86 protein-coding genes and 7 pseudogenes are annotated in these 115,343 nt (G+C 71.9%); 42 read left to right on the top strand and 51 right to left on the bottom strand.

Annotation, left to right across the window (positions count from 1 at the left end):
• Nucleotides 1-1,137 precede the first annotated feature (1,137 nt).
• Nucleotides 1,138-1,359 carry a hypothetical protein gene (locus ACIRVH_RS16500; RefSeq protein ID WP_403953276.1) on the bottom strand — a complete coding sequence of 74 codons (222 nt, stop codon included), beginning with the start codon at nt 1,357-1,359 and terminating at the stop codon, nt 1,138-1,140.
• A gap of 662 nt (nt 1,360-2,021) precedes the next feature.
• Here ACIRVH_RS16500 and ACIRVH_RS16495 point away from each other — a divergent pair.
• On the top strand, nt 2,022-2,468 hold the full coding sequence (locus ACIRVH_RS16495; RefSeq protein WP_403953274.1) for a universal stress protein: 447 nt from the start codon (nt 2,022-2,024) through the stop codon (nt 2,466-2,468).
• A gap of 30 nt (nt 2,469-2,498) precedes the next feature.
• Here ACIRVH_RS16495 and ACIRVH_RS16490 read toward each other — a convergent pair whose 3' ends face one another.
• From ACIRVH_RS16490 to ACIRVH_RS16455, 8 genes are all read right to left on the bottom strand, one after another.
• Nucleotides 2,499-3,155, bottom strand: a complete 657-nt coding sequence (locus ACIRVH_RS16490; protein ID WP_403953272.1) for a potassium channel family protein — start codon at nt 3,153-3,155, stop codon at nt 2,499-2,501.
• On the bottom strand, nt 3,152-3,811 hold the full coding sequence (locus ACIRVH_RS16485; protein WP_403953270.1) for a potassium channel family protein: 660 nt from the start codon (nt 3,809-3,811) through the stop codon (nt 3,152-3,154). The genes ACIRVH_RS16490 and ACIRVH_RS16485 overlap by 4 nt, the downstream gene beginning before the upstream one ends.
• A complete protein-coding gene (locus tag ACIRVH_RS16480; RefSeq protein WP_403953267.1) occupies nt 3,808-6,666 on the bottom strand; it encodes a cation-translocating P-type ATPase in 2,859 nt (952 codons plus the stop codon). The genes ACIRVH_RS16485 and ACIRVH_RS16480 overlap by 4 nt, the downstream gene beginning before the upstream one ends.
• Complete coding sequence (locus tag ACIRVH_RS16475; protein WP_403953265.1) at nt 6,656-7,114, bottom strand: cyclic nucleotide-binding/CBS domain-containing protein; 459 nt, start codon at nt 7,112-7,114, stop codon at nt 6,656-6,658. The genes ACIRVH_RS16480 and ACIRVH_RS16475 overlap by 11 nt, the downstream gene beginning before the upstream one ends.
• 39 nt (nt 7,115-7,153) lie before the next feature.
• The gene (locus tag ACIRVH_RS16470) at nt 7,154-8,143 is read right to left on the bottom strand and encodes an Acg family FMN-binding oxidoreductase (protein ID WP_403953262.1); all 990 of its coding nucleotides are present in this window, start codon (nt 8,141-8,143) and stop codon (nt 7,154-7,156) included.
• A gap of 32 nt (nt 8,144-8,175) precedes the next feature.
• Nucleotides 8,176-9,057: a universal stress protein gene (locus ACIRVH_RS16465; protein WP_403953259.1), complete on the bottom strand. Its 882-nt coding sequence runs from the start codon at nt 9,055-9,057 to the stop codon at nt 8,176-8,178.
• Nucleotides 9,041-9,391: a DUF1918 domain-containing protein gene (locus ACIRVH_RS16460; RefSeq protein WP_403953258.1), complete on the bottom strand. Its 351-nt coding sequence runs from the start codon at nt 9,389-9,391 to the stop codon at nt 9,041-9,043. Before ACIRVH_RS16460 ends, ACIRVH_RS16465 begins: the two co-directional genes overlap by 17 nt.
• A 139-nt stretch (nt 9,392-9,530) precedes the next feature.
• Nucleotides 9,531-10,889 carry a nicotinate phosphoribosyltransferase gene (locus ACIRVH_RS16455; protein WP_403953255.1) on the bottom strand — a complete coding sequence of 453 codons (1,359 nt, stop codon included), beginning with the start codon at nt 10,887-10,889 and terminating at the stop codon, nt 9,531-9,533.
• A 170-nt stretch (nt 10,890-11,059) separates the two neighbouring features.
• On the opposite strand from ACIRVH_RS16455, the gene ACIRVH_RS16450 reads away from it, so the two are divergent.
• Nucleotides 11,060-11,464, top strand: coding sequence for an Hsp20/alpha crystallin family protein (locus ACIRVH_RS16450; protein WP_403953252.1), 405 nt, complete (start codon nt 11,060-11,062; stop codon nt 11,462-11,464).
• 65 nt (nt 11,465-11,529) lie between these two features.
• Here ACIRVH_RS16450 and ACIRVH_RS16445 read toward each other — a convergent pair whose 3' ends face one another.
• From ACIRVH_RS16445 to ACIRVH_RS16405, 9 genes are all read right to left on the bottom strand, one after another.
• Nucleotides 11,530-12,150 carry a V-type ATP synthase subunit D gene (locus ACIRVH_RS16445; RefSeq protein ID WP_403953251.1) on the bottom strand — a complete coding sequence of 207 codons (621 nt, stop codon included), beginning with the start codon at nt 12,148-12,150 and terminating at the stop codon, nt 11,530-11,532.
• Nucleotides 12,147-13,559: a V-type ATP synthase subunit B gene (locus ACIRVH_RS16440; RefSeq protein ID WP_403953248.1), complete on the bottom strand. Its 1,413-nt coding sequence runs from the start codon at nt 13,557-13,559 to the stop codon at nt 12,147-12,149. Before ACIRVH_RS16440 ends, ACIRVH_RS16445 begins: the two co-directional genes overlap by 4 nt.
• Complete coding sequence (locus ACIRVH_RS16435) at nt 13,556-15,247, bottom strand: V-type ATP synthase subunit A (protein ID WP_403953246.1); 1,692 nt, start codon at nt 15,245-15,247, stop codon at nt 13,556-13,558. The genes ACIRVH_RS16440 and ACIRVH_RS16435 overlap by 4 nt, the downstream gene beginning before the upstream one ends.
• A 242-nt stretch (nt 15,248-15,489) precedes the next feature.
• Nucleotides 15,490-15,999, bottom strand: a complete 510-nt coding sequence (locus tag ACIRVH_RS16430; protein ID WP_403953243.1) for a hypothetical protein — start codon at nt 15,997-15,999, stop codon at nt 15,490-15,492.
• A complete protein-coding gene (locus tag ACIRVH_RS16425; protein ID WP_403953240.1) occupies nt 15,999-16,229 on the bottom strand; it encodes a V-type ATP synthase subunit F in 231 nt (76 codons plus the stop codon). The genes ACIRVH_RS16430 and ACIRVH_RS16425 overlap by 1 nt, the downstream gene beginning before the upstream one ends.
• The gene (locus ACIRVH_RS16420) at nt 16,226-16,639 is read right to left on the bottom strand and encodes an ATP synthase subunit C (protein ID WP_403953237.1); all 414 of its coding nucleotides are present in this window, start codon (nt 16,637-16,639) and stop codon (nt 16,226-16,228) included. Before ACIRVH_RS16420 ends, ACIRVH_RS16425 begins: the two co-directional genes overlap by 4 nt.
• Nucleotides 16,640-16,643: 4 nt before the next feature.
• Nucleotides 16,644-18,068 carry a V-type ATPase 116kDa subunit family protein gene (locus ACIRVH_RS16415; protein WP_403953234.1) on the bottom strand — a complete coding sequence of 475 codons (1,425 nt, stop codon included), beginning with the start codon at nt 18,066-18,068 and terminating at the stop codon, nt 16,644-16,646.
• On the bottom strand, nt 18,055-18,984 hold the full coding sequence (locus ACIRVH_RS16410) for a hypothetical protein (protein WP_403953232.1): 930 nt from the start codon (nt 18,982-18,984) through the stop codon (nt 18,055-18,057). Before ACIRVH_RS16410 ends, ACIRVH_RS16415 begins: the two co-directional genes overlap by 14 nt.
• On the bottom strand, nt 18,981-19,418 hold the full coding sequence (locus ACIRVH_RS16405; protein WP_403953229.1) for a hypothetical protein: 438 nt from the start codon (nt 19,416-19,418) through the stop codon (nt 18,981-18,983). The genes ACIRVH_RS16410 and ACIRVH_RS16405 overlap by 4 nt, the downstream gene beginning before the upstream one ends.
• 168 nt (nt 19,419-19,586) lie before the next feature.
• Between ACIRVH_RS16405 and ACIRVH_RS16400 the strand changes: the two genes are divergently transcribed.
• A complete protein-coding gene (locus tag ACIRVH_RS16400; RefSeq protein ID WP_403953226.1) occupies nt 19,587-20,471 on the top strand; it encodes a CBS domain-containing protein in 885 nt (294 codons plus the stop codon).
• An 18-nt stretch (nt 20,472-20,489) separates the two neighbouring features.
• Here ACIRVH_RS16400 and ACIRVH_RS16395 read toward each other — a convergent pair whose 3' ends face one another.
• Nucleotides 20,490-21,134: a LuxR C-terminal-related transcriptional regulator gene (locus tag ACIRVH_RS16395; protein ID WP_403953224.1), complete on the bottom strand. Its 645-nt coding sequence runs from the start codon at nt 21,132-21,134 to the stop codon at nt 20,490-20,492.
• Here ACIRVH_RS16395 and ACIRVH_RS16390 point away from each other — a divergent pair.
• The 4 genes and pseudogenes from ACIRVH_RS16390 to ACIRVH_RS16375 form a co-directional block, all read left to right on the top strand.
• Nucleotides 21,117-21,911 (top strand): annotated as a pseudogene (locus ACIRVH_RS16390) (universal stress protein); the annotation flags it as partial. The gene ACIRVH_RS16395 and the pseudogene ACIRVH_RS16390 sit on opposite strands and share 18 nt — an antisense overlap.
• Before the next feature lie 104 nt (nt 21,912-22,015).
• Nucleotides 22,016-22,888 carry a universal stress protein gene (locus ACIRVH_RS16385; RefSeq protein WP_403953221.1) on the top strand — a complete coding sequence of 291 codons (873 nt, stop codon included), beginning with the start codon at nt 22,016-22,018 and terminating at the stop codon, nt 22,886-22,888.
• 49 nt (nt 22,889-22,937) lie between these two features.
• Nucleotides 22,938-23,266: pseudogene (locus tag ACIRVH_RS16380) on the top strand (phosphoketolase); the annotation flags it as partial.
• Nucleotides 23,266-23,667, top strand: a pseudogene (locus tag ACIRVH_RS16375) (phosphoketolase); the annotation flags it as partial. The pseudogenes ACIRVH_RS16380 and ACIRVH_RS16375, both read left to right, overlap by 1 nt.
• Before the next feature lie 64 nt (nt 23,668-23,731).
• On the opposite strand, the gene ACIRVH_RS16370 reads toward ACIRVH_RS16375, so the two are convergent.
• The 4 genes from ACIRVH_RS16370 to ACIRVH_RS16355 form a co-directional block, all read right to left on the bottom strand.
• Entirely contained in the window at nt 23,732-24,172 is a 441-nt protein-coding gene (locus ACIRVH_RS16370) for an OsmC family protein (RefSeq protein ID WP_403953219.1), read from the bottom strand.
• Entirely contained in the window at nt 24,172-25,353 is a 1,182-nt protein-coding gene (locus ACIRVH_RS16365; protein ID WP_403953217.1) for a site-2 protease family protein, read from the bottom strand. The genes ACIRVH_RS16370 and ACIRVH_RS16365 overlap by 1 nt, the downstream gene beginning before the upstream one ends.
• Nucleotides 25,354-25,791: 438 nt before the next feature.
• Nucleotides 25,792-25,995 (bottom strand): cold-shock protein, encoded by a 204-nt coding sequence (locus ACIRVH_RS16360; protein WP_403953214.1) that lies wholly within the window; start codon nt 25,993-25,995, stop codon nt 25,792-25,794.
• A gap of 425 nt (nt 25,996-26,420) precedes the next feature.
• Nucleotides 26,421-26,921, bottom strand: a complete 501-nt coding sequence (locus ACIRVH_RS16355) for an SRPBCC family protein (protein ID WP_403953211.1) — start codon at nt 26,919-26,921, stop codon at nt 26,421-26,423.
• Nucleotides 26,922-27,147: 226 nt separating this feature from the next.
• Here ACIRVH_RS16355 and ACIRVH_RS16350 point away from each other — a divergent pair, with 226 nt between their 5' ends.
• Nucleotides 27,148-29,499: a sulfatase-like hydrolase/transferase gene (locus ACIRVH_RS16350; RefSeq protein WP_403953208.1), complete on the top strand. Its 2,352-nt coding sequence runs from the start codon at nt 27,148-27,150 to the stop codon at nt 29,497-29,499.
• 24 nt (nt 29,500-29,523) lie between these two features.
• Here ACIRVH_RS16350 and ACIRVH_RS16345 read toward each other — a convergent pair whose 3' ends face one another.
• The 3 genes from ACIRVH_RS16345 to ACIRVH_RS16335 all read right to left on the bottom strand — a co-directional run bounded on the left by ACIRVH_RS16345 (nt 29,524) and on the right by ACIRVH_RS16335 (nt 32,517).
• The gene (locus tag ACIRVH_RS16345; protein WP_403953206.1) at nt 29,524-30,492 is read right to left on the bottom strand and encodes a formylglycine-generating enzyme family protein; all 969 of its coding nucleotides are present in this window, start codon (nt 30,490-30,492) and stop codon (nt 29,524-29,526) included.
• A gap of 74 nt (nt 30,493-30,566) precedes the next feature.
• Nucleotides 30,567-32,231 carry a SulP family inorganic anion transporter gene (locus ACIRVH_RS16340; RefSeq protein WP_403953205.1) on the bottom strand — a complete coding sequence of 555 codons (1,665 nt, stop codon included), beginning with the start codon at nt 32,229-32,231 and terminating at the stop codon, nt 30,567-30,569.
• A gap of 31 nt (nt 32,232-32,262) precedes the next feature.
• Nucleotides 32,263-32,517, bottom strand: coding sequence for a hypothetical protein (locus tag ACIRVH_RS16335; RefSeq protein ID WP_403953202.1), 255 nt, complete (start codon nt 32,515-32,517; stop codon nt 32,263-32,265).
• Nucleotides 32,518-32,627: 110 nt separating this feature from the next.
• On the opposite strand from ACIRVH_RS16335, the pseudogene ACIRVH_RS16330 reads away from it, so the two are divergent.
• The 3 genes and pseudogenes from ACIRVH_RS16330 to ACIRVH_RS16320 form a co-directional block, all read left to right on the top strand.
• A pseudogene (locus tag ACIRVH_RS16330) lies at nt 32,628-33,158 on the top strand (sensor histidine kinase); the annotation flags it as partial.
• A 219-nt stretch (nt 33,159-33,377) separates the two neighbouring features.
• Nucleotides 33,378-34,043, top strand: coding sequence for a CBS domain-containing protein (locus tag ACIRVH_RS16325; RefSeq protein WP_403953199.1), 666 nt, complete (start codon nt 33,378-33,380; stop codon nt 34,041-34,043).
• Entirely contained in the window at nt 34,019-34,609 is a 591-nt protein-coding gene (locus ACIRVH_RS16320; protein ID WP_403953196.1) for a hypothetical protein, read from the top strand. Before ACIRVH_RS16325 ends, ACIRVH_RS16320 begins: the two co-directional genes overlap by 25 nt.
• 67 nt (nt 34,610-34,676) lie before the next feature.
• Here the strand turns inward: ACIRVH_RS16320 and ACIRVH_RS16315 are convergent.
• The 4 genes and pseudogenes from ACIRVH_RS16315 to ACIRVH_RS16300 all read right to left on the bottom strand — a co-directional run bounded on the left by ACIRVH_RS16315 (nt 34,677) and on the right by ACIRVH_RS16300 (nt 38,061).
• Nucleotides 34,677-35,328: pseudogene (locus ACIRVH_RS16315) on the bottom strand (CBS domain-containing protein).
• A gap of 41 nt (nt 35,329-35,369) precedes the next feature.
• Nucleotides 35,370-35,828, bottom strand: a complete 459-nt coding sequence (locus tag ACIRVH_RS16310; protein ID WP_403953194.1) for a Crp/Fnr family transcriptional regulator — start codon at nt 35,826-35,828, stop codon at nt 35,370-35,372.
• Nucleotides 35,829-37,177: 1,349 nt separating this feature from the next.
• A complete protein-coding gene (locus ACIRVH_RS16305; protein ID WP_403953192.1) occupies nt 37,178-37,807 on the bottom strand; it encodes a hypothetical protein in 630 nt (209 codons plus the stop codon).
• On the bottom strand, nt 37,804-38,061 hold the full coding sequence (locus ACIRVH_RS16300) for an SHOCT domain-containing protein (RefSeq protein WP_403953189.1): 258 nt from the start codon (nt 38,059-38,061) through the stop codon (nt 37,804-37,806). The genes ACIRVH_RS16305 and ACIRVH_RS16300 overlap by 4 nt, the downstream gene beginning before the upstream one ends.
• A 660-nt stretch (nt 38,062-38,721) precedes the next feature.
• On the opposite strand from ACIRVH_RS16300, the gene ACIRVH_RS16295 reads away from it, so the two are divergent.
• Complete coding sequence (locus ACIRVH_RS16295; RefSeq protein WP_403953187.1) at nt 38,722-38,946, top strand: hypothetical protein; 225 nt, start codon at nt 38,722-38,724, stop codon at nt 38,944-38,946.
• Nucleotides 38,947-39,135: 189 nt separating this feature from the next.
• Here ACIRVH_RS16295 and ACIRVH_RS16290 read toward each other — a convergent pair whose 3' ends face one another.
• Nucleotides 39,136-39,813 carry an NUDIX domain-containing protein gene (locus ACIRVH_RS16290; RefSeq protein WP_403953184.1) on the bottom strand — a complete coding sequence of 226 codons (678 nt, stop codon included), beginning with the start codon at nt 39,811-39,813 and terminating at the stop codon, nt 39,136-39,138.
• Complete coding sequence (locus tag ACIRVH_RS16285) at nt 39,810-40,193, bottom strand: DUF4406 domain-containing protein (protein WP_403953182.1); 384 nt, start codon at nt 40,191-40,193, stop codon at nt 39,810-39,812. Before ACIRVH_RS16285 ends, ACIRVH_RS16290 begins: the two co-directional genes overlap by 4 nt.
• 49 nt (nt 40,194-40,242) lie before the next feature.
• Here ACIRVH_RS16285 and ACIRVH_RS16280 point away from each other — a divergent pair, with 49 nt between their 5' ends.
• From ACIRVH_RS16280 to ACIRVH_RS16265, 4 genes are all read left to right on the top strand, one after another.
• On the top strand, nt 40,243-41,001 hold the full coding sequence (locus tag ACIRVH_RS16280) for a DeoR/GlpR family DNA-binding transcription regulator (protein ID WP_403953931.1): 759 nt from the start codon (nt 40,243-40,245) through the stop codon (nt 40,999-41,001).
• A 219-nt stretch (nt 41,002-41,220) separates the two neighbouring features.
• Complete coding sequence (locus ACIRVH_RS16275) at nt 41,221-43,734, top strand: DUF4132 domain-containing protein (protein ID WP_403953179.1); 2,514 nt, start codon at nt 41,221-41,223, stop codon at nt 43,732-43,734.
• On the top strand, nt 43,734-46,079 hold the full coding sequence (locus ACIRVH_RS16270; protein ID WP_403953176.1) for a DUF4132 domain-containing protein: 2,346 nt from the start codon (nt 43,734-43,736) through the stop codon (nt 46,077-46,079). The genes ACIRVH_RS16275 and ACIRVH_RS16270 overlap by 1 nt, the downstream gene beginning before the upstream one ends.
• Nucleotides 46,079-46,471: a hypothetical protein gene (locus ACIRVH_RS16265; protein WP_403953173.1), complete on the top strand. Its 393-nt coding sequence runs from the start codon at nt 46,079-46,081 to the stop codon at nt 46,469-46,471. Before ACIRVH_RS16270 ends, ACIRVH_RS16265 begins: the two co-directional genes overlap by 1 nt.
• 14 nt (nt 46,472-46,485) lie before the next feature.
• Here the strand turns inward: ACIRVH_RS16265 and ACIRVH_RS16260 are convergent.
• From ACIRVH_RS16260 to ACIRVH_RS16225, 8 genes and pseudogenes are all read right to left on the bottom strand, one after another.
• A pseudogene (locus ACIRVH_RS16260) lies at nt 46,486-47,366 on the bottom strand (NAD(P)-dependent alcohol dehydrogenase); the annotation flags it as partial.
• An 89-nt stretch (nt 47,367-47,455) separates the two neighbouring features.
• Nucleotides 47,456-47,719, bottom strand: a pseudogene (locus ACIRVH_RS16255) (helix-turn-helix domain-containing protein); the annotation flags it as partial.
• Nucleotides 47,720-47,969: 250 nt separating this feature from the next.
• Complete coding sequence (locus tag ACIRVH_RS16250; RefSeq protein ID WP_403953170.1) at nt 47,970-48,839, bottom strand: carbohydrate ABC transporter permease; 870 nt, start codon at nt 48,837-48,839, stop codon at nt 47,970-47,972.
• Complete coding sequence (locus ACIRVH_RS16245) at nt 48,836-49,801, bottom strand: carbohydrate ABC transporter permease (RefSeq protein ID WP_403953168.1); 966 nt, start codon at nt 49,799-49,801, stop codon at nt 48,836-48,838. Before ACIRVH_RS16245 ends, ACIRVH_RS16250 begins: the two co-directional genes overlap by 4 nt.
• On the bottom strand, nt 49,795-51,147 hold the full coding sequence (locus ACIRVH_RS16240; protein ID WP_403953165.1) for an ABC transporter substrate-binding protein: 1,353 nt from the start codon (nt 51,145-51,147) through the stop codon (nt 49,795-49,797). The genes ACIRVH_RS16245 and ACIRVH_RS16240 overlap by 7 nt, the downstream gene beginning before the upstream one ends.
• A complete protein-coding gene (locus tag ACIRVH_RS16235; protein WP_403953163.1) occupies nt 51,144-52,130 on the bottom strand; it encodes a GNAT family N-acetyltransferase in 987 nt (328 codons plus the stop codon). The genes ACIRVH_RS16240 and ACIRVH_RS16235 overlap by 4 nt, the downstream gene beginning before the upstream one ends.
• Before the next feature lie 75 nt (nt 52,131-52,205).
• Entirely contained in the window at nt 52,206-53,402 is a 1,197-nt protein-coding gene (locus ACIRVH_RS16230) for an exo-beta-N-acetylmuramidase NamZ domain-containing protein (protein WP_403953161.1), read from the bottom strand.
• 193 nt (nt 53,403-53,595) lie between these two features.
• Nucleotides 53,596-53,937 carry an IclR family transcriptional regulator C-terminal domain-containing protein gene (locus ACIRVH_RS16225; RefSeq protein ID WP_403953158.1) on the bottom strand — a complete coding sequence of 114 codons (342 nt, stop codon included), beginning with the start codon at nt 53,935-53,937 and terminating at the stop codon, nt 53,596-53,598.
• On the opposite strand from ACIRVH_RS16225, the gene ACIRVH_RS16220 reads away from it, so the two are divergent.
• The 4 genes from ACIRVH_RS16220 (at nt 53,872) to ACIRVH_RS16205 (ending at nt 59,233) form a co-directional block, all read left to right on the top strand.
• Nucleotides 53,872-54,360 carry an MBL fold metallo-hydrolase gene (locus tag ACIRVH_RS16220; RefSeq protein WP_403953156.1) on the top strand — a complete coding sequence of 163 codons (489 nt, stop codon included), beginning with the start codon at nt 53,872-53,874 and terminating at the stop codon, nt 54,358-54,360. The two genes, ACIRVH_RS16225 and ACIRVH_RS16220, sit on opposite strands and share 66 nt — an antisense overlap.
• A gap of 60 nt (nt 54,361-54,420) precedes the next feature.
• Nucleotides 54,421-55,269 carry an oxygenase MpaB family protein gene (locus ACIRVH_RS16215; RefSeq protein ID WP_403953153.1) on the top strand — a complete coding sequence of 283 codons (849 nt, stop codon included), beginning with the start codon at nt 54,421-54,423 and terminating at the stop codon, nt 55,267-55,269.
• Nucleotides 55,270-55,389: 120 nt separating this feature from the next.
• Complete coding sequence (locus tag ACIRVH_RS16210) at nt 55,390-57,609, top strand: tetratricopeptide repeat protein (protein WP_403953150.1); 2,220 nt, start codon at nt 55,390-55,392, stop codon at nt 57,607-57,609.
• A gap of 64 nt (nt 57,610-57,673) precedes the next feature.
• Nucleotides 57,674-59,233 carry a phytoene desaturase family protein gene (locus ACIRVH_RS16205; RefSeq protein ID WP_403953148.1) on the top strand — a complete coding sequence of 520 codons (1,560 nt, stop codon included), beginning with the start codon at nt 57,674-57,676 and terminating at the stop codon, nt 59,231-59,233.
• Between the two features lie 61 nt (nt 59,234-59,294).
• On the opposite strand, the gene ACIRVH_RS16200 is transcribed toward ACIRVH_RS16205, so the two are convergent.
• On the bottom strand, nt 59,295-61,061 hold the full coding sequence (locus ACIRVH_RS16200) for a serine hydrolase (RefSeq protein ID WP_403953147.1): 1,767 nt from the start codon (nt 61,059-61,061) through the stop codon (nt 59,295-59,297).
• 153 nt (nt 61,062-61,214) lie between these two features.
• Between ACIRVH_RS16200 and ACIRVH_RS16195 the strand changes: the two genes are divergently transcribed.
• The 3 genes from ACIRVH_RS16195 to ACIRVH_RS16185 are packed head-to-tail and all read left to right on the top strand — an operon-like array spanning nt 61,215 to nt 65,458.
• Entirely contained in the window at nt 61,215-62,342 is a 1,128-nt protein-coding gene (locus ACIRVH_RS16195; RefSeq protein ID WP_403953145.1) for an NAD(P)H-dependent flavin oxidoreductase, read from the top strand.
• Nucleotides 62,339-63,889, top strand: coding sequence for an acyl-CoA synthetase (locus tag ACIRVH_RS16190; RefSeq protein WP_403953142.1), 1,551 nt, complete (start codon nt 62,339-62,341; stop codon nt 63,887-63,889). The genes ACIRVH_RS16195 and ACIRVH_RS16190 overlap by 4 nt, the downstream gene beginning before the upstream one ends.
• Nucleotides 63,890-63,931: 42 nt before the next feature.
• Nucleotides 63,932-65,458, top strand: a complete 1,527-nt coding sequence (locus ACIRVH_RS16185; protein WP_403953140.1) for an acyl-CoA synthetase — start codon at nt 63,932-63,934, stop codon at nt 65,456-65,458.
• Nucleotides 65,459-65,466: 8 nt separating this feature from the next.
• Here the strand turns inward: ACIRVH_RS16185 and ACIRVH_RS16180 are convergent, their stop codons facing one another.
• Genes ACIRVH_RS16180 through paaK form a run of 3 tightly spaced genes read right to left on the bottom strand, consistent with a single transcriptional unit; the run spans nt 65,467 to nt 68,077 of the window.
• The gene (locus ACIRVH_RS16180) at nt 65,467-66,417 is read right to left on the bottom strand and encodes a hypothetical protein (RefSeq protein ID WP_403953137.1); all 951 of its coding nucleotides are present in this window, start codon (nt 66,415-66,417) and stop codon (nt 65,467-65,469) included.
• A gap of 12 nt (nt 66,418-66,429) precedes the next feature.
• A complete protein-coding gene (locus ACIRVH_RS16175) occupies nt 66,430-66,732 on the bottom strand; it encodes a hypothetical protein (RefSeq protein ID WP_403953134.1) in 303 nt (100 codons plus the stop codon).
• A 49-nt stretch (nt 66,733-66,781) separates the two neighbouring features.
• The gene (gene paaK, locus ACIRVH_RS16170) at nt 66,782-68,077 is read right to left on the bottom strand and encodes a phenylacetate--CoA ligase PaaK (protein WP_403953132.1); all 1,296 of its coding nucleotides are present in this window, start codon (nt 68,075-68,077) and stop codon (nt 66,782-66,784) included.
• A 142-nt stretch (nt 68,078-68,219) separates the two neighbouring features.
• On the opposite strand from paaK, the gene ACIRVH_RS16165 reads away from it, so the two are divergent.
• Complete coding sequence (locus ACIRVH_RS16165) at nt 68,220-68,687, top strand: hypothetical protein (protein ID WP_403953129.1); 468 nt, start codon at nt 68,220-68,222, stop codon at nt 68,685-68,687.
• A gap of 50 nt (nt 68,688-68,737) precedes the next feature.
• A complete protein-coding gene (locus ACIRVH_RS16160) occupies nt 68,738-69,610 on the top strand; it encodes an alpha/beta fold hydrolase (RefSeq protein ID WP_403953127.1) in 873 nt (290 codons plus the stop codon).
• Here the strand turns inward: ACIRVH_RS16160 and ACIRVH_RS16155 are convergent.
• The gene (locus ACIRVH_RS16155) at nt 69,579-71,327 is read right to left on the bottom strand and encodes a sulfatase (protein WP_403953124.1); all 1,749 of its coding nucleotides are present in this window, start codon (nt 71,325-71,327) and stop codon (nt 69,579-69,581) included. The genes ACIRVH_RS16160 and ACIRVH_RS16155 overlap by 32 nt on opposite strands.
• Before the next feature lie 170 nt (nt 71,328-71,497).
• Nucleotides 71,498-73,111, bottom strand: a complete 1,614-nt coding sequence (locus ACIRVH_RS16150) for an acyl-CoA synthetase (RefSeq protein WP_403953122.1) — start codon at nt 73,109-73,111, stop codon at nt 71,498-71,500.
• 187 nt (nt 73,112-73,298) lie between these two features.
• Between ACIRVH_RS16150 and ACIRVH_RS16145 the strand changes: the two genes are divergently transcribed.
• The 8 genes from ACIRVH_RS16145 to ACIRVH_RS16110 all read left to right on the top strand — a co-directional run bounded on the left by ACIRVH_RS16145 (nt 73,299) and on the right by ACIRVH_RS16110 (nt 82,418).
• Entirely contained in the window at nt 73,299-74,099 is an 801-nt protein-coding gene (locus ACIRVH_RS16145) for a crotonase/enoyl-CoA hydratase family protein (protein ID WP_403953119.1), read from the top strand.
• Between the two features lie 154 nt (nt 74,100-74,253).
• Nucleotides 74,254-75,195: a Zn-ribbon domain-containing OB-fold protein gene (locus ACIRVH_RS16140; protein ID WP_403953117.1), complete on the top strand. Its 942-nt coding sequence runs from the start codon at nt 74,254-74,256 to the stop codon at nt 75,193-75,195.
• Nucleotides 75,192-76,241 carry a thiolase domain-containing protein gene (locus tag ACIRVH_RS16135; protein ID WP_403953115.1) on the top strand — a complete coding sequence of 350 codons (1,050 nt, stop codon included), beginning with the start codon at nt 75,192-75,194 and terminating at the stop codon, nt 76,239-76,241. The genes ACIRVH_RS16140 and ACIRVH_RS16135 overlap by 4 nt, the downstream gene beginning before the upstream one ends.
• Nucleotides 76,238-77,404 (top strand): thiolase domain-containing protein, encoded by a 1,167-nt coding sequence (locus ACIRVH_RS16130; protein ID WP_403953112.1) that lies wholly within the window; start codon nt 76,238-76,240, stop codon nt 77,402-77,404. The genes ACIRVH_RS16135 and ACIRVH_RS16130 overlap by 4 nt, the downstream gene beginning before the upstream one ends.
• Nucleotides 77,405-77,487: 83 nt before the next feature.
• Entirely contained in the window at nt 77,488-77,730 is a 243-nt protein-coding gene (locus tag ACIRVH_RS16125) for a DUF397 domain-containing protein (protein ID WP_403953110.1), read from the top strand.
• A gap of 140 nt (nt 77,731-77,870) precedes the next feature.
• Nucleotides 77,871-78,791, top strand: coding sequence for a universal stress protein (locus ACIRVH_RS16120; RefSeq protein ID WP_403953108.1), 921 nt, complete (start codon nt 77,871-77,873; stop codon nt 78,789-78,791).
• A gap of 191 nt (nt 78,792-78,982) precedes the next feature.
• Nucleotides 78,983-81,865: an ATP-binding protein gene (locus tag ACIRVH_RS16115; RefSeq protein WP_403953106.1), complete on the top strand. Its 2,883-nt coding sequence runs from the start codon at nt 78,983-78,985 to the stop codon at nt 81,863-81,865.
• A 55-nt stretch (nt 81,866-81,920) separates the two neighbouring features.
• Nucleotides 81,921-82,418: a hypothetical protein gene (locus ACIRVH_RS16110; protein WP_403953104.1), complete on the top strand. Its 498-nt coding sequence runs from the start codon at nt 81,921-81,923 to the stop codon at nt 82,416-82,418.
• A 13-nt stretch (nt 82,419-82,431) separates the two neighbouring features.
• Here ACIRVH_RS16110 and ACIRVH_RS16105 read toward each other — a convergent pair whose 3' ends face one another.
• Together ACIRVH_RS16105 and ACIRVH_RS16100 are read right to left on the bottom strand one after the other, a co-directional pair.
• Nucleotides 82,432-84,402, bottom strand: a complete 1,971-nt coding sequence (locus ACIRVH_RS16105) for an N-acetylmuramoyl-L-alanine amidase (RefSeq protein ID WP_403953101.1) — start codon at nt 84,400-84,402, stop codon at nt 82,432-82,434.
• 325 nt (nt 84,403-84,727) lie between these two features.
• Nucleotides 84,728-85,873, bottom strand: a complete 1,146-nt coding sequence (locus ACIRVH_RS16100) for an aminoglycoside phosphotransferase family protein (RefSeq protein ID WP_403953098.1) — start codon at nt 85,871-85,873, stop codon at nt 84,728-84,730.
• A gap of 308 nt (nt 85,874-86,181) precedes the next feature.
• On the opposite strand from ACIRVH_RS16100, the gene ACIRVH_RS16095 reads away from it, so the two are divergent.
• Nucleotides 86,182-87,675, top strand: a complete 1,494-nt coding sequence (locus ACIRVH_RS16095; RefSeq protein ID WP_403953096.1) for a hypothetical protein — start codon at nt 86,182-86,184, stop codon at nt 87,673-87,675.
• Nucleotides 87,676-87,718: 43 nt separating this feature from the next.
• On the opposite strand, the gene ACIRVH_RS16090 is transcribed toward ACIRVH_RS16095, so the two are convergent.
• Complete coding sequence (locus ACIRVH_RS16090) at nt 87,719-89,245, bottom strand: PP2C family protein-serine/threonine phosphatase (protein ID WP_403953093.1); 1,527 nt, start codon at nt 89,243-89,245, stop codon at nt 87,719-87,721.
• Nucleotides 89,246-89,594: 349 nt separating this feature from the next.
• Here ACIRVH_RS16090 and ACIRVH_RS16085 point away from each other — a divergent pair, with 349 nt between their 5' ends.
• Both ACIRVH_RS16085 and ACIRVH_RS16080 read left to right on the top strand, forming a co-directional pair.
• Complete coding sequence (locus ACIRVH_RS16085; RefSeq protein ID WP_403953090.1) at nt 89,595-90,008, top strand: SsgA family sporulation/cell division regulator; 414 nt, start codon at nt 89,595-89,597, stop codon at nt 90,006-90,008.
• 139 nt (nt 90,009-90,147) lie between these two features.
• A complete protein-coding gene (locus ACIRVH_RS16080) occupies nt 90,148-92,172 on the top strand; it encodes a phosphocholine-specific phospholipase C (protein WP_403953088.1) in 2,025 nt (674 codons plus the stop codon).
• Here the strand turns inward: ACIRVH_RS16080 and ACIRVH_RS16075 are convergent.
• Nucleotides 92,162-93,187 (bottom strand): Gfo/Idh/MocA family protein, encoded by a 1,026-nt coding sequence (locus ACIRVH_RS16075; RefSeq protein ID WP_403953085.1) that lies wholly within the window; start codon nt 93,185-93,187, stop codon nt 92,162-92,164. The genes ACIRVH_RS16080 and ACIRVH_RS16075 overlap by 11 nt on opposite strands.
• Before the next feature lie 123 nt (nt 93,188-93,310).
• Nucleotides 93,311-94,405 carry a chemotaxis protein gene (locus tag ACIRVH_RS16070; RefSeq protein ID WP_403953083.1) on the bottom strand — a complete coding sequence of 365 codons (1,095 nt, stop codon included), beginning with the start codon at nt 94,403-94,405 and terminating at the stop codon, nt 93,311-93,313.
• A gap of 423 nt (nt 94,406-94,828) precedes the next feature.
• Between ACIRVH_RS16070 and ACIRVH_RS16065 the strand changes: the two genes are divergently transcribed.
• The 6 genes from ACIRVH_RS16065 to ACIRVH_RS16040 form a co-directional block, all read left to right on the top strand.
• Nucleotides 94,829-96,553 (top strand): fatty acyl-AMP ligase, encoded by a 1,725-nt coding sequence (locus tag ACIRVH_RS16065; RefSeq protein ID WP_403953081.1) that lies wholly within the window; start codon nt 94,829-94,831, stop codon nt 96,551-96,553.
• 133 nt (nt 96,554-96,686) lie between these two features.
• Nucleotides 96,687-110,384: an SDR family NAD(P)-dependent oxidoreductase gene (locus ACIRVH_RS16060; protein WP_403953080.1), complete on the top strand. Its 13,698-nt coding sequence runs from the start codon at nt 96,687-96,689 to the stop codon at nt 110,382-110,384.
• 42 nt (nt 110,385-110,426) lie between these two features.
• Nucleotides 110,427-112,949: a thioester reductase domain-containing protein gene (locus ACIRVH_RS16055; RefSeq protein ID WP_403953078.1), complete on the top strand. Its 2,523-nt coding sequence runs from the start codon at nt 110,427-110,429 to the stop codon at nt 112,947-112,949.
• Nucleotides 112,946-114,085 (top strand): alpha/beta hydrolase, encoded by a 1,140-nt coding sequence (locus ACIRVH_RS16050; protein ID WP_403953076.1) that lies wholly within the window; start codon nt 112,946-112,948, stop codon nt 114,083-114,085. The genes ACIRVH_RS16055 and ACIRVH_RS16050 overlap by 4 nt, the downstream gene beginning before the upstream one ends.
• Before the next feature lie 62 nt (nt 114,086-114,147).
• Nucleotides 114,148-114,927, top strand: coding sequence for an alpha/beta fold hydrolase (locus tag ACIRVH_RS16045; RefSeq protein ID WP_403953073.1), 780 nt, complete (start codon nt 114,148-114,150; stop codon nt 114,925-114,927).
• A gap of 88 nt (nt 114,928-115,015) precedes the next feature.
• On the top strand, nt 115,016-115,343 hold a 328-nt coding region (locus ACIRVH_RS16040; protein ID WP_403953070.1), incomplete at its 3' end, for a helix-turn-helix domain-containing protein.

Here is a 115,343-nt window from a genome sequence, read left to right as displayed (position 1 = left end):
TCGTTCGCCGTGTTTCGTCGGGTATCGGGCAGGGTGGTTCACAACTCCGGCCCCACCACCGAGTAGATCACCGCGGCCAGGGCCCGGCAACCGCGGCGCTCCCCACCGCACAGCCCGGCTGCTCACCCCGCCAGTACCTGTCGGCCCGCCTGCGTCCGTGGCCGGCCGACAGCACGGCCGGCGGCGTCCGTGGACACATGGCAGCACACCGTCGCAGAGGCAGGGGTCAAGCCGAAGGACCACCCCGCGCTTGCACTGATGCTGTGCCCGGTTGCGCCCCCGAGGAGCTGTGTGGTTCCTGGTAGGGGAGTCCTTGAGCCCCCTCCTTGACCGGAGAGGGGCGTTGAGGTCGCCGGCGACTCGGTAGCCGTGTTCCCCGGCGAGCATACGTAGATCAAGCTACTGCCGGACCGGTGACGTCGTGCCGTCCGTGAGTACGGACAACCGGACGGACAGCAGGGCTGGCGGCGCGTCGCCCGGAACCTGGGTCTCCGCCTTCTTCAGCTCCTCCAAGAGGGCTGAGTCCGCCTCGGTCCACTCGGCCTCAACTGAGTGCTGAATGCGCTCCGTCGTGGCGGGCGTCCTTGTTCGCCTTCCTGGGACCAGCACGGTAGCGGTTTTGGGTCTGTTGGTGAATGGCCGCAGATGGATACGCCCATACAAATCGGCCCGACCGGGAAGAAGCTGCTGCCTCTGACGGTCAAGAACGCTGCGCCGGCGCCCGCTTCGAGTGATCACGCGCACTGAGGCGGGTGAGGCACTCGATCGGGTGGTTGAGGCACTGGCGGGGGTGAGCAAGGAGGAGTTGGCTGCGGTGCTGTCCGAGCTCGCTGTTCCGCGTTCTCGTCCGCGGGCGCCGTCGGCGTCCTCCCGGACGATGCTGTCGGCTCCTAGTGCTGGATTCCGCTTTCGGTGGGTATAGCTGCTGGTAGCGGGGTGGTTGCGGGTACTCGGGGGCGGGTGCTGGGTCATGGTGCTGAGGGCACGGCCGGGCCGTGACGAGGGCGAGCAAGCGGTGGTCCACCGCCTGGCGTCGGCTAGGAAGGCGCCGAAGCATGTGGTGGAGCGGTGCCGGATGGTGGAGCTGAGCTGGGACGGCTGGCTGGTCCCGCACATCGCCGACCAGCTGAGGTGCAGTCAGTTCCAAGGTTCCCGGTAGGGGCTTTCGCCCAGCAGCTTCGCTGCGGCCACGCAGAGGTCTTCGCCGAAGAGCTGGTTGCTGCCCCATTCGGAGCCCCACAGGTCGGACGCGGCCTGGGCCACAGCGCGCCAGGAGTAGTCCTCATCGCATCGCCACGAGCGGATCTGAGCAGCCATCTCCGGTGTGATCGTCGCCGCGTCAACAGTGTTGTGTGTCATCCCAGCGACCCTAGGGACGTTGCCGAGAGAGTAGCCAGCGCATTACGCGCTCGCCCGCCCGGCGGACACGCCAAGGACTTCGCCCTCAGGAATCGGCAAGCGCACAACGTCGGGGCACTGCCAGTCCCAGGAGCTGGGAGGGCCATCCGGTGAACCGCCAAGATCCGAAAGAGAGGACTTAGCGGCGATAGCCCAGATGCGCAGCCCGGCTTCCACGCGCTCGTGCGCTGGAGCGACCGGAAAGGCGGCCATACCGGCGTCGCGCCGGTACGGGCCTGGCTCCACCGAGGCGCCACCACGACGGTATGGCTGGATGCCCGCGGCGCCATTGGCGCCCGGCCCGAGGCCCGGGACCTCTCAGCGACGACCGGTGTGGCGGTGGCTTTCGCGAGCGGGTTCGGCGGCGGGGCCATCGCCTACGGCGTGTGGCGGGCCGTCGGCGGCGGCATCGACAGCCGTTGTCTCTCCCCGTGAACTCGCGAGTGGAAACGCGTGGAGCCCGGCGGGGTGATGCGCTACGGCCGCTGACGACAGCATCGTCCGTCATGCCGCGGGAGGCGCTTCTCTGGCGGCATGACGATGTGTCCTGCAGCGTGGAGAACAGAGGTGGATCCTGATCCGGCGGCCAGGTGTGCGCACACGTCGAAGGAGAGGTGGGACGCATGGACAGGGATGCAACCGAGCCGAGGGTGGTGGTCGGTGTCGACGGGTCGCCGTCCTCGTACGAGGCCCTGCGCTGGGCGGTGCGTTACGCCGGCCTGGCCGGCGCCGGAACCGTGGACGCGATCGCGGTGTGGGAGCTGCCAGGCCTGTACGGGTGGTCGGCGCCCGCCGTGGACATGGACGTCGACGAGGACGAGACCCGGCAGAAGATGAGGCAGGAACTGACCGAGGTGCTCGGTGCGGACGCAGCCGAAGCGGTCAGGACCCACGTGGTGCACGGCAACCCCGCCGACGTCCTGCTGCGGGCCGCCGAAGATGCCGAGGTCCTGGTCGTGGGCAGCAGAGGCAGGGGCGGGTTCGCGCGCGCCCTGCTCGGGTCCGTCAGCCAGCACGTGTCGCAGCATGCGAACTGTCCGGTCGTCATCGTGCGCTCCGAGAAGAAGTGAGCCGAGCCCGGGTCCGGTGCCGGGTCCCGCCTACTGGAAGGCCGCGTGGATCTCCTGCTCGGTCGCCTCGTGCGACACGAGCAGGAGTTCGTCGCCCGGCAGCAGCCGCACTTCGGGGCCGGGAACCGTGGGCCGGCCGTTGCGGACGACGGTGGCGACGACGGTGCCGGCCGGCAGGGGGATTTCGCCCAGAGCGCGCCCAGCGGCCCGCGACTGTTCCGTGATCGCGGTCTCGATGACCTCGACGCCCGCCTTGCTCAGCCGCAGCAGCGCCACTGTGTCCGTGGCCCCGGTGGCCTCCTCGATGAGGGAGATCAGCGGGGTGGCGGAGGGGACCGCGACGTCCACACCCCACCGCTGGTCGAAGAGCCAGGCGTTCTCCGCGTCGTTGATGCGTGCGGCCACCCGTCCCACCCCGAACTGTCGCTTGGCGATCAGGCTGATGACCAGGTTGTCCTCGTCCCGTCCCGTGGCGGAGATGACGAGGTCGCAGGTCAATGCCCCGGCGTGTTCCAGGAGAACTGGGTCGCAGGCGTCACCGGCGACCAGGCGGATGCCGGGCAGGGCCGCGAGCTCGGCCACTCGGCCGTCGTCCTGCTCTACGAGGATCACGTCGTTGTGCGCGGCGGAGAGCACCTGGGCGATCTGCGTGCCGAGTCGGCCGGCGCCGCCGATGAGGACCTTCACGTTCCCAGCTCCTTGTCGAGGAAACCGCGCAGCCGGCCGAGCGCGGTCGCGGCGACGGCGAACGTGACCAGGTCCCCGGGCTCGGCGCGGACACCGTGAGCGGGCATCAGCGAGCGGCCGGCGCGGGTGATCTCCACGACGCGGATCTCGCCGTCGACGTCGAACTCGGCCAGGCGCCGACCGGTGACATAGGACGGCAGCTCGGAACGGACCAGCAGGGTCTCACCGTTGCCGAAGGTGCGTTCGGAAGCGAGGTGGCGGTGCAACAGCATCTGGTGGAAGCGGCTGACGGCCCAGCGGACGCTGGAGACGGTCGGGATGCCCAACTCCCGGCAGATGTCTCCGCGGCGGGGATCGTTGATCCGGGCGAGGACGATCGGAACCCGGTAGGTCTCCTTCGCGGTTCGCGCGCTGACGATGTTGCTGTTGTCCGCCGAGGTCACCGCGACCAGCGCGTCCGCGTGGGCGACACCGGCCGCCTCCAGCACGGAACGGCTGAAGCCGTTGCCCACGAGGAAGTCGCCGGGAAAGCCCGCCGGCAGCAGCCTGCGCGCCTTGGGGTCACAGTCCACGAGACGCGTGTCGTGGCCCTCGGCGACCAGCTGCGCGGCGAGGGTGGAACCGACCCGGCCGCAGCCCACGATGATCGCTCTCATCGTTTTCCTCCCTCCGGGAGGGTCCTGCGGTGTCGCAGCACCCACTTGCGGGATTCCTCGGCAGCCAGCAGCAGAGCACCGAACCCGGCCAGAACCGCCCAGTCGGCGGGGGTCAGCGGCGCGGTGTTGAAAACCGTCTGGAGTGGCGGCGCGTAACTGATGGCGGCCATCAGCGCGATGCCGAAGCACCCTGCGCCGATCAGCCAGGGGTTGCTCAGCAGTCCGGCCCGGAAGACGCTCTGCCGGTCGGTGCGCACCGCGAGCGCGTTGAAGAACTGGCTGACGACGATGCCGGCCTGGACCATGGTGATCGCCTCCCGGTAGACGGGATCACTCTTCGTGAAGTGCGCGTACGGGATGCCCGAAGCGTGGATGTGCCAGAAGAAGACGGCGCACACGCCGAGGGCCTGGATGCCACCCAGGAAGAGGATCCGGCCCATGACGGCGGTCGAGAACAGCCGTTCCCGGCGCGGTCGCGGTGGGCGGTCCATGACGTCCTTCTCCATCGGCTCGGCACCGAGCGCCAGGGCTGGCAGCACGTCCGAGCCGAGGTCGATGGCCAGGATCTGCACCGCCGTGATCGGCACCAGCGGGAAACCGGCGAACGTCGCGGCGAGGATCGGCACGAGTTCGGCGATGTTGTGACTGAACAGGTAGATCAGGAACTTACGGATGTTGCGGTACACCGAACGGCCCAGTCCCACCGCGGTGGTGATGGAGGCGAAAGAGTCGTCCATCAACACCATGACCGCGGCCTCACGCGCCACGTCGGTGCCGGACGCGCCCATGGCGACACCGATGTCCGCGTGCTTGAGGGCAGGCGCGTCGTTGGCGCCGTCCCCGGTGACCGCGACGACCTCGCCGCGCCGCTGCAATGCCGTGACCACCCGCATCTTGTGCTCGGGACTGACCCGGCACAGCAGCAGCTCCGTAGAGCCGGCCAGCAGCGCGTCCAGTCCGCCGTCGTCCAGCGCGTCCAGCGCGGCCCCCGTCACGACGGTCGGATCCGGGCCGCGCACGATCCCGACGCGGCGGGCGACGGCCTCCGCGGTCAGCGGGTGGTCGCCGGTGACCATGACGATCCGGATCCCGGCCCGCCGGCATGCTTCCACCGCGTCCCGCACCTCCGGCCGGGGCGGATCGTACATTCCGGCGAGACCCAGCAGGGTCAGCTGCGACTCCACGTCTTCCAGGAGTGGTTGCGGACCGGCGACCCGGCGGCGAGCCACGGCCAGCACCCGCAGGCCCTGCCTCGCCAGGTCGTCGGCTGCAGCGACGGCTTCGGCTCGGGAGGCCTCCGTCAGAGGTACCGGCGTTCCGGTCCGGTCGACGGCGTCGCACCGGGCGAGGAGCTCCAGCGGCGCGCCCTTGACATAGGCGACATACGTCCCGTCCGGATCGCGGTGGACGGTGGACATCAGCTTGCGGACGGAGTCGAAGGGGTGTTCCGCCACCCGGGGCGTACGGGCTTCTTCCGCCGCCGTGTCCAGGCCCGCCTTCGCCGCGGCCACCAGCAGCGCGCCTTCGGTGGTGTCACCGAGCACACGCCACCCGTGCGGGCCGGACGGCGGCACGAGCCGGGCGTCGCAGCACAGCGCCGCCGCCCGCAGCAGTTCCCGTACCGGCCCGGCATCCGTGACCTCGCCGACAGCCGCGTATCCCACGCCGGACACAGCGTGCGACACGCCGTCGGCCCACAGGCGTACGACGGTCATCTCGGCCTGGGTGAGCGTGCCCGTCTTGTCGGTGCACACCACGCTGGTCGACCCCAGCGCCTCCACGGCCAGCAACTGTTTGACGAGCGCGTGTCTGCGGGCCATCCGACGGACGCCGATCGCCAAGGACACGGAGAGGGTCGCCGGCAGGCCCTCCGGTACGAGGGCGACCATCACACCGAGCGAGAAGACGAACGTGTCGACGAACGGCTGTCCGCTGGGCACGCGCACCGCGAAGAGGATGGCCCCGGTCGCCAGCGCGACGCCCGCCACCCGGCGCGCCATGGCGGCGACCTGCTGCTGCAGCGGGGTCTTCTGCCGCGGTGCGGCCGCGGTGAGCCGGAAGATACGTCCGAACTCGGTGGCCGCCCCGGTGGCGAAGACGACTGCCTTGCCCGTGCCCGCGACCGCGTCAGTGCCCATGAACACACAGTTGCGGGCTTCCAGCAGCGGTCCCTGCGGCACGGGATCGGCGACCCGCGCGACAGCGTCACTCTCCCCGGTCAGGGCCGCATTGTTGACGGCCACCTCCTGCGCTTCCACCAGCCGGCAGTCGGCCGGCACTGCGTCCCCGGCCTCCAGGACCACGACATCACCTGGTGCCAGGTCCCGCGCGGGCAACTCCTGCCGTTCACCGTCCCGCAGCACCCGGCAGGCGTGCGGCACCATCGCCTGCAGGGACTGCGCAGTGCGCTCGGCGGAGTACTCCTGGGCGAAACCGATGCCCGCGTTCAGCAGCACCACTCCGAGGATGGCGAAGGCCAGCTGGAGCGTCGCCGGATCCCGGGGCTGCTCCAGCGCGTAGGCGAGAAAGGTGATGGCCGAGGCGACGAGCAGCACCACCGCGAAGAGATCGGTGAACTGTGCGGCCAGCCGCGGCCACAGGCGCACCCGACCGACGGCGGGCAGGTCGTTGGGGCCGTAGCGGGCTTGCCGTGCGGCGGCCTCGGCCGATGTCAGACCGCGCGGAGAGCCGTCCAGCACGGCGAAGACGTCCGGGACCGGCAGAGACGGGACGGCTGAGGCGGAGACGTCCGGTCGGGCTCCGGCCGGCTCGCCGAGTTCCGTGGCCGGGCCAGACGTCGGCGCGCGGCCGTCGTGCAGGGCGGCCGATCCTCGATGGGCCGGTTCAGGGCTCATACGAAGCTTCACCTGCCGAGGGAGGCCCCGGTGGCTCCTGCAGCACACTCCAGGCGACCGGTCCCAGCAGGTCGGCCAGCCGCCGGAATACATCGAGGAGAAGGTCGTCGATCGTGAGCACACCCAACGCCTCGCCGTCGTGCAGCACGGCAAGCCGACGCACCCCCGAGCGGCGGAACGTCCCGTAGGCCACCTGAAGATCGTCGTCCACGTCGACGGTGACCACCGGCGCCGACATCACCGCGTCCACCCGTGCCTCCCGATCCAGGCCGCCGCCCAAGCCACGTACGGCGAGGTCGCGGTCGGTGACGATGCCGCGCAGCGCTCCTTCCTCGACGACGAGGAGGGAGCCGACGGCGGACCGAGTCATCTTCCGGGTCGCCTCGGCCAGGGAGTCGTGGGGCGCGACGCACACCGGCGGAGCAGTCATCACCTCGGAAACCTTCATGCGACTCCTCCTCGCCGTCGAGTCCCGGCCGCTCGTGCTTCAGACGATGTCGAGCACCTCGGCCACCGGCCGCCGCGGGCTCGCGTGGCCTTCCGGGCCATAGCCGAGCCGGAGCACCATCTGCACGTGGGCCATGTCGGACAGGGGATCGCGGACCGCCCATCGGATTTCCGACCATTCCAGGGGCTGAGAGGTCACCGAGGTGACGAGCCCGTCCGCGGTGGCCTGCAGCAGGACCCGCTGCAGTGCCTGGCCTGCACGCAGCCAGTCGGCAGGCCCGTCGTAGGCCGTACCCAGCAGGGCGATGCGCGGGTTCTTCTCGAAGGACGCCCAGCCACGCCCCGGCATCGGACGGCCGGCGGCGAAGTCGCGCACGGGGGCTGCGGTCACGTGCTGGCCAGGGCCGAACGCCTCGGCCGGGATGCCGTCGGCCGGCTCCGCGGCCCCCGACGACTCCGTGCGCGTCCACTGCACCGTTTCCCCGCGCACCCCCGGGTCGAGTGCTTCCCGGCCCTCGGCGTCCTGCACCAATTCCAGGATCGACTGCACGTGCCAGGCGCCCGGAAACAGCAACTGCGTGCCCTCGGCGCGGGCCGCGTCGCACAGCCGCTCCTGCACATCGGCGGGTATGTCCTCGTCGCGGAAGGGGAGGCGGCTGCAGTGACGGCGAGGGATTGCCGGGTGCAACCGGGCGAGCATCCTGTCGGGTCGCGCTGTGCCGCACAGGTGCACCTCGGCGAGGAAACCCGCGTCCTCCCGGTCGGGGAGCAGCTTGACGTCAGACCCCAGCCCCGTGGCCGCGGCTGCCACCCGCAGGTTGAACAGCGCGGCGCCGCAGCCCAGGTGCAGGCCTCGTCCGTCCGGATCGGTCCGCGGCAGGGTACGTGCCGGGTCGGCGTACAGGCGCAGGACGCCGATGCCGCGCAGGTATCGAAAGGCCCAAGGTTGTGTGTTGTGCTGCGAGGGCGCCGCAGCGGCGTCCGCCACGAGAGCCGTGACGGTGTTCGTGTCGATGGTTTGTGCGGTCACGACGGCCTCCCTTCGCTGCTGGGGGAAACGACTCACACACGTGTCGGAACGGCGATGACAGGACAGCGGGCGTGGTGCAGCACACCCTGGCTGACCGACCCCAGAAGCATGCCGGTGAAGCCCCCGCGCCCTCGGGTGCCCACCACCAGGCCCAGCGCGTGCGTCGAGGCCTCGGTGAGGACCTGCACGGGATGGCCGACGACCAGTTCGTGACGCAGATCCACCTCCGGGTAGCGGGCCTGGCGGCCGGCCACGGTTTCGGAGAGCAGCCGGCGGCACTCCTGCTCGGCCGCGTGTTCGTCGAAGATCCTCAACGGTCCGGGCTGCCAGACGTACAGGGCGCGCAACTCCGCACCGCGCAGGGCGGCCTCCTCGAAGGCCAGGTCGACCGCGGCGGCCGAATGTTCACTCCCGTCGACGCCGACGACGTAGTACTCGGGTTCCTGGGTGACATGCTCCGGTTCCGGCACGACGACCACCGGGCAGTGGGCGTGCGCCATGACGGGCAGGGCGACGGACGCGGAGCTGTACACCTCCTGGGCCCTGCTCAGGTGCTGCGAGCCCAGCACGACGGCCGTGGCATGGCGGCTCTGCTCGCGCAGCACCCACACGGGGTCGCCTTCGGCGAGCACGGCGTCTACCTCGACCTCGGGATGCCGGGCCGCGACGAAGTCCACGACGTCCGCCAGGAACTGCTTCCCGCCGCGGTGGAGCTCCTCGTTCCACTCCTCCCAGGACGGAGGGACCTCCTCCCGTCCCCGGTAGCCCCGGGTCGGTACGCCTTCGGCACGGACCGGGCGCAGCGGAAGGTGTCGGCGGGCTGCCTCGTCGGCCGCCCAGGCCAGCGCCATCCGCCTGGTCGGGTCGGCCTCGATGCCGACGACGATCGGCCGCCGGTCACTTTGCGTGGACATGGTCGCCTCCAGGCTCCGGCCCACTGGGCGCCGAGAGCGCCTCGGGCGCCGCGTCCGCAGGAACGGACTGGTGCGCCAGGTGCCGGACGTAGGCGTCCGGCCCGGGGAAGTACAGGCTGACTCGGCCGTTGGCCGTCCGACGCACGTCGTAGTGCGGGCTGCCGTCGGGATGGTGGACGCCGACGACTTCACCATCTCGGGTCACGACGCCGGCCTTGGTGCTGCGTACGACGATCTCGTCGCCCACGCGGGCGTACATCGGGGCGCCGCTCTCCCCGGGACCGGTCCTCGGCGCGGGCCGGTCGCTGCGCCGTGTCGGCGCGGGCGTGGTCATGACCGTCGCCTCCTCGCTGCGGTGGCGTGGAGAACTGCCGCGATCCCATTGCAAGTCCCGGTTCGAATGAGGTGCCAGGGGCCATTGGTCCCGGGGTCGGGCCCGTCGGGCCCACCGGTCGGCGTGTGCTCGGCGAAGGTCACGAGGAGTGCGAGGCGATGGGGGTGGCTGCCGACTGCATGCGGTGTTCGATGTCCGCGCGCACCCTCGCGGTCAGCTCTTCCAAGGCCTGGGACCGGATGGCCCGGACCGGTACGGGGTCCTCGATCCGGCGTGCCGGCGCCGGCAGGTCGGCGATGTCCTCGCGGAACCGCTCGCGCGCGTGCTGCCAGTGGTCCGGCGGCCCCGTCCGCCGGCCGCCGCGCATCACCGTGTGCAGCAGGTGCCGTGCCGACTGCGGAGGTCCCTCACCGGCCAAGGCGATGACGTCCGGGTGTCCGGTGCGCCGGTGGATCTGCTTGCGGCCGGGGGCCGTGACTTTCGCCGAGGACAGTTTCATCACGGGCCGGCCGTCGTACTCCACGAGCTTGTACGCCGAGTCCAGGTAGGGGGCGTCCGCCGCCACACCCACGCGGGTGCCCACGGCGTACACGTCGATCGGGGCGCCGGCGCGCACCAGCCTGGCCACGCCGTACTCGTCGAGTCCGCCGCTGGCCACGATCCGCACGTCGGCCAGCCCGGCGGCGTCCAGAAGGGCGCGCGACCGTCGCGCGAGGGCATCGAGGTGGCCGCTGTCCAGGCGGATCGCGCAGCCGGGGCCGCGCCGCAGATCGCTCAGGACACGCGCCGCGACCCGTACGCCCGCCTCGGTGTCATAGGTGTCCACGAGGAAGGTGACCGGGCCAGGATGGCAGCGCGCGAACGCGCGGAACGCTTCCTCCTCGCCGGGGAACGCCTCGATGTAGGAGTGCGCCATGGTGCCCGAGGCCGCGAAGCCCAGGGCCGTCGCGGCGGCGACGTTGCTGGTGCCGGCGAAACCCACGAGCGCGCCCAGACGGGCCGTCTGGAAGCCCGCCTGCGGGCCGTGCGTGCGGCGCAGCGAGAAGTCCACCACCGGGTGCCCGGCGGCGGCCAGCACGCAGCGTGCTGCCTTGGACGCCACCACCGTCTGGTGACAGACATGGTTCAGCAGGTACGTCTCGACGAGCTGGGCTTGTGGCAACGGGGCGGTCACCTCCAGCAACGGCTCGTAGGCGAACACCGCGTGCCCCTCGGGCACGGCCCGGACCTCGCCCTCGAAGGAGAGGCCGAGGAGCGGTTCGAGGTCCCTCACCGGGCGGTGCAGGACGTCCGCGAACTCCTCGACGTCCTCGCCTTCGACCCGGTAGTCGGCCAGGAAGTCCAGGACGGGCTCAAGGCCCGCGGCGACCAGGAAACCCCGGCTGGGCGGGAGGTCGCGGACGAAAAGGCTGAAGGTGGCCGGTGCCCGCATGTCCTCGCGCAGGTAGGACAAGGCCATGGTCACTTCGTAGAGGTCGGTGGTGGTGACGTCGGACATGGTGATCGCCGCCGGGGTCGTGGTCCCTTCCCCACCAGTCTGACCGTGAACGCGCGGGAGGAAAGGGACTTCGGGGACCCGGACATGGGCTGTTCGGCCTCAGCGCGGGGGGACCGGGCGCGCTGCACTGGAGGTGTCGGCAGACGCGAGACCGCCGAGGAGGTACGACGATGGCCACACTGACCCGCAGGCAGAGGTTCCCGTTCCCGGAGATACCGGACTGGTTCGAGACCATTCCCAGCCGGTTCACGATGCCCGTGCTGCGTATCGAGGACTACATGGAGGAGGATCGCTACGTCATGCGCGCCGAACTTCCGGGCATGTCGCCCGAGGACATCGACGTCATGATCGGCGACGGGGTGCTGACGGTTCGGGCCGAACGCACCGAACGGGAGGTGGACAGGAACCACAGCGAATTCCGGTACGGCGAGATGAGCCGCAGCGTGACGCTGCCGCCCGGCTCGGACGAGGACGACGTCAAGGCCGATTACGCCGACGGCATGCTGACCGTCAGCGTGGGTCTGGTTGCCGAGAAGGCGGAGGCCAAACACGTCGAGATCCGCCACAGCACGTGACGGAACGACGTCCATCTCCGGCGGGCCCACGCGGGCCCGCCGTCGCCTGTGTGTTCCGGTCGCAGTCACCGGGCACTGTGTGAAGCGGCCCAGCGGCGCCGTACCGCCTCCTCGTGCTCGGCCTCCTCCAGCGCCAGCTCCACCGCCGCAAGGTCGCGCCGCAGCCGGGGGATCCAGTGCCGGCGCAGCGCGCGGACGCGCTGCCGGGTCCGTGTGGCCTCCGCGGCGAGCAGCTCTGCCGCGGCCTGGTGAACGGCGTGTTCCGCGGCGGCACGGACAGCCGCGCCGTATGTCCTCTCGGCGTGCGACAGCGCGGTGTTCGGCGGCGTCGTCTCTTCGGGAGAACGGACGGGATCCGTCCATGACACGGCCGCCGGATGCCGTACACCCATCAATGTCGCCCACCCGACATCGACGCGGGCACGGCCGGTCGGTACCGCCTCGCTCAGCGCCCCTTCGCCGCCGAGCAGCACTCCGCGCACCAGCCAGGTGTCCGCCTCGGCCAGCCGTTCCCGCCACACCCGGCCGGCCTCCTCCGCCTCCTGGCGTTCCGTCCGCTCCCGGTCAAGCAGCAGCCTGAGTTTGCGTTCCAGCAGATCCGCTCCGCGGAGCGCGGTGGCGAGGTTGCGGCGCAGCCGCAGGCGTCCGGCCCGCCCGGACGGTACCCGGCTCGTGCGCCCGCTCATGGCGCCGTCTCCAGCCTGTCCGTGCCGTCTCGGTGCGAGGCCTGGTGGGCGTCCAGCAGGTCTGCCGGGATCATGCCGAGCTGGCTGCGCGGCAACGTCAGCAGCACCTCCCACGCCCGGTCCAGGGAGTCGTCCAGCGAGCGGTTCTCATCGGTGGACTGGGCGAGGAACCGCTGCCGGAAGGCGTCCTCCAGGTCCAGATGGCGCAGGTCGGTCGGGCTGAGCGCAGGCCGTCCGATCAGGTCGGCGAGTTCCCGCACCTGCCGGGACCGGGCCAGAGCGGCGATCAGCTGTGCGGCCACGTCCGGATGATCGGCGCGGGTCCGGCCCGCCCCGGCTCCCTTGCGCATCAGACGGGACAGTGAGGCCAGTGGGTCGACCGGCGGATACGTCCCGGCCGCGTACACCTCGGCGGACAGCACGATCTGCCCCTCCGTGATGTAGCCGGTGAGGTCGGGGACGGGGTGGGTGATGTCACCCGCCGGCATGGTGAGCACCGGAAGGACGGTCACCGACCCCGGTCGGCCTCTGATCCTGCCGCAGCGTTCGTAGAGCGAGGCAAGGTCGCTGTACAGGTAGCCGGGATAGGCCCGGCGGGCGGGGATCTCGCCTCGTGCGGCGGACACTTCGCGCAGTGCCTCGGAGTAGGCCGTCATGTCCGTCATCACGACGAGGACGTGGCGGCCCTCCGTGAAGGCCAGGTGCTCTGCGACTGTCAGGGCGAGTCTCGGGGTGAGCAGCCGTTCGATGACCGGGTCGTCGGCGGTGTTGAGCAGCAGGACCAGTTCCCGCGCCGCGGAGCGCTCCGCCAGCCCGGCGCGGACGAACGCCGCGTCGGCGTGGGTGAGTCCCATGCCGGCGAAGACGACGGCGAACGCCTCACCGCCGCACGTGGCCTGGGCCGCGATCTGCACGGCCAGTTCCAGATGCGGCAGCCCGGCCGCGGAGAACAGCGGGAGTTTCTGTCCCTGTACGAGTGTGGTGAGCACGTCCACGGCGCTCACGCCGGTCAGAACAGGCTCGTTCGGGGGTTCCCGGCGTACGGGGTTGATCGGTGCGCCGTCCACCGCCGCATCCGTTCCGCCCAGCACCGGCGGTCCGCCGTCGGCCGGATCGCCGCGCCCGTTGCACACGCGCCCCAGCCACCCGGTGCCGACCGGGATGCGCAGAGGAGTGCCCGAGAAGGCGACCCGGGTGCCCGTCCGGTGCATGCCGGCTGTGCCCTGAAGGACCTGCACCACGGCGAGGTCCCGGTCCACTTCCAGAACCAGCCCGTGCCGCCGTTCACCCGAGTCGAGAGCGATCGTCGCGAACTCGTCCCAGCCCACCCCGCTCACGCCCTCCACGACCACCAGCGGGCCGCGCAGTTCCCGCGCCCCCGTGTACTCGACATCCGCGAACCCGCTCATGCCCCCGCCTCCGCAAGCCGGCCCAGCACGGTGTCGCGAGCCGCCGCCACCGGAGCGGTCTCCGCCGGGCCCGCGCTCTCACGGGCCCGCAGCAGCGGCGTGAAGTCGACCGCCTCGACGGCGTCCGCTCCCGTACCGGACTCCGCCAGTTCCAAGCAGCGGTCGATCACCGCCAGCGTGGCCTCCACCAAGGCCGCCGTCTTCTCGGGCGCGCTGTAGGCGTCCGTCGGCGACAGGGCGCTCTGCTGGATCACGGCCTCGCGCAGCAGCCGCCCGGCGAGCACGCTGATCCGCTCGCGCGGCGGGAGTGCCGTGATGCCGACCAGTTCGACCAGGTCGGCCAGCCGGTCCGCCTCGGCGAGCAGCCGGGCCACCCGGCCCCGCCTGCTCGCCCAGTTCGGGTCACCGGCCTGCGCGTGTGCGGCGGCCAGCACGGAGGCGTCCCGGGAGAAGGAATCCACCCAGGAGACAGCCGGGTAGTGGCGTGCGTAGGCGAGGTCGCGGTCCAGGCTCCACAGGCATCGCACGAACCGTTCGGTGTGTGCGGTGACCGGCTCGGTGCGGTCGCCACCCGGCGGGGACACGGCGCCGATCACCGTGACGGATCCCGTCGCACCGCCGAGGGTGCGCACCGCTGCGGCCCGCTCGTAGAACGCGGCCAGCTCCGAGGCCAGGCCCGCCGGATAGCCCTCCTCGGCGGGGAGTTCGCCCATGCGGGACGCGAACTCGCGCAGCGCCTCCGCCCAGCGGGAGGTCGAGTCGGCGATGACGACGACGTCGAGACCCATGTCGCGGAAGTACTCCGCGACCGTGGCACCCGTGTGCACACTCGCCTCGCGGGCCATCATCGGCATGTTGGAGGTGTTCGCGATCGTCACCGTGCGCTCCGACAGGCGCCCACCGGTGCGCGGGTCGGCCAGCTCGGAGAGCTCCTCGATGACGTCCGCCATCTCGTTGCCGCGCTCGCCGCAACCGACGTAGACGATTACGTCGGCGTCGCACCATTTGGCGATCTGCTGCAGCAGCATGGTCTTGCCGGTGCCGAAGCCGCCCGGCACGGCGACCGTGCTGCCGCGGGCCACCGGGAAGAGCAGGTCGACGGCCCGCTGCCCGGTGTGCAGCGGCACGTCGGCGCGTAGGCGCTCGGCAACCGGGCGCGGCCTGCGCACCGGCCAGGGCTGTGCCATCCGCACCCCGTGTCCGCCGACCTCGGCGAGCACCGTGCCGGAGGCGTAATCGCCCGCCGAGGCGACCCGCCTCACCTCTCCCGAGCAATCCGGCGGGACAAGCAGCCGCAGGGGTACGCTCGCCCCGATCTCGCCGAGGACGTCACCGGCTGCCACCTGCGTCCCCTCGGCCACGCATGGAGTGAAAGGCCAGGTCCGTCCGTCCGGCTCGCCGCCCGTGCCGCCGGTCAGGAGGAGGTCGCCGGCGCCGGACAGGGAACGCAACAGGCCGTCGAAGACACCCCCGAGCAGCGCGGGGCCCAACGACACCGACAGCGGCCGACCCTGGGGTTCGGCGGGATGCCCCGGTGCCAGCCCGCCCGTGTACTCGTAGGCCTGGACGGTGGCCATGTCGCCGTGGATGGCGACCACTTCGCCCGGTAGCCGGGCGGCTCCCAGCAGAACCAGGTCGTGCATGGCTACCGACGCAGTGCACTCCATCTCCACCAGCGGCCCGGCCACCCGCAGGATCCGAAGACTGGAGAGGCCGTCCGGTTGTCCGGTTGCGGAGGTGCTGACTGCGGCCGAGGTCGTTGGGACGGACGTGCGGTCCGGTCGGGTGGTTGCCGAGGTGCCGGACGCAGCCGTGTCCGGCGGGCGGGGCGGGGCGTTGGGCTGGTCGGTTGTCCGGGTGTCGGGTGCGACCGCGCTGCCCCTGGGGGTCCCGCTGCCGGGCGGGTCGGGCGCAGCGCGTCGGGGGCCGGTCACGGCTGCCTCCAGAGGCTCTCGACCTGGGAGCCCATCCGTTCGAGGCCTCGGTCGGCGAGAGTGTCCGCGGACAGGTCGACGTGGCGTCCGGGCACGTCGGCGGTCACACCGCCGCTCGGTGCGACGGACACCCGCGCGTCGGTTCCCAGCAGGGCTCGCGCCGTCTCCGCGAGCCGCTCCATCGGGACAGTCCCCCCAGCCAGTGCCTTCCGCACACCCGCACGGACCTTGGCCTGCAGGTCCGCGTAGACCTCGGCACGGGCGGCGAGTTCCAGGCTCCAAGCGTCCTCGACCGCGCGGACCCGCTCCCGGGCGGCTGCGGTGTGCCCGTCCGCGGCACCGAGGTCCCGGGCCTCTGCCAGAACCTGTTCCGCGGTGCCGCGCGCGAGGCGAAGGGTCTCGTCGGCGTCGGCCCGCGCACGGTCCAGGACGGCCTCGGCCTCTGCCCGGACCGCTCGCAGCAGTTCGGCGCGTACGGGGTCCAGCGCGTCCATGGATGCCGTCATCAGGGCATCACCACCGTCAGCGGCCGGGACGGGTCCGGCTCTGTGACTGCGGTTCCGAGCGCCTGAGCGGCTGACGCCGTCAGGATCACCAGACCGACGGAGCTGGGAAGGTCCTGCCAGGCCCGGCGCACGGCCTCCGGGTCCTCCGCCACCCGTACATCGACTCCGGCCAGGGCCAGCCCGCTCACGCTGGTCTGCGCGCCGATCGCGGCCACGGTCCCCATGGTCATGCCTTTCCGATCAGCAGGATCGCGACCACCAGCCCGTACACGGCGATGCCCTCCGCCAGGCCGACAATCACCATCGCCCGGCCGAACATCTCCGGGCGTTCGCTCAGCGCGGCGAGCGCGGCGGCGCCCGTGTAGGCGACCGCGATGGCGGCCCCGATCGAGGCCCCCGCCACCGCGATGGCAGCCCCGATCAGGGCGGAGCCGTTGACGCTGCCCGAGGCTGCGGCTTGGGCCGAGGCCTGCGCGGGCCCCGCGAGTGACGTGGCCAGGACGACGCAAGCGCCCGCCAGCAGGGCGAGGTTCGTCGCCAGGAGCCAGCGGAACGCGTGTCTGGTGCGGCGCTGCCGCAGCAGCCGTACGGCACCGAGCACCGCCACGAGGACCGGCAAGACGATCAGCCAGGTGAGCATGGGATCACCTTCGTAGGAGCGCGTCGGCAGGTTCCGCCGGCGGAACGTGCCAGGGACGGAACGGACGGCCCTCCGTCTCGAAGAGCCGGGAGAAGAGCTCGTAGAACTCCAGCCGCAGGGCCTGCACCCCGGCCACCAGGGCCTCCAGGCCGAAGGTGAGGGCCGTCCCCACGGCGAAGAGCACCGCGGCGCCGACCACCCAGGCCGCTCCGCGACCGGCCAGGCTCGTGGTGCCGCGCCACACCAGGTCGGCGAGGGCTGCGTGGGTGAGGCCGAAGGCCGCGAGCCGTGCGAACGACAGGGTGTTGGTGCCCGTGCGCACGACGACGTCGAAAAGCCGCACCACCGTCTCGGCGAGTCCTGCGCCGCCTCCCGCGGTGGCGCGAAACAGGCCGAGCGCCACCAGCGACAGCCCCGCGACCGCGAGCACCGCCCCGGCCACCGCAGGAGGGGACACATGCAGAACCAGGCCGACGGCGGCCAGCGCGAGCCCCAGATAGAACAGCAACCCGGCACAGCCGGACGCCGCGTACAAACCCGAGCCCCAGCCGCTCTCGCGCACACGGTTGACGGCACCGGCGGCATGCGCGAGCGCCAGCAGTCCAGCCCCGAAGACCACCGCGGCGGCCAGCAGGCGGGCGGGGGCGTCCAACGGGGCCAGCCACAGCACCGGCAGCAGGCCAGTCGGCCCGAAGAACTCCCCGTAGGTGGCGCCCGCGAGCACGGAGGCCAGCCCGGCGCCCGCGAGGAACGGCCACAGCCGGCGCAGTGGGGCAAGCCGCCGGGGCCGTCCGAGGCGCAGCGCCAGCGCTCCGAGGAGCAGTAGCGCCCCATGGCCGACGTCACCGAACATGATCCCGAACATCGCGACGTACGCGAGGCCTGCCGGCCACGACGGGTCCAGGTCCGTGTACGGCGGTGTGCCGTATGTCGTCACCAGCGGCGTGAACGAGATCGCTCCGGCGGGCCGCAGCAGCGTCGGAGGATCGGTGCCGCGCGGGGACGGCAACGGCAGCAGCGCGCCGCCCGCCGCAGCCAGCCGTTCCGCGACGCGGGGCACTTCCGCCGCCGGGCACCACCCTGCGAGCGCTGCCACCTCCCCTCGTCGTACTGCGCCCTCCGCACGCTCCTCCAACTGGGCCTCGCCGACCAAAAGACCCACGTCCTGCTGCTTTTCGAGCTGGTCCAGATCGGGGGCGGCGACGGCCAGGACGGCCGGGCCACGGGTCCGTGGCCCGGCGTGCTCGCTGCGCCCCTGAACGCGGCGCAGCCGCAGTGCCGCAGGGCCCAGGGCCGTCTCCTCGGCGCGGTCCAGTTCCACACAGCCCGCCTGGGCGATCCGCACCAGGGCATCCCGCAGCGCCGTCCGCGGCACGACCACCGCCACACGGCACATCCGGACCGGCGCCATCGCCTCAGGCCAGGGCATCGAACACCTCCCCGAGCCGCCCGCCTCGGGCCGCCGACTCCAGGGCCGCCCGCACCCTCCAGGCGTCCACGGACAGCACCGCGACCGCGCCGACGACCACGCGGGGCCCGTACCGGCCGTCGCGCAGCATGGCGGCGCCGTCGTCCCGGACCGAGCGCCACCACTGCGTCTCCGCCCGCCACAGTCCGTCCGGTTCCTCGACGTCACCCAGGAGCCGACGGGCCGGAGACGGCAGGCGTTCGCGGAACTCCTGGTAGGAGGCGGCAGCCGGCGCGCGCGCCCCAAGGATCCGGGCAGCGTTGCGCCGCACGGGCTCCGGCAGGGAGCGGCCGTGTACGAACAGTTCACGTGCCGTCAGCAGGGCCGCGCGTCCGACGGCCCAGTCGCGGGCCTGTGGTACGGCGACGGCGGTGCGCCGTGCGGCAGCCATCCGCATGCCGGTGACCAGGGCCCATGGTGTGTCGCCGCCCGGATCGCCCCATGGGGAGGCGGCGAGCGCGGCGCGCATCTCCGCCGGAGTCCCGGCATCGTCCAGGCGACGCCAAGCGGTCTCCAGTGCCCCCAGCCGGTACGGCTCCAGGACGCCCGTGCCACGACCGTCCGGCGCGGACAGCCGGGCGGCCACGTTGGCAACCTCGAACCCCGAGGCGAGCGCGACAAGCAGGCGGGCCCCGCCCCGAGGCAGCCAGCCCGCCAGCACTCTCAGATGCCACAGCAGTGTGGCGGACACCGCCCGCTGGGCCTCCCTCAGTCCGGCTGTCGCTCGCGCGTACTTCACGTACGGCGTCGCGGCAAGCTGCTGCAGGGCCTCGTCGAGGGTTGCGCATGCCGCGATCTCCCGCGCTCCGGCGGCACCCGGGTACTGGTCGGCCAGGGCCCGTGCCCGGACCGCTCCGGCCACCCATCCCGCACTCATGGCGCCGCGCCCGCCCCGGTCGCCAGGCGCAGGGCGTCGGCCACCGCGCGTTCCACCAGATCGGGCATGCACTCCTGGGCCCGCTCCCGAACCGCCTCAGCGTCCCGGTTGCCGGCGGCGCGGACGGCGTCCGCCTCCCGGAGCGCGTCTTGCAGTCCAGGTACCGCGGCCTTACGTCGTACTTCGGGAGCCTGCTCCCGGGCAGCCGCCACGATGCTCGCCGCCTCGCGCGAGGCGTCCTGTCTGATCGTTTCGGCCGCCTCGTCCGCGGCAGCCCGGATGCGGGCGGCCTCCTGCTGAACGGCCGCCAGTCGTCCGAGGGCGGGCTCCAGTTCCGCGGCACGCTCCGCTGCCCGGTCGGCGGGCACGCCAGTGGCGGCCGCTCCCGGCGTACCGGTCGGACGGAAACGCTCCAGGAAGTCCCGCAGGCTCATCGGCCAGCCTCCTGCCGGTCGGCTGCTCTTTCAGTTTCACCGTCCCCGTCCCGCCGCGCACCGGATAGGGCCGTCACGCCGTCCCACCAGAGCCATTCGGCACTAGGCGGGGAGCGTCAGAGCGGGAGACTGGAACGGTAGGCAACCCGACAGAGTCCGGAGGCCGCCGTGAACCAGCACCAGAACTACTCCACGGGGGCAGATGCCCGACGATCCCTGCCCTCCCGACCCTGGAGCCCGGGCGAGACCGCACGGCAGGACAGGCTGGTGCGCTACCTGGGCGCCGTGGCCGTCGCCGCGACCAAGCAAGCGGGGATGAGAGAGCAGCCGCTGTCGGCATCGGTGAGCGATACGTCCTCGGGCCAGGCACCGCAGACCGCACCGTCCTCGCGACAGCCTGGCTCAGCGCACGCCGGGTTGCCGCTGGTGCGGGACGTGATGGACGTGCCCGCCGCCTCACTGCGGGACGACCTGCCGTACCGGGAGATCGCCCGCCTGCTCGCGCGCGAGCAGGTCGGTGCCGTCCCGGTCGTGGACGCGGAGGACCTCGTGGTGGGAGTCGTCTCGGAGTCGGATCTGCTGGCGAAGATCGCGTTCGAAGCCTCCGGTCACCGACCTGGGCGTGTCGGCGGGCTGCGGGAGCGGCGCTTGCACGGCAAGGCCCGGGGCGAGACGGCGGCTGATCTGATGACCAGCCCCGCCATCACGGTGTTGCCGGGCGCGACGGTCGCCGAGGCCGCCTGGCTCGCAGCGCTGTCCCGCCTGAAGCGCATCCCGGTCACTGACCGCGAGGGCCGGCTGGTCGGCGTCGTGGGCCGCGACGCGCTGCTTCAGGCCCTGATCAGGGACGACGTCGGGATACAGGCGGAGGTCGAGGACAGGATCCGGGCCGTCTGCTCGCCTGGCGACCTGAAGGCCGTCGAGGTGACTGTGCACGACGGCATCGTCGAACTGGCGGGGAGGGTGCCGTCGGCGACGGGAACCCGGCTGGTGTCCGAGGTCGCGGAGATTGCCGACGTGGTCGAGGTGAAGAACCTCCTCACCGCCGCCTGACCCTTCGGTACCACACCCTCAGCGGTCCGAGCGCTCCCCGGAGTCGTGAGGCTCCAGGTGGGACGCGAGGACCGCCGCTTGGACCCGGCGCTGCACGCCCAGCTTGGCCGGCAGCCGCGAGATGTGGTTCTTGACGGTCTTCTCGGACAGGTACAGCCTCTTGCCGATCTCGCGGTTGGTGAGGCCGTCGCCGATCAGGGCGAGGATGTCTCGTTCGCGGGGCGAAAGGTCGGCCGGCTCGGGCGGCAGTGAGGGAGTCGTGGCCGGGTCGGCCCGCAGGGAGTGCATGAGCCGGGCGGTCGTGGTGGGGTCCAGCACCGACTGTCCCGAGGCGACGGCGCGGGCCGCAGAGACGAGGTCGGAGCCCTTGATCTGCTTCAGTACGTAGCCTGCAGCTCCGGCCATGATCGCGTCCAACAGCGCTTCCTCGTCGCCGAAGGAGGTCAGCATCAGACACGCCAGTTCCGGCATCCGGTCGCGCAGTTCGCGGCAGACCGTGATGCCGTCGCCGTCGGGAAGGCGTACGGCGACGTGCGGGCGCACTGTGGGGCTGCGGGCGAGGGCGTGCTCGGCGGTGTCCGCGTCGCCGACCACATGGATGTCCGGTTCGGCGTCGAGCAGGTCGGTCAGGCCGCGTCGTACGAGCCGCTGAAGCTCCTGCATGTCTTTGAGACCGTGCCTGGGGCCCAGAAGATACTGCTCGGCAGCGAGACCGACGAGGACTGGACCGAGAGGATCCCGCGTGAGTCGGCGGAGGGCCTCCGGCTGCGCCACCCCGGTATCGAGGTGATCACCGATCGGGTCACCGGCAAGCCGGCCGAGGCCCTGGCCGAGGCGGCGGACGCCGCAGAGCTGCTGGTGCTCGGTTCACGCGGCTTCGGCGGGGTCGGCGGTTTCGTCATGGGCTCGGTCAGCCTGGCCGTCATCGCCCACGCCGCACGTCCGGTGGTACTGGTCCGGGCCGGAGAACAGGCAGCCGACGAACGCAAGACGGACCCTGCGGGTGTCCCGTCGGCCGCAGCCGCCTTCCGGCCCGTCGTCGTCGGCCTCGACACCGACCACCCGGACGAGACGCTTCTGGAGTTCGCATTCGACGCCGCCGTGCGCCGGGACGCCTCACTGAGGGTCGTACACGCCTGGCCCGAGCCGCCCACCTCCTTCTACCGCTTCTCCGGTGACGCCGAACTCTACGACTCGCTCGAGCGCCGGCAGGCCACCGTCTTGACCGAGGTACTGCGTCCCTGGCTGCAGAAGTACCCGAACGTCGAGGTGATCGAGGCGAGCCGTTGCGGTAGTGCCGCGGAGGTCCTCGTCAACGCTTCCCTGACCGTCGTCGGCCGGCGTATCCGCACCAGCCCTCTCGGTGCCCACATCGGCCATGTCGCCCACGCCGTTCTGCACCACGTGGTCGCCCCTGTTGCCGTGGTCGCGCACGACTGACTCACTGGAGGAGGAGAACCCATGAAGGCAGTAGTCGTGCGGGTGCTCGGCGGGCCCCTGGCCGTCGAGGAGCCCTTCGACCCCGGCACGGGACGGTGAGCACGATGGACCTTCCGATCGTCGTAGGCGTCGACGGCTCCGAACCGAGCCTGCGGGCTGTGGACTGGGCGGCTGACGAGGCCGCCCTGCGCAGGGCGCCGCTCCGGCTGGTGTACGCCTCGCTCTGGGAACGATACGAAGGCGCCCTGCTCGCCCAGGAACTCGGCAAGCCGTTGGAGGAGGTGATGGCCCAGGACGTGGTCGGCGCCGCCCGACATCGAGCCCAGCACCGTCAACCCGGCGTGAAGGTCACGACCGACGTGCTGCCTGAGGAGCCGGAGTACGGACTCGTACGAGAGAGCCGCACTGCCCTCGCGGTGACCCTGGGGTGCCGGGGCCGCAGCGGGATTGCTGAGGCGCTACTCGGTTCCGTCAGCCTGACGGTCGCCGGGCACGCGCACTGCCCGGTGATCGTGCTGCGCGGCAGCCACGACAACCAGGCCCGCTCCGGAACGCGAGGCCGTATCGTCCTCGGCGTCGGCGAGAAGCCGGCGGGCTCGGCCGCTGTACGGTTCGCGACCGAGGAAGCCGTGCTGCGTGGAGTCCCCTTGGAAGCCGTACGGGCCTGGCGGCGCCCCGCGCACGCGACCACCGGCCACCCGCTGCTTGTCGGGGAGCCGGCACATGTCTTCGAGCAGTTGGCCGTAGAGGCGGTGGAGGAGGCCCTCCGAGACGCCCCAACCGACCTCGAAGTGCACCGCCACACCGTCGAGGGCCACGCCCGCGACGCCCTGCTGGCCGCCTCTCACGACGCTGACCTGCTGGTCATTGGCGCCCGGCGCCGCCTGGGCCACTTCGGACTCCAGCTCGGCCGTGTCACCCACGGGGTGCTGCACCACGCGGTGTGCCCGGTGGCCGTCGTACCCGGACTTTCCTGACAACACCGGCGAACTTTTCCGACAACCGAAGACGACATCCGAAGCCCTCATGCCCCAGGCCGCCCGCCCGGACGCCACCACACTCACTGACCAGGAACTGCGCGCCCTGGACGCACACTGGGCGCCGCCAACTATCTGGCAGTGGGTCAGATTTACCTCATGGCCAACCCGATGCTCACCGAGCCGCTGAAGCCCGAGCACATCAAGCCGCGGCTGATCGGTCACCGGGGTACTTCGCCCGGCCTGAACCTCGTGTACACCCATCTCAACCGCGTCATCAGGGCGCCCGGACTCGACGCCCTCTGTGCCTGGAGCCCGGGCCACGGGGGATCGGCCGTCCGCGCGGGCTCCTGGCTGGAGGGCAGCTACAGCGAAACGTCGACATGACCCGGCTGCTGCCCCACGAGGAACACCCGCACGGGATGACCGACTTCGAGTACGACGGACTGTTCACCGCCGACAAAGCGGTGATCTTCGGCTACCACGGCTACCGTGGTTGATCCACCGCCTCGCCTACCGCGGCACCGGGCACAAGAACCTGAACGTGCGCGGCTACAAGGAGTCCGGCGCAACGACCACTCCGTTCGACATGGTCGTCCGCGACGACCTCGACCGCTACCGCCTCGTCATGGACGTCATCGACCGTGTCCCGGGCCTGGCCGTTGCGCGCCGCCGGCGTACGGCCAGGCCGTGGCCGACGTCCGCACCCGCCACCACGCCTGGATTCGTGTCCACGGAACTGACTTACCGGAGGCGCCGAGTGGAGCTGGAACAGCTGAGCATCGGGGGTCGGGCAGTCGCGGCTCTCGTGAGACACTCCGCGAGTCGGCGTCGGAAAGACGGTCAGCCGAACTCGAGAGTGACCCGCGGCGTCTGGCGCAGTGTGTTGTGGACCGTGCAGCGGTCGACCACCGCACGCAGCGCGCCGAGCCTGGCCGCGCTGAGCTCCGGCGGCACCGTGATGCGCAGGTGTACGTTGGTCACCCGGGCGGGCAGGTCGTCGGCCATCGTGAACTCCGCTGTCACACCCAGGCGTTCTCTGTCGAGATGGTGGCGTTCCAGGAAGCGTCCCGCGTAGTGGGCGACGCACGCGGCGAGTGAGACGACGAACAGTTCGACGGGTGTGGGGCCGTTGTCGTCACCACCCGTATCGAGGGGCTGGTCGGTGAGGAGGGCGTGGCCCCGCATCTTTACCGTGAATGCCTGGTTCCCGAAGGGGCGCACCTCCACGCGACCGGGTGGCAGCGGGACGGGCGGGACTGTGGGCAGGATCGTGTCGGTCATCACTTCTCCTTCGAATGCTCCGGATGATGCCGGCGCGGCCCAGCGCGGCCGGGATGTCCGGCGGCGGTCGGCCAGGCCAGGCCGCGGGTGATGTCCGCGACGGTGAGGATGCCGACGAGACGGCCGTTGTCGAGGACCAGGGCACGGCGCACAGGGCTTTCCTCAAGGCGAGGAAGCAGGTCGAGCACGGGCTCCTCCGGAGTGGCTGTCACGAGCTCGCCTAGCGGGCGCATCACGTCGCGGACCGTCGTGTTCGCACGCGCTTGCGGTGGTGTCACCTCCAGGCGCCGCACGGTGATCAGGCCGGCGAGCGAACCGTCCGCCGCCAGAACCGGGAACGCCGAGTGCCGGTAGGGGCCGAAGGGGCCCTCGGCCAGGAAGTCGGAGAGGCTCGCCGTCGCCGGGACGGTGACCGGGTCGGGTGTCATGACTCGGCGGACCGGGACGCCGTCCAGTACGCCCCGGATCTGCGCCTGCCGGGCCTCCGCGGTGGCCACGGTGATCAGGAACCAGCCGATCAATGCGGGCCACAGGCCGGAGACGTCTCCGGCGAACAGCACGTCCGCGAATCCGGTCAGCACCATGAACCAGCCCAGTGCCCGGCCAGCCGCCGAGGTGTCCCGGGTGGCCTTCAGCCGGTCACCGGTGCGGTGCCACAGGTACGCCCGCAGCAGCCGCCCGCCGTCGAGCGGGGCGGCGGGAAGCGCGTTGAACACGGCCAGCAGGACGTTGATCGCGGCCAGCCAGGCGACTGCCTCGACCACCAGCCCGGACGCGTGCAGCGCGTCCAGTCCGACGGCGGCACCGGCCAGCACGGCACCGGCCAGCAGACTCGTGAGCGGACCCACGCCGGCGATCCGCAGCTCGGCGGCCGGCGACGGGGCCTCGCTGCGCAACCGGGCTGCGCCGCCGAGCATCCACAAGGTGATGCCCTCCACCTGGACGCCGTTGCGGCGGGCGACCACGGCGTGCGCCAGCTCGTGCGCGAGCAACGAGACGAGGAACACGACAGCGGTCACTACGGCGAGCGCCCAGTACGCGATGGCGGAGTGACCCGGGTGGCCGGCGGGGAAACGGCCGTGCGCCAGCGCGACAGTGACCAGAGCGACGATGACCAGGACGCTCCAGTGCAGTCCGACCCGCACGCCGGCGATCCGACCGAGGGGCAGTGTCTCGTCCATGAGCCTCGCCTCACCCTCCAGCTTTCGCCGCGCAAGACCCGCTTCCCGGCCCCGGCTGCGAACCACGCGGCTGTGCGTGACACGCCCGCGGCACCTTCAGCGTGCGGCGGCAGGCGTCCTCGCTGGAGGGGCCAATCGGCTCTCGTCGGGGACGGTCGGACCCGATGCGGCGAGCACGCATGCGTGCAGCGAGCAGCTGGTCAGCCTTTCCCCGATGACGACATCAGCCGGGCGGTTGAGCTGATGCGCGAGCAGTCCGTGCGGCGTCTGCCGGTGATCGAGGAGCGCCGACCGGTCGGCAACGTCTCCCTGGGTGATCTGGCGGTCGAACACGACACCGACTCCGCCTTGGCGGACGTCAGCGCCTCCGAGCCCAAACAAGTAGCGAGGTCCCCCGGCCTGGCCCGCGCGGGCCAGGGGCAGCCGCGGCCTGCCTGCTCAGGCCGGGGTAACGTTCTCTGTCTGTTGGCCCTTGGGCCCCTGGGTGATGTCGAAGCGGACCTTCTGGCCCTCGCTGAGCTCCCGGTAGCCACGGCCGGCGATGGCCGAGTAGTGGACGAACATGTCCGGTCCGCCGCCGTCCTGCTCGATGAAGCCGAATCCCTTTTCCGCGTTGAACCACTTCACCGTGCCGGTGGCCATGGCTTGTCTCCTTCGTTGTCATTCGCGTCCGGGCACGCGGTGCATCGGCACTGTGTGGCTGCACCGCTGGGAGAACGGTGCAGCCGAGAGGGCGGTCCCGCAGGCTGCACAGGACCTGCGGGATGCGCCGGCGCCGCCGGGGAATCGGGCCCGCCGCCACGCCCGTCCCGGTGATCATCCTGCGGCCCCTCCGGTTGCTGGCCGGCGGCGGCTCGCCAGCACCGCGCTCCGGTTCCCCGAACAGCTCATAGACGCTCACCTAGGCAGGCCAGGCACGATGAGGGACGTCACCGCGATGATCACAGTGGTCGCCGCGATGCCTACTATCACCGCCCGTCCATTGAAGGACGCCAGCCGCTCCCTCCCGCGTCGCGGGCCCGGCCGCGCTCTGGGTCCGCCTGTGTCGGAGGGATGTCGGTTCTCCCTCATTGGCGGGGACAGAGAGCCTCCAGCCGTTGTATCGATTCCATGAAGAGCTTGTTGATGTGGTGGCGGCTTGCTCGCAGGAGCAGATTTACGGGGGGCTTGGACTCGACGGCGAGGGTCCAAGTGACGGTCGTCCTCGAGTCTGCCGTTTTTGCCGTGGGCGTCAGAATCCACTCTTCCACCAGTGCCGAGACGCCGAGTGTGTTTACTTCCTGGGCGCAATAGGCGAAGCGTGTGCCGGGGTCCCACGCGATGATTCGTTCGCGGGCCCGGATCACGCGATACAGGCGGAAGTGGCGAAGGGATCCCACGCCGTACGGGGGTGAGCCTTCGAAGTGGACGTCGTTCGCCGGGGCGAACCAGCGGGGCCAGTTCTCCGGGTGCGCGGCGAGCTGCTCGAAGATCGCGTCGGCGGAGGCACGCAGTTCGCGGGTGCAGGTCTGGCGGAAGGGGGCTCGCTCGGTGAAGGTGAGGTCTTCAGGGCGCAGCTGGTGCGTCATCGTGTATCGGCCCCTTCCGGCACTCGCCCCGCGGAGGCACGCGGGTTTGTTCAGGCGACCTCCGTCCTGCTCATCGTCACCTCATGCCGGAGCTCCTTCAGCGCTTGTACGGCCGATGGGATGACCTGGCGCCCGGCCCGGTCTACCTGCTCCGCCCGACCGGGGACGTTTCCCCTGGCAGAGGCCGTCGTCGTGCGGCGCAGGAGAGACGAAGGAGACACCGAGGATGGCCATTCCCTTCAAGGGTGTGATCCAGGAAGACATCCGCCAGTCGGTGCCGGACTGGGAGCCGTACAAGCAGCCGCAGCCCCCGGACGGTGCGCCGAACGTGCTGTACCTGGTGTGGGACGACATCGGCTTCGGCACCTTCGACCTCTTCGGTGGGCTGGTGGAGGCGCCGGCGATGCGGCGGCTCGCCGAGATGGGGGTGAAGTTCACCAACTTCCATACCACCGCCCTGTGTTCCCCGACCCGTTCCTGCCTACTGACTGGCAGGAACGCGACCAGCAATGGCATGGCCTGCGTGGCGGAAATGACCAGTGGTTTTCCCGGCTCGAACGGGCGGATCCCGTTCGAGAACGCGAGCCTGGCCGAGGTGCTGGTCGAGCGCGGCTGGAACACCTACGCCCTGGGCAAGTGGCACCTCGTCCCCTCGGACGAGGCCAACCTGGCGTCCTCGAAACGGCACTGGCCGCTCGGCCGTGGATTCGAACGTTTCTACGGCTTTCTGGGCGGCGAGGCCGACCAGTGGTACCCCGATCTGTTCTACGACAACCACCCCATCGAGCCGCCGGCCACCCCGGAGCAGGGCTACCACCTGTCGAAGGACCTGGTGGACCGGGCCATCGAGTTCATCCGGGACGCCAAGGTGATCGCCCCGGAGAAGCCCTGGTTCACGTATTTCTGCCCGGGCGCGGGCCATGCCCCGCACCACATCTTCAAGGAGTGGGCGGACAAGTACGCGGGGAAGTTCGACGACGGTTACGAGGTCTACCGCCAGATGACACTGCAGCGGCAGATCGAGCTGGGCATCCTGCCCGAGGGCACCGAGCTGACCCCGATCAACCCGCACGGCGAGCCGGAGGCCACCGGGCCCTCCGGGCAGCCCTGGCCGGTCACGGACTTCGTCCGCCCGTGGGAGTCTCTGAACGACGACGAGAAGCGCCTGTTCGCCCGGATGGGCGAGGTGTTCGCCGGGTTCGTCTCCTACACGGACGCGCAGATCGGTCGCCTGCTGGACTACCTGGAGGAGTCCGGGCAGCTGGAGAACACCATTATCGTCGCGGTCTCGGACAACGGCGCCAGCGCCGAGGGCGGGCCGAACGGCTCGATGAACGAGATGAATTTCTTCAACGGCGTGCCCGACGACATGGCGGAGAACCTGCGTCACCTCGACACGATGGGCAGTCCGAAGACGTACAACCACTATGCGAGCGGGTGGGCGTGGGCGTTCAACGCGCCGTTCAAGTACTGGAAGCGGTGGGTGTCGTACGAGGGCGGCATCGCCGACCCGATGATCGTCGCCTGGCCGAAGGGCATCAAGCAGCGGGGCGAGACCCGGCACCAGTACGTGCACGCAATCGATATCGTGCCGACGATCTACGACATGCTCGGCATCACGCCACCGGGGGTGGTGAAGGGCGTGGAGCAGAGCCCCATCGAGGGGGCCAGCTTCCGCAAGGTGATCGAGGACGTGCAGGCGGCCGAGCCGCGGAACACGCAGTTCTACACGATGCTCGGCACGCGCGGGATCTGGCACGACGGCTGGCACGCGGCGACCGCGCACCCGCCGGCTCCGTCCAACTGGAGCCATTTCGAGCAGGACGTCTGGGAGCTTTACAACCTGCGTGAGGACCGCTCCGAGAACCGGGACCTGGCCGCACAGCACCCCGAGACGCTGGAGGAGCTGAAGCGGCTGTGGTCGGCGGAGGCGGAGAAGTTCCACGGGCTGCCGCTGGACGACCGCAGTCCCGTGGAGATCCTGAACACGCCCCGGCCGCAGTTGTCCAAGCCCCGTGACCGGTACGTGTACTACCCGGGCGGTGCCGATGTCCCTGAGGTGGTGGCGGTCAACATCCGCGGACGGTCGTACACCGTCGTCGCCGACGTACGCCTGGACACGCCCGAGGCCCGCGGGGTGCTCTTCTCCCATGGCGGGCGCTTCGGCGGCCACAGCCTGTACCTGATGGACGGGCACGTCCACTACGTCTACAACTGGCTCGGCCGCATGGAGCAGAAGGTCAGCTCCCCGGACCGGGTCAGCCCCGGGGACCACACCTTTTCGGTGGTTTTCCAGGCCGGTGACCGCGACCAGCAGGGCAGTACGCACGGCACGCTCGCCCTGTACATGGACGACCGTCAGGTCGCCCAGTCCGACATCAAGACCCAGCCCGGCAACTTCTCCCTGGTCGGAGAGGGCCTGGCGGTCGGCCGCGACGCCAGCCAGCCCGTCTCCAGCGACTACGGCCCGCCGTTCGAGTTCCTCGGTGGCACGATCCGTCAGGTGGTGGTCGACGTCAGCGGAGAGCCCTTCACGGACGTGGAGAAGGAACTCATCGGCATGTTCCACCGCGACTGACGGCAGCCTCGGGCGTCGGGTCCTTCAGCGAGTGTCGAGGGGCCCGGCGTCCGCGGCACAACGGAAGCCCTGATGGCCCGTGCTGCTGTCTGGGGTACTGGAGCTGCGGGCGGCCACCCGGTAGCGGCGGCAGTAGGAAGCGTGGCAGAGATACGAGCCGCCGCGGATCACCCGTGCCGTGCCGAAGGCCGGACCGGCGGGGTTCTCCCGAGGGCTGCGCGAATAGTAGTTCGGCGCGTACCAGTCCGCGCACCACTCCCACACGTTGCCGCACGCGTTGTACAGCCCGTGGCCGCCGGGCGGGTAGGCCGTCACCGGGGCAGTCCCGTACCAGCCGTCGGGACGTGTGTGATGGTCGGGGAAGCGGCCCTGCCACACGTTCATCCGGCGCTCCCCGCCCGGCTCCAGTTCGTCTCCCCATGGGAAGACGAACTGCTCCAGGCCGCCGCGGGCGGCGTACTCCCACTCCGCCTCGGTCGGCAGCCGCTTGCCCGCCCAGGCGGCGTACGCGGAGGCGTCGTTCGAGGACACGTGCACCACCGGGTGGTCGGCGCGGTGGACGAGATCGGACCCCGGCCCCTCGGGATGCCGCCAGCAGGCGCCGTGCACCTGACGCCACCAGGGGGCCGCGGCCACGGCCCGGGTGTCGGGGAAGCCGGGCGGGAGCAGCCCGGCGAAGACGAAGGACCAGCCACATCGCTCGGCGTCCGTCACGTAGCCTGTGGCGGCGGAGAAGGCGCCGAAGTCGGCGTTGGAGACGGCGCACCGGTCGATCCAATAGGCGCTGAGAGACACCTCGTGGACCGGGCCCTCGCCATCCCCGTGGGCCGCCCAGCGGTCCTGGGAGCCCATCAGGAAAGTGCCCTCCAGAAGCACCATGCCCGCCCCGTCCGGGTCGGCTCCGGGGCCGAACGCTGATGCAACCGGCGCCACTGCAGGCCCCTGCCGCGACGGACCACAGCAGACGGAACGCACCTCACTGTCGGACGTCATCCGGCCTCCACAGGAATCGACCGTTCCGATTCTGGGGCAGCAGCGGAGGGGTGCGCGTGACGACACGGCGGCCGTCAGCGCGTCCGCAGTGCGGCGTAGGCCTCTCGGACGGTGGGAAACGCGCGCAGTTGACGAGTGGCGCCGTTCTCGTACGGGTTGGCGCGCAGGGTGGCCAGAACCGTGTCCCGGGGGCGCGCGAGGACCAGTTCGCAGTGGTGGTCGCGCAGGTCGGTGGTGAGACGGGCCAGGACCTCCGCTGCGGTGGCGTCCACGTAGAACACCGCTTCGGTGTCCAGCACCACATAGCGTGGATAGGGCGACCGGGCCGCTGTCAGGGCCAGGATCCGCCGGTGGACACGGTTGGCGTTGGCGAAGAACAGTGGGGCGTCCACCCGGTAGATCAGCACTTCCGTGTCGGCGGACTCGTCCGGTGCGGCTTCATGTGGCTCCCCGTCGTCGGTGACGGTGAGCACCGTGTTGTGGGGCCAGGCGACGCGGCGGAGCAGTTGCAGCAGCGCGAGGATGACGGCCACCAGCAGCCCGTGCAGCACCCCGAGGCCCAACACCGCGGCCATGGCTGCCAGCGCGAGCATGGCTTCCGCGGGCCAGCCCTGCCGCAGTTCTTTGAACCCGGCGACGTCGATGAGACGCGACGCCGACACGATGACGACTGCGGCCAGCGTCGTCTTCGGAAGCAGCGCGATGACGGGACCGGTGGTCAGCAGGGCGACGACCACGAAGCCGGCGCAGGCCAGCTGGTACAGCTGGGAGTGCGCCCCGGCGCTCCGGGCGGTGAGGGTGCGCTGGGTGCTGGCCATCGGCGCGAAGCCACCGAGGAAGCCGGAGGCCGCACTGGCCGCCCCGATGGCGACCGACTCTCTGACCAGGGAGACCTGTCCTTCCGAGGGTTCCGTCCTGCGCAGTACGGCCACGCCCTCGATGGAGGCGACCATGGCGATGCCGGCCGCGGTGGGAAGCAGCTCCCAGACGTCCCGGGCGCTCACGTCCGGCCAGGCCGGGACGGGCAGGCCCCCCGAGACCCCGCCGGTCAACGCCACGCCGTGACCGGCCAGGTCCGCCACGGCCGACACGACGATGGCGGCCGCGCACACCACCGGCGTCGGGGCGGCACGCAGCACGGGCCCGGCACGCAGGGCCTTCTTCAGGATGATGAGCACGACCAGCGAAGCCACCCCCACCACGGCGGTTGCCACATGCACCGTGTCCAGGTGGGTGAGCACCTGCCACAGCTTGACCATGGAACGGTTGCTGGAGGCGTGGATGCCGAGCAGCGTGGGCACCTGACCGGTCATGATCTGTACGGCCGTACCCGCCAGGTACCCGAGTACCACTGGTCCCGACATGAAGGTGGCGAGCCCCCGCAACCGCCCCGGGAGCAGCAGCAGAACGCCGGTGAGCAAAGCCAGACATGCGGTCAGCGCCACCGCCCGGTGCGCGTCACCGCCGGCCCGGCCGCTCACTGCCGCGTAGGTCATGATCGCCGTGGTCGAGGACGGGCCGACAGCCACCAGGCGGGTGGAGGTCACCAGGGCGAACACCATCGTCGCCGCCACCGTGGTGTACAAGCCGGTGACCGAGTGCAGCCCCGCGACCTGCCCGTACCCCAAGGCCTGTGGCACCAGGGTCACCGCGACCGCGAACCCGGCCACGAGATCTCCCCACACGCCGCGCCATGAATAGCGCCGCAACTGTCCCAGCAGGGGCACCGCCACGGACATCCGACGCCCCGTCACTGTCACCGTGCCACCGTCAGCGCCGTTGGAACGCTGGCCCATGGGCGCAGCTGGCGGGGGCATTGTTGCCGCTCACGTCGAAGTCGTCCGGCACCGCCAGCGGCGGCATCAACACCGTGCAACGCCTGGGCAGCGCCATCGGCATCGTCGTCACCGGAACGGTCTTCTTCAGCACGCTCACTGCCGTCGGCCGCAGCGCAGCGGCGATCGGCAAGACGTTCGCCCACAGCGCCGCGTGCGCAGTGGCCGTCAACGTCGCGCTCAGTGCCACCGCCTTGCTGCTCGTCTTCGCCCTGCCCAAGCAGGCCGTCGGCCGCCGACAGCACCGCGGCTCGGCTCATCGACAGCTGACCCGCAACGTGCCAGGGCCCCGGGCGACCGATGACTCTGCAGAGCGCCGGCCGCTTCATCGAGCACCCGGAGGCCTCCGAGCGCGTCCTGCGAGCCGTGGACGACCTGGACGAGACCATCAAGATCATCAGGTCCGCGATCTTCGGCCTGCGGACCCGCCAGGACGCCACCGACGCCGGGCTGCGGGCCAGGGTCGTCAGGGTGGTCGGCGAGGCCGTGCCGGTCCTGGGCTTCGCGCCCAGCGTGCGCATGGAGGGCCTGCTCGACACCGACGTGCCGCGCGAGATCGCCGACCATGTCGTGGCGGTGCTCTCCGAGGCCCTGACCAATATCGCGCGGCACGCCCACGCAGGCCGGGCCGACGTGGCACTGACGACCGACGGCCGCGAAATACGCCTGCGGGTCTCGGACGACGGTGTGGGCATCCCGGCCGACGGCCGCCGCAGCGGGCTGCGGAACATGGCTGAGCGAGCGGAAGAGCTCGGCGGCCTGCTGAAGGTGACCAGTCCAGACAACAGTGGTGCCACGCTTGAGTGGCAGGTCCCGCTGCCCGCGAAGTAGGCGTTCCCCCGGCGGGGTGCGGGGCCGTCGGGGGTAGCCTGTCGGGCCCACTCGGCTCATGACTCGGACGGCCCGAGGCCGCAGCCTGAAGGTGTCCGATGGCGGCAGCCAAGCCTTTGGAGGACGCCATGAACGGCACTCCGACCGTCGTGAACGACGTGATGACCCACCGGGTCGTCGCCCTGCACTGGCGCGGCCTACAAGGACATCGTGAAGGTCATGCGCGAGTGGCGGGTCAGCGCCCTCCCGGTACTGGAGGACGTCGAGCACGTCGTCGGCGTCGTCTCCCTTGCCGATCTGCTGCCCAAAGAGGAGTACAGCGACAGAGACGTCGTGCGATATGGGCAGACGTGGGACCTGGACGAGGTCCGCAAGGCGGACGCGGTGACCGCAGGCGAGCTGATGAACGCCCCGCCCGTCACCGTGGCGCCTGACGCCCTCGCCCACGCTGCCCGCATCATGGCGCGCAACCGGGTCAAACGGCTGCCGGTCGTCGGCCGCGACGGAACCCTGAAGGGCATCGTCAGCCGCTCCGACCTGCTCAAGGTCTTCCTGCGGGACGACAAGGACATCGCCGAGGAGGTGCGGCGCGAGGTCGTCGTACGACTGTTCGGCACGTACCCCCGAGCGCTCCGGGGCGAGGTGCACGATGGTGTCGTCACACTGGTCGGCCGGGTTCACTCAACCGCCCTGATTCCGCTGGCCGCCCGGCTTGCCCGGGCCGTAGCGGGCGTGGCCGACGTGCAATGTGCGCTGACGGCCCACCCCGCCACCCGGACCTCGACCCCGACCTCCCGGACGCCGACCCGGTTCCCACGTCGTGAGGCAGAGCCACCGACACGCGACAGGAGGCGACGACGATGGCACGGAAACCGCCCACGGTGAGGCTGTGGCGCTGGCGACGGAACCCGCTGCGGCGGCACAGCGATGTCGTCGAGGCCTGGATCGTGCTCGCCACCTGGACGCTCGCGGTACTGGCCGGAGTTCTCATGGGCGTGGTGGCGGCACAGGCCGTCGAATCCGGTTTTTCGGCGCGCGCGGCCCGAGTGCACGCCGTATCCGCCGTACTCACCGACGACGCGGCGAGGACCCCAACCACCACCGTCGGATACGACGACGGGCGGGTGTGGGCCGCCGCGCGCTGGACGGACGCGGACGGCTCGGTGCACACCGGCCAGGCGAAAGTCTTCCCGGGCGCTCCGGCGGGCACCAGGGTCACCGTGTGGACGGACCGAACGGACCGGGTGCTGTCCGCACCCGTCACCGGTGCCGCGGCGACGCTGCAGGCGGCCATGACAGGTGCCCTCGTCGCCCCACCGGCGGCCGCCGCGGTCTGGGCCGCCGGATGGGTGGTCCGCACCCGGCTCATCCGGCGGCGCCTGGCCGAATGGGACGCGGAGTGGAAGCAGATCGGACCCCAGTGGGGGAACCTGAGCGGAGGCAGAGGTTGAACACCGAGCGCATGCGGCCGTCGGCTCGTCGACGGCCGCATGCGCGGTGTCTGGCGCCCCCGCAGGCTTACTCCTCGCCGACCGCGGTGAGTCGGCACTCCACGCCCACTACGCCCTCGACACCCAGCACCAGGTGGGCGGCGAGCGGGATCCGGGCGGCGTCCTGGACCCGCCCGGTCAGTGTCGCGACACCGTCGACAACCATGATGTGCACGGGCTCGACCGGGGCCGGGAACAGCACGTCGAGCACGTTACGCCGGATCTCGTCGGCGAGGTCGTTGTCGGGGCGCAGGAACACCTTCAGCAGATCCCCACGGCTGACGACGCCTTCGAGGAGGCCTTCGGCGTTCACCACGGAAGCCGCTTGACGTGCCGCAGCGCCATGATGCGCGCGGCCTCGGCGAGCGTGGCGTCGGCGTGGACGGTGACGGCCGGGGTACTCATCAGTTCCTCGGCGGTCACCGCCCCTGCCTTGGCCAGGTCGGACAGCCGGCGCCGCTGGGTGAACCGGTCCGGATCGCTGTCCCGGAACTCCTCCTTCGGGAGCAGATCGGCCTCGGACACGAGTCCGATTACCCGGCCGTCGCCCTCCAGCACGGGAAGGACGCTGACCTGACACTGCTCCATGCGCTCGACGATGCCCTTGAACAGAGCCTTGCGGCCACCGCCACGACGGCGCGCGTCATCACGTCACTCACCCGGTACGGACTGCCGGGCATGGTCTCCTCCTCGGAACGCGGGCCAGGCCTGGATACGGCGGTCACGTCAGACCCCCGCTGCCGTAGGGTGCGTAGAGGTCGAGCAGCCGGATCCGGGAGGCGTGCAGCCGCTGGGCGACCACCTGCCCGACCCAGACGGCGATGGCCCGGCCGAACTCGGCGTCGGCGACGCACATCGCCCGGACCGTTTCGGCGTCGAACTCCCAGGCCCGCACCGGGCTCATTGCCTTGGCGCACAGATGCCAGATGTGCGGCGCGAAGTGCCAGGACCAGCCGACCAGTTCGCCGTGGCCGAGCGACTCGATGACGGCAGGACGGCGGCCGGGCACGTGCAGGTCGAGGGCGACCGTGCCCGTTCGGACGATCCAGAAGCGGTCGGCACGCAGACCCTCCTCGAACAGGCGGCTCCCGGCCTCGAAGGAGACCTCACGGGCGAGCTGCATCAGCCGTTCGCGGTATTCGGCGGGGAGCGCCGCGTTCATGGTGGTGGCGGAGGTCATCGCTCCGGCTCCCTTCATGGTTCCTGACTCCAGCGTGCGCGCGTCACCGGCCATTCACCACGGGCCGCGCGGGCCCGCCCTGGGACCTGGGGCCCATGGGCACCCCGTCCGTCGCATCGCAGGCTGGAGGCACCCGCAGTGGAGGGAGACACATCATGTGCACCTCTACGCGAATCGCGATCATCGCGGTCGGCGACCCGTCCCGGCACGACGACGGTGTCGGCCGCGCCGTACTGTCCCGACTGCGCGACCGGGCGGTGGAGGGGTCCTTCCCTCCCGGCACCGCCCCGGCGGAGTGCGACCTCGACCCGGGGCGGCTGAGCCAGCTGTGGGACCACACCGACTTGACCGTCGTACTCGAAGCAGCGCACACCCGGCCGCATCCACCGCCTCGAGCTGGACGCCCGCCGACTGGCCCGGCCCGACGAGCTCCGCCCGCGTGGACTGGGCGAGGTCCTGGAGGCGGCGTGGGAGCTGGACCAGCTGCCCGGCTGCCTGGTCGCGTACGCCGTCGAGGTCGCCGATGCCTCACTCCGACAGGGACTGTGCCGTCCGTCGCCGCTGCGGTCGACACCCTCGTCGGACGCGTCGAGGACGAGATCGTCCGGCAGCGGGTCGCCGCGGCACCACCGACTCGGCAACGGCATGACAGGACGGGAAGGGCCATCCGCTTCTCGTGGATCCGGATTGCGCGGTGCGCGGCTCCGGGCCGCTTCCCCGCGTCTCCAACGGGTCCTTCCCGCCACCTCCAGCACACCACGGGAACCGCCGGGCCACCAGTGCCGATCGGCCCCAATAGGGCGACACGAACGAGGAGTCCGGGTACATGACGACCAAGATTCCCGGTCCCTCGGACCGGCCGCCTAACCGGACCCGGCCGGCCCGGCTCCACTTCCCCGGCGCGTGGGGACGGTCACCGACAGCGAATTCCTGGTCGAGAGCGACCACGCCCTCGTTCTCTCGGACCGCGGTTTCTTCCGAGGCCTCGCCGACCTACGCCGGCACAACTGGCGCGTTCTGCCGAGCGACTTGGGCAAGCTGGGCCCGTGCCGGTTCAGGAGCCGCCCTCTGACCCCTTCGCCGCCTTCGAGTAGGCGTCGTGCCGGGCGGCCTTCGCCCCGGAGTCGCCGATCCGGTAGACCTCCACCACCGCCCCCGCCGCACGGCCAACGAGAGGACGCCCACGACGATCCGTACGGGCAGCGCGGACCAGCGCGTGCCGCCGCCCTGTCCAGGCTCCGCCGGAGCGCGCCGCCCCATCCACCGCGCGACCGCCGCCAGCACGAACAAGCCCAAGGCCCACGGCAGCAGGCCGTCGCCCAGCTCGGCGCCGTTCATCCGGCCTTGCCTCATGTGTTGTCAGGCTGCTCTCGCATCTGGAGGAAGCGACCATGCCAGGTGTGGTACCAGACCGCGCCGGTCCGCGAGTTGACCGAGAGCATCCCCGTGATGTGGCCGTCGCGCAGGGTGTGCAGGGTGTAGTACCCGGGGAAGACTTCAGGCTCAGCGGCGTGCAGTCCGGGACGGTGCTCGTGCAGCCACTGGTCGGCGATCCGCATCGCTCGGTTCGGCCCAACAGCGGGGGCACCGTCGTTCTGGGGGCGGGCCGGCATCATGCCGTAGGAGGTGTTCCACATCATCGCCGGGCCGAACTCCAGGTGGACGGTGCCGGAGCGCGGGTCGATGAGGATCTCCGTGGCCCCCTTGCCGCCGCGGTCGAGAAGTTCGGCGTAATAGCCGTTGCTGAACTGCATGACTTCGCCGACGTGCAGGTCCCACCGGTCGGCGAAGCGCCGGGCCGAGCTCTCGGCTTCGGCCAGATTGCGGACTGGTCCATCGCGGGAGAGGGCACCCGTCATGGCCCGGGAGCCGGGCCGTCCGAAGTCGCTGCCCGTCACCCACACGACCGATGCAATGAGTGCGGCCACCGCGGCGATCAGAACGGCGAGTGGCAGCCAGCGGCCGTGCAGCCGGTTCACCGGGGCCTCGGCCGGTGGGCGGCCAGGTGCTTGCGTGCCGCGTTGTAGGCATCGGCATCGATCTCGCCGGAGGCGAAGCGGCGGTCGAGTATCTCTTCCGGCGCCTCTCTGGGGGCCCACCCGTGCTCCGTGCCTCCGCCACGATCGGCGGGGCGCCGGGTGAGGTGGACCACCGCCCACACCACGAGCCCGATCAGCACGATCCACAGCAGCGGCATGAAGGCCATCCCGACCCAGCCGCCATCCCAGTACATCACCGCAGCTCACCTCCCCAGGAGGTTTCCTGCTTCTCATTGTCCGTGGGCCCCGGGACCAGTGCCAGGGCCGTTCGGCCCCGTCGCAGGACCGAGAGGTAACGGCACGGGCGAGCGTGTCGGCGCGGTACCGCGGCCCTCGTCCTGTGTACACCTGGTCGAGCCGCTCGACGCGTGTACGCGCAGTCCCCTCTCTCACCATGATAGAGCGCTGCCATCGCCCGATCGCTGTTGGTGGACGTACAGGTGGTGAGGTCGCCGGAGCACAGGCGACGAGGTGGCTGCGCCGTGCTGGGTGAAGAAGGGCGCGTAAAAGGTGCTGAGGCGGTGCAGCGGGTCGATCGGTGGCTTGAAGGCACCATGCGGGTGTCGCAGTCGTACACCAACACCGATGGTGCGTGGGCGGGGGAGCTTACCCTTCCCTGGCCGTACGGGAATGAGAAGCCCTTCTCGTACGACCTCTCGGCGGGATGATGCGTGGCGCCGTGCCAGCCCGCCGCGGACGAGGGCCCTACCGGGCGGAAAGCCCGCGAGGAGATCCGCGCCGCTCACGCTGAAGGCCGATAGCCACACTGGGGAGGTGACAAGCAATGGCTGTGGTCACACCGTCCCGCCGGCTGGCGCGCTCAGCCTGTCGACACCGTTTCCTAAACTCACGGGATGAACAACTACACGTGCACCCATTGCGGCACTGTCGGCCTGGTGGAGGGTTTCATCGAGGACGCCGGCGAGCACTCGCGCGGGTACGCGCGTTGGATCGAGGGCGCGTTGGAGCGGGGGATTTTCGGCGGTGCCAAGCGGATGGGCCGGCCCCGGCGGCAGATAGAGGCGTTCCGCTGCCCCAAGTGCGGGCACCTCGAACTGTTCGCCACCGGCGCGGTGTAGTCGGCTCTCGTGGTCCCGGACGCCCGGGGTCGTCCAGTCAGCTCGGGCTGCCGGTATTGAACCCCGCCCGGACTCCACGCCGTCACGCTTGCGGCGCGTCCGCTCGCAGAAGCCGGCCTTCGCCGCCGGTGAACTCGATGCCCTGGAACGAGGCGCCGCTCATCACGTGATCGAAGCCGAGTTCCCGTGTCAGGCGGTGGCCGAAGCGGGGGCGAAAGGGCCCTCCAGGGCTGCCCATTGCAGGAGCAAGATGGTCTTGCCGTCGGCGATGCGTCCGTCGCGGGTCATGGCGAGGGCCTCGGCGAAGGGCAGTTCAAGGACCTCGATGTCCTCGCCGTCCTCCTCCAGTCCGCCGCCGGTTCCGGTCCGGTCGGCCGGGGTGTAGGGGGCGGCGAAAAAGTGGAGGCGTTCGGTGACGGAGCCGGGGCTCATATAGGCGTCGAGGACGTGGGTCAGCGGACCGAGGGTGACGCCGAGTTCTTCGGCGCTCTCGCGTCGGATGGCGGCGGGCGGGTCGTCCGCGTCGAGCAACCCCGCGGCTGCTTCGATGAGCATGCCGTCGGGATGGTCGTTGACATAGGCCGGGTAGCGGAACTGGCGGCTGAGCAGGACGCAGCCGCGTGCGGTGTCGTAGGGCAGGACGACGGCACCATTGCCGCGGTCGTAGGTCTCGCGCGCCTGGGTTTCCCAGCGTCCGTCGCGGCGGCGGTAGTCGAAGGTGGTGCGCCGCAGGACGTGCCAGCCCTGGGAGGTGAGTTCGACGTCGCGGATCACGACGTCGGGGTTGCGGTCCAGGTTGCGTCCGGCCTGGTCGAGACCGGTGCGGCCACGGTGGTCGGGGGTGTCGATGCCGGGGCGGGGTTTCACGGGGTCTCCTGCGGGGTGCGGCGGGGGATCTCGGTGACGTCGTGGTAGACGGGCAGGCCGCGGTGGCGGGCGGTGGCGACGTCCTGGTCGGCTCCGGCGGAGTCGCCCGGCAGGCGCAGTACGGCGTCGCAATGAGCGAGCAGGCGGTCGGCCGTCGGGTAGAGCACCTGGTCGGCAAGGGGGTCGGTGGGGCCGGCTCCTGCGGAGCGCAGGACGGGCAGGGCGATCCATTCCCCGATCACGGGAAGGTGGCCGGCTGCGAAGACGGGCCAGGCGGCAGCTTCGAGGTGGGCGAGGTTGGCGGCCATGGCCTGCGGGTGGCCATTGGTGCCGGAGCGGTAGGGCCCGGCAATCAGGATGAGCATCGGCTTGTCGGTCATGGCGCGCTACGATACATGCAGAAACGTGCAAGAACGGGAGAGAGTACGGATGCTGGCTGCTGAACGGCGCGATCACCTGCTCGGTCTGCTCGCGAACGAGGGCAAGATCGTCGCCAAGGACGTCGCGGCAAGTCTGGGGATTTCAGAGGACAGCGTGCGGCGCGATCTCCGCGATCTCGCCTCCGAGGGGCTGTGCCAGCGGGTCTACGGCGGCGCACTGCCCGTTTCGCCGGCAGTGGTCGACTATGCCGCCCGGCATGCCGTGACCCCCGACGGCAAGCAGAAGGTCGCTTCGGTGGCCGCCGGGCTGGTGCCGCCGGGCGGCACGCTGATTCTCGACGGTGGCACCACCGCCCTCGCCGTCGCCCGCGCACTCCCGCGGGATCTCGACTGCACCGTGATCACCCACAGCCCGACGATCGCTGCGGCCCTGCTCGACCATCCGCAGGCGGAGCTCTTCCTGCTCGGGGGCCGCATCTTCAAGCACTCGGCGGTTGCCTGCGGTGCCGCCGCGGTCGAGGCCGCGCAGAACGTCTCCGCCGACCTCTGCCTGCTCGGCGTCACCGGCGCACACCCCGAGGAGGGACTGACCACTGGAGACGCCGAGGAAGCGGCGATGAAGCGCGCACTCGCCGCGCGGGCCGCGGACACCTACATCCTCGCCTCCTCCGAGAAGATCGGCACGGCTTCGCGGTTCCGCGTCCTGCCCTGGGCCAAGGTCAGCGGACTGATCACCGACGCCGACCCCCACGAGGCGGTCGTCGAGCAGCTCAAGACGCTCGGCGTGAAGATCTTGGCAGCCGACTGACGACCAAGGACCCGATCGGCACGTCATCCAGAGCAGAAAGGCCGGTGTGACCTGGACAGCGGTCGCGCTCGGCACCCGGCGCCGGTGCGGATCGCGATGACCGTGCCGACTGTCCTGCTGATGCGCGAACCGTCACCGTGACACGGCGTCAGTCCACACTGCCTGCAGATCCTGGCAGTGGACCGCGCCGTTGTCAGTCCCCCCTGCCATCATCCCGCCATGCTCTACGACACCTTGGTGGCCGAATCCCGTAGGAACGACTCGCTCGACGACCTGCGGTCCGCCGCGCTCGACCGTGTGCGCCGGCTTGTCGATCTCCTGGAACGTCAGCGGACGGAGCCTCGGTGGGACGCCCCCACGGCGTTGCGGGGACCGGAGGAGTTCGAGCGGATCCAGGCGATACGCGCAGCGACCCAGGCCGAGATCGACGGGCTGCTTGCGGCCTGTTCGGAGGACGAGGGCAGGGCGGCGGCCCTGTGCCTCGTGCTGGCCTCCCGCTTCGACGACACGGGATTCTGGCGGTACGACTCCGAGATCGAAGCCGTGATCTCACGGGTGGACGGCTGGACGCCGGACGAGGTCGCGGTGCTGTTGGTCCGTGTCACCGAGTTCGACATGGGCTTCTGGTCCGCCGGTGCCCTGGGGGCGGCGCTGAATGCCGCCGAGCGGCTCGACGCCGACGGGTGCCGTGCAGTCGCGCCGTGGCTGCGGTACGCACACGGGAAGCTCATGAGCGGCGATGCTCCCGCGCACCTGCGCGGGCCGCTCGTCAAACGGCTCCGTGCGCTGCTCGCGAGCGTGGACGAGGCGCACATCCCCGAGGGGTTGATCCCCCCGTACGCCCCTTGGGCAGCCCCGCTGCGCGACCGCGCGACCACGTCGCCGACACTGGAACTGGCCGATTTCGTCCGGCACCTGGCGGGGCTGTCCGGGCCGCGTCCCGCGCAGAAGTGGCGGCGGACGTGCCTCGAACTCGCGGACGCGGCGTCGGCGCGGAACCTCGTGGCCGACGTCCTGCGCGCGCTGGCCGAGGACGATCCGCTGTGCAGCAGGCGAAGCGGTGCGCACACCGCCTGGTTCCACGACGGCTACCACTACCACTACCTCGTCCAGCAGAACGACGGGGACCTGGCCCGCGGCGTCGTCTGGGCGGCCGTGCTGACCGGCGCCCCGGACGCGGTGCGGCATCTCGGCGCGCTCGCTCTGCGGGCCGGCGGCCCCGGAACCGACGTGATCGAGGATCTCAAGCTCGCGGGTGCGGCGATCAACGCACTGGCCGAGAGCGGTGATCCGGCCTCGCTGGAGGGCCTGTGGCGGCTGCGGTCCCGGATCAGGCACCGGGCTCTGCGCAAGCAGCTCGACACCGCGCTGGTGACGGCGGCCGGGAAGCAGGGCATCACGGCGGAGCAGCTCGTCGAGCGCAGCGTGCCGGACCACGGCCTGGCGCCGGACGGCTCGCTGGAACGGGAGTTGGGCGGATACCGGGTACGGGTGGCCATCGAGGACGCGGCGTCCGTGCGGCTCAGCTTCATCCGCCCCGACGGTGGGACGTCCCGTACGGCTCCGGCGGCGGTGAAGGACGAGTTCCCGGACGAGCTCCTGGAGTTGAAGGCTCTCTCCAAGGAGGTGCGGGGGACGCTGTCCGGGGAGCGGGCCCGCGTCGAGGCGTTGATGTCGGCCGGGCGCCAGTGGCCGTACGACGAGTGGTGCCGCTACTACCGCGACCATCCGGTCACCGGGGCTCTCGTGCGCGGTCTGATCTGGGAGTTCCAGGACGCGGACGGCGAGTGGCGTGCGGTGGCGCCGACGGCGGGGCCGCCCGGTGCGCCCGTACGCGTGCGGTTGTGGCATCCGATACGAGCCTCGACGGGCGACATCAGGGCGTGGCGGGAGCGGCTCGTCGCCGAGCGGCTGCGGCAGCCGTTCAAGCAGGCCTTCCGGGAGATCTACCTGCTCACCCCGGCGGAGGAGGAGACCGGCGGCTACTCCAACCGGTTCGCCGCCCACATCGTCCACTACCGGCAGCTCTACGCGCTGTTCAAGGAGCGCGGCTGGCAGGCCAACTTCCTCGGCCGGTACGACGGCGGCTACGACGGCCTGGCGCGGGCCGAGTTCGGCGACGGCGCGTGGCGGGCCTGCTTCCACCACGAGCCCGCAGCGGACGACGACGGCGGTTACGCACCCGAGCACGCCGCGACGGACCAGGTCCGCTTCGAGCGGCGGAACGGCCGCCAATGGCGGGAGGCTGCGCTCGCCGAGGTGCCCCCGCTGGTGTTCAGCGAGGCGATGCGGGACGTCGACCTGTTCGTGGGCGTGACCTCGATCGCCGCCGACCCCGACTGGGCCGACCGGGGCGAGGACCGCTACGCCGGGTACTGGCGCACGGCCACGTTCGGAGCGCTGACGGCGAGCGCCGAGGTCCGCCGCGCGGCGCTGGAGCGGATCCTGCCGCGCCTGAAGATCGCCGACCGGTGCACGCTCGACGGCCGCTTCCTGGTCGTCCGCGGAGACCTGGGCACGTACAAGATCCATCTGGGCTCGGCCAACATCCTGATGGCACCGGACGACGCCTACCTGTGCATCGTCCCGGCACGGCGCGCGGGCGACGGCAAGGTGTTCCTGCCGTTCGAGGACGAACGGCTCTCCCTCATCCTCAGCAAGGCGTTCCTGCTCGCCGCCGACACCAAGATCACCGACCGTACGATCCTCCACCAGATCAAGAGGGGCGCCTGATGGACCTCGCAGCCCGGCTGACACGCGCGCTGACCGACCCGGACTTCACCCTTGAGGACCAGGACAGGAACCCGGATCTGTCGCAGGTCTCCGACGAGCAGCTCGGCAGCCTGTTCGTGGCCGCCTACCAGGTGAGGGCCTCGGCCGCGCACACGATGACGACGGTCCGTTTCGCGGTCGAGGACGCGGTCAGGGAACGGCAGCCGCGTTACACACCCGACGCGTGCCGCCGGATGTTCGAGGTACTCGTCGAGCGATGCGAGGAGTCCGGCTGGGCCGACCTCACCCGCGGCCTGAGTGCGCTGGAGTCCTGCACGGGGCCGCTGCCCGACGTGTCCGAACCGGCCCGTCGCCTGGTCGAGTTCCGGCTGGAGAAGGACACCCTGCGTCAGCCGTACGCACTGCTCGCGGTCGCCGGGTACGCCGGCGACGGAACCCTGCGCGCGGTCGTGGAGCGCCTCTCCCGTGACGTGGGCCCCATCGTCGCGGACGAGATCGCCGTCATGGCCGGCGTCACCCCGGCCGAACGGGCGCTGCTGTCCGACATCGACCGGGACCACAGGTTCGTCTCGCTGCTCGCGCACACGTGGCGCCGGTCGGCCGACAACCCCGCCTACGTGGCCTTCACCCGGCGCGCGCTCGAAGCCGCGGCCGACCGCACCGACGCGATCCGGGCGGGCGAGATCCCCTACCGGGCGGACAAGGCGTTCACGGACCGGGAGATCACCTCGCTCGGACAGGCCCTGCGGGTGGCGCTGCTGCGCGACGAGCCCTGGCTGCCGGAGCTGTTCGAGCGGCTGCTGCCCGGCGTCGCCCTCGCCCCGACGACGGCGAAGACACTCCCCTCGCAGGCCCTGCTGTACGAAGTCGTCCGCGCCGCACAGGACTTCCCGACGCCCGAGCTGGTGGCCGCGATCCGCACCGTGCGCCGGACCGTCCGGCACGCCGGGGTGCCCAAGCAACTCGACAAGATGCTCAAGAAGGCCGATGCGGCGCTGGCCGAACGCACCGACGTGGCGCTGCGGTTGCCGAGGCTGGACTTCGACACCGTATCCGTCGACGGCTCTGCCGCGGGCGGCATCCTGCGCCGCACGGCCGGCGACTACCGGGCCGTCGTCACGGTCACCGAGACCGCCACCCTGACCTGGGAGAAGGACAGCCGTCCGCTGCGCAGCCTCCCGGCGCCGGTACGCCGCGACCACGCCGCCCTGGTCAAGGAGCTGCGCGAGCTGGTGAAACGCGTCAATGCCCAACTGGTCACCCTCGTACGGGCGTTGGAGGGCGGCTTCGCCGTCGAGGCCGTCCACCCGTACGGCTGGTGGCGCACCGAGCTGGCCGGGCACCCCCTCGCCGGTACCCTCGTACGCCGACTGATCTGGGAGATCGAGGTCGCACCCGGCGAGTGGCAGGCCGTACTGCCCGAGACGCACGAGCACCTTCCCGACGCCCCCGACGACGCCTCCGTGCGGCTCTGGCACCCGCTCCGCGCCGAGCCCCACGCCGTGCGGGCCTGGCGGGACCTGCTCACCGAGCGGTGCATACGGCAGCCCTTCAAGCAGGCGTTCCGCGAGATCTACCTGCTCACCCCGGCCGAGGAGCAGACCCGCGTCTACTCCAACCGCTTCGCCGCCCACCTCGTCCACTACCGCAGGATGTTCGCCCTGTTCCGGACCCGGGGATGGAAGAGCGACCTGCTCGGGCCCTGGGACGGCGGGGACGGTGACGAAGCCGAACGCACCCTCGCGGCGGGGGAGTGGCGGGTCCGCTTCTTCCACCGCTGGGCCGAATGGGCGGGCAACGACGAACTGGCGTCGACCGACCAGGTGCGGTTCCACCGACGGGTGGAGGGAGTCTGGCACGAGGCACCGCTCACCGACGTGCCCCCGCTGGTGTTCAGCGAGGCGATGCGCGACGTGGACCTCTTCGTCGGTGTCACCTCGGTCGCCGCCGATCCCGACTGGACCGACGGCGGACCCGTGCGCACCTACTGGGAGCGGGCCGGGTTCGCCGCACTGACGGCGAGCGCCGAGGCCCGCCGCGACGTCCTGGAACGGATCCTGCCGCGCCTGAGGATCGCCGACCGGTGCACGCTCGACGGCCGCTTCCTGGTCGTCCGGGGCGATCTGCGCACGTACAAGATCCATCTGGGCTCGGCCAACATCCTGATGGCACCGGACGACAGTTACCTGTGCATCGTCCCGGCACGGCGCGCGGGGGACGGCAAGGTGTTCCTGCCGTTCGAGGACGAACGGCTCTCCCTCATCCTCAGCAAGGCGTTCCTGCTCGCCGCCGACACCAAGATCACCGACGAGACCATCCTCATGCAGATCAAGCGAGGTGCCTGATGGCCACCGTGACCTTCCGGGACGAGACCGCGACGGGCAAGCCGGTCACCGAGTGGCAGGTCGCCGGGCTGCCGGAGCGGATGACCGTACGGGAGCTGATCAGGCTCCGGGTCCGCGAGGAGGTCGCCCGGCACAACGCCCGACCGAGCGACCGCTTCAACGGCCTCGTCCGCCCCGACGACGCCGAGACGGAGCTGAACGGCTACCGGCTCCGCGAGGCGCGACGCATCGACTGGGAGCGCCAGGCCGAGATCGCCGAGCGTGCCTTCCTGGCCAACGGGTTCTTCGTGCTGGCCGGCGATCGCCAGGTCGAGGACCTCGACGAGATCGTGGATCTCGCTGTCGATCCACAGCTGGTCTTCATCAAGCTCGTCGCCCTCGTCGGCGGCTGAGCCGTGCTCGTGCGTCAGGCAAGCGAGGAGGTGTCCACCACGAACCGGTAGCGGACGTCGGAGGCGAGGACCCGGTCGAACGCCTCGTTGATCTTGTCCGCCGGGATCAGCTCGATCTCTGCGCCGATGCCGTGCTCGGCGCAGAAGTCGAGCATCTCCTGGGTCTCAAGGATGCCGCCGAACAGCGATCCGGCGTACGAACGCCGGTTGGCGAACAGGGAGGGCACGTTCACCGCGAGCGGTTCGCCGGGGGCGCCGACGCTGACCAGGGCGCCGTCGAGGGCGAGCAGCGAGAGGTAGGCGTCGACGTCGATGTTGGCGCTGATGGTGTTGAGGATGACGTCGAAGCTTCCGGCGAGGCTCTCGAAGGTCGTCGGGTCGCTCGTGGCGAAGTGGTGGTCGGCGCCCAGACGCAGGCCGTCGTCCTGCTTCCCGAGCGATGGGACAGGACGGTGACCTCGGCGCCCATCGCCTTCGCGATCTTGACGGCGAGGTGACCCAGACCGCCGAGGCCGACGACGGCGACCTTCTTGCCGGGGCCCACGCCCCAGTGACGCAGCGGCGAGTACGTCGTGATGCCCGCGCACAGCAGGGGTGAGGCGGTGTCGAGCGGCAGGCCGTCGGGGATCCTCAGCACGAAGTCCTCGGTCACCACGATGTGCGTGGAGTAGCCGCCCTGGGTGATCTGTCCGTCCCGGCCGACGCTGCCGAAGACCAGGGTGTGGCCCTTCAGGCAGTACTGCTCCTCACCCTTCAGGCAGTTGGCGCACTCACGGCAGGAGTCGGCCATGCAGCCGACGCCCACGCTGTCGCCGACGGTGTGCCGGGTGACCGCCGAGCCGACCTGGACGACCCGTCCGACGATCTCGTGGCCGGGGACGAGGGGCACTGAGCCCCGCCGAGGCGGCCGAAGCGGGAGGGAACGGCCCGCGGCTCGCCGGGGCTGCGCGCGGCGAGCACGGCGAGGCTTCGCAGGTGCTCGCGCTCGTCCTGCTCCAGTCGCAGTGCGCCGGCCAGGGAGTCGACCACGGACGGGCTGGGATGCCTCTCCCTGCCCTGTTCCAGGCGCGTGTAGGAGTCGACGCTGATGCCCGCGAGGCTGGCCAGCTCCTCGCGGCGCAGCCCGGGTGTGCGCCGCAGCCCGGAGCCCGCCGCGAGCCCGGCCTCGGCGGGCGTCAGCCGAGCGCGGCGGGCGCGCAGGAAGCGCCCCAGCTCGGTGTCGCCGTCGGAGGTGTGCTCACGTGTCATGCCCTTCAGTGTCCTTCGGCACTTACCTGCGCGGGAGGAGCCCGAGGGGCCCGGTCACTCCCCCGAACGGCGCTCCCTGGCACGCCACGGCCCGCCGGCTTCTTCCACGGCCTGCGCACCAGCCTGCTGATCGCGGCGGCGCTGGTTCTCGCCACCACGGTCACGAGCGTGCTGCTCAGGCCCGTCCCCGCGCCTGTGAATCGCCTCGAACCGGGGGCCGCAGCATGAGACCTTCGCCGGTATCCGCTGTCTACTTGAGCCCACTCAGCATGACGCCTCGGATGTAGTACTTCTGCAGCAGCAGGAAGAGGATCAGGACGGGCAGGATGCTCAGGACGAGTCCGGCCATGACGATGGGCATCGTGCGGGTCGGGTCGACGTAGTCCTGCAGGAGCTGGATGCCGACGGGCAGGGTCATCACGTCCGGGTCGGCGGTCGAGACGAGCAGCGCCCAGATGTACTCGTTCCAGGCGTCGACGAAGGTCAGCAGCCCGAGCGTGACCAGGACCGGCTTGGTCTGCGGCACCACGATCCGCCACCACACGGCGAACTCGCCTGCCCCGTCGATGCGCGCGGCCTCCAGGACCTCGTCCGGGATCGAGACCATGAACTGGCGCATCAGGAAGATCCCGAAGCCGTTGACGAGGAAGGGCATGGCGAGCGCCACGATGCTGACGGTCAGGCCCGCGCCGCCGCGCCCGAACAGGTCGTTGCCGCCCGCGAGCGGCCAGTGCACCAGGATCAGGAAGTGCGGGATGAAGAAGAGGAACGGCGGGAACATCATCGTCGACAGCACGAGTCGGAAGACGAAGTTCCGTCCGGGGAAGCGGAGTTTGGCGAGGGCGTAGCCCGCGAGCGACGACGTGAGCAGCACCGATCCGGTGATGACGGCGGTCGCGACGACGCTGTTGCGGAAGAGCACCGGAAGATCGAGCTGGTCGATCGCCGCCCGGTAGTTGGACAGGTCGAACGCCTCGGGCAGGAACCGGTACGGCAGTGTGCCGGACTCGCCGGGCCCCTTGAGGGACGTCATCACCATGTCGAGGAACGGCACCACCGTGAGCACGGCGCCGGTCACGACCACCAGATACGAGAACCACGGGAAGCGGCGGCGGTTCATGCGTCCTCTCCCTTGCGCCGGAAGATCCACAACTGCGCCAGGGTGACCGCGAGGACCACCACGAACAGCACGAAGGCCGCGGCGCTCGCGGTGCCCCAGTCGCCGTACGAGAAGGCCTGCCGGTACATCTCCAGCGCGGCCACGTTGGTCGCGTCACCCGGCCCGCCCTTGGTCATCACGATGATCAGCGCGAACGACTGCAGGCCGGTGAGGAACTGGGTGATGCAGACGAACAGCAGGGACGGTCGCAGCAGCGGCAGCGTGATCTTCCGGAAGACGGTGACGGGCCCGGCGCCGTCGAGTGCGGCGGCTTCGTAGTACGACTCGGGAATGGACTTCAGCCCGGCGGTCAGGATGAGGATCGCCGAGCCGACCGAGGCCCACGCCTGTACGACCACGACGGAGGGCAGCGCGGTGTCCGGATCCTGGAGGAACGGCACCGAGGCGAGCCCGAGGGCGTTGAGGACGCCGTTGACGAGCCCGCCCGGCTCGTACATGTACTTCCACACGTTGCCGACGGCGACGACGGTCGTGACGATCGGCAGGAAGTACAGCGTGCGCCACAGCCCCTGGAACCGCAGGTTGCCGATACAGGTGGCGACGACCACCGAGCCGGCGAGCGCGAGGGCCACCGTGCCCAGGGCGAACAGCAGCGTGTTGGTGAGGATCGGCGCCAGGAACGTCGAACCGTCCGCGAGGAGTGCGGTGAAGTTGTCCAGCCCGACCGGATCGATGTCGCCGAGGTCGAACCCGGCCCAGCGGGACGTCGACAGCAGCAGCGCGAAGCCGAGCGGCAGGATCAGGAAGACCGCGAAGAACAGCAGCGTCGGCGCCAGGAAGAGATAGGCGACGACGGCCTGGCGGCGCCGCCGCCGGGTCGGGCTGCGGCCGTCGACCGCGGGCCCGGCGGAGCGCGGCCCGGGCACTCGCTCGGTCGTCTCCGGCGCCAGGGCGTTCACCATGAGCGCGACACCTCCTGATCGACCTGACGGCGGGTGGTGCGCAGCGCCTCGTCGACCGACTGCTGACCGGTCCACAGCGCCTCGATGTTCTTGCGCAGCAGCGACTTGGCCTGCTGCGCGCCCGGCACGTTCGGCTCCGGCACCGCGTACGCCAGCGCGTCCAGGAACGGGCGCAGATTCGGATCGCCACCCCCGCCGAGAAGCGTCCGCATGTCGTCGGCACGGCCGGTCAGGGCACCGACCGACACCTGCAACGCGCTCATCCGGGTCGCTGGCGCGCCCTTCCCGGCGTTCTTGGCAGCCACCTTCTCGGTGTTGAGCCAGCGCAGGAACTCCCAGGCCTCGCGGGGGTGTTCACTGTCCGCGTTGACGCCCAGCATGAAGCCGGTGGAGAGCGTGGCGCGCTTGTCGCCCGCCGCGGGCACGGGCACGGGCGCGACGCCCACGTCACGGTAGCCCTTGCCCATCAGGCCCTTCAGGTCCACGGTCCACCAGCCGGCGCTGACCACCATGGCCACCTGCCCCGACGCGAACGCCTTGTAGACGTTGACGCCGGGCGCGCTCGCACCCTTGGCGACGAGGCGGTGCTCCAGATCGAACACGGCCCGGCCGGCCGGTGAGTCGATGGCGGTGCTCCTGCCGTTCGCGGAGACGAACCTGCCGCCGGCGGCGTTGAGCAGGGCGAGCGTCTGGCCGACGGTGGTGGAGTCGTCGTAGGTGGACAGCCCGAACCCCTGGACCAGCGTGTTGCCGTACCGGTCCCGCCTGGCCGTGCGGTAGGCCGTCTCCTCCAGCTCCCGCCAGGTGCGCGGAGGTCCGGCGAGACCGGCCTCACGCAGCAGCCGCTTGTTGTAATAGAGGGCGTACGTCTGCACCTCGGTGGGGTAGCCGTAGACCTTGCCGCCTACCGACGCGGCGCCGACCGCGGCCCCGCCGTAGCCGCGCCTGATCTCCTCGGCGTGCTCGGAGGGAGCGGGCCGCAGGACGCCGGCCTGGACGAGCTGGCCGTTCCACAGGCAGTACGGGTGGAGGATGTCGGCGCCCTGGCCCGCGGCCTGCCGGACCATGAACGTGGTCAGCAGGTCCGTGAACTCGACCGCCTTCGTCCTTACCTTGACCCGGTCGTGCGTGGCGTTCCACTCGTCGACCGGGCCCTGCAGAGCCTCCTTCAGCTCCCCGCTCGCGTAGTGGGAGAGCAGGGTGAGCACGATCGGATCCCCGGGACGCCCGGTGCCCCGGTACGGCGCGGCGCATCCGGCGGCGAGCAGCGCCGAGGGGAGCGCCAGCGCGAAGTGACGGCGGTTCAGGCCTCCTGGGGCCCTGGTGCGGCGTGACGACGACGTCATCGTGCGGCCTCCCGGCGCAGCACACGGAACACCCGGGTCGTGGTGAAACCGGCCGTGCGGTACAGGTGGCCCGCCGGGGACCGCTCGCCGGTCCACAGGAACCACGCGGAGTGCGCACCCCGCGCCCGCATCCGCTCCAGGACCAGGTGGAGCAGGACCTTGCCCAGCCCGGTGCCGCGCATCTCCTCCAGCACACCGAACGGGCCGAACCGCTCGTCCACCGACTCGTACGCGCCGTGCATCGCCCAGCCGACCAGGCGGCCCGCGGGGTCCCGGGCGACGACGATCCGGTCGAGCGGCGTGCCCGCGGCCGGACACTCCCGGATCGCGCGCGCCCAGTCCGGGTTGAAGTGGTTCCCGGCGAGGCTGATCAGTTCCACCAGATCGTCGTCGGAAGGGGTGGCGAACCGGTGGCCCCGCGCCGTCAGTTCGTCCGCGCGGCACGCGACATCCTCCGGCAGGCGATAGCCGACCAGGCTGCGGTCCATCGCCGCCGCCTCGTACAGCGTGCGAAAGCCCAGGGACTCGAGGAGCGTGGCCGCTTCCGGGTACGCCTCGACGTCCAGCCCCGGGAGGATGTAGTTCGGGGTGTACGAGGAGAAGTCCACCCGGGTACGGCCGTGTCCGTGCAGCCAGTCGAGGGCGTCGGTCAGCAGCCGTCGGCCGAGGCCGCGTCCGCGGTCGGCCGGGTCGACGTAGAAGAACGGGATCCAGCCCTGCTCCGGCTCCAGGTCGGTGCCGCTCATCGGCGTCAGACGGCGCACCGCGTAGGCCGCGCCGACGACCCGGTCGCCGTCGACGGCGACCCTGAGCCCCTCCGGATCGAAGTTGGCGTCGAGCAGCACCAGGGAGCGGAAGCGGTCCGGCGTGATCGGGTCGGCCGGCGCACTCCGGCGCCACGCCTCCACCAGCTGCGGGCCGTCGCCCGTGCGAAAGCCACGAATCCCGGCCCGGGATCTGGTCGTCGTCGTGCGATCGGTCATCGACGGGGTTGTCCTTCCGGGACGGAGTTGTCCTTCCGGGCAGAGCGGTGGGTGGCGACGGTGGGGCGGGAGGCCTCAGGGATAGAGCAGCACGTCGTCGCCGGCCCACCGGCCGGGCGGTGTCGGCGGATCGCACAGCGGCAGCGGGTCGTCGCCCGCATCGAGGGCGTGCCGCAACCGGTCGGACCCCCAGAGCAGGTCGATGAAGTGACGGTGGCCGGTCCCCTCCGCGCCGCCGTCCTCCATGTGCCATGCGAAGTCGTCCGGGTACAGCCGCCGCAGCGTGGCGAGCATCGCGACGGCGGTGCGTACAGGAGCGAACAGCTCGCGGTCGGTGATGTGGAGCTGGACCCCGCGCAGCGGCCGCCCGGCGTGTTTGTGGAAGGTCGGTACGTACCGCAGATCACGGAAGTGCACTCCGGGCAGGGCGAGTTCGGCGAGCGAGGGCGCGAACCGCGCGTCGATGTACGGGGCCCCGACGATCTCGAAGGGCTGCGTGGTACCACGGCCCTCCGAGAGATTCGTGCCCTCGAACAGGCAAGTGCCGGGGTAGACGGTGGCGGTGGCGGGTGTCGGCATGTTCGGCGAGGGCGCGACCCAGGGCAGGCCGGTGGCCTCCGCGTGCATGGCGCGCTGCCAGCCGACTGCCTCGATCACTGTCAAGTCGGCTGCGCTGCCCGCCTCTTGGGGCACGGCCGACGCGTTGAGATGCCGGGCGAGTTCGCCGCAGGTGAGGCCGTGCCGGACGGGGATCGGGGCGCGCCCGAGGAAGCCGGCCCACGCCGGGTCGAGCAGCGGGCCTTCGCTGACGAGCCCACCCAGGGGATTCGGCCGGTCGGCGACCACGAACCGTACGCCCGTACGGGCCGCCGAGACCATCAGGTCGAACATGGTCCACACGTAGGTGTAGAACCGGGCCCCGATGTCCTGCAGGTCGTACACCAGGGCGTCGACACCACTGTCGATCAGGAGTTTGTCGAGACGCTCGCCACTGCACCGGTAGGTGTCGTAGACCGGCAGGCCGGTGGCGGGGTCCGCCTCGGCGTGCTCGCTCTCACCCGCCTGGCCGGTCCCGTGCAGCCCGTGCTCGGGACCGAACAGGGCGACCAGCCGGACGCCGGCCTCCAGCAGCGCGGGCGCGGCCGGGCGCAGGTCGGGGAGGACGCCGGTGTGGTTGGTCGCCAGCCCGAACCGGCCGGGCCCGGGGAGTCCGGGCGACGCGTGCAGCCGTGCGACCCCGGTCGTCACCGGGACCCGGTCGTCCGTGCCCATCCTTTGCCCCCGTCTGCCGGTGACATCTCCAAGCGATGGTCGGAAATGTACGTGCATACCGGGGAATTTTGCTGGATTTACCAATAGTTCGCACGGACGGCGGCCGCGGTGTCCCCTGCCGCGACCGCCCTTGGCGCGGCGGCGCGAGGAGGGCCCGGACGCAGGACGCCGGTCGGCGATCCCGGTCACGCCCTCACGCTGTGCCCGGCGCCTTCGTCGTGTCGAACAGCAGCGACAGCCGGGGGCACCGGTCCACCGTCACCTCGGCGAAGGCCGTGGCCCGTTTCGCCGTCCAGCGGTCGGCCGGGCCGGACACCGCCACCGAGGCCGCGCCCCGTCGGTCCGCCGTCGGCACGGGTACGGCGACACCTCTGAGCCCAAGGTGGTTGCCCCCCGTGGACACCGCGAAACCGTCGGCGCGGACGGCCGCGAGTAAGGCCCCACCTCCGTGGGGCGGACCGCGTCGCCCGTGCGGGACAGGATCGCCGCCACCTCCTGCGCGGGCAGGTGCGCCAGGATCGCGTGCCCGCTGCACCCCCGGCGCAGGGGAGTGGCCGAGGCCGGCGGCGTCCCGCCCGAGGGGCGCTCGGGGCTGCCCGGGCGGCTCCCGGACCGGCTGCCGAAGCTGCACTGGACGCCGGTCGCCGCGGACGGCACCCTCGTCGACGGCGATCTCGTCGGCGGGTCCGGCGGGCTGCGGGTGATCCACACTCCGGGGCACAGCCCCGGGCACATCGTCCTAAGGCACGAGCCGAGCCGCACGCTGCTGACGGGAGACGCCGTGTTCCACCGCGGCAGGCTCGACCTCGGTCACGCGGCCCTCGCCGCCGACCCCGGACTGCGGGCGGACAGCCTCGGGAAACTGCCGGCGGGCGTCCGTGGGGTCGGCTTATCGCACGGCGCCCCGCTCACCGGGGCGGGGGCCGAGACGTTCCGGAGGTTCGTCGAGAGTCTGTAACCGGCGGTATCGCTCCGCTCCGCGGCCGTGGCATCGTGGTCGCAGGGCGGAGGTGACCCCATGACCGATGCCGACCCGGGGCTGTTCGGCCCCGCCTCGGTGACCTGGCAGGCGCACGGCGACCCGATGATGTGGGTCGCCGGCGTCCGCGCGCTGTACCTCCAGGCGCTGCACCCGCGCGCCGTGCGCGGCGTCATGCAGAACTCCGACTTCCGGCGCGACGCCTGGGGCCGGCTGATGCGCACCGCCAACTTCGTCGGCACCACGACGTACGGCACCGGCGAGGCCGCCGAGCGGGCCGGGGCCCGGGTGCGGAAGATCCACAGCATGCTCCAGGTGAGCGACCCCGACACGGGGGAGCGGTACGGCGTCGACGAGCCCGAGCTGCTGCTGTGGGTGCACTGCGCGGAGATCGACTCCTACGTGCACGTCCTGCGCCGCTCCGGTTACCCGCTCACCGACGCCCAGGCCGACCGGTACATCGCCGAACACCGCGTCAGCGCCCGCCTGGTGGGCCTCGACCCGGACGCCGTACCGGCCGGCCGGGCCGAGATGGCCGCGTACTTCGAGAAGGTGCGGCCTGAACTGGCCGTGGGACCCGAGGCGCGCGCGGTGGACGACTTTCTCCTCCGCCCGCCGACGCATCCCTTCCTGGTCCCGGCGCGGGAGGTGCTGTGGCGGCGCGTGGCGCAGCTGGCGTACGCCTCCCTGCCACCGTACGCCCACGAGTTGTACGGCAGACCGGCTCCCCGACCCGTCGTCGTGACCCGCCGGCTGCGGGCCACAGGCGCCCTGCTGCGGTGCGTTCCCGCACGTCTGCGCTGGCAGCTGCCGCCCAAACACATTCTGCGGGCCATGGCGAGGCTCGGCCCGGACGCCCGACCGGCACCGTACAAACTGGGGCGATAGGCCGCCATACTGGACGAGCAGGGGGGTGTGTCACGGATCGGGCCGCGTCGTACGCGGTCGCGACACGTGGCGCTGTCCCCCGGGGGGCGGGGCGGACAGCGACGGGGGCGACGGCGCGCAATGGGGGAGAACAGGCTGATTCAGGGCCGGTACCGGCTGCTGGACCTGATCGGGCGGGGCGGGATGGGCGAGGTGTGGCGGGCCCGCGACGAGTCCCTGGGGCGGCAGGTCGCGGTGAAGTGCCTCAAGCCGCTCGGCCCGCAGCACGACCCGTCCTTCACCCGCGTCCTGCGGGAGAGATTCCGCCGGGAGGCCAGAGTGGCCGCCGCGCTCTCGCACCGCGGAGTCACCGTCATCCACGACTTCGGCGAGTACGACGGCGTCCTCTACCTCGTCATGGAGCTGCTCGAAGGACGCGACCTGAGCCTGCTCCTGGAGGACAACAAGGGGCATCCGCTGCCCGTGGACGACGTGATCGACATCGCGGAACAGGTCGCCGCCGCCCTCGCCTACACCCATCAACAGGGCATCGTGCACCGCGACCTGAAGCCCGCCAACATCGTGCGTCTCACCGACGGCACCGTGAAGATCTGCGACTTCGGCATAGCCCGCCTCGGCCACGACATCGGCTTCACCGCCCGCCTCACCGGCACCGGCATCGCGATGGGCACCCCGCACTACATGTCCCCGGAACAGATCGGCGGCACCGAGGTCGACCAGCGCAGCGACCTGTACTCACTGGGCTGCGTCCTGTACGAGATCGCCACCGGGGCACCGCCGTTCGACCTGGACGACGCCTGGGCGATCCTCATCGGCCACCGCGACACCCCACCCCTCCCGCCCCGCGCCCACCGCCCCGAACTGCCCACCCCCTTCGAGCGGATCGTCCTCGACCTGCTGGCCAAACAGCCCGAGGAACGGCCCTACGACGCAGGCGAGTTGGGGCGTCGCCTGGCCGCAGGGCGTACGGCGGCCACGTATGTGCCGACGGTCGTGACGGGACGGCCGGGCGCCGCCGGGACGGCCGCGCACGAGACACACCTGCCGGCGTGGACCCGGGGCATGACCACCGGCCACAAGGCGGTCGGTGCCGGACTGCGCGCCGTCCCGCCGGACCCCGGCGCGGCCCTGCGCGGCGCCTGGACCTCCGGGACCCAGGTCGCCCTTCTCTCCCGGCCGGCGCCCGACGCCGTCGCCGCCCTCACCGCACGGCACCACCAGGGCCTCGGCCTGGCCCGGCGCGGCCGCTGGGCCGAGGCACGCGACCTGCACCTGACCGTCGCCGCCGAACGGGCGGCGCTCCTCGGCCCGGACCACCCCGACACCCTCGCCAGCCGCTACGAGGCCGCCTTCACCCTCAGCCGCACCGGCCGGGCCGCCGACGCGCTGCGCGCCTACACCGACGTCGCCACGGCCCGATCGCGCGTCCTCGGCCCCGAGCACCCCGACACACTGGCCGCACGCCAGGAAACGGCCTACATACTGGGCCAGTTGGGCCGCCACTTCGAGGCCCACCAGGGCTACACCTCGGTCCTGGCCGCCCGGATGCACATCATGGGCCCCGACCATCCCGACACCCTGCGCTGCCGCCACAACCTCGCCTTCAACCTCAGCCGGCTCGGGCGCCTGGAGGACTCGTACCGCATGGCCCTCGACGTGGCCGCCGCCCGCGCCCGGGTGCTCGGCCCCGACCACCCCGACACCCTCGTCACCCGCTACGAAGTCGCCTACGCCCTCGGCCAGCTGGGCCGCTGGGACGAGGCGCTGCGCACCTACCGCGAGGTCGCCGACGCCCGCGCCCGCACCCTCGGCGCCGACCACCCGGACACCCTCTCCGCCCGCTACGAGGCCAGCATCAGCCTCGGCCGGCTCGGCCGCAGCGCGGACGCCCTCCGCCTCTACCGCGACCTGATCGAGGACCGCACCCGCGTCCAGGGAGCCACCCACCCCGAGACCCTGCGCGCCCGCCACGGCCTCGGCGTCAACCTCGGCCGCCTCGACCGCTGGGAGGAGGCCCTCGCCGAGGCCCGCGACGTCTGCGCGCTGCGCGAACGCGTCCTCGGCGCCGACCACCCGGACACCCTGGTCAGTCGGCGCGAGGTCGCGGTGGGCCTCGGCTGGCTGGGCCGCTGGGCGGACGCGCTCACCGAGTACCGGCGGGTCGCCACGGCCCGCGAACGCGTCCTCGGGCCCGACCACCCCGACACCCTCGCCAGCCGCAACGACGAGGCCCACTGCCTGGAACAGCTCGGCCGCGGCGCCGAGGCCGTGGAGCTGTACCGCAGAGTCGCCGTACTGAGCCGGCAGCGGGCGTCCGGCGGACACCTGCCCGCACTCTGACCCGCGCGCCGACACGTCCGGCACGCCTCTGGCCGACGTAGATCATCACGTGTTACGAAGAACCATGCCTGCCAACGAGGGAACCCGGACGTACGACGCCGTCATCGTCGGCGGCGGCCACAACGGCCTTGTCGCCGCCGCCTACCTGGCCCGGGCCGGCCGCTCCGTGCTGGTGCTGGAACGGCTCGGCAACACCGGCGGCGCCGCCGTCTCCACCCGCCCGTTCGCCGGGGTGGACGCCCGCCTGTCGCGCTACTCCTACCTGGTCAGCCTGCTGCCGTCGAAGATCGTGCGCGATCTCGGTCTCGACTTCCGCGTCCGCGGGCGCACCATCTCCTCGTACACCCCCGTGGAGCGCGACGGCCGGCCCACCGGCCTCCTCGTCGGGGGTGGCGAGCAGCGCACCCGGGAGGCCTTCGCCCGACTGACCGGCGGCGAGCGCGAGTACGACACCTGGGAGCGCTTCTACGGGATGACAGGCCAGGTCGCCCAGCGCGTCTTCCCGACCCTCACCGAGCCCCTGCCCACCCGCGACGAGCTGCGCCGGCGCATCGACGACGACACCGCCTGGCGGGCCCTGTTCGAGGAGCCGATCGGCGTCGCCGTCGAGGAGAACTTCACCGACGACCTGGTCCGGGGCATCGTCCTCACCGACGCGCTGATCGGCACCTTCGCCGACGCCCACGACACCTCCCTGGCCCAGAACCGCTGCTTCCTCTACCACGTCATCGGCGGCGGCACCGGTGCCTGGGACGTGCCCGTCGGCGGCATGGGCGCCCTCACCGACGCCCTGGCCACCGCCGCGCGCGAGGCGGGCGCGGAACTCGTGACCGGACACGAGGCGGTCCGTATCGACACCGACGGCCGCACCGCCGAGGTCACCTACCGCACGGCCGACGGCGAGGGCGTCGCCGCGGCACGGCACGTCCTGGTCAACGCCTCCCCGCAGGAGCTTGCCGTTCTGACGGGGGACTCCGCACCCGAGGCCGCCGAGGGCGCCCAGCTCAAGGTCAACATGCTGCTCACGCGGCTCCCCAAGCTCCGCGACCGGTCCGTCGACCCCCGCGAGGCCTTCGCCGGCACCTTCCACATCGCCGAGGGCTACGAGCAACTGGCCACCGCCCACGCCCAGGCCGCCGCCGGTGAACTCCCCACCGCGCCGCCCTCGGAGATCTACTGCCACTCCCTGACCGACCCCTCGATCCTCGGCCCCGACCTCGCCGAGCGCGGCTACCAGACACTGACCCTGTTCGGCCTGCACACCCCCGCCCGGCTGTTCGCCCGGGACAACGACGCCGTACGCGAGGAGCTGTTGAAGTCCACCCTCGCCCAGCTCGACTCCCACCTCGCCGAACCCCTGGCCGACTGCCTCGCCACGGACGCCGACGGCCGCCCCTGCATCGAGGCCAAGACCCCGCTGGACCTCGAACGCGACCTGCGCCTGCCCGGCGGCAACATCTTCCACCGCGCACTGTCCTGGCCCTACGCCCAGGAGGACACCGGCCGTTGGGGCGTGGAGACCCGGCACGCCAACATCCTGCTGTGCGGCGCGGGCGCGGTGCGCGGGGGAGGGGTGAGCGGGGTGCCGGGGCACAACGCGGCGATGGCGGTGCTGGAGGGGTAGCACGCGGATCCGCCCGCGCCCTGCCGGCCCGGCCGTCCGGTGACCGCCCTGGCGGCGGGCGTCAGTCGGCCGAGGCCGTCCACCCCACCGCCACGATCCGGGCCGCGTCGGCCGGCCGCGTCTCGTCGAACACGACCTCGCCGTCGGCCTCGACGCGCGACGCGTCCACGTAGGCGCCGCGGCCGACGTACAGCCGGTCCGTGGTGTACCGCCAGCGCACGGTCAGTTGCCGGGCGGACGGCAGGCCGGCGGTCAGCCGGTGCCAGACCCGCCCGGACCAGCCGGTCACCGAGCCCGCGGGGTGTTCCTGCGGTTCCGTGCCGTGGCTCGTGGTGGTGAACGGCACCGGCTGCCAGGTGGTGCCCCCGTCCGTCGTGGCCTCCAGGGCGAGGACGTCCGAGGCGGGCTCGATGTCCCACCACAGGGCGCAGCACAGCCGTGCGTCACCGGGCGAGGTGTCGACCGCGGGCAGGGTCAGGGTCGCCGTCGTGGCGTCGGCCGTTCCGGCGAACCAGGCCGTACGACCGCGGGCCGGGCGGACCGGTACGGCGCGGGCCAGACGGGTGCCCGCGGCGACCCGGGGCGCGGATCCCGACCGCCACGTACGCACCGGATGAACGGAGTTGCCCAGCACCACGAGGAAGGAGTCGGTCGTCGGGTCGAGTACCAGCGAGGTGCCGGTGAAGCCGGTGTGGCCCGCGGTGTGCGGGGTGGCCATCGAGCCCATGTACCAGTGCTGGTAGAGCTCGAAGCCGAGACCGTGGTCGTGGCCGGGGAAGGCGGTGTTGAAGTTGGTGAACATCAGGTCCACCGACTCGGGCTCCAGGATGCGTGTACGGCCGTAGCTGCCACGGTCGAGCAGCGTGCGGCCGAGGACCGCGAGGTCCCAGGCGCAGGAGAACACCCCCGCGTGGCCCGCCACCCCACCGAGGCCGAACGCGTTCTCGTCGTGCACCTCGCCCCACACCAGCCCGCGGTCCAGGCCCGACCAGGGAGGGCGGGCGACCTCGGTGGCGGCGATCGCCGGTTTCCAGGACGCGGGCGGGTTGTAGCGGGTGCGGTCCAGGCCGAGCGGAGCGGTGATCTCCTCGCGCAGGAGGACATCGAGGCCGCGGCCGGTGATCTCCTCCAGGACGAGCTGGAGGGAGATCAGGTTGAGATCCGAGTAGAGGTAGACCGTGCCGGGCGGGTTGAGCGGCGTCTCGTTCCAGATGAGACGGAGCTTCTCCTCGCGCGTCGGCGCGTTGTAGAGCGGGATCCAGGCGCGGAAACCCGAGGTGTGGGTGAGGAGTTGGCGGACCGTGATGTCCTGCTTGCCGGCCCGGCCGAAGTCCGGGAGGTACGAGGCGACGGTCGACTCCAGCTCCAGAGTCCCGCGCTCCAACTGCTGCACGGCGAGCAGTGAAGTGAAGAGCTTGGAGACCGAGGCGAGGTCGAAGACGGTGTCCTCGGACATCGGGATCTGCTGGTCGGCCGGGAACTCGATCCCGGTGTCGGTCTTGTCGTCGTATCCCGTGTAGCGCACCGCCATGCCGATCGGCTGGTGCAACGCCACGGTCGCGCCGCGTCCGGCGAGCAGGACGGCGCCCGCGTACCAGGGGTGCTTGGGGGAGGGGCCGAGGAACGCCTCCGCGTCGGTGACGAGCCCGCGCAGGTGCGTGGCCAGGAGTCCGGCCTGTTCCGGGGAGCCGTGCCGCAGGGTGCGGTGGCCGGAGGCGGACGCGGCCTCGGCCGCGCCGGCCGGGAAGCCGGCGAGAGCGAGGGCGCCGCCCAGGGTCAGGGCGCCCAGTTGACGGCGGGTGAGTCCGGTGGCCACCTCATCGGTCATCGTGAAACTGTCCTGTCGCGTGCGGGACGTGTCAACGAGGCATACGCGCCATTCGGGGTGAACATGAGTCCGACGGAGCAAAATCTGCCACGCATCTGACGGAGCATCAGAAAACCTCTTCCGTCGTCCGGAGGACTGCGGCATCCTGCGCCCATGCAGACGGAGCTGAGCAGGAAACTCGGAGTCGAGCACGCCGTCTTCGGCTTCACGCCGTTCCCCGCCGTCGCCGCGGCCATCAGCCGGGCCGGCGGCTTCGGCGTGCTCGGCGCGGTCCGCTACACCGCCCCCGACGACCTCAAACGGGACCTCGACTGGATCGAGGCGCACATCGACGGCAAGCCGTACGGGCTGGACGTCGTGATGCCCGCGAAGAAGGTGGAAGCCCCGGGACATCACACACTGACCGAGGCGGACGTCGAGGCGATGATCCCCGAGGGGCACCGGCAGTTCGTGCGGGACACCCTCGCCAAGCACGGGGTGCCGGAGCTGGCCGAGGGCGAGGCGTCCGGGTGGCGCATCACCGGGTGGATGGAACAGGTCGCCCGCACCCAGCTCGACGTCGCCTTCGACCACCCGATCCGGCTGCTCGCCAACGCCCTCGGCTCCCCGCCCGCCGACGTCGTCGCCCGCGCCCACGACCAGGACGTCCTGGTCGCCGCGCTCGCGGGCAGCGCCCGGCACGCCCGCAAGCACCAGGAGGCGGGCATCGACATCGTCGTGGCCCAGGGCTACGAGGCCGGCGGCCACACCGGCGAGATCGCCTCCATGGTACTCACCCCCGAGGTGGTCGAGGCGGTCGATCCGCTGCCCGTGCTGGCCGCAGGAGGCATCGGCAGCGGACAGCAGGTGGCGGCCGCCCTGAGCCTCGGCGCCCAGGGTGTGTGGCTGGGCTCCATATGGCTGACCACCACAGAAGCGGACCTCCACTCGCCCGCCCTGACCCGCAAGCTCCTCGCCGCCGGGTCCGGCGACACCGTCCGCTCCCGCGCCCTGACCGGGAAGCCCGCCCGTCAGCTGCGCACCGAGTGGACCGACGCCTGGGACGATCCCGCCGGGCCCGGCACGCTGCCCATGCCGCTGCAGGGCCTGCTGGTCGCCGAGGCGGTCTCCCGGATCCAGAAGTACGAGGTCGATCCGCTGCTCGGCACGCCCGTCGGCCAGATCGTCGGCCGGATGACCGGCGAACGCAGCGTCCAGGCCGTCTTCGACGACCTCACCCGCGGCTTCGAGCAGGCCGTCGACCGCATCAACCGCATCGCCGGAAGGAGCGGCCAGTCGTGAGCACATCCCCCACCGGCTTCTGGGCCCAGGCGGCCCAGAACCCCGACCGCACGGTCCTGATCGCCCCCGACGGCGAGCAGTGGACCGCCGGACGCCTGCACGCCGCCGCCAATCGGCTCGTCCACGGGCTGCGTGCAGTGGGCCTCGAACGCGGCGACGCCTTCGCCGTCGTCCTGCCCAACGGCGTCGAGTTCTTCACCGCCTACCTGGCCGCCAGTCAGGCCGGCTTCTACCTCGTCCCGGTCAACCACCACCTGGTCGGCCCCGAGATCGCCTGGATCGTCGCCGACTCCGGCGCCAAGGTGCTCGTCGCCCACGAGCGCTTCGCCGCACCGGCCCGCCACGCCGCCGACGAGGCCGGCCTGCCGGCCACCCACCGCTACGCGGTCGGCGCGGTCGAGGGCTTCCGGCCGTACGCCGAACTCCTCGACAGACAGCCCGGGTCGGCGCCCTCCGACCGGACGCTCGGCTGGGTCATGAACTACACCTCCGGCACGACCGGGCGCCCCCGTGGCATCCGCCGCCCGCTGCCCGGCAAGGCCCCCGAGGAGGCCTACCTCGGCGGCTTCCTCGGCATCTTCGGCATCAGGCCCTTCGACGACAACGTCCACCTCGTCTGCTCGCCGCTCTACCACACGGCCGTCCTCCAGTTCGCGGGCGCGTCCCTGCACATCGGCCACCGTCTGGTGCTCATGGACAAGTGGACCCCGGAGGACATGCTCCGTCTCATCGACGCCCACAAGTGCACCCACACCCATATGGTCCCCACCCAGTTCCACCGCCTCCTGGCCCTCCCGGACGAGGTGAAGGGCCGGTACGACGTCTCGTCCATGCGGCACGCGATCCACGGCGCCGCCCCCTGCCCGGACCATGTGAAGCGGGCCATGATCGACTGGTGGGGGCACTGCGTGGAGGAGTACTACGCGGCCAGCGAGGGCGGCGGAGCCTTCGCCACCGCCGAGGACTGGCTGAAGAAACCCGGAACGGTCGGCAAGGCCTGGCCCATCAGCGAACTCGCCGTCTTCGACGACGACGGCAACCGGCTCCCACCCGGCCAACTGGGCACCGTCTACATGAAGATGAGCACCGGCGGGTTCTCGTACCACAAGGACGAGGACAAGACCCGCAAGAACCGGATCGGCGACTTCTTCACCGTCGGCGACCTCGGCTACCTGGACGAGGACGGCTATCTCTTCCTGCGCGACCGCAAGATCGACATGATCATCTCCGGCGGGGTCAACATCTACCCGGCCGAGATCGAGTCCGCGCTGCTCGCCCACCCCGCCGTCGCCGACGCCGCCGCCTTCGGCATCCCGCACGACGACTGGGGCGAGGAGGTCAAGGCCGTCGTGGAACCCGCTCCCGGGCACGAGCCGGGCCCGGCCCTCGCCGCCGCCCTCCTCGACCACTGCGCGGAGCGGCTCGCCGGCTACAAGCGGCCGAAGAGCGTCGACTTCATCACGGAGATGCCCCGCGACCCCAACGGCAAGCTCTACAAGCGGCGCCTGCGGGACCCGTACTGGGAGGGCCGCACGCGGCTGGTGTGAGGTTCTTGACCTGCGCCTCCGGTGGGCCGAGGATCGGCTGTCATGACGCAGGGACACGGCAGCACGGTCGACGGGGTGCTGCGGCGCAGCGCCCGGCGCACCCCGGCGCGGGTGGCACTGGGGTACGGCGAACGCACCTGGACGTACGAGGAACTCGACACCGCCGTCTCCCGGGCGGCGGGCTTCCTCCGCGCCGAGGGACTCGCCCCCGGCGACCGGGTGGGCGCCTACGGCCACAACTCCGACGCCTACCTGATCGCCTTCCTCGCCTGCGCCCGCGCGGGCCTGGTCCACGTGCCGGTCAACCAGAACCTGACCGGCACCGACCTGGCGTACATCGTCGGCCAGTCGGGCAGCACGCTGGTGCTCGCCGATCCGGACATCGCTGCTCAACTTCCGGACAGCGTGAGGGTGTTGCCCCTGCGGAACTCGGACGACTCCTTCCTCGCCCGGCTGGCCGAGGCGCCCCCGTACGACGGGCCCGAACCACGCACCGAGGACCTGGTGCAGCTGCTGTACACCTCCGGCACCACCGCCCTGCCCAAGGGGGCGATGATGACCCACCGGGCGTTGGTCCACGAGTACCTGAGTGCGATCACCGCCCTCGACCTGAGCGCGGGCGACCGGCCCGTGCACGCGCTGCCGCTCTACCACTCGGCGCAGATGCACGTGTTCCTGCTGCCCTACCTCGCGGTCGGCGCGACCAACATCATCCTGGACGCGCCCGACGGTGACCGCCTCTTCGACCTGGTCGAGGCGGGTCGTGTGGACAGTCTGTTCGCGCCGCCCACCGTCTGGATCGGCCTCGCCGACCGGCCCGACTTCACCACCCGGGACCTGAGCGGCCTGCGCAAGGCCTACTACGGTGCGTCGATCATGCCCGTACCGGTCCTCCGGCGACTCCGCGAACACCTGCCCGGGCTGGCCTTCTTCAACTGTTTCGGGCAGAGCGAGATCGGCCCCCTGGCCACCGTGCTCGGGCCCGACGAGCACGAGGGCCGGCTGGACTCCTGCGGCCGGACCGTCCTGTTCGTGGACGCACGTGTCGTGGACGACAAGGGCGAGGACGTCCCCGACGGCACGCCCGGCGAAATCGTCTACCGCTCACCGCAGTTGTGCGAGGGCTACTGGGACAAGCCCGAGGAGACCGCCGAGGCCTTCCGGGACGGCTGGTTCCACTCCGGCGACCTCGCGGTGCGCGACCCGGACGGCTACTTCACCGTCGTCGACCGGGTGAAGGACGTCATCAACTCCGGTGGCGTCCTGGTGGCTTCACGCCAGGTCGAGGACGCCCTCTACACCCACGGATCCGTCGTCGAGACCGCCGTGATCGGCCTGCCCGACGAGCGGTGGATCGAGGCCGTCACGGCGGTCGTCGTTCCACGCGGCGAGGTGACGGAGACTCAGCTCATCGCGCACGTACGGGAGAAGCTCCCCTCCTTCAAGGCGCCCAAGCGGGTCCTGTTCGTGGACCGGCTGCCGCGCAACGCCAGCGGGAAGATCCTGAAGCGGGAACTGCGGGACCGGTTCAGCGGCCAGGACGACGGTGCTTCGACCAGCGGTCGCTGACGCCGTGTTCAGGGGCCGTCGGGCACGAGGTTGTTCGTGCTGAGGAGGTTGCCGCCGACCGGAACGCCGATCGACCTGCGCAGGTCTCCGATGCCCGGATCGCGGACGGACACGGTCAGGGCGTAGGCCGGCTGCCCGGTCATGGTGTTCGAGGAGTCGACCGGCGGCTGGAGCCCCTTCCACACCGCGTTGCCGTCGTAGCCGGGGCACAGGGCCTGTGCCGGCAGCGTGATCTCGCCGCTGCCGCCGCCGGTCAGGTCGATGCGTGTCGTGTCCTGACGGCCGGTCTTCCTGGGGGAGTTCCAGGTGACAGGGAGGCCGTGTGCGCCGGCGACCAGTCCGTCCTGGCCCTCGATCTCCACCGCGACTCCCTCCCCGCCCAGGGTCCGGGACACCACGAGGGACACCTTCGGGCCTTGAGCGAAGAGCAGCCCGATGTGGAAACTGGCGACGTCGCGGTCGGGCTGCGCATAGCCGTAGGAGCCGAGTTCGAGCTGCGGGCCGGGGCGTGGGGTGCCCTGAGGCGCGGGTGAGGAGGCGGCTGCGGGGAGCGGGAAGCGGTGGTAGCCCTTGGTGCCGCACCGATCGCCGTCGGAGGTCCCGCCTCCCGGCAGTGCGACGGCTTTGGCCGGGCCGGACGAAGGCGGTCTGTCCCACGACAACAGGCCCTGCTGGTAGGCGCCCGCGAGCACGACGGCCGCCACGGCCATCCACGGGATCACCGCACCCGCCCTGTTGCGGAACACACGCCCCTTCGAGCTCCGGCCCTTCCGCTCTGCCCCGAGTACGTTGCGGAACCTCCGGTTCGCCCTCCTGGCCCGTGCCGACGGCTTCTTCGGCGCGGCGGCGCCGTCGCCTTCGGCGGAGTCCCGCAGGAACGTCGCCCACTGCTCGTCGGATATGGAGGAGTGGTTCTCCGGTCCCCCGTCGGATCCTTCGGGGGGCTGGACGTCGCTCACGGGGCGAACCCTTCACTGGCGTGGGGCTCGGCCCCGGATGTTTCCGTCATGATGCCGTACCTGTCCGACCGAACCCTCCAGGCAGCAGGGCCTCGGCGAGCAGGCGCCACTGCGGCAGCGCCGAGGTGCCCGGCTGAAGTCGTCGTCCGTGTAGCCGAGCCTGCGGAACTTCGCCAGGTTGTACGGGGTGTTGAGGTAGCCGTGCAGGTGCTCGCGCGCGAGGGTCCGGGCCCGGTCGGGGTCGGTCTCGAAGAGCACCGCGTGCTCGACCGCCAGGAAGGGCCGGACGTCACCCGAGGCGGCCGAAGCCTCCAAGGGTGCCGTGCCGGTCAGGCCCGTGCCGGTCAGGCCCGTCCCGTGACCGCTAGCGCGGCCGCAGGTCCATGATCCGGCGGATCTTGCCCACGGACCGCTCCAGCGACTCCGGCTCCACGATCTCCACGTCCACGGAGACGCCGACACCGTCCTTCACGGCCGCGGCGATGGACAGGGCCGCCGCCTCCCGCGTCTCGGGCGTGGCGCCCGGGCGGGCCTCGGCGCGTACGGTGAGCGCGTCGAGGCGGCCCTCGCGGGTGAGGCGCAGCTGGAAGTGCGGGGCCACGCCGGGGGTGCGCAGCACGATCTCCTCGATCTGGGTCGGGAACAGGTTGACCCCGCGCAGGATCACCATGTCGTCGCTGCGCCCGGTGATCTTCTCCATGCGCCGGAACACCCGGGCCGTGCCGGGCAGCAGCCGGGTCAGGTCCCGGGTCCGGTACCGGACGATCGGCATGGCCTCCTTGGTGAGCGAGGTGAACACCAGCTCGCCCTGCTCGCCCTCCGGCAGCACCTCACCCGTGATCGGATCGACGATCTCCGGGTAGAAGTGGTCCTCCCACACATGGAGCCCGTCCTTGGTCTCCACGCACTCCTGGGCGACCCCCGGACCGATCACCTCGGACAACCCGTATATGTCGACGGCGTCGATCGCGAACCGCTCCTCGATCTCCCGCCGCATCTGCTCGGTCCAGGGCTCGGCGCCGAAGACGCCCACCCGCAGCGAGGTGCTCCGCGGATCCACGCCCTGCCGCTCGAACTCGTCCAGCAGCGTGAGCATGTACGACGGGGTGACCATAATGATGCCGGGCTCGAGGTCCCGGATCAGCTGGACCTGGCGCGCCGTCATGCCGCCGGACGCCGGGATGACCGTACAGCCGAGCCGCTCGGCACCGTAGTGGGCGCCCAGCCCCCCGGTGAACAGCCCGTAGCCGTACGCCACATGCACGGTGTCACCGGGGCGCCCGCCCGCGGCCCGGATGGAACGCGCCACCATGTCGGCCCACATGGAAAGGTCGTTCTCCGTGTAGCCGACCACCGTGGGCAGTCCGGTGGTGCCACTGGAGGCATGGAGGCGGCGGATACGGTCGCGGGGCACGGCGAACATGCCGTACGGGTAGTGCTCCCGAAGGTCGGCCTTGGTGGTGAAGGGGAAGTGCGCCAGGTCGGCCAGCGAACGGCAGTCCTCCGGACGGACGCCGGCCTTGTCGAAGGACTCCCGGTAGAAGGGCACGTTGTCGTAGGCGTGCCGCAGCGAGGCGCGCAGCCGCTCCAGCTGGAGCGCCCGCAACTCCTCGGGCCCGAGCTTCTCGCCCGCATCCAGCAGGTCCGTCGCATCCGCCATCGGGACTTCTCCCTCGTCAGCCATACATTCCGGACGACCGATCATTCGGTCGACCCTCCGGGGTCAGTAAATTCAGACCATCCACCTCCAGGCAAGAGGCCGGCTCGGATTTTCCCGACAGGACGGCGCGGAAAATGGGCGCGTGGACCTACGACGCGAACTGCTGCCCCCGCCCGTGCCGGCCGAGCGGCTGGCGGAGCTGGGCGAGGAGATCGAGCGGATCGAGAGGCTGCTGTGCGAGGACGCGGAGGCTGGGCGCCGGGCGGTCGACGCCTTCAACGCGGCAACTGGGTGCGCGTACGAGCCGTCGGCCTTCCTCTGCCGGTCAGCATCCCGTGACCTGGAGGAGTTCGCTCTGGAGGCCGCCCGGCCGACCCGGCCACGCGTCCCGGACGTCACCCGCGAGGAACTCACCGAGATCGTCCGCCGGATCCTGGCCGGATGCGCATCGGGAGACCCCGATACCGACTACTACCTGTCGGTGTTGCAGACCAACGTCGCTCATCCTCGGGCCGCCAACCTGCTCTTCCACCCGCCTGCCCACTTGGCGGACGCCTCGCCGGGGCGGATCGTGGAGGAGCTGCTGGCCTACCGGCCCATCGCCCTGTGAGCGGGCATCAGCGTTGCGGCCCGGCGGTCCGGACCTGGATGATCATCGGCATGCCGACCTTCAGTGCAGCCGACGGAACCCAGCTCTCCTACCACCTCAGGGGTGAGGGCGAGGCGCTCGCTGTCCTGCCCGGCGGGCCCATGCGTGCCTCCGTCTATCTCGGGGAACTGGGCGGGCTTGCCGCGCACCGGCGCCTGGCCCTGCTCGATCTGCGGGGGACCGGGGATTCCGGGGTGCCGGGCGACCCGGCGACGTACCGCTGTGACCGGCTGGTGGACGACGTCGAGGTGTGGCGGGCCCACATGGGGCTGGAGCACATGGATCTGCTGGCTCACTCGGCGGCCGGCAGTCTCGCGATGCTCTACGCGGCCCGCTACCCCCACCGGATACGGCGGCTCGTGCTGATCACCCCGAATCCCTCGGCCCTCGGGATGCGGGCGACACCCGAGGACCGGCTGGCCGCGGCCCGGCTGCGGGCCGGTGAGCCGTGGTTCGCGGAGGCGTTTCCCGCGTTCGAGGCGTGGCTGACGGGGGAGGGCGACTTCGACGAGGTCTTCATGCCGTTCTTCTACAGCCGCTGGGACGACGCCGCCCGCACGCATGACGCTGCCGCGGACGAGCAGACCAACGACGAGGCCGCGGACCGGTACTTCGGCGAGGGAGCCTTCACCCCGGACGCCACCCGGGCCGCGCTCGCCGACCTGACCGCCCCGGTTCTGGTGTACGCGGGCGGACTGGACGGCGGCCCCCGCCCCGACCTCGCCCGCCGCACCGCCGAGGCCTTCCCGAACGCCGAGGTCACCGTCCAGCCCGGCGCCGGCCACTACCCGTGGCTGGACGACCCGGGGCACTTCGTCCGCCGCACCCTCGCCTTCCTCGACGGGGACAGGGTCAGCCCTGCTGCGGGCCGTACGCCCGCATGAAGCGGTCGCGGAACTTGTTCATGGGCCAGATCGGAGCGTCCGCCGCCGGCTTCAGGCCCGCCGTCCAGCCCCAGCCGGAGACACGGTCCAGCACCTTCGGGTCGTGGGCGACGATGGTGACGGGCACGTCCTTGCGGGGGCTGCCCGCGGTGACCGTCGGCACCGGCTGGTGGTCGCCCAGGAAGACCAGGACCGTGTTCTCGTCGCCGTAGCGCTGCACGAACTCGACGAGGCTGTGCAGGGAGTACTCGATGGCGTTCCGGTACTCGGTGCGCACGCTCTCGGGGTTCTTCCAGACCTCCTTCGGGTCCTTGCCCTCCTTCTTGATGCGGTGGAAGACCGAGCCGTCGCCGAGGTCCTTCCAGTCGATCATGTGGGCGACGGGCGCCCAGGGGTTGTGGCTGGAGGCGAGGATGATCTCCGCCATCAGCGGCCCCCGGTCCTTCTTGCCGAACTCCAGCCGGTTGAAGGCCTCCAGGCTGAACTGGTCCGGCACGGGCGTCCAGCTGAAGTAGGGGCCGTCGTAGCCGAGGTGCGTGGAGTCGTAGATGTGGTCCAGGCCGAAGAACCGGCCCTCCGGCCAGGCGTACCGCACACCCGGCACCACGCCGACCGTGCGCCAGGCACCGGTCTCACGGAAGTACTTGGTGAGGGTCATCCGGTCGCTGGCGGTGACGGTCCGGTACCGCTGCTGGTTCTTGACCCACAGGCCGGACAGGAACGTCGTGTGGCACAGCCAGCTGCCCGCGCCCGTCACCGGGGAGCGGAGCCAGCCGCTGCGGGCCTCGAATCCCGCCGCCTTCAGGGAGGCCGTGCCCTCCTTCAGCACGGTACCGATCCGCGGCGCCATCGCCGGGTCCTCGATCGCCGTACGGCCGTAGCTCTCGATGAAGGTGAACAGGACGTCCTTGCCGCGCAGGCCGGTCAGCAACCGGTCGCGCGGTGTGCCGGCGAAGGCGTCGACGGCGGCCTCCTCGCGGAAGACCCGGGCATCCGCGAGGCCGGCCCGCACCTGCTCGACCCGGTTGTCCACGATGACGGCGTTGATCTTGGAGGCGATCGGCACGTCGCCGATCTGCAGGCTGAGCGTGACACAGGTGATCCACGCGGTGCCCAGCACCAGGGTGCTGCGGGTGGCCACTTGGCGGTGCCGGACCATCAGACCGGTCAGCCGGACCGTGGCGAGCGTGGTCAGGAGGAGGACCGCGACGGCGAGGAGCAGTGCGCCGGTGACGGCGAGCAGCTGGCCGGTCCGGCCCAGCGACTCCCGCAGGAAGTCCGCCGCGTCGCCCAGCAGGCCCCAGTCCATCACCAGGTTGAACGGCCGGACCAGCACCGTGTAGAAGCCCATGTCGACGCACTTGAGGATGGTCAGCAGACCGAGCAGCAGGCCCGTGACCACCGCCGCGACCCGTCGGCCCCGGTGCGGCAGCACCAGGAGCAGACCGGCCAGCAGGATCCCCTCCGCGGGAATGCGCAGGAACGTGAGGAAGGTCAGCCCGTCGAGCCGGTTCGGCAACAGCAGCGCGCCCAGCACGAGGACGGCCGCGAGGACCGTCGTCCCCACGCTCACCCCGCGCGCGACCCGTGGGTGGCGCAGGCGCCAGCCGAACCAGCCGGGGCGGGCGCCCGCCGGGGAGTCCCGCCGGGTGTCCTCCCCGCTCCCCTCGTCATCGGTGTCCGACCCCGCTCTGGGATCCGGCAGTTGACGAGGCATGAGGTGCGACACCCGAAGGTCCTTCCGTGCGTGGCCCGGTCGCGGCTGCGACGAGCCGGAACCAGCAGGCCGACGCCGTCATCACCCGTACGGCCGACCGTCACCGTTCGTTCAACGTGGCGCACAGGGTACGCGTCCCCAGGTGCACGGCAACGGTGGGACACCCCTCCCTAGCGGTCCGCGGCCACCGCCACCTCCCGCGCCCACCGATAGTCCGCCTTGCCGCTCGGCGAGCGCTGGATGGAGTCCGTGATCACCAGCTGGCGCGGGATCTTGTAGCCGGCCAGCCGGGTGCGGCAGTGGTCCTGGATGTCGGTCAGCGAGGGGTGCCGGGCTCCCTCGCGCAGTTGCACCACGGCGGCCACATGGTTGCCCCACGTGGCGTCCGGCACCCCGGCGACCAGCGCGTCGTACACGTCCGGATGGGCCTTGAGGGCCTGCTCGACCTCCTCCGGGTACACCTTCTCGCCCCCGGTGTTGATGCACTGCGAGCCCCGGCCGAGGACGGTGACCACGCCCTCCTCGTCCACCGTCGCCATGTCGCCGAGCAGTACCCAGCGCTTCCCGCCCTTCGCGAAGAACGTCTCGGCGGTCTTGCGCGGGTCGTTGTAGTAGCCGAGCGGCACATGGCCGCACTGTGCGACCCGGCCGATCTCGCCGACCGCCACCGGCTCGTGCGTCGCCAAATCCACCACCTGGGTACGGGAGTTGACCCGGATGCGAAAACCCCGCTCGGGTCCCGAGTCGTCCGTCGCCGTACCGTTGAAGCCGGACTCGGAGGAGCCGAAGTTGTTCAGCAGCAGGGCGTTCGGGACCAGTTCCCGGAACTGTTGGCGCACGGTCTCCGACATGATCGCGCCCGACGAGGACACGCTGAACAGCGCCGAGCAGTCCGTGTCCTTCATCGGTCCGCCGAGCGCGTCGATCAGCGGCCGGAGCATCGCGTCGCCGACCAGCGACATGCTGGTGACCTTCTCCCTCTCGACGGTCCGCAGCACCTCCTCCGGCACGAACTTGCGGTGCAGGACGACCCGTTGGCCGAAGTTGAAGCCGATGAACGCGGTGAGGGTGGACGTGCCGTGCATCAGCGGGGGAGTGGGGAAGAAGGTGATCCCATACCCGCCCGCGGCCACCCGCTCGGCCAGCTCCTCCGGGCTCTTCACCGGCTCACCCGTCGGCGCCCCGCCGCCCAGACCCGCGAAGAACAGGTCCTCCTGGCGCCACATCACCCCCTTGGGCATGCCGGTCGTGCCGCCCGTGTAGATGATGAACTGGTCGTCGCCCGACCTGACGGGAAAGCCCCGTTCGGGCGAACCGGACACCTCCGCCTCGGTGAACGGGACCGCGCCGGGCACCGGCGAGGACGAATCCCCCACCCGCAGCAGGTGCCGCAGCTTCTGCGCCCGTGGCAGCGCCGCCGCCACCCGGTCGCCGAACTCCCCGTCGAAGGCCAGCGCGACCAGATCCGCGTCCCGGTAGAGGTAGACCAACTCCTCCTCGACGTAGCGGTAGTTGACGTTGACCGGGACGACCCGGGCCTTCATGCAGGCCAGGACCGTCTGCAGGTACTCGACGCCGTTGTAGAGGTGGAGGCCCAGATGCTCCCCGGGGCGTATCCCGGTGTCGATCAGGTGGTGGGCGATGCGGTTGGCGGCCGCGTCCAGCTCCGCGTAGGTCAGGCGGCGTTCCGCGCCGGTGCCGGGATGGTCGAGGTACACGAGAGCCTCGCGGTCGGGTACCACGTCGACGACCGACTCGAAAAGATCGGCAAGGTTGTACTCCACCGCTCCTCCTGACCTCCGACGGCCTGGCGATCCACCGGTTCGCCGGTCATCAGAGCAAAGGGCGCGGCAACTGTGAAGGGTCCGCGCGAAGAAATCTGACTGTCTGTCAGAAAACCCGCGAAGTTCCCTTGAAGTGCCTCCCCGCCTACTGCAACCTGTTCTCGTTCCAACCGAGGGGAGATGGGCAATGGGTGGGACGGAACACCTCACCGTGCAGCGCGAAGGCGCCACACTGGTGCTCACGCTCAACAGGCCCGAAGCGAAGAACGCACTCTCGCTTCCCATGCTCGTCGGCCTGTACGACGGCTGGGCCGAGGCCGACGAGGACGACACGATCCGCTCGATCGTGCTCACCGGGGCCGGAGGCGCCTTCTGCGCCGGCATGGACCTCAAGGCGCTGGCCGGGGACGGCATGGCGGGGCAGCACTACCGCGACCGGCTCAAGGCCGATCCCGACCTGCACTGGAAGGCCATGCTGCGCCACCACCGCCCCCGCAAACCGGTGATCGCCGCCGTCGAGGGGTACTGCGTGGCCGGCGGCACCGAGATCCTCCAGGGCACCGACATCCGGGTCGCGGGCGAGTCCGCGACCTTCGGCCTGTTCGAGGTCCGGCGCGGCCTGTTCCCCATCGGCGGCTCGACCGTCCGGCTGCAGCGCCAGATCCCGCGCACCCACGCCCTGGAGATGCTGCTCACCGGACGGCCGTACAGCGCGGAGGAGGCGGCCGCCATCGGGCTCATCGGGCATGTCGTCCCCGACGGCACCGCACTCGCCAGGGCGCTGGAGATCGCCGAGCAGGTCAACGCCTGCGGACCGCTCGCCGTGGAGGCCGTCAAGGCGTCGGTGTACGAGACCGGCGAGATGACCGAGACCGACGGACTTGCCGCCGAACTCGCCCGTGGCTGGCCGGTCTTCGACACCGCCGACGCCAAGGAGGGCGCCCGCGCCTTCGCGGAGAAGCGGCCCCCCATCTACAAGCGCGCCTAGGTCCCGCCGGGCGGGCGGCCGACGGGTGCCGTCCGCGGGACCGCGGGCCGCCGCGGCGGGTCGGGCCCCGCGGCGGAGCCGCACCTCGGCACAGCCCCACCGGCCGCTCAGCCCCCGGCCCCAGCACGCCGACCTCCGAAGGAGGCAGCTCCCGATGCCCGAAGTCCTCAAAGCCCCGCTCGTCGTCGAGTTTCCCTTCACCCGCTCGCTCGGCCCCGTCCAGAGCGCCTTCCTCACCGGACTGCGCGAACGCGTCGTCCTCGGGGTGAGGACCACCGACGGGCGCACGCTCGTCCCACCCGTCGAGTACGACCCCGTCACCGCCGACGAGATCCGCGACCTGGTGGAGGTCGCCGCCACAGGCACGGTCACCACCTGGGCCTGGAACCACGAGCCCCGCCGGGGCCAGCCCCTCGACACGCCCTTCGCCTGGGTCCTGGTCCGGCTCGACGGCGCCGACACCGCCCTGCTGCACGCCCTGGACGCCCCCGGACCCGAGGCCGTGCACACCGGCATGCGGGTGCGGATCCGCTGGGCCGGGGAACGCACCGGCGCCATCACCGACATCGCCTGCTTCGAACCGTACGACGGCGAACCGGACCGACCGGGCGGCCACACCGGCGAGTTCGAGAGCCCGCTCACCGGGATCATCGCCCACGCCCGCCTCGACTACACCTACTCGCCCGGCCGCGCCCAGACCGACTACATCAGAGCCCTCTCCGAACAGCGGTCCGTCGGCGAGCGCTGCCCCTCCTGCCGCAAGGTGTACATCCCGCCGAGGGGTGCGTGCCCCACATGTGGCCTGGCCACATCAGAACACGTCGAGGTGGGTCCCCGCGGCACGGTCACCACGTTCTGCATCGTGAACATCAAGGCGAAGAACCTCGACATCGAGGTGCCCTACGTCTACGCGCACATCGCCCTCGACGGCGCCGACCTGGCCCTGCACGCCCGTATCGGCGGGATCCCCTACGACGAGGTGCGCATGGGCCTGAGGGTCGAGCCGGTGTGGACACCCGGAGCGCGCTACCCCGATCACTACCGCCCGACCGGCGAACCGGACGCCGACTACGACACCTACAAGGAGCTGCTGTGACACGGGAGATCGCGGTCGTCGCCTTCGCCCAGACCGACCACCGGCGCTCCACCGAGGAGTCCTCCGAGGTCGAGATGCTCATGCCGGTGCTGCACCAGGTGCTGGCCCGGACCGGGCTCAAGACCGCCGACATCGGCTTCACCTGCTCCGGCTCCAGCGACTACCTCGCCGGCCGGGCCTTCTCCTTCACCCTCGCCCTCGACGGCGTCGGCGCCTGGCCGCCCATCTCCGAGTCGCACGTCGAGATGGACGGCGCCTGGGCACTGTACGAGGCATGGACCAAGCTGATGACGGGAGACGCCGACACCGCCCTGGTGTACTCCTACGGCAAGTCCTCTCCCGGATCCGTACGAGACGTCCTGACCCGCCAGTTGGACCCGTACTACGTGGCGCCCCTCTGGCCGGACTCGGTCGCGCTGGCCGCCCTCCAGGCGCAGGCGCTCGTCGACGCGGGGGAGACGGACGAGGCCGCCCTCGCCGCGATCGGGACGCGGAGCCGCGCGTCCGCCAGCGCCAACTCCCATGCACAGCTCAGGGCTTCGGTCCCGCAGGGCGACTACGTCGTACGCCCCCTGCGCACCGGCGACTGCCCGCCCGTCGGCGACGGGGCCGCCGCCGTGATCCTCGCGGCGGGGGAGCGGGCCCGCGAGCTGTGCGAACGGCCCGCCTGGATACGGGGCATCGACCACCGCATCGAGGCGCACTCCCTGGGCGTGCGCGACCTCACCGACTCGCCCTCCGCACGACTGGCCGCCGAGAAGGCCGGGGCCTTCGAGCGACCCGTCGACACAGCGGAGTTGCACGCACCGTTCACCGCACAGGAGGTCGTGCTGCGCAAGGCGTTCCGGCTGGACGAGAGCGTCCGCGTCAATCCCTCCGGGGGCGCGCTCGCCGCGAACCCGGTCATGGCCGCCGGACTCATCCGCATCGGCGAGGCCGCCGCCCGCATCCACCGCGGCGAGTCCGACCGGGCCCTCGCCCACGCCACCTCCGGACCCTGCCTGCAGCAGAACCTGGTCGCCGTACTCGAAGGGGATCCGCGATGAGCAAGGAGGCCGTGGCCGTCGTAGGAGTCGGCCAGACCAAGCACGTGGCCGCCCGCCGGGACGTGTCGATCGCCGGACTCGTCCGCGAGGCGGCCGGACGGGCCCTCCAGGACGCCGAGTTGACCTGGGCCGACATCGACGCCGTCGTCATCGGCAAGGCGCCCGACTTCTTCGAGGGCGTCATGATGCCCGAGCTGTACCTCGCCGACGCCCTCGGCGCGGTCGGCAAGCCCATGCTGCGGGTGCACACCGCCGGCTCGGTCGGCGGATCCACCGCCCTCGTGGCCGCCAACCTGGTGGCGGCCCGCGTCCACGGCACCGTGCTCACCCTCGCCTTCGAAAAGCAGTCCGAGTCCAACGCCATGTGGGGCCTGTCCCTGCCCATCCCCTTCCAGCAGCCCCTGCTCGCCGGGGCGGGCGGATTCTTCGCCCCGCACGTACGCGCGTACAAGCGGCGCAGCGGCGCCCCCGACACCGTCGGCTCCCTCGTCGCCTACAAGGACCGGCGCAACGCCCTGAAGAACCCCTACGCCCACCTCCACGAGCACGACATCACCCTGGAGAAGGTCCAGGCCTCGCCCATGCTGTGGGACCCGATCCGCTACTCGGAGACCTGCCCGTCCTCCGACGGCGCCTGTGCCATGGTCCTCACCGACCGCGCCGGAGCCGCCCGTGCGCCCCGGCCGCCCGCCTGGATGCTCGGCGGCGCCATGCGCAGCGAGCCGACCCTGTTCGCGGGCAAGGACTTCGTCTCCCCGCAGGCCGGCAAGGACTGCGCCGCAGACGTCTACCGGCAGGCAGGCATCGCCGACCCGCGCCGGGACATCGACGCCGTCGAGATGTACGTGCCGTTCTCCTGGTACGAGCCCATGTGGCTGGAGAACCTCGGTTTCGCCGAGGAGGGCGGCGGCTGGAAGCTCACCGAGTCCGGGGTGACCGAGCTGGACGGGGACCTGCCCGTCAACATGTCGGGCGGAGTGCTCTCCACCAACCCCATCGGCGCCTCCGGCATGATCCGCTTCGCCGAGGCCGCCCTCCAGGTACGCGGCCAGGCCGGAGAACACCAGGTGGAACGGGCCCGGAAGGTGCTCGGCCACGCCTACGGCGGCGGTTCGCAGTTCTTCTCCATGTGGCTCGTCGGATCCGAGCCCCCCGACTCCTGAAAGGTCCCTCCCGACACGGCCTGTCCGCCGTGGGAAGCGGTCGCTAGGCTGACCGCGGACGACGAACCGGGAGGAGCACGGACGTGGCCGAGACCACCACCCAGCAGCAGCCGCTCGTGGGCTGGCACAAGCCGGAGCTGGACCTCAGCAGGGCCGAGTGGCAGTCCAGCAGCCGAGGGCTGGGCGATGTCCAGATCGCCTTTGTCGAGGGCTTCATCGCCATGCGCAACGGCGAACGCCCGGAAAGCCCTTCCCTGATCTTCACCCCCGCCGAGTGGGGTGCCTTCGTCTCCGGGGCACGGGAAGGCGAGTTCGACCTGACCTGAGTGCCCTCGTGCCGCGAGCCGAACCGGGGAGTGTTCGGCGCGGATTTCCGGACACGCGATACACAGCGCCCTGTCGGGGCCCACGCCTGAGCGAGGCTGGCCCCGGCAAGGGGAAGGTCGCGTTCCGGAGGTGAGGGAAGATGAGCAGTGCGCCGGTCATCGCCGCGGTGGACGGTTCCGAGGACAGCCGGCGGGCCCTGGAGTGGGCCGTGGACGCCGCCCACCGTCGCGCGGCGCCGCTGCGGGTGGTGCACGTACGGCAGTACGCCGCCTGGGGACAGGCCGACGTCCTGGTCGCCGGGCCACCCGACACCCAGGGCGACCCGGTGCTCGACGAGGTGCGCGCACTGCTGCGGGACCGCGCCGACGCGGAGACCGTGGAGTACGTCGCGCTGGAGGGCGTACCGGGTGCGGTGCTGCCCGAACTCGGCGTGGACGCCCAGCTGTTGGTCCTCGGCTCGCGGGGCCGCGGCGGCTTCGCCAGCCTGCTGCTCGGCTCCAACAGCCTGGCCGCCGCGCGCGACGCCGAGTGCCCGGTGGTCGTCGTACCCCGGCCCGACCGCGAGGTCCACGGGGAGGGCCCGGCCGAACCCGGGCCCCGGGTGGTCGTCGGCCTGCACGTCGACAGCCCCGACGACGACAGCCTCGGCCTCGCCTTCGCCGAGGCCGCCCTGCGCGAGGCGCGCGTCGAGGTGATCGCCGCGTACCCGTGGCCGGTGCAGACCTGGTCCGCGCCCGGCCAGCTGGTGCCGCCCCCGATCGACCGGGCCGCCGTCGAGAACGAGACCCGGACCCTCGCCGAGGGCTTCCTCGCCCCCCACCGGGAGCGCCACCCGGACGTCCGCGCCGACGTCGCGGCCCTGCCCGGTGACGCCGCCGGCCACCTCGTCGCCGCCTCGAAGGACGCCGACCTGGTCGTCGTCGGCCGTCACCGGCGACGGCTGCTGGCGCCCGCCCGCATGATGGGCTCGGTCACCCAGGCGGTCCTGCTGCACGCCGCGAGTCCGATCGCGGTGGTACCGCCGGAACCGACGGGGGAGGCCCACGCATCCCTCCGGTGATCCGCGCCGCACCGGTGCGGCCGGGCGCGTGGTCGGTTCCCCCGTGCGACACCACGAACGGCACCACAACCCCGCCCGGACCGGCTCGAACCGGCTCCGTGAGGCGTACGCTGAGCTGCCTGACGGTCACGGTGTGCGCCCGCTCCCGCGCGGGTCCGGCGCCGTGGCGGGGGTGTGGGATGGGACAACGGATGGCGCGCAGCCGTAAGAGCCTCTTCGAGCGGGACAGTGAACTCGCCGCTGTGGACGAGGCGTTGGACGAGCTCACCGGCCTGCGCGCGGATGGCGCGGAGGCGACGCGACGCCCGCGCGGCGCCCTGCTCGCGTTCGCCGGCCGCGCGGGCATCGGCAAGACCACCCTCCTCGCCGAAGTCCGACGCCGGGCCACCGCCCTCGGCTGTACCGTGCTGTCCGCCCGCGGCGGCGACCAGGAACAGCGCGTCTCCTTCCACGTGGCCCGCCAACTGCTCCAGCCGCAGCTCGCCGGAGTGCCGGAGAGCGAACTGCGGTCCTCGCTGGGCAGTTGGTACGACATCGTCGGCCCCGCCCTCGGCCTGTGCGCACCCACCGAGGGCGCCCCGCCCGACCAGCAGGGTCTGCGCGACGGCCTGGACTGGGTCCTCACCCACCTCGCCGTGCGCAGCGCCCCGATGGTCCTCGTCCTCGACGACGCCCACTGGGCCGACCCCGAATCCCTGCGCTGGCTGGCCGCGTTCGCACCCCGCGCCGAGGAACTCCCGCTGCTGGTCGTCGTCGCCTACCGGCCCGACGAACTCCCCGACCACGCCGAGTCGTTCCGCGGACTCCCCGGCCGCGCGGGCGGACGCCCCCTCGATCTGGAGCCGCTCAGCGCGGCCGCCGTCGCCGGCCTGGTCCGGGAGGTCCTCGGCACGCACGCCGACGACGCGTTCTGCCGCGAGTGCTGGGTCGTCACCGCCGGCAACCCCTTCGAGACCGTCGAGCTGACGGCCAAGGTGCACGATCGCGGACTCGTCCCCACCGAGTCCGGGGCCCATCTGCTGCGCGACCTCGCCGCGGCCGTCAAGGGCACCGGCCTGATCACCCGGCTCGAACGCCTCGGCACCACCACCGTCCGATTCGCCTGGGCCTGCGCCGTCCTCGGTACCGAGATCCATCCCCGGCTCGGTGCCGCCGTCGCCGGACTCGGCCACGAGGAGGCCGCCGACGCCGCCGACGCGCTGCGCGGCGCGCGCATTCTGACGGGTGTCGAGACGCTCGAATTCGTTCACCCCCTGATCGCCACCGCCGTCTACCGCGCCATCCCGCCCGGCGTGCGCGTCGCCCTGCACGGACAGGCCGCCTGGTGCGTGCTCAACGACGGACAGGGCCCCTCCGCCGCCGCCCGCCACCTCCTGGAGACCCACCCCGAGGGCGACATCTGGGTCGTGCAGCAACTGCGCGCAGCCGCCGGTGAGACCCTCCGGGCCGGTGCCCCCGAAGCCGCCTGCAGCTACCTCGCCCGCGCCCTGAGCGAGCCTCCGCCGCCCAAGGAGCGGGCCGCCGTCCTGTACGAACTGGGCTCCGCCTCCCTGCTCACCGAACCCGCCACCACCGTCAACCACCTGCGCGCCGCCCTCGAAGAGCCCATCGCCGACCCCGAGCTGCGGCACCACATCGTCTACCGCCTCTCCCAGGTCCTCGCCCACAGCGACCACCTCGCCGAGGCCTCCGACACCCTGGCCCGCGAGATCCGCCTGACCGGGGACGCGCGGGTCAGGCTGCGCATGGTCTCCGAGCAGTTCATGTGGGACGCCTTCCGCGCCGACGAACCCGACCACCCCTCCCGCTCCCGCCGCCTGGCCAGGCTCGCGAGTCGCCTCAAGGGCCGCGATCTCACCGAGCGCTACATCATCGGGCTGCGCACCTGGGACGCCGTCCAGCGCGGCGAACCCGCCCCGGTCGCCCTCCAGCACGCCGAACGCGCCCTGGCCGGCGGCCTCGGCTGGGCCGAGGCCGACCGCGGTTTCGAGGTGCCGGTCCTGGTCGCGCTCGCCTTCATGTACGCCGACCGGCCGGGCCGCACCGAGGAGCTGTTCGCCGGCGGGATCGCCGACTACGAGCGCCAGGGCTGGCGCGGCGCCCACCTCTCCTTCGCCTACACACTCCTCGCCTACGTCCGCTACCGGCGCGGGCGGCTCGTCGAGGCCGAGGACTTCGTCCGCGCGGGCCTCAGGCTCGCCGAACGCGTCGGCCCCGGCACGCCCGCCCACTGGTACGCCGTCGGCATCCTGATCGAGGTCCTGCTGGCCCGGGGCCGCGTCGCGGAGGCGGCACAGACCGGCGACGACTTCTGCTTCGGGGCGCCCTACCCGGCCGCCGTCGTCTTCCCCGACGCCCAGACGGTGCACGGCGAACTGCTCCTCGCCCGCGGCCTCACCCAGGACGCGGCCGCCGAGCTCTCCGCCGCCGGGCGCCGCCTCGACCCGCGGGGCATCCGCAACCCCGCCTGGTGCCCCTGGCAGCTCCACCTCGCCCGCGCCCAGAGCCACGACGCCCCCGAACGAGCCCTGACCACCGCCCTCGAAGCGCTGGACCGCGCCCGCCAGTTCGGCGCCCCCTCCACGATCGGACAGGCCCTGCGAACGGTGGCGGAGGTGTCCTCGGGCTCGGCGCGCGTCAAATACCTGGAGGAGTCCGTCGCCCATCTGGAGCGCTCCCCGGCCGCGTACGAGCTCGCCTGTGCGCTGGTCGCCCTGGGCACCGAACTGCGCCACGTAGGCCGCCCCGGGGAATCCGCCGAGCACCTCTACCGGGGCCTGGACACGGCCGTCCAGTGCGGCGCCGACGGCCTCGTGGACACGGCCCGCGCCGAACTCGCCGCCGCCGGCCTGCGCCCCCGCCGCCTCCACAGCACCGAGACCGACACCCTCACCAGCCGTGAACGCGTCGCCGCCACCCTTACGGTCCAGGGCTGCACCGAGGCGGAGATCGCCGAGAAACTCCACACCGACGAGCAGAGCGTCGTACGCCTCCTCTCGGCGGTGTACCGGAAGCTGGGAACCGACCGGTCGGGGCTGGGGGCGGCGCTGGGCGAGGGGACGACGCCGGGCTAGAGACCGGAGGGTGCCCACACGTCGCCGAGTGTGCTCGGACACGTACCATGGCCGCATGTCGTTCCTCCGCCGCCGCAGCGCCACTCCCGCCGGACCCGACTTCGACGTCCTGGCCATGGACCCGGGCGACTGGCCGGGCAACCTCGGCGCGGGCCTGCTCCCCGCCCCCGATGGCTCCTGCCAGGGCGTCTTTCTGCGCTACGACCTGTTCGGCGGCCGCGGCCCCGCCATGATCATCGGCAACCTCCCCGAGGGCTCACCGGCCCGGGAGGTCGCCGAGGGCGAGATCCCCTTCGAGGTGGGCCAGCTGCTGCTGGCGCTGGAGAACGACGAGGAGGTCACCGTCGTCGGCATCGAGGACACGCCGGTCCTCCAGGGCGACAACCTGCTGATCGTGCGGCGGCTGAAGCTTTCCGAGAGCCGGATCTCCTGCGTCCAGTTCGACCGCAGCGACAGCGTCCTCGTGACCATCGCCGCCTGGGACCGCCCCATCACCGACGACCTGTACGCCCTGCTGAAGCCGCTCCCGGCGGAGCTGTTCCAGCAGGGCTGACGGCCGGTCCCGGCTAGCCGGCGGCACTCTCCAGGCGGACGTCCGCGGCGCGCACGAACGCCACCCGGTGGCCGTACTGGATCTCGTAGTACAGGTCCTTGCCGACCACGACCCGGTGCGAGTCGGTGGTGAAGGTGACCGCGTAGTAGTACTCGCCCGGCACCACGTCACCGACCACGTACTTCTGGCCGGCCGGGAGCGTGTACGGCAGCGCCACCACCGACTGCGCGGGCACCCCCGCAGGGTAGGCCTCCTTCTCCGGGTACGCGCGGCCGTACACCGGGACGCTCGTCAGACCGTCCCTCGGGGTGACGACGAGACCGGACGCCGGCACCGCCGTGGGCTGCTCGGCCGGGTTCTCGAACCAGGCCTTCTGCCCCAGGTACCAGATCGCCGTCCAGTCGCCCCAGCGGTCGGCGACCGCGTACTGCTGGCCGGTGGAGACCCGCGAGGACAGATCGTTCACCCCGTTGGTCGGATCCGTCCTCAGACCGATGTCCTTGATCAGCGGGGCGTTCTCGTCGTGGTCGGAGTACAGCCGCACCTCGCTGGAGCCGTGCGCGGTGCAGGGCTCGCCCTTGGTGGTGCAGCCCGTGTACACCGGCTCGTTGTCGGCGTAGTCCGGGCGGATCGTCACCATGTCGGAGTACTTGCCGCCGGTGGCCCTGAAGGGGTGGCCCAGCAGCTGGAAGTAGTGCCGCCAGTCCCAGTACGGGCCCGGGTCCGTGTGCATCCCCGGGATGGTGGAGGCGGTCGGGCCCGGCACGGTGTCGTGGCCCAGGATGTGCTGCCGGTCCAGCGGGATGCCGTACTTCCGGGCCAGGTACTTCACCAGGCGCGCCGAGGACCGGTACATCGCCTCCGTGTACCAGGCGTCCGGCGCCGCGAGGAAGCCCTCGTGCTCGATGCCGACCGACTTCGCGTTGATGTACCAGTTGCCCGCGTGCCAGGCCACGTCCTTCGCCTTGACGTGCTGGGCGATCAGACCGTCGGTGGAGCGGATGGTGTAGTTCCAGGACACATAGGTGGGGTCCTGGACCAGGTTCAGCACCCCGTCCCAGGTGCCCTCCGTGTCATGGATGACGATGTACTTGATGCTCTGCGAGTCCGGACGGTCGCTGAGGTCGTGGTTGCCGTAGTCGTTGTCCCCGAACTCGGAGTACGGCGCCGGGATCCACTCGCAGGACACCGAGTTCGGGCACTCGACGTCGTCCGCCGCGATCGTGCGCAGCCCCGCCTGCTCGAGCTGGGCGGTGTCGGCGGCGAGGTGCGGCTGAGCGGCGAGGGCCACCCGCTGGCCGTCGTCCGTGGTGCGCCGCTCACCCGTCCGCAGTACGTCGTACACGTCGTTCGCGTACGCGCCCGCGGTCGCCGTGTCGTCCGCGCCGGAGAAGCGGGCCACCGCGCCGTACCAGTGGGCCGGGTCCGTGCTCGCCGGCTCGCCCAGCTGCCTCTGGGCAGCGGCGAGCAGGGCGGCGCCGCCGGCGATGTTGGCGGCCGGATCGGTGCGCAGCTCGGCCGCGGGCAGCCCCGTCAGCTCGGCCGCCTTGGCCAGCGTCCTGAGGCGGGCCGGGAGTGCCGAGTTCCCGGGCACCTTGATGTGGGGGTGCAGGGCGGGGCGGGCGCTGTCGCCGCGGGCGTCCTCGGTGCCCTCGGCGAGGTGCTCGGTGGTGGCGAGCGCGGTGCGGGCGTCGGTGAGGTGCATCGGGCCGTAGCCGCCGGTCACACTGGGCGCCCCGGCGTGCGAGTCCCAGCGGGACTGGAGATAGGAGACGGCCAGCAGGACGCTCTGCGGCACGTGGTACCGGGCGGCCGCGTCGGCGAAGGCGCGCTGGAGCCGGTCGGCCGAGGAGTCCGTCGCGCTCGGGGCGGGGGCCGCGCCGAGCAGCGGTAGCAGTAAAGCGGCGGAGGCGAGCGTACCGACGCTTCGCCTCAGGTGTCTGTGGCCGGGGGTGGGCGTGGGGTCGGTGGCGGATCCTCGCAAGTGCGGCCTCCTGTGACGGGCGGGCGGCGGGGCGTGCGGCTCCGAGCTGGATCAGTGGTACCGGCTTGCCGACGATCCGTCAATGATGCCTTCAGGTCACTGATTTCCCACGTCACGAAGGGTTGCGGCGAGTTTCGCCGCGGCGGCGTACCGGGCCTGCGGGGCGTCAGTGGCGTACACCAGTGACCGTCGCCCGCGGCTGGGTCCTGTCTCGGACAGGACCTGGGGCCGTACAGACGAAGGGCCCCTGCGTACGAAGGGCCCGAACACACGAAGGTCCGCGGTGCGCCGCCGCTCTGGGCGCACCGCGGAGCCGTCGTCCCCGTCAGCGAGTGCCGACCGCCGCGCGCACGGCCCGGCGGGCCAGCTGGCAGTCGTCGTGCAGCCGCCTGAGCAGCAGCCGCTGTTCCTCGCCGGACGGCGCAGCACCCGGGTGGGCCGTACCCGGTGCCGCCGGGGCCGTATCGTGCATCGAACGCTGCACGGCCGTCTCGTACGTACGGATCTCCCTCGTCAGCAGGAGCATCAGGTTCACCAGGAAGGCGTCCCGGGAAGCCGGGCCCCCGGACTGGGCGATCTGGCTGATCTGACGCCGCGCCACCGGCGCGTCCCCGAGGACCAGCCACAGCGTCGCCAGGTCGTACCCCGGCAGATACCAGCCCGCGTGCTCCCAGTCCACCAGCACTGGACCGGCCGGTGAGAGCAGGATGTTCGAGAGCAGGGCGTCGCCGTGGCAGAACTGGCCCATCCCCTGGCGGCCCGCCGCGTGCGCGATTCCGTGCAGCAGCTTCTGCAGGTCCCCCAGGTCCCGGTCGGTCAGCAGGCCCAGTTCGTGGTACCGGGCGATGCGGGCCGCGTAGTCTAGGGGGGCGTCGAAGGTGCCCGCCGGGGGCCGCCAGGCGTTCAGTCGGCAGATCGCGCCGAGCGCCGCCCGGATGTCCGGCCGGGGCGGAGCCTCCAACGGATGCCGCTGGAGCGCCGCCACCCGGCCCGGCATGCGCTCGATCACCAGCGTGCAGTTGTCCGGATCCGCTGCGATCAGTCTCGGCACCCGCACCGGAGGGCGGTGCCGGACGAACGAGCGGTATGCGGCTATTTCGTGGCGGATCCGCTCCGACCAGGCGGGCGATTGGTCGAGGAGACACTTGGCCACGGCCGTGCTGCGTCCGGTCGTCCCGACCAGGAGGACGGAGCGTCCGCTGCGGCGCAGCACCTGCACCGGAGCGAACTCCGGACAGATGCGGTGCACCGAGGCGATCGCGGTGCGCAACTGCGCGCCCTGGGGACCGGACAGGTCGAGTCGCCCGCTGAGCGGTTGGGATCCGGGCTGCCCCGGAACGCGCCGCGGTCGGCCCGCGCCCAGCACGGGTGCTGCCGGCCGCGCCGCCGGGTCGAGGAACGGTCCGCCGCCCGCCGGGCGGGGACGCAGCGGCCGGGGCGGAGCGGACACGGAGGATGATGCTGCGTACATGGGAGATACAGATCCCTTCGTGTGCCTGCGGTGCCTGCCTGTACATCCATGCTCAAAACCCCTGTGCGAAGTGGATACGCAATGCGGGTGCTTTGAGTTCATACGCCCACCCGACCCGGTCGCCCGGGTACACCCTGGGGAATGCACCCGTCACTGGGAGGGCGACCGGGTCGGGGTGGCGCGTTCCTACCTGACACCCGATGCCCAGTGGCACACCATCTGGCGCACCCTGGCGAACCGTGGCGAATAGTCGCCCGGCAACCTCCACGGGTCTACTGTCAACTCAGCCGAGAACCTGGGGGCTTGACGTGAGCGGACAACCCAACACCCGCCTATCGGACCTGTTCGGCCTGGCCGGCTGGTCCAAGGGCGAACTCGCGAGGCAGGTCAACAAGCAGGCGGCGGCCATGGGCCACCCCCAGCTGTCGACCGACACCTCCCGGGTGCGGCGTTGGATCGACATGGGAGAGATCCCGCGCGATCCCGTACCGCGGGTGCTGGCGGCCCTGTTCACCGAGCGTCTCGGCCGTGTCGTGACCATCGAGGACCTCGGTCTGGTGCGGCACGGGCGTACGGGGAAACGGCAGGGCGACGGGAATGCGGAACATCCCGACGGAGTGCCGTGGGCGCCCGAACGGACCGCCGCGGTCCTCACCGAATTCACGGGAATGGACCTCATGCTCAACCGACGCGGCTTGGTGGGCGCGGGTGCCGCGCTCGCCGCGGGATCCACACTCAGCAGCGCCATGTACGACTGGCTGCACGCCGACCCCACACTGAAGGCCGACGCCCCTGTCCTCGACGATCCCCTGCACGCCGACCCCGCTGGGTTCGACCGCTATGAGGCCGCCCCCATCGGGTCGCAGGAGATCGAGGAACTGGAGCGTTCGGTCGAGGTGTTCCGTGCCTGGGACGCCGCCCGAGGCGGCGGGCTCCAGCGCAAGGCGGTCGTGGGCCAGCTCAACGAGGTGGGCGGCATGCTCGCCTACCACCACCCACCCCATCTCCAGCGACGCCTGTGGGGCGTCGCCGCCAACCTCGCCGTCCTCGCGGGCTGGATGTCGCACGACGTCGGCCTGGAGCCCACGGCCCAGAAGTACTTCGTCATCGCCGCCCACGCCGCCCGCGAGGGCGGTGACCGGCCGCGCGCCGGGGAGGCCCTGTCCCGGGCGGCCCGGCAGATGGTGCACCTCGGCCGGCCCGACGACGCGCTGGACCTGATGAAGCTCGCCCAGTCCGGTGCGGGGGAGCGTCTGCAGCCGCGTACGAAGGCGATGTTCCACACCATCGAGGCCTGGGCGCAGGCGTCCATGGGCAAGGGCCAGGCGATGCGCCGTACGCTCGGACGGGCGGAGGACCTCTTCGTCTCCGACCGGCAGGACCTGGAACCGCCGGACTGGATGCAGACCTTCAAGGACGAGGATCTGTACGGCATGCAGGCCCTCGCCTACCGCACGCTCGCGGAGTTCGACCCCGGTGCGGCCGCGCACGCCCAGTACTACGCGGAGAAGGCCCTGGCCCTGCGCATCGACGGGCGGGAGCGGTCGAAGATCTTCGACCATCTCTCCATGGCCTCGGCCTGCTTCATCGCCGACGACCCGGAGCAGGCCGACCGCTACGCACGGCTGGCCCTGATGTCGATGGGCTCGAACTCCTCGCGCCGCACCTGGGACCGACTGCGGCAGATGTACCGGCTCACCGCCGAGTACTCCGGCTACCCGAGGATCCACGAACTGCGGGAGGAGATCAGGCTCGCCCTGCCGAAGCCGAAGGGCGGGCGTGACAACAGCGCACAGGTGTAAGGGGCCTGTGCGCTGCGTTCTTCAACAGGTGTAGTAGGTCAGCTCATGAGGTGACCTTGGCGACGAGCACACAGGCGTCGTCCTCGCGCTCGGCTCCGCCGAACTCCTCCACGACCGTCCGCACACACTCCTGCGCGGTGCGCGCCGCGCCGAAGCGTGGGGCGAGGTCGAGCAGGCGGTCCACGGCGGGGGTACCTCCCCCACTCTCGGCTTCTCCCCCACTCTCGGCTTCTCCCCCACTCTCGGCTTCGCTCGAGCGGGGGGACCCCCATGAGCGGGGGGACCCCCACTGCCCGGACACCAGTCCGTCGGTGTGCAGCAGGAGGAGATCGCCGGGCTCCAGGGCCACTTCGGCCTGCCCGTAGGTGGCGCCCGTGGTGGCGCCGAGCAGGACGCCGTCCGGTGCGTTCAGCATGCGCCCCGTCCCGCCGCGGAACAGCAGCGGGGCGGGGTGTCCTGCCTGCGCCCACACCAGGGTGCGGGTCTCGGGTCGGTAGTGGCAGCACACGGCGCTGCCGAGGGCGGGCTGCACGGTGGCGTCGAGTAACTGGTTGAGCATGGCGAGGAGGGGGCCGGGCTGAGTGCCCGCCATGGCCATGCCGCGCACGGCACCCAGCAGCATCGCCATGCCCGAGGTGACGGCGACGCCGTGCCCGGTGAGATCGCCGACGCTGAGCAGGGTGGCGCCGTCGGACAGCTCCAGCGCGTCGTACCAGTCGCCGCCGATCAGGGCGCTCGTGGTGGCCGGCAGATAGTGGGCGGCGAGGTCGAGGGTCCGCGGTCCCCGGTGCGGGAGCCGCAGGGAGCCGCGCCATGGCGGCAGCACGGCTTCCTGCAGCTCGACCGCGAGCCGCTGCTCGGTCTGCGTCTGCCGCTGGTGGTGCTGGAGCGAGTCATGGGTCTCGCGCACCGTCCGCTGGCTGCGGCGCAGTTCACTGACGTCGCGCAGCACGGCCCACATCGAGGTGGTGCTGCCGTCGCCGCCGAGCACCGGCTCGCCCATCATGTGCACGGTCCGCACGGAGGCGTCGGGCCGTACGACACGGAACTCGCCGTCGATCGGCCTGGCGTCGACCAGGCAGTCCGTCACGATCCGGGTCAGCTTCGCCCGGTCCTCCTCCAGGACCAGAGAAGGCAGCTCGTCCAGGGTGAGGGCGGGGCCGGCCGGGTCGAGGCCGAGGATCTGATACAGCTCCCCGGACCAACTCGCCTCGTCCGTCAGCAGGTTCCACTCCGCGCTGCCGACACGGCTGAGCAGTGAGGCGCGCGGTGCTCCGACGGCTGCCGGTGGCCGAACGAGGAGGGTCTCGGCGGGGCCGTCCGCCGGAGCGGGCTCCAGGCCGTCCCGCAGCTGTGCCAAGTGGCCGTCCAGGTCCTCGAGTTGGTGCAGTGCGAGGTCGTACAGCGCCCGCTGCCAGCGTTCCTCCGGGTCCGATCCCTCGTTCTGCGCGTCCCGCCGTACGGCGTCCACATCGCCCTTGAGTCGCCGCGCCTGGGTGATCAATGCCTCGACCGAGCCGCGCCCGGGGGGCTGGGCGGCTGAGAGGTCCGCGGAGACTGGGGACGGCATGACGCACTCCGAAGGGGGATGGTACGACCAAGGGGGACGGGAGGGACCGTTACGACTGTTGCACAGCCCGCGACGCCCTGTAAGGGATTTGGCAACACACGATACGGTGGTGCTTCCGGCATATGCCAGAGTCTTCCCGGGCTGATCCGAGGGTACGGATCGCCTACGCGCGAGTAGGTTCAAGTCGTAGGGTTCCTACGGGACTTGACCCATGCCGTAGGGCCTCGCGGTCGTGCTCAGCCGCCTGTTCGGCGCTCAGATGTTCCAGGATGGCGCCGACTACTCGATCCGCACCAACTCTGTCTGGATTTGACGTCCTGTGAAGGGCCTTCGCGGACTCCTTAATGGCATGGACATCTTCGTCGAGCAGCCCGCCCACGCCCGCCTCATCACCGCCGAGGACCGCGAGGTCCCGGTGTACGCTCTCCTGCGTTACGGGGCGGACGATCCACTGGCCGTCTTCGTAGACTTCCCGCCCGAGGCCACCCTGGCGGGCGACGAGGTCACCTGGACCTTCGCGCGCTCCCTGCTGGACCAGGGTCTGCGCGCCCCGGCCGGACACGGGGACGTACAGATCTGGCCGTACGGACGCACCCGGACGGTCCTCGAACTCCATTCGCCGGCCGGCCTCGCCCTGCTCCAGTTTCCCACTTCGGCGCTGCGCCGCTTCCTGCTGCACACCTACACCGTGGTGCCGGCCGGGCAGGAGGACGTCGCGGCGGTCGTGGAACGCGGTCTGAGCAGCCTGTTCGGCGGGGTGTGAGCCCCTGTCAGGGCCGGTGCCCCGACTTTGACTTCTATTCATGCATGCCTCACCGCACGGCTGTGGACCTCGACGATCACCGCGTGCACCCTGGCGCGCGGTGTGCCGCACGGGCACTCCGCTGACGAGGACGGGGCGAATGACACCGATCAGCCGAAGAGGCTTCGTAGGACTCGGCGCATCCGTGGCGGCAGGCGTGGCGCTGGGCGCCGGCAGCCGCACCACGGCCGCGGCAGCGACCGCCGCGACCGGCACGATCAAAGACGTGCAGCATGTGGTCATCCTCATGCAGGAGAACCGCAGCTTCGACCACTACTTCGGGCGCCTGAAGGGTGTCCGCGGCTTCGACGACCGCAGCGGCATCACGCTGAGCGGCGGCTACCCGGTCTTCAACCAGCCGAACGGAACGGGCCGCCAGTACCCGTGGAAGCTCAGCGCGACCCCGGCCGCGGGCGGCAAGGACGGCGAGACGCTTGCCCAGTGCAACGGCGACCTGCCGCACTCCTGGACCTCGCAGCACTCCGCGTGGAACAAGGGCCGCCTCGACACCTGGGTCTCGGGCGTCGGCAACGTCCGCTCGCTGGGCTACCTGGGCCGCTCCGACATCCCGTTCCACTACGCGCTCGCCGACAACTACACGATCTGCGACGCCTATTTCTGCTCCACGCTCAGCGCGACCGGTCCCAACCGCACCTACCTGTGGAGCGGCAAGGTCGACTCCTCCAGCTACGACGGCGGCGACGAGTCGGGCCTGACCTGGCAGAACTACGCCGAGGCGCTGCAGGCCGCCGGGGTGACCTGGAAGGTCTACCAGAACGCGGCGGACAACTACGGCGACAACGGCTGCGCCTACTTCAAGAACTTCACCAACGCCAAGGCGGGCGACCCGCTCCACGACCGGGGCATGTCCTCCGTCCCGAAGGTCACCGGCTCGACCCCGGACGACATCGCCGCCGCCATCAAGGCCGACGTCCTCGCCGGCACCCTCCCGCAGGTCTCCTGGGTGGTCCCCAACCAGGCCTTCTCCGAGCACCCGTACGCCCCACCCGGCGACGGCGCCCACTTCGTCAACCTCGTCTACCAGGCCCTCGCCGCCGACCAGGACGTGTTCGACTCCACCGTCCTGTTCCTCAACTACGACGAGAACGACGGCTACTTCGACCACGTCCCGCCCCCGGCCCCGCCGGCCGGCACCGCGGGTGAGTTCCTCAACGGGGTGCCCTACGGCTTCGGCTTCCGCGTCCCGATGCTCGTCATCTCGCCCTGGACGCGAGGCGGCTGGGTCTCCTCCGAGGTCTTCGAGCACACCTCGGTGCTGCGGTTCCTGGAGACCTGGACGGCGGCGATCGGCAAGCCCGCCAAGTGCCCCAACATCAGCGACTGGCGGCGGAAGGTGAGCGGTGACCTGACCGGTGTCTTCGACTTCGCGAACCCCGTCCACGGCTCGGTCCCGCTGCCCGCGACGAGCGTCATCGGCATGGCCACCTGCGGCCCGCTGCCCAACCCGGTGCCGACGAACAACGCCCTGCCCGCCCAGGAGTCCGGCACCCGCCCGGCCCGCCCGCTGCCGTACCAGCCGGGCGGATACCTCGACCACCTGGAGTTCGGGGCGGCCGGCAAGGTCCTCGCCTGGTTCACCATGACCAACCAGGGCGGTCCGGCGGCCAGGGCGGCGCACTTCTCCATCCACCCCAACGCCTACCGCGACACCACGCCCTACCAGTACACGGTCGACGCGGGCGGCACCGCCTCCGACTCCTTCAACATCGGCACGGGTTTCGGCGGCGGCAAGTACGACCTGACCATGGTCGGCCCCAACCGCTTCCTGCGCCGCTTCAAGGGGGACGCCACCAAGGCCGGCAAGTCGGCGGAGGTGAGCACCCGTTACGCCGTGGAGCCGGGCACGGGCAAGCCGGCCGTCTACTTCAAGATGACCAACTCGGGTTCCTCATCGGTGAAGTTCACCATCACCTCCGACCACTACCGCACCGACGGTCCATGGACCTACACCGTCGCCGCGGGAGCCTCGGCGGAGGACTACTTCAACGCCGTCGCGTACCAGAACGGCTGGTACGACTTCACGGTGACCGTCGACTCCGACGCGACCTGGTCGCGCCGGTTCACCGGGCACCTGGAGACCGGCGCCGCGAGCGTCAGCGGCTGACCTCGGCGTACAGGTCCGGGCGCGGGGCGAGCCCGACGGCCACCCGGCCGCCGGTCTCCAGCGCCCGGACCCCCGCCTCCGCGACGACGGCGGCCGCGTAGCCGTCCCAGACGCTCGGGCCGGTGACCTCGCCGCGCCGCGTGGCGTCGACCCAGGCCTGCACCTCGCGGTCGTAGGCGTCGGCGAAGCGGACGAGGTAGTCCTGCGCCACCTCCTCTGCGGCGCTGCCCCGGCGGGTGACCAGCATGGTGTGCTCGTCGCCGATCCGGGCGCTGCCCGCCTCGCACACGGCCTCGCAGCGCACCTGGTAGCCGAAGCCGCAGTTGACGAAGACCTCCACGTCGACCAGGGCGCCGTGCTCGGTCTCGAACAGCACGAACTGCGGATCGACCAGGCCCTCGGGCGCACCCGCCGAGGACGCCGGACGCAGCACGGTGACCGCGGTCAGCTCCTGCCCGAGCAGCCAGCGGGCCGCGTCGATCTCGTGCGCGACGGAGCTGTTGATCAGCATGGCGCTGGTGAAGTCGGGCGGGGAGGAGACGTTGCGGTGGGTGCAGTGCAGCATCAGCGGCCGGCCCAGGCTGACCCCGTCCAGCAGCGCCTTCAGCCGCCGGTACTCGGCGTCGTAGCGCCGCATGAAGCCGATCTGGGTCAGCCGGCGGCCGAGCCGCGCCTCGGCCTCCACCACGCGCAGTGCACCTGTGGAGTCGGGCACCATGGGCTTCTCGCACAGCACGGGCAGGCCGCGCTCGAACGCCGCGAGGAGCGCCTCCTCGTGCGCAGGTCCGGGGGAGGCGATCAGCACGGCCGCCACGCCGGGCGCCTCCAGCGCGGCCACCGGGTCCGTGTGCACGGTGACGCCGTCCAGGCCGGCCACCGCCTCCTTCGCCCGCGCGCGATCGGGATCGCCCACGGCGGCCACCCTGGCGCCGCTCACCACCTCGTCGAGGCGTCGAATGTGGTCGGCTCCCATGTGTCCGGCACCCAGTACGGCCACACCCAGCAGGTCACCCATGTGCGCGCTCCCTCTCGCCGACGATCACGCCGTAGCGTACGCCGCAGGGGGAGCGCTGCCTGGGGAGAGTGGCCCGGCGCAGCGGCACCGAGGGGGCCTCGGCGCCGCTGTCGGGGCAGGGCCTCAGTACCGCAGCACCCCCGCGATGCCGTTCGCGTCGCCCAGCGTGCCGTCGGGGACGAAGCGCACGTCGGCGCCGGTCTCCAGGCACTGCTCCACGATCTCGTCCACGATGTCGTCGCGGGAGTCCAGATCCCCGGGCTCGGCCGGCACGAGATGGTCGCCCTGGTCGCGGACGGTCAGGCGGTAGTTCTCCTCGACCGCGAGCAGCCTGACGCGGCCCTCCCGGGCGTTCTGCCACAACTCGTCCACCCCGGCCGCGAAGATCTTGCGCCCGCGTGCCGAGGTCAGTTCCCTGACGACGGACGAGGCGTCCTTGCGGGCCTCCGCCTCCAGGACCGGCTTCAGGGCCTGCCACACGGCCTCCGGGCCGGCGTGGGCGAGGCCGCCGTGCGGGATCTGTACGGCGGCTTTGGTGGCGCTGCCGACCTCGTCAAGCAGGGACAGGGCCGCCTGCCCACCGGTGACGTACACCGGACGTGGCTGGTCGCGCAGTACCGTGCTCAGGGCGGTGTCGACCTCGCGCAGGAACTGACGTGTGCCCTCGTCGACGTAGATGCTCGGCACGTCACCGATCTGCTCGCGGCGCTCGGCGTCGAAGTTCTCCCGGATGTGGATCAGCGGGAAGCCGCCGGAATGCTCCTCGACCACCCGCTCGGGTCCGCCGCTCCACAGGGTCACGCGGTCGGCGGAGAGTGACAGTACCCAGAAAGGCCGCTCGGCGGCCTGCGCGGAGACCAGATTGCGGGTGAGGAAGGTGTCCGAGAACACCACCCGCTCCGGGACGGTGCGGGCCAGCGACCAGACCTGGTGCTCACCCGGGGCAGCGAAGATCACCAGGCCGTCCTCGGCGTGCGCCAGATCCACTTCCGCCAGTGCGCGATCGAGCTGTGCCACGATGTCGGCGCGCCGTTCCCGGGTGACCGAGGGGTCGGATTCCAGCCGTTTCCTGGCCTCGGCCACCACATTGCGCAGCCGGACCGGGTCCTGGCCGTTCTCGGGTTCGCGGCGGTGTGTCGGCGTCAGCACGGACACCGCGGGGTAGGGACGCGGGCGCCGCAGTTCGGCGAGTGTTGCGGGACTCAGTGCGTGCTCCATGACAGAACGATAGGGCGGAATCATCTGTCTGGCATGCGGGGTAATGGCATGATTTTTACTAACGTCATGTAGCGGGTGGAACGCGGACAGTGACAGGGCCTGCGGGATGCATCCCGGGCCGTGTTCCCGCCGCCTGTTCACGCATTCGTCACGGACCGTCAGTTCGGTCAACTCGCTTGGACACGAAGCGTTTACATGCGTTCGACATGTCGGTCATTCGGACTGCTAGGGTGCTACTCGCCGGTAGCACTCTGCTGCGGGGGGATCACGCGGCGCCATCTGACCCATGGCGCCCTGTGCGGGGGGTCGCGTCCGACGATCCGGCAACGAGGCCGGATCGAACCCGGCCCCGTGCGTCCGCATGGCGCGACGCCCGAACTTCTGTTTCTACGCCACCTATTTCAGACAGGTGAGACTCGTCCCATGGCACGTTCCCTGGTCGATCTAGTGACCGCGCACGCCTCGAACCATCCGGAGCGCACCGCCTACCGCCACCTCGTCACCGGTGACTGCGACGGAGAGATCCAGGAACTCAGCTACGGCCGGCTGGCCACCCGCTCCCGGGCCATCGCCGCCCGGCTGCAGGAGCGCGGTCTGGCCGGTTCGCGCGCCATGCTGCTGTATCCGCCCGGCCTGGAGTTCATCTGTGCCTACCTGGGCTGCCTGTCGGCCGGTGTGGTCGCCGTACCGGGCGTGCCCCCGCAGGGCCGCTCCCAGAACCACCGTGCGCTGACCCGGATGAAGCGCCTGATGGCCGACGCGGACGCCAAGGTCATCCTGGGCGGCCGGGACGTGATCACCGCACTCGACGGCATGGCCGCACACCTGCCCGAGCTCGACGCGATAGCCCGGGTGGCCACCGAGGACATACCCGACGACGCGGCCGCCGCCTGGCACGAACCCGAACTCACCGCGGATTCCGTGGCGTTCCTCCAGTACACGTCGGGTTCCACCTCGGCCCCGCGCGGCGTCGTCGTCACCCACGGCAACCTGCTGGACAACGAGCGGGTCATCACCGAGCGCATGGGCCACACGCCCGAGGTGCTCGCCGCACACGACCACGAACTGTTCGTCAGCTGGCTGCCGGTCTACCACGACATGGGGCTCATCGGTCCCGTCCTGAACACGGTGTACCTCGGCGCCACCGCCACCCTGTTCTCGCCCCTGCACTTCCTCCAGCAGCCGTCCCGCTGGCTCACCGCCGTCAGCCGCTACCGCCCGCACACCAGCGGCGGGCCCAACTTCGGCTACGAGCTGAGCCTCAAGCACGCCAACCCGGACCTGCTCGACGGCCTCGACCTCAGCTCGTGGAAGGTCGCCTTCAACGGGGCCGAGCCGGTGCGCGCCGCCACCCTGCGCCGCTTCGCCGACACCTTCGGCCCCGCCGGATTCCGCCGCGAGGCCCTCTACCCCTGCTACGGCCTGGCCGAGGCCACCTTGATGGTCACCGGCGGCACCGTGGACACCCCGCCGACGCTGCTCGCCGCCGCGGACGGCGCCCCGAACGCCGGCGAGGCCGACGCGGCCGCCGTCGGCTGCGGCCGGCCCGGCCCCGGCGTGAGCGTGGCGATCGTCCACCCCGAGCGGCAGGAGGAACTGCCCGCGGGCGAGATCGGCGAGATCTGGGTGGGCGGAGCGAGTGTCGCCAAGGGCTACTGGCGCAACGCCCTCGCCACCCGCGAGACGTTCCGCGCCCAACTCCCGGGCCACGAGGGCCGGTTCCTGCGCACCGGCGACCTCGGCCTCCAGCGGGACGGTGAACTCTTCGTCACCGGCCGGCTGAAGGACCTCATCGTCATCGACGGCCGCAACCACTACCCGCAGGACCTGGAACTGACCGCCGAACTGTCGCACCCGGCCCTGCGCCCCGGCTGCACCGCCGCGTTCTCCGTGGACGCCGCCGCCGAAGGGGAACAGCCCGTCCTCGTCGCCGAGATCGCGCCGGACGACGCCGGCGAGTCCGAGAAGATCACCGACCTGATCCGCAGCTCGGTCGGCGAGGCCCACGGCCTGTCCCTGCGCGACATCGTCCTGGTCCAGCCCGGCACCATCCCCAAGACCTCCAGCGGGAAGATCCAGCGCCGCGCCACGCGGACGGCGTACCTCGACGGCACCCTCTCCGTGGTGACCGCGCCCGCCGCGGAGTGACACCGCCGCCTCCCGCGCCCCCGTCGGCGCGGGAGGCCCTCGCGGCCGTACGCCGCCCGTTTCGCCGTACCGCACACCCGTCGCCCGGTACGGAATCCAGCATGACCCCGAGTTCACGAGGACACCTGCCCAGATGCCTGCGAACGAGTCCCCGAAACACACCCCCGAGCCGTCCCTGACGACCTCCGAGGGCGTCCGGGCCTGGCTGGCATCGGCCGTCGCCGAGACGGCCGGGATCCAACCGGCCGACGTCGACCCGCACCGGCCGCTCGCCGAATTCGGCTTCGGCTCACGCCAGTTGGTCACCCTGGCCGCCGAACTCGCCGCGCTGACCGGCCGCCCCCTGGAACCGTCCCTCGTCTTCAACCACCCCACGATCGCCGCCGTCGCGCAGGCCGTCTTCGAACCGCAGCGGGCGGAAACGCCGTTGCCGGGCACGGTCGTGGAGCGGACCGGCCCGGGCGACGACGTGGCGATCATCTCCATGGCGTGCCGCTTCCCCGGCGGCGCCGAGGACCCCGAGGCCCTGTGGCGGCTGCTCACCACGGGCGAGGACGCCATCACCGAGGTACCGGCGGGCCGTTGGGACACCAACGGCCTGTACGACCCCGACCCCGAGGCCGCCGGCAAGGCCTACACCCTGCGCGGCGGTTTCCTCGACGGCGGCATCGACCGCTTCGACGCGGCCTTCTTCGGCATCTCCCCGCGCGAGGCCGCCGCCATGGACCCCCAGCAGCGGCTGCTCCTCCAGACCACCTGGGAGGCGATCGAACGCGCCGGAATCCTCCCGGAGTCCCTGAACGGCAGCTCCACCGGCGTCTATCTCGGCCTGTACGACAGCGGCTACCTCGCCGCCGCCCCGCTCACCCAGCTCGACGGACACGTCGGCACCGGCTCGGCGGCCAGCGTGGCCTCCGGACGCATCGCCTACACCCTCGGCCTGCAGGGACCGGCGGTGACCGTCGACACCGCCTGCTCGTCCTCACTGGTCTCCCTGCACCTGGCGGCGCGCGCGCTGGCGAGCGGCGAGTGCGATCTCGCCCTGGCCGGCGGAGCCACCCTGCTGGTCACCCCGCGCGGCCACGTCGAGTTCAGCCGGCTGCGCGGGCTGTCCCCGTCCGGGCGGTGCAGCCCGTTCTCCGCCGACGCGGACGGCGTCGTATGGGCCGAGGGCTGCGGTCTCGTCGTGCTCAAGCGGCTCGCGGACGCGCGCCGGGACGGCGACCGGATCCTGGCCGTCGTCAAGGGCTCGGCGATCAACCAGGACGGCCGCAGCCAGGGCCTCAGCGCCCCCAACGGCCCGGCGCAGGAGCGGGTGGTGCGCGCCGCCCTGGAGGCGGCCGGGCTCACCCCGCACGACCTCGACCACGTCGAGGCCCACGGCACCGGCACCCGGCTCGGCGATCCCATCGAACTCCGTGCCCTGGCCAACGTGTTCGGCTCCGACCGCCCGGCCGACCGCCCCCTCGGCATCGGCTCCCTGAAGTCCGCCATCGGCCACACCCAGGCGGCCGCGGGCATCGGCGGCGTCATCAAGACCGTCCTCGCGCTCGGCCGCGAACACCTGCCGGCCTCCCTGCACGCCGAGCGCCTCACCGACCGGATCGACTGGACCGGCAGCGGACTGCACGTGCAGAGCGCCGGACAGGACTGGCCGCGCACCGTGGACCGGGTGCGCCGGGCCGGGGTCAGCGCCTTCGGCATCAGCGGCACCAACGCCCACGTGGTCCTGGAGGAGGCACCGGAACCCGACACCGCCGATGCCCCCGCACAGGAAGCACCGGAACCCGACACCGCCGACACCCCCGCGCAGCAGGCCGCCCCCACCCTCTTCCCGCTCTCCGCCCGCAGCCTCCCCGCCCTGCACAGCCAGGCCGCCCGGCTGCTCGACGCCCTGGACACACGCCCGGAGCAGGCGCTCCCCGCGGTCGCCGCGACCCTCGCCCACCACCGCACCCACTTCGAGCACCGGGCCGTCGTCCGGGCCTTTGACCGCACCCGGCTCGTCGACGCCCTGCGCGCCCTCGCCGACGGACACCCCGACCCCGACCACACCACCGGCCCGCAGCGGACCGCTCCCGTCGGCAAGCTGGCCTTCGTCTTCCCCGGCCAGGGCAGCCAGTGGGCCGGCATGGCCCGCGACCTGCTGGACCGGGACCCCGTGTTCGCCGACGAACTCGACCGCTGCGACGCCGCGCTGCGCCCGTTCACCGAGTGGTCCGTGGCCGCTGTGCTGCGCGGCGACGCCGGCGCCCCGTCCCTGGACCGCGTGGACGTCGTCCAGCCCGCCCTGTTCGCCGTGATGGTGTCGCTCGCCGCCGTGTGGCGCGCCCGCGGCATCCGCCCGGACGCCGTCATCGGGCACAGCCAGGGCGAGGTCGCCGCGGCCTGCGTCGCCGGCGCACTCAGCCTCAACGACGCGGCCGCCGTCGTCGCCCTGCGCAGCCAGGCCCTGACCGACCTGTCCGGCAGCGGCACCATGGCCGTGATCGCGCTGCCCCACGACGAGGTCCGGGCCGAACTCGACGGAGCCGTCTCGGTCGCCGCGGTCAACAGTGGCCGGGCGACCGTGGTCGCGGGCGCCGTCGACGCGGTCGAAGCGCTGCTCGCCCGCCTCGAAGCGCGCCAGGTGTTCGTCCGCCGTCTCGACGTCGACTACGCCTCCCACAGCGACCGGGTCGAACCGGTCCGCGAGCGGATCCTCGACGAACTCGACGGCGTGACCACGTACCCGACGGACATCGCCTGGTACTCCACGGTCACCGCCGAACCGGTCACCGAGGAACTGGAGGCCGGCTACTGGTACACCAACCTCCGCGAGACCGTCCGCTTCGCGCCCACCGTCGAGCGCATGCTCGCCGACGGCTACCGCCATTTCGTGGAACTGAGCCCCCACCCGGCCCTGCTCACCGCGCTGCGCACCCTCGGCGAGGACACCGGCCACGACCTGTCCGCCGTCGGCTCGCTGGGCCGCGACGAGGACGGCCCCGCCTGTCTGGACCGGGCCGCCGCCGAACTCCACGTCCACGGACGGCGGATCGACTGGCGCCGCCTGGTCCCCGACGGCGACGCCGCCGACCTGCCCACCTACGCCTGGGACGCACAGCGCCACTGGATCGAGCCGGAGACCGCCGCCGGCGGCCCCGCCCTGTTCGACCAGGCCGCGCACCCGCTCCTCGGCATCCAGCTCCAGTCCGCCGACGAGACCCGCTGGACCTTCCGCAACGAGTGGTCGCCGGCCACCGCCGACTGGCTGCCCGACCACACCGTGTTCGGCCGCACCGTGGTCTCCGGCACCACCCTGATGGAGCTGTGCCGTGCCGCGCTCGCCGTGGCCCGCCCGGACGACGCGGCCGACGTCACCGACCTGCTCCTGCTCAGCCCCCTCGTCCTGCCCGGCACCGGCACGGTCGAGGTCTCCGTCGAGGTCGTCACCGCCGGTCCCGTGCCCGAGATCACCGTGCACAGCCGCCCGCGCGGCCAGGACGCCCCCGGCTGGACCCTGCACGCCACCGCCTCCGCGGCCGAGTCCACCCCGCTCACCGCGGGCCGCCCGCCGCAGTGGCCCGGCACCGCCGAAGAGGCCTGGACCGCGCAGACGTACGACCGCCTGGCCGGCCTCGGCCTCGGCTACGGGCCCGCCTTCCAGGGCGTACGGTCGGCGGTCACGACCGGCGACGGAGAACTCCTCGCCCGGCTCTCCCTGCCCGCCACCGCCCGCGAGGCGGCCGACCCGTACCCGGTGCACCCGGCCCTGCTGGACGCCGCTCTGCACGTCACCGCCGCCTTCGGAGCGGTCGACGGACGTGCCCTGCTCCCCGTCGCCGTGGGCCGCTGCGTCCTGCCCCACGGCGGCGCGGGCGACCTGACCGCACGGGTGCGGCGCACCGGCGACGCCGACTCGGACCTCACCCTGGACGTCACGCTGTGGGACGCCGACGGCCTGCCTGCCGGACGCCTGGAGGCCGTACGCCTGCGCGCCGCCGACCCGGCCGACCTCGACGCAGCTTCGGAGAACGCCCGGCACCTGTACGAGGTGGCCTGGACGGCCGTCACCGAGGAGCCGCCCGCCGCGACGCCGGACCTCACCTGGACCGTCGCCGGCGACCCGGCCGACCCCCAGGCCGAGGCCGCTCTGCAGGGCCTCGCGCTGCGCGAGGCGGGCGCCGACGTCGCCGTACGATTCTGGCCGCACCCCGACGAAGCGATGTCCGGAGCCCACGAGTTGGCGGCCACCGCGCTCGCCGAGCTGCAGCGGCTCATCGCGCTCCCCGAGGACCGGACGCCCGCCCGGACCGTGTGGGTGACCCGCGGCGCGATCGCCGCCGCCGACGGCGACCCGGTCGCCGGACACGCCCAGTCGGTGCTGTGGGGACTGGCCCGCAGTGCCCGCGCGGAGCACCCGGACCTCGGGCTGACGTTGCTGGACCTCGACGGCGGCGACCCCGCGTCCGCGCTCAGGGCGGCAGCAGGCCTTGCCGAGGAGCCCGAACTCGCCCTTCGGGAAGGGGCGTTGTTCGTCCCGCGGCTGGTGCGCGCACGCCCCGACCGGCAGGAGCAGGGCCGGGCCGGTCACCTCCCCACGGACGGGACCGTCCTGATCACCGGCGGCCTGGGTGCCGTCGGCCGCCACATCGCCCGGCTCTTCGCCCAACGAGGTGTTCCCCGGCTCCTGTTGACCGCACGCAGGGGTGCCGAGGATCCCCGCGCGGCCGAGACGGTCGCCGAACTGGCCGCGCTCGGTGCCGAGGCCGAGGTCGTCGCCTGCGAGGTCACCGACCCGGCCGCAGTCGCCGATGTACTCGCCCGAGCCTGCGAGGAGTTGCCCCTGCGCGGTGTCGTGCACTGCGCCGGGATCCTCGACGACGGGGTCGTCGCAGAGCTCACGCCCGAGCGGCTGGCGCGGGTACTGCGACCCAAGGTCGACGGAGCCCTCCACCTGCACCGGCTCACCGCAGACACCCCGCTGGACCTGTTCCTGCTGGTGTCCTCGGCCGCCGGTGTCGTGGGCAACGCGGGCCAGGGCAACTACGCGGCCGCCAACGCCTTCCTCGACCAACTCGCCCACCACCGGCGGGCCCTGGGGCTGCCCGGCAGCTCGATCTCCTTCGGCGCCTGGGCCGGTGAGGGCCTCGCAGCGGCCCACGCCGACCTGGACCGCATGGCCCGGCTCGGCCACCGGGCGCTCACCCCGGAGCAGGGCCGCGACCTCGTCGCATTGGCCCTGCGGCGCACCGCCCCGCACCTGGTGGCCTGGGCCCTCGACCTGCCCCGTCTGCGCCGGTCGGGCACGGGCGGCACCGCCCTGTGGCGCTCGCTGCTGCCCGCGCCGCGCGGCACCGGGGGAGACGCCCTCGCCGACCGCCTGGCCCGGCTGCCCGAGCCCGAGCGGGCCGAGCGCGTCCTGGCCCTGGTCCGTGACGAGGCCTCCCGCGCCCTCGGCCTGCGGTCCGCCGAGTCCGTACGCCCCGACCAGCCGCTGCGCGACCTCGGCATGGACTCCGTCACCGCCGTCGAACTGCGCAACCGCATCGGGGCCCGGCTCGGCACCCGTCTGCCCGCCACCCTCCTCTTCGACCACCCCACCGCCGACCGGCTCGCCGAGTACCTGCTGGCCACCGTGCTGGGGCGGACGTCGGGCAAGCCCCAGGTCCAGCCGGCTCGGACGACGGCGCCCGCCGGCGACGAACCGATCGCCATCGTGGCGATGGCCTGCCGGCTGCCCGGCTCGGTGAGCGACCCGGACGGCCTGTGGCGGCTGGTCGCCGAAGGCCGGGACGCGGTCGGCCCGTTCCCGGCCGGACGCTGGGACGTGGAGGCGCTCTACGACCCCGACCCGGACGCCCTCGGCAAGTCCTACGCCCGCGAGGGCGGCTTCCTGGACGACATCGAGTCCTTCGACGCGGGCTTCTTCGGCATCACCCCGAAGGAGGCCGCCGCCATGGACCCCCAGCAGCGGCTGCTGCTCGAGACGGCCTGGGAGGCGCTGGAGCGCGCCGGCATCGTGCCCGCCCGGCTCGCGGGCAGCACCACCGGCGTGTACGTCGGCATGTTCGGCAGCGACTACCTGGCGGGCTCCCGCCTCGACCAGCTCGACGGCTACGTCGGCACCGGCTCGGCGCTCAGCGTAGCCTCCGGCCGGCTGTCCTACGCGCTCGGCCTGCACGGCCCGGCCCTGACCGTGGACACGGCCTGCTCGTCCTCCCTGGTCGCGACGCATCTGGCCGCCCAGGCCCTGCGCGCCGGGGAGTGCGACCTGGCCCTGGCCGGCGGCGTGACGCTCATGGTGACCCCGCAGACCTTCGTGGAGTTCAGCCGCCTGCGCGGACTGTCACCGACCGGCCGTTGCCGGTCCTTCTCCGACGACGCCGACGGCGCGATCTGGGCCGAGGGCGCGGGCATGCTGGTCCTCAAGCGGCTGAGCGACGCCGAGCGGGACGGCGACGAGGTGCTCGCCGTGCTGCGCGGCACGGCCGTCAACCAGGACGGCCGCAGCCAGGGTCTGTCCGCGCCCAACGGCCCGGCCCAGGAACAGGTGCTCCGCCGCGCGCTGGAGCTGTCCGGGCTGGCACCCGCCGACCTCGACCACATCGAGGCCCACGGAACCGGAACCACCCTCGGCGACCCGATCGAGGCCAACGCCCTGGCCGAGGTCTTCGCCGGCTCCCGCCCCCAGGACCGCCCGCTGTACCTGGGCTCGCTGAAGTCCAACATCGGCCACGCGCAGGCCGCTTCGGGCGTCGTCGGGCTGATCAAGGTCGTGCAGTCGCTGCGCCACCAGACCCTGCCCCGCACCCTGCACGCCGACACACCGAGCCGGCACGTCGAGTGGGACGGCAGCGGGCTCCGGCTGCTCCAGGAACCGGTCGCCTGGCCGGCGACGGAGGAGCGGGTGCGACGGGCCGGGGTCAGCGCCTTCGGCATCAGCGGCACCAACGCCCACGTCATCGTGGAGGAAGCACCCGCCAGGCCGCAGGAGGAACCGGAACTCCCGGACGGGAAGCGGCTGTTCCTGCTCTCCGGGCGCAGTGAGGCCGGGCTGCGCGGGCAGGCGGCCCGGCTCGCCCGGTACGTCACCCCCGACACCGCCCTTCCGGACGTGGCCCACACCCTGGCCCGGTACCGCAGCCACTTCGACTGGCGCGCCGCGGTCGTCGCGGGCGACCGCGACGAACTGCTCTCCTCCCTCAAGGCGTTGGGCGGCGGACGCAAGCCCGTGCCCGCGCCGCGCGAGGACCAGACCGGCAAGGTCGCCTTCGTCTTCGCCGGACACGGCGGCCAATGGACCGGCATGGGCCTGGAGCTGCTGTCCCAGTCCGAGGCCTTCCGCACGGAGCTGACCCGCATCGACGCCGCCGTCGAGCGGCAGGCCGGCTGGTCGGTGCTCAACGTGCTGCGCGCACCGGAGGAGTTCTCCCCGCTCGACCGCACCGAGTACCTCCAGCCGGTCCTGTTCGCCGTCAACGCCGCGCTGGCCGCCGCCTGGCGGGAACTCGGCGTCACCCCGGACGCGGTGGTCGGCCACAGCCTGGGCGAGATCGCCGCCGCCTACAGCGCGGGCGCCCTCACCCTGGACGAGGCCGTCACCGCCGTCACCGGGCGGGCCGCCGCGGTCGTCCCGCTCGTCGGGCAGGGCGGCATGCTCGCCGTGGAGCTGCCGCTCGCCGATGTCGAGGAGCTGCTGGAGTCCTACGCCGGCCGGCTGTTCGTCGGAGCCGTCAACGGCCCCGGTGCCACCGCCGTCTCCGGCGAGGCGGACGCGCTCACCGCGCTGCGTCGCCAACTGGAGGAGCGGGGCGTCTCCACGCGCGTCCTGTCGACGCCGTTCGCCTCGCACACCCCGCTCATGGAGCCGCTGCGCGCGGAACTCCTCGACCGCTTCTCCGGCATCCGGGGGACTCGCACACCGACCCCGCTCTACTCGTCGGTGCTCGCCGAACCCGTCACCGGGGACGGCCTGGACGCCGCCTACTGGTTCGACAACCTGCGCCACCCGGTCCGCTTCGCCGACACCGTCCGCCGGATGCTCGACGACGGCTACCGCTACTTCGTGGAACTGAGCCCGCACCCCTCGCTCACCGCGGCGATCGAGGCGGTCGCCGCCGAGGCCGGGATCGACGCGGTGGGCATCGGCTCGCTGCGCCGCGGCCGGGACGGGCAGGACGTACTGCTGGGCAGGCTCGGGGAGTTGTACGAGGCCGGACACGTGCCCGACTGGACGGCGCTCTTCCCGCACGGCCGCCGCGCCGACCTGCCCACCTACGCCTTCGCCCGCGAACGCCACTGGCTCGCCCCCGCCCAGGCCACCTCCACCGGCGGCTCACCGCTGCTCGGCACCCACGTCCAGGCCAGCGACGAACCCGGCCGGGACCTCTTCCAGAGCGAGATCGACCTGAACGACAGCCGCTTCGCCTACCTGACCGACCACCAGGTCACGGGCGAGGTGTGGCTGCCGGGCGCCGCCTTCCTGGACATGGCGCTGGAGGCCGCGACCACGCTCGCCGACGGCGACGAGGTGCGCCTGGCCGACGTCCGGTTCGTCCAGCCGCTCCGATTGGACGCCGACCGGCCCGTACGGCTGCAACTGGTGCTGCGGCCCGCGGAGGACGGATACCGGGAGTTCTCCGTCGCCTCCGCCCCCGCCGGTGCGCGACAGCCCCGGTGGGAGCGGCACGTGACCGGGCGCATCGCCCCCACTCCGGAGCCGATCGCCCGCACGGCGGAGCAGGCGGCGGACGCGGGCACGGAACTCGCCGCGCTGCGCGAACGCTGCACCGAGCGCGTCGACCTGCCCGCCGTCTACGCCGGTCTCGCCGCCCTGGGCATCGACTACGGCCCCGCCTTCCGGGGCCTGGCCGAGGGCCACCGGGACGACGCCACGACAGCCGTGGCCCGCCTGGCCGCACGACCCGCCGCCGGTCACCTCCTGCACCCCGCCACGCTCGACGCCTCCTTCCACACGGCCGCACTGCCCGCGGCCGCCCCGCAGGGCCGGGCGTTCGTGCCCGCCGGCGCCGGACACATACGGTTCACCGGCCTGCGCACCGCACCCGCCTGGGTGAGCTGCGACCTGCGCGCGATGGACGGCGACACCGCCCTCCTCGACCTGCGCCTGTGGGACGAGGACGGCCACCTCGTCCTCGCGGCCGACGAGTTCCGGCTCGCCGCGCTCTCCCCGCTGGACGGCGCCCTCTTCGAGACCCGCTGGCAGCCCCGCCCCGCGGCACAGGAGCCGCCCGCCGAGGGCAGCTGGCTCATCGTCGCCGACGAGACCGGAGTCACCGACGAACTCGCGGCCCGGCTGGCTGACTTGGCGCCGCACGTCGTCGCCCGCCGGGGCACCGCGTACGGCGTCGACGGCCCCGGCCGCTACGTCCTCGACCCGGCCGACCCGGCCCAGTGGGCCCGGCTCCTGGACGAGGCCTTCGCGGACGCGCCGCCCGAGCGGGTGGTCCAGCTGTCCGCGCTCGACGCCCCACCGGTCTCCGACGACCGCGACATCGAGGAAACCTCCCGGCTCTGCTGCCTGACCACCCTGCACCTGGTGCGGGCCCTCACCGAGCGCGAGCGGCCCAAGGGCCGGACACCACGCCTGTTCGTCGTCGTACGCGGCAGCCAGGCCGCCGGTGACAGCACCGAGGTGTCCCAGCCGCAGCAGGCCCTCGCCTGGGGCTTCGGACTCGCCGTGGCCCAGGAGCACCCCGAACTCGCCACCACGCTGGTCGACCTGCCCGCCGACGGCGGCGCCGAGGAGCTGTGGACCCAGCTGTGGCACGCCGACGACGAGCGCCTCGTCGCGCTCCGCGGCACCGGCCGGCTCGTCCCGCGCCTGGCCCGTACCCGCCCCGACGAAGGCGGCCACCCCGAACTGCCGGATGGCGTGCACCTGATCACCGGTGGCCTGGGCGGCCTCGGCCGTGTCGTCGCCGAACGGCTGGTGCGCCGGGGCGCCCGGCGGCTCGCCCTGCTGAGCCGCGGCACGCCCGACACGGCCGCCACCGCCTGGATACAGGGCCTCGAACAGCGGGGCGTCACCGTGCACCTCGCCCGCGCCGACGTCGCCGACCGCGCCGGACTCACCGCCGCCCTGGACACCCTGCGCCGCGAGGCGGGCACGGTCTCCACCGTGGTCCACGCCGCCGGTGTCCTGGACGACGCCACCCTGGCGAACCTCACCGAGGACCGCGTCCGGCGCGTCCTCGCGCCCAAGGTGCTCGGCACCGCCCTGCTCACCGAACTGGTCCCGGAGGCCGGGAACCTGGTTCTGTTCGCCTCGGCGGCCGGTCTGCTGGGCTCGGCCGGGCAGAGCCCCTACTCGGCGGCGAACGCCTTCCTCGACGCCTGGGCGCACCACCTCTCCCGGGCCGGCCGACGGGCGCTGAGCCTGGACTGGGGTGCCTGGGCGGGCGTCGGCATGGTCGCGGAGTCCGGCACCCGGGCCGCCGAGACCAGCCGCTCCGGCCTGGTCGCCTTCTCCCCGCAGGACGGCGGCGAACTGTTCGAGCGGGTGCTGACCACCGCCCGCCGCCAGCTCGCCCCGATCGCCCTCGACTGGGAGCTGCTGGCCCTCGACCCGGACGCGGCACGCAGCCGCCCGCTCCTCGCCGACCTGGTGACCGTCCCGACCGGTGGCGCGGACACCGACGACCTGGTCGACAAGGTGTTCGCGGCCGCCCCCGGGCAGGAGCGCACCGAGTGGCTCGAAACCTACGTACGGGCCCGGGTCGGCGAGGTCTCCGGCGGTGCCGTGGATGTGTTCGCCACCACGGCCCTGAAGGAGCTGGGCCTGGATTCGCTGATGCTGGTCCGGCTGCGCAACGCGTTCGCCCGCGAGCTGGGCGTCGAACTCCCGGCCGCCGACGTGTTCTCCGCCGCCGACGTCCGCGGCCTCGCCCGCACCCTCGGCGAGGCCCTGCCCGAGCGCGCCGCCCCTGCCGAGCGGGCCGCCTCCACCGAGAGCTCGCCCGCTCAGGACGTGCCCGAGACCGAACTGCGGCCCGCGACCCGGGATGTCGTACGACTCCTGCGCAGCGCACAGCCGGACATGCCCCACGCGGCCCACGGCGTCGGCCTGGCCGTCCGGCTCAAGGCGCCGACCACCCAGGAAGCCCTCACCGGCATCCTGGACCGGCTCGCCGCCCGCCACGCCGCCCTGCGCACCGCCGTCGTGACCGGAGACGAGAGCGGCCGGCAACTGCGGGTGGACCGTCAGCCGCCCACGCCGCTGCTGCGATGGACCGAGGCCACGCAGGTCGACGCAGCCGAGCGGCTGCGGCTGCTCCTGGAGCCGCCGTTCGACCTGGCCGTACCGCCACTGTGGCGGTTCGAACTCGCCGACGGCGGCCCGCAGGGCCAGATCCTCGTCTTCGGCGCCCATCACGCGGTCAGCGACCTGCAGTCCCTGCTCCTCGTGGCCGCGGAGATCGACGCCGAACTGTCCGGCACCGCGCTGGACGGCACCGTCACCAACCGGGACATCGATCTGCTGATCGAGGCCCAGCAAGGCGGTGGCGACGGCCCCGGCGACGACTGGCGCGCGGCCTTCCACGGCAGCGAACGGCTCGACCTGACCCTGGCCCGGCCGCGCCCCGAGACCCGCTCCTACCGGTCCGGCAGCGTCACCGTGACCGTGCCGGACGGTCTCGTGGAGCGGATCTCGGCCGCCGCGAGCGCTCTGGCCGTCACGCCCGCCGCGTTCTGCCTCGGCACCCTCACCGTGCTGCTGGCCAGGAAGCGGGAACGGGAGCGGTTCGCGCTCGCCGTGCCCGTGGACACCCGTATCCACGCCGACGCGTACGGCGCGGTGGGCTTCTTCGGCGTCCCCGTGCCCTTCCCCGCCCAGGCGGCGGCCGGGGAGCGGGTCGCGGACGTACTGGTCCGCACCGACCAGCGCCTGCAGCGGATCCTGGCGAAGGGCGCCATGTTCTCCGACGTCCTCGCCACGCTCGCCCGGCAGGGCCTGCACCGCGCCAACGCACCGCTCGTCGAGGTGTACTTCAACTACGTCCGCTTCGCGGGCCGGTTGACCAGCCTCGAAGTGCTGCCCGCCGGCGTCGGCCACACCGACCTCGACCTGATGATCACCATGACCCCGGACTCGGGCACCGTCCGCCTCGACCACAACCTCGACATCCTGGACGCGGACACCGCGACCGAACTCGGTGAGGAGTTCCTGGAGTTGCTCGCGGAGACCGCCGAGGACGCGACCGTGGTCGTACGCGAGAGTGCGACGGCCGTTCAGCAGACACCGGTCGAGGGACCGCGTCTGGCCCTCGCCGCCACCTTCGCCCTCGGCAACCTGCCCCTGATGTGCGAGGCGGCGCTCGAGGACGAGCGGGCGGCGGTCGCCGAGGCGCCGTACCATCAGGTGCTCGCCGCCCTCCAGGACCCGTCCGGAGTCCTCGCCGACCCGGCCACCACGGTGGGCGTCGTCCTGCTGCGGGCCGCCGACCTGGAGCGGTTCGGACCGGTGGACGACACGGTCCTCGCCGAACTGCGCGGCGCCTACCCGGCCGCGCTGAAGTCCCTCGCCGAACGCACCCGCAGGCCGCTCGTCGTCGGCGTCCTGCCGACCGCCCGGGCCGATGACCGCCTCCTCGACTGGGAGCACGGGATCGCCGCCGACCTGGCCGAACTGCCCGGCATCGCGGTGCTCGGCCCCGACGAGTGGACCCGGCACCACACCGTCGAGAACCGCTTCGACCAGCGCACCGAGCGCCTCGCCCACCTGCCCTTCACCCCGGCCTTCCAGGCAGCCGTGGCGCTGCGCCTGGCCGAGGCGGTACGGGCCGTACGGCGCCCCGCGCCCAAGGTGATCGCCGTCGACGGCGACGAGACCCTGTGGGGCGGAGTGGCGGGCGAGGCCGGCCCCGAGGCGGTGGACCTCACCGGTCCGCGCGCCCAGCTGGCCCGCAGGCTGCTGCGATGGCGGGAGGCGGGCGCGCTGCTGGCGCTGGTCAGCAACAACGACGAGGCGACGGTCCGGGCCGTCCTGGACCGGCCCGACAGCCTGCTGAAGGCCGAGCACTTCAGCGTGGTCTCCGCCGCCTGGAACCCCAAGCCCGACCGCCTCGCCGAGGCCGCCCGCACCCTCAACCTCGGCCTGGACAGCTTCCTGTTCCTGGACGACAACCCGGCCGAGATCGCGAAGATGCGCGCGGTGCACCCGCAGGTGCTGTCCCTGACGTGCCCGCCCGCCGCCGGACTCGACACGTTCCTGCGCCGGTTGTGGCCGCTGGTCCCGATCGCGGCCACCGCCGAGGACGCCCTGCGGGCCCGGTTCTACGCACAGGAGCGCGAGCGGGACGCCGTCCGCGAGGGCGCCGGGTTCGAGGAGTTCCTCGCCCGGCTGAACCTCGAGGTCGACATCCGCGAGCTGGCCGACGCGGACGTCGAACGGGGTGAGCAACTCGTCCGCCGCACCAACCAGTTCACCCTGCGCGCCCGCTCCGCCGACGGCGGCGACCTCGCCCGGTGGCGTGAACGGGGCGAGGTGTGGACGGCGGCGGCCCGGGACCGGTTCGGCGACTACGGCCAGATCGCGCTGCTCGCGGTCCACGCCGACGGGGACCAACTCGACGTGCTCGCCTGGCTGATGAGCTGCCGCGCCCTCGGCCGGGGCGTCGAGGAACGGCTGCTCGGCCGGATCGCCGACCGGGCCGAAGAGCTGGGCTGCACCAAGGTCCGGCTCACCGCGGAGCGCACCCCGCGCAACGCCCCCGCCCGCCGACTGCTCGCCGCGCTCGGTGGCGTCGACCCGGACGACGAACGGCTGGACGTCGTGACCACCCCCGAACACCTGCGGGCCTTCCGCTCCTGGGAGCAGCCGTGAGGAACAAGACCGAGCACAATGCGAAGGGCTCTCATGCGTGACATGAACGAGGAGTCGGCCTACGCCGGCCGGCGGGCGATCGCCGAGTCGATCGAGCGGGGCGGCGGCGGACTCGGCGTGGCCGACCTGCTGGCCAAGGTCCGGGCGGCGGGCACCGAGCCCGAGCCCGCCCCGGCCTCGGCACCCGACCTGGCGGGCCTGACGGCCGTCATCACCGCCGCGGCCGGCCGCCACCTGCCCTCCGGTCGGCTGGCGCCCGACGCCGACTTCTTCGACGCGGGCGGCACGTCCGTCGACGCGGTCGAGCTGGCCGCCGAGCTGGAGGCCGAGCTGGGCATCGAGATCGACCTCGACGAGGTCTTCGCGGACGCCCGCCCGGCGAGTCTGGCCCGAAGGTGGCTGCTGCTGGTCGAAGCGAGGACGACACCGACGCCCTCGGCCGCGCCGGCACCTCCCGCCACGGGACCGGGCAACTCCGCACCGGGTGTCTCTCGGGCCTCGGCCTCCTCGGCCGCGCCGGCACCGTTTGCTACGGGACCGGGTATCTCCGCACCCACCGCACCTTCGGCCGCGCCGGCCGCTTTTGCCGCGCCCGGCGTCTTCCGGGGCCCCTCGACCACCCCCACCCCCCTCGCCTCCCCGGCACCCGCCCCCCACACCCTCCCCATCCCGTCCCCCCGCACCCCACCCGCCGTATCCACCACCCCGTACCGACCCGACGCCTCCCACTCCCGAGCCCGGCAGGAAGACCTCGACCAGATCCTGGCCGACCTCGCCCTCGCCGACCGGCTGCCGTTCGCCGAGGTGCCCGAGCCGCTGCCGCCGCGGCGGATCCTGCTGACCGGTGCGACCGGGTTCCTCGGCAGCCACATGCTGCTCGACCTGCTGCGACACAGCGACGCACATGTGTACTGCCTGGTCCGCGCGGCCGACGAGGCGGCCGCGACGGAACGGCTCGGCGCTCAGCTGCGCAGCTACAAGCTGCCGTGGTCCTCGGAGATACGCCGGCGCATCACCGTGCTGCCCGGCGACATCCGCAGCCCGCGGCTCGGGCTCACCGACGAGCAGTGGCACACCCTCGCGCACGAACTCGACAGCATCGTCGGTGTGGCGGCCGCCGTGGACTTCCTGCGCGGCTACCAGTCGTTGAGAAGCAGCAACGTCCTCGGTGCGCTCACCCTCGCCGAGCTGGCCGCGACCGGCCGGCCCAAGCCGCTGCACCACATCTCGTCCATCGCCGTGTTCAACGAGGTCGGCATCACGTCCATGGGCGAGGACGACCCGCTCGCCCACGTCGACCGGCTCATCTCCGGCTACGACCAGTCCAAGTGGGCCGCCGAGGTCGCGCTGCGCCGTGCCCGCGACCACGGACTCGTGGTCACCGCGCTCCGCCCGGGCGGCATCGGCGGCCACACGAAGACCGGCGCGTACAACCCGCTGGACCTCAGCAGCGGCCTGATCTCCGCCTTCGGCCGCTTCCGCACCGTACCGGCGTTCCGCTACCTCAACGCGGCCCCCGTCGACTGGGTCAGCCGGGTCGCGGTCGCCGCGATCTGCGAGCCCGACGCGTGGGGCTTCGACTACAACCTCACGGGCGTGCCCAACACCCTGGACGACGTCGTACAGGACATGGCTCTGGGCGGCATGCACGTCCGCGTCCAGGACTGGGACGAGTGGCGCACCGACACGCTCGCCCGCCTGCAGGCCGAGCCCGTGCCCGAACTCGGCTTCCTCACCCGGGTGTTGCAGAGCCCGACCGCGCTGAAGCTGTGCGAGGCCACCCTGCAGGGCCCCGCCGCCGAAGCGGACCGCACCGACGCCCTGGTCGCCGCCCTCGGCCTCATGCCCGCCGCCCGGTACGACGCCCAGGCCCAGCTGAAGACCTTCGAGAAGCTCGCCGACGACGGTCTCGCCCGGCTTCCGCACAAGGACGACCAGCCCTACCTCTGGTTCGCCGAGACGACCGAGGGCACCGTAGGCCCGGTCGGGGCCGCCGCCGAGACTCCATGCTCGATGGCGCTCACCCTGTCCATCGCCAGCATGTACCAGCTGGTCAAGGAGCGCCGGGTGGACGTCACGGGCGAGGTGACCTGCCCGGCGGTGCACCCCGAACCGCTCACCGTGGAGCGCGGCGACGTCTGGGTCCGCCCCGAGGAGGGCATCCCGCTCCAGCACGGCCTGCGCCACCAACTCCTGCGCTACCGGCTGAGGTTGCGCGACGCGGACGGCGGTCAGTGGTGGCTGGAGGGCCGTAAGTACGCGCGGGCCCGCCGGGACCTGTGGCGGCAGACCCGCGCGCTCACCGTGGAGATCGGCCGCGAGGGCGAGGCCGCGAGTCTGCTGGGCGAGGTCGTCGTACCCGCCGACTCCTACGTCCGCGACCAGATCGACGGCATCAAGGTGGACCCGCGCCTGACCGGTCAGGAGAAGCGGGCCGCCAAGCTGACCTGGCTCGCCTGGTTCGGCCTGGAGATGGGCCGCGGCCTGCTCGCCCCGTTCGCCCGGGCCGCGGCGGATCTTCTCGACCTGCGCCGCACCCCGACCCTCACGGAGCACCACCGATGATCTTCAGGACCACCCCCTCCCGGACGGCCCGGCCGGCGCTCCGCCGGGTCCGCACCACCGCGGCCCTCCGCCCCCTGCGCCACCGCCTGGACCCGGCCCGCGTCGAGGAGATCCCGTTCCGCACGAGCGACGGCGTCCGCCTCGGCCTGACCCGCGTCGACACCGGGGACACCGGCCGGCCCGCCGTGCTGCTCCTGCACGGGCACACCGCCTCCGCCGACATGTTCCTGCTGCCCGAGACCCGCAACCTCGTGGACGCGCTCCTCGACGACGGCTACGAGCCCTGGCTGCTGGACTGGCGGGGCAGCTGCCGGCTGCCGTACAACGAGACCGGCCGGCGCTACACCTACGACGACGTGGCGCTGTACGACATCCCCGAGGCCGTCGCCCACATCCGGGGGCGCATCGGCGAGCGCCCGCTGTCCGTGGTCGCGCACTGCATCGGCTCGCTCACCCTGTCGCTGAGCATGACGGCCGGACTGGTGCCGGGGCTGGCCGGCGTGGTCTCCCAGGGAGTCTTCCTGACGCCCAGGCTGGCGGGGCGGACGTCGCTGCGGATGTCCGTGGCGGGGGAGTTGCTGAAGACCCGGATCGACCACATCCCGGTCGACTTCCGCAAGGTGGGTCTGTGGTCGAAGTACACCCCGCTGTTCGCCCTGGCCGCCCGCAAGGCGAGCTGCCCCGATCCGACCTGCCAGATCCTGCACCACTCGGCCTGGGGCACGGGTGCCTCGCTCTTCGTCCACGAGAACCTGGCCGAAGCCACCCACGATCGGCTCGCCGAGCTGCTCGGCCCCGCCCCGCTGTGGATCCTGCCGCACCTGCGCCGGATCGAGCTGGCCCGCAGCGTGGTCCGCTGGCACGACACCGACCACCGCTACCGGGCGCTGCCGCAGAACGCCCTCGACGCGGCCGCCCGCATCGACACCCCCGTCCTGCTGCTCTCGGGCAGCGAGAACGGGCTGTGGCTGGACTCGCAACGGCTCTGCCACGAGGTGCTGGCCCGCCGCCAGCCGCAGCTGGACGTCACCTACACCGAGATCCCGGGCTACGGTCACCTGGACACGTTCCTGGGCCGGGGCGCCGCCCTCGACGTCTTCGGTCACATCCTCGAATTCCTCGGGGAACGCCGGTGACGGCGGGGCGCGCGGCCGGTTACCGTACCGGACAGTAACCGCAGCGCACCCAGGAGGCCCCCATGCCGCAGCTCGACGTCGACGGAGCCGTACTCACGTACGACGACGAGGGCCCCCGTGACGGCGCGGACGTGCCCGTGGTGTTCGTGCACGGCTGGACCGCGAACCGGCACCGCTGGGACCACCAGCTGGCCCACTTCTCCGCCGGCCGGCGCGTGATCCGGCTGGACCTGCGCGGGCACGGAGAGAGCACGGGGGCCGGGGTGCGCACGATCGCGGAGCTGGCGAAGGACGTCCTCGCCCTCCTCGACCACCTGGAGGTGGAGCGGTTCGTACTGGTCGGCCACTCGATGGGCGGGATGATCTCCCAGACCATCGCCCTCTCCCACGCGGACCGGGTGGAGCGGATGGTGCTGGTCAACTCGATCGGACGGATGACCTACAACCGCGGCCGGGGGCTGCTCATGGCCGCCTCCACCCTGGTTCCGTACAAGATGTTCGTCGCGACCAACATCCAGCGGGCCTTCGCCCCGGGGTACCCGCGCGAGGAGGTCCGGGAGTACATCCGCTCCTCCTCCGACACCCCGCGCGAGGTGGTCATGACCCTGTACGGCGCCATGCGGGCCTTCGACCTCCTCGACCGGGCCGGTGAGATCGCCACGCCCACCCTGATGGTGCACGGCTACCACGACATCCAGCTGCCCGTGCGGCAGATGCTCCGGATGGCGAAGGCCTACCCGAACGCCGTCGTGCGCATCATCGACGCGGGCCATGAGCTGCCCGTGGAGAAGCCGGCCGAACTCACCGCGGCGCTTGACTGGTTTCTGACTGCGAAGGCCTAGTGTCCTGCGCCAGTAGTTGATCGTTAGTAGTGGTGTGACTTCTGCTGCTGGTGCGTCAGTTCCTCGTCGGGGCCCGAAGCTGGAACCGTTGCTGCTGTCTGATGACGAGCGGGCGGTGTTGGAGCGGTGGACGCGTCGGGCGACATCGGCCCAGGCACTGGCCCTGCGGGCGCGGATTGTGCTGGCGTGTGCGGGGCCGGAGGTGCCGCCGATTGTCGCGGTCGCCCGGGATCTGCGGGTGAGCGCGGACACCGTCCGCAAGTGGCGGCGGCGCTTCCTGGCCGAGCGGCTGGACGGGCTGGCCGACGAGCCCCGGCCGGGCCGGCCGCCGACCATCAGCGTCGACCAGGTGGAAGCGGTGGTGGTCACCACGCTGGAACAGCTGCCGAAGAACGCCACCCACTGGTCGCGGACGT

It is taken from the genome of Streptomyces sp. NPDC101165, from assembly GCF_044768135.1.
In the GTDB taxonomy this organism is placed as follows: Bacteria; Actinomycetota; Actinomycetes; order Streptomycetales; family Streptomycetaceae; genus Streptomyces.
Note: the sequence above shows the minus strand (reverse complement) of the source record. Positions and strands in the feature narration are given on the sequence as shown.

What these genes read in the sequence shown, in the direction of transcription:
- ACIRVH_RS16500 (WP_403953276.1), bottom strand. Translation starts at nt 1,359, where the DNA reads ATGACACACAACACTGTTGACGCGGCGACGATCACACCGGAGATGGCT.
- ACIRVH_RS16495 (WP_403953274.1), top strand. Translation starts at nt 2,022, where the DNA reads ATGGACAGGGATGCAACCGAGCCGAGGGTGGTGGTCGGTGTCGACGGG.
- ACIRVH_RS16485 (WP_403953270.1), bottom strand. Translation starts at nt 3,811, where the DNA reads ATGAGAGCGATCATCGTGGGCTGCGGCCGGGTCGGTTCCACCCTCGCC.
- ACIRVH_RS16480 (WP_403953267.1), bottom strand. Translation starts at nt 6,666, where the DNA reads ATGAGCCCTGAACCGGCCCATCGAGGATCGGCCGCCCTGCACGACGGC.
- ACIRVH_RS16475 (WP_403953265.1), bottom strand. Translation starts at nt 7,114, where the DNA reads ATGAAGGTTTCCGAGGTGATGACTGCTCCGCCGGTGTGCGTCGCGCCC.
- ACIRVH_RS16465 (WP_403953259.1), bottom strand. Translation starts at nt 9,057, where the DNA reads ATGTCCACGCAAAGTGACCGGCGGCCGATCGTCGTCGGCATCGAGGCC.
- ACIRVH_RS16460 (WP_403953258.1), bottom strand. Translation starts at nt 9,391, where the DNA reads ATGACCACGCCCGCGCCGACACGGCGCAGCGACCGGCCCGCGCCGAGG.
- ACIRVH_RS16455 (WP_403953255.1), bottom strand. Translation starts at nt 10,889, where the DNA reads ATGTCCGACGTCACCACCACCGACCTCTACGAAGTGACCATGGCCTTG.
- ACIRVH_RS16450 (WP_403953252.1), top strand. Translation starts at nt 11,060, where the DNA reads ATGGCCACACTGACCCGCAGGCAGAGGTTCCCGTTCCCGGAGATACCG.
- ACIRVH_RS16445 (WP_403953251.1), bottom strand. Translation starts at nt 12,150, where the DNA reads ATGAGCGGGCGCACGAGCCGGGTACCGTCCGGGCGGGCCGGACGCCTG.
- ACIRVH_RS16440 (WP_403953248.1), bottom strand. Translation starts at nt 13,559, where the DNA reads ATGAGCGGGTTCGCGGATGTCGAGTACACGGGGGCGCGGGAACTGCGC.
- ACIRVH_RS16430 (WP_403953243.1), bottom strand. Translation starts at nt 15,999, where the DNA reads ATGACGGCATCCATGGACGCGCTGGACCCCGTACGCGCCGAACTGCTG.
- ACIRVH_RS16425 (WP_403953240.1), bottom strand. Translation starts at nt 16,229, where the DNA reads ATGACCATGGGGACCGTGGCCGCGATCGGCGCGCAGACCAGCGTGAGC.
- ACIRVH_RS16420 (WP_403953237.1), bottom strand. Translation starts at nt 16,639, where the DNA reads ATGCTCACCTGGCTGATCGTCTTGCCGGTCCTCGTGGCGGTGCTCGGT.
- ACIRVH_RS16415 (WP_403953234.1), bottom strand. Translation starts at nt 18,068, where the DNA reads ATGCCCTGGCCTGAGGCGATGGCGCCGGTCCGGATGTGCCGTGTGGCG.
- ACIRVH_RS16410 (WP_403953232.1), bottom strand. Translation starts at nt 18,984, where the DNA reads ATGAGTGCGGGATGGGTGGCCGGAGCGGTCCGGGCACGGGCCCTGGCC.
- ACIRVH_RS16405 (WP_403953229.1), bottom strand. Translation starts at nt 19,418, where the DNA reads ATGAGCCTGCGGGACTTCCTGGAGCGTTTCCGTCCGACCGGTACGCCG.
- ACIRVH_RS16395 (WP_403953224.1), bottom strand. Translation starts at nt 21,134, where the DNA reads ATGCAGGAGCTTCAGCGGCTCGTACGACGCGGCCTGACCGACCTGCTC.
- ACIRVH_RS16385 (WP_403953221.1), top strand. Translation starts at nt 22,016, where the DNA reads ATGGACCTTCCGATCGTCGTAGGCGTCGACGGCTCCGAACCGAGCCTG.
- ACIRVH_RS16370 (WP_403953219.1), bottom strand. Translation starts at nt 24,172, where the DNA reads ATGACCGACACGATCCTGCCCACAGTCCCGCCCGTCCCGCTGCCACCC.
- ACIRVH_RS16365 (WP_403953217.1), bottom strand. Translation starts at nt 25,353, where the DNA reads ATGGACGAGACACTGCCCCTCGGTCGGATCGCCGGCGTGCGGGTCGGA.
- ACIRVH_RS16360 (WP_403953214.1), bottom strand. Translation starts at nt 25,995, where the DNA reads ATGGCCACCGGCACGGTGAAGTGGTTCAACGCGGAAAAGGGATTCGGC.
- ACIRVH_RS16355 (WP_403953211.1), bottom strand. Translation starts at nt 26,921, where the DNA reads ATGACGCACCAGCTGCGCCCTGAAGACCTCACCTTCACCGAGCGAGCC.
- ACIRVH_RS16350 (WP_403953208.1), top strand. Translation starts at nt 27,148, where the DNA reads ATGGCCATTCCCTTCAAGGGTGTGATCCAGGAAGACATCCGCCAGTCG.
- ACIRVH_RS16345 (WP_403953206.1), bottom strand. Translation starts at nt 30,492, where the DNA reads ATGACGTCCGACAGTGAGGTGCGTTCCGTCTGCTGTGGTCCGTCGCGG.
- ACIRVH_RS16340 (WP_403953205.1), bottom strand. Translation starts at nt 32,231, where the DNA reads ATGTCCGTGGCGGTGCCCCTGCTGGGACAGTTGCGGCGCTATTCATGG.
- ACIRVH_RS16325 (WP_403953199.1), top strand. Translation starts at nt 33,378, where the DNA reads ATGCGCGAGTGGCGGGTCAGCGCCCTCCCGGTACTGGAGGACGTCGAG.
- ACIRVH_RS16320 (WP_403953196.1), top strand. Translation starts at nt 34,019, where the DNA reads ATGGCACGGAAACCGCCCACGGTGAGGCTGTGGCGCTGGCGACGGAAC.
- ACIRVH_RS16310 (WP_403953194.1), bottom strand. Translation starts at nt 35,828, where the DNA reads ATGACCTCCGCCACCACCATGAACGCGGCGCTCCCCGCCGAATACCGC.
- ACIRVH_RS16300 (WP_403953189.1), bottom strand. Translation starts at nt 38,061, where the DNA reads ATGTACTGGGATGGCGGCTGGGTCGGGATGGCCTTCATGCCGCTGCTG.
- ACIRVH_RS16295 (WP_403953187.1), top strand. Translation starts at nt 38,722, where the DNA reads ATGAACAACTACACGTGCACCCATTGCGGCACTGTCGGCCTGGTGGAG.
- ACIRVH_RS16285 (WP_403953182.1), bottom strand. Translation starts at nt 40,193, where the DNA reads ATGACCGACAAGCCGATGCTCATCCTGATTGCCGGGCCCTACCGCTCC.
- ACIRVH_RS16280 (WP_403953931.1), top strand. Translation starts at nt 40,243, where the DNA reads ATGCTGGCTGCTGAACGGCGCGATCACCTGCTCGGTCTGCTCGCGAAC.
- ACIRVH_RS16275 (WP_403953179.1), top strand. Translation starts at nt 41,221, where the DNA reads ATGCTCTACGACACCTTGGTGGCCGAATCCCGTAGGAACGACTCGCTC.
- ACIRVH_RS16270 (WP_403953176.1), top strand. Translation starts at nt 43,734, where the DNA reads ATGGACCTCGCAGCCCGGCTGACACGCGCGCTGACCGACCCGGACTTC.
- ACIRVH_RS16265 (WP_403953173.1), top strand. Translation starts at nt 46,079, where the DNA reads ATGGCCACCGTGACCTTCCGGGACGAGACCGCGACGGGCAAGCCGGTC.
- ACIRVH_RS16250 (WP_403953170.1), bottom strand. Translation starts at nt 48,839, where the DNA reads ATGAACCGCCGCCGCTTCCCGTGGTTCTCGTATCTGGTGGTCGTGACC.
- ACIRVH_RS16245 (WP_403953168.1), bottom strand. Translation starts at nt 49,801, where the DNA reads ATGGTGAACGCCCTGGCGCCGGAGACGACCGAGCGAGTGCCCGGGCCG.
- ACIRVH_RS16240 (WP_403953165.1), bottom strand. Translation starts at nt 51,147, where the DNA reads ATGACGTCGTCGTCACGCCGCACCAGGGCCCCAGGAGGCCTGAACCGC.
- ACIRVH_RS16235 (WP_403953163.1), bottom strand. Translation starts at nt 52,130, where the DNA reads ATGACCGATCGCACGACGACGACCAGATCCCGGGCCGGGATTCGTGGC.
- ACIRVH_RS16230 (WP_403953161.1), bottom strand. Translation starts at nt 53,402, where the DNA reads ATGGGCACGGACGACCGGGTCCCGGTGACGACCGGGGTCGCACGGCTG.
- ACIRVH_RS16215 (WP_403953153.1), top strand. Translation starts at nt 54,421, where the DNA reads ATGACCGATGCCGACCCGGGGCTGTTCGGCCCCGCCTCGGTGACCTGG.
- ACIRVH_RS16210 (WP_403953150.1), top strand. Translation starts at nt 55,390, where the DNA reads ATGGGGGAGAACAGGCTGATTCAGGGCCGGTACCGGCTGCTGGACCTG.
- ACIRVH_RS16205 (WP_403953148.1), top strand. Translation starts at nt 57,674, where the DNA reads ATGCCTGCCAACGAGGGAACCCGGACGTACGACGCCGTCATCGTCGGC.
- ACIRVH_RS16200 (WP_403953147.1), bottom strand. Translation starts at nt 61,061, where the DNA reads ATGACCGATGAGGTGGCCACCGGACTCACCCGCCGTCAACTGGGCGCC.
- ACIRVH_RS16195 (WP_403953145.1), top strand. Translation starts at nt 61,215, where the DNA reads ATGCAGACGGAGCTGAGCAGGAAACTCGGAGTCGAGCACGCCGTCTTC.
- ACIRVH_RS16185 (WP_403953140.1), top strand. Translation starts at nt 63,932, where the DNA reads ATGACGCAGGGACACGGCAGCACGGTCGACGGGGTGCTGCGGCGCAGC.
- paaK (WP_403953132.1), bottom strand. Translation starts at nt 68,077, where the DNA reads ATGGCGGATGCGACGGACCTGCTGGATGCGGGCGAGAAGCTCGGGCCC.
- ACIRVH_RS16160 (WP_403953127.1), top strand. Translation starts at nt 68,738, where the DNA reads ATGCCGACCTTCAGTGCAGCCGACGGAACCCAGCTCTCCTACCACCTC.
- ACIRVH_RS16155 (WP_403953124.1), bottom strand. Translation starts at nt 71,327, where the DNA reads ATGCCTCGTCAACTGCCGGATCCCAGAGCGGGGTCGGACACCGATGAC.
- ACIRVH_RS16145 (WP_403953119.1), top strand. Translation starts at nt 73,299, where the DNA reads ATGGGTGGGACGGAACACCTCACCGTGCAGCGCGAAGGCGCCACACTG.
- ACIRVH_RS16140 (WP_403953117.1), top strand. Translation starts at nt 74,254, where the DNA reads ATGCCCGAAGTCCTCAAAGCCCCGCTCGTCGTCGAGTTTCCCTTCACC.
- ACIRVH_RS16130 (WP_403953112.1), top strand. Translation starts at nt 76,238, where the DNA reads ATGAGCAAGGAGGCCGTGGCCGTCGTAGGAGTCGGCCAGACCAAGCAC.
- ACIRVH_RS16120 (WP_403953108.1), top strand. Translation starts at nt 77,871, where the DNA reads ATGAGCAGTGCGCCGGTCATCGCCGCGGTGGACGGTTCCGAGGACAGC.
- ACIRVH_RS16115 (WP_403953106.1), top strand. Translation starts at nt 78,983, where the DNA reads ATGGCGCGCAGCCGTAAGAGCCTCTTCGAGCGGGACAGTGAACTCGCC.
- ACIRVH_RS16110 (WP_403953104.1), top strand. Translation starts at nt 81,921, where the DNA reads ATGTCGTTCCTCCGCCGCCGCAGCGCCACTCCCGCCGGACCCGACTTC.
- ACIRVH_RS16100 (WP_403953098.1), bottom strand. Translation starts at nt 85,873, where the DNA reads ATGTACGCAGCATCATCCTCCGTGTCCGCTCCGCCCCGGCCGCTGCGT.
- ACIRVH_RS16090 (WP_403953093.1), bottom strand. Translation starts at nt 89,245, where the DNA reads ATGCCGTCCCCAGTCTCCGCGGACCTCTCAGCCGCCCAGCCCCCCGGG.
- ACIRVH_RS16085 (WP_403953090.1), top strand. Translation starts at nt 89,595, where the DNA reads ATGGACATCTTCGTCGAGCAGCCCGCCCACGCCCGCCTCATCACCGCC.
- ACIRVH_RS16080 (WP_403953088.1), top strand. Translation starts at nt 90,148, where the DNA reads ATGACACCGATCAGCCGAAGAGGCTTCGTAGGACTCGGCGCATCCGTG.
- ACIRVH_RS16075 (WP_403953085.1), bottom strand. Translation starts at nt 93,187, where the DNA reads ATGGGTGACCTGCTGGGTGTGGCCGTACTGGGTGCCGGACACATGGGA.
- ACIRVH_RS16070 (WP_403953083.1), bottom strand. Translation starts at nt 94,405, where the DNA reads ATGGAGCACGCACTGAGTCCCGCAACACTCGCCGAACTGCGGCGCCCG.
- ACIRVH_RS16065 (WP_403953081.1), top strand. Translation starts at nt 94,829, where the DNA reads ATGGCACGTTCCCTGGTCGATCTAGTGACCGCGCACGCCTCGAACCAT.
- ACIRVH_RS16060 (WP_403953080.1), top strand. Translation starts at nt 96,687, where the DNA reads ATGCCTGCGAACGAGTCCCCGAAACACACCCCCGAGCCGTCCCTGACG.
- ACIRVH_RS16055 (WP_403953078.1), top strand. Translation starts at nt 110,427, where the DNA reads ATGAACGAGGAGTCGGCCTACGCCGGCCGGCGGGCGATCGCCGAGTCG.
- ACIRVH_RS16050 (WP_403953076.1), top strand. Translation starts at nt 112,946, where the DNA reads ATGATCTTCAGGACCACCCCCTCCCGGACGGCCCGGCCGGCGCTCCGC.
- ACIRVH_RS16045 (WP_403953073.1), top strand. Translation starts at nt 114,148, where the DNA reads ATGCCGCAGCTCGACGTCGACGGAGCCGTACTCACGTACGACGACGAG.